Genomic DNA, 112,591 nt, shown 5'->3' with positions numbered 1-112,591 from the left:
GCGACACCGCGAACAGCACGCCCGCGATCGGCTGGGCGGCGAAGTTGTCGATCGTGATCTGGGCCGCCTGCATCCGCCCGTTCGCGCGGTCCAGCTGCCTGCGCGTCACCAGCCCCGGGATGGCCGCGTTCGTGGCGTTGTCGAAGAGCGTCTCGCCGAGGCCGAAGACGAGTGTGCCGGCCAGCAGCGCCCACAGCTCGAGGGCGCCCGTCACGGTGAGCACGGCGAGCACGACCGCGACGCCGCCGCGGATGGTGTTGGCAAGAGCCATCACTCTGCGCCGGTCGAACCGGTCCACGATCATGCCCGCCGGCAGTCCGAACACGAGCCACGGCACGAACGCGAGGGCGGCGATCAGCGAGATCGCGAGCGGATCTCGCGTGAGGGTCGTCGCGATCAGCGGCACCGCCGTGCGGCCGAGCCCGTCGGCGAGGTTGCTGAACGCGGCGGCGGTCCACAGTCGGCCGAAATCGCGACCGAGCGGGGCACGGACCGGGGCCGTCCCGGTGCCTGCCCCGTCGATCGTGTCGGTCGTGTCTGTCATCGCGGCAGGAGCCCGGCCGCGCCGCGGGCCTGGGCGGCACGGCGCGCGTCGGCGTAGCGCTCCTGCGATGCGGCGGCTGCGCGCGATGCGACCTGTGCACGTTTCTCGAGCCGCGCGGCGACGAACGCGTCGAGCCCGGCGGCCGCGGTGAGCAGCAGGCGCTCGAAGCGGGTGACCCGCACGCGGGAGGCGGGCGGGAAAGCGGTGATGGTGCTCATGACGTCTCTCCCAGTTCTGGCAGGGGGAACAGGTCCGCCCGGATGGTGACCGGGCGCACATCGTCGCCGGTCTGATTGCGGTGCAGCTCCACGGTCTCGTCGATCAAGGCCATGATCTTCGCGGAGAGCTCGGTGCTCTGCTGCGGAGTGAGGCGTGCGGTGGCGGTCGAGATGAGGCTCGCCTCCTGCCACGCGTCCTCTTCGGACGCGACGCCGCGATCGATGAAGTCCATCAGCTGCTGCTGCCGCAGGCGGAAGAACTCCCCCATCACGATCTGCGTCGCCGCGCGGCCGGCGGGCGTCTTCACGGCGTCGGCGTTGGCGAACGACACGCCCCCGACGGGACGCTCCCACCACCGCTCGCGCGCGTTGCCGCGCCCCTCGACCTCGCGGATGAGGTCGTGCTTGGCGAGCGCGCGCAGGTGGTAGCTCGTCGACCCGCTCGACTCCCCCAGTCGTTCGGCGAGCGAACTGGCCGTCTGCGCGCCGTACTGGCTCAGGATGTCGTAGATCTTGACGCGCAGCGGATGCGCGAGCGCGCGCAGCGCGCCGCCGTCGAGCACGCGGTCGCCGCGATGCTTCTCGATCGCGCGGGCTGCGGCATCCGTCAGCTCACTGTTCTCGTCCACGGGACCGACGGTAGCAATGCCAACAACTCTTTGCAAGCATTTCTTTGCAATTGATTCTTTGCAAAGGAGTATCGGCGGTTCGCCCCCGCTCACTAGGCTGTCGGCATGGCGAACGAGAACCCGCTTCTGTCCCCGAGCCCCCTCCCCTACGGACTGCCCGACTATCCGTCGATCCGCCCCGAGCACTACCTCCCCGCCTTCGAAGAGGCCTTCGCCCGGCAGCGGGCCGAGATCCAGGCGATCACGACGGATGCCGCAGACCCGACGTTCGACAACACGCTGGTGGCCCTCGAGACCAGCGGCAGGCTGCTCGGCGATGTCGCCCGCGCCTTCTATACGGTCTCGTCGGCGGACGCCACCGACGAGATCCAGCAGATCGACGAGACGCTCGCGCCGCTGATGTCGGCGCACAACGACGCGATCCAGCTCGACAGCGCCCTGTTCGCCCGCGTGAAGAGCCTGCACGACCGCATCGACGAGCTCGGACTCGACGACGAGCAGCGCTACCTCGTGCAGCGGCACTTCACCGAGATGTCGCACGCGGGCGCCGGGCTCGACGACGCCGCGAAGGAGCGCCTCACCGAGCTGAACCAGCGCCTGTCGACGCTGACGACCCAGTTCGAGAAGAACCTCCTCGCCGACACGAACGACCTCGCCGTCGTGTTCGACGACGCCTCCGAGCTCGACGGGCTCACCGCCGGTGAGATCTCGGCCGCATCGCAGGCCGCCGTCGACCGCGGGCTCGAGGGCAAGCTCGTGGTGACCTTGACGCTGTTCACGGGGCATCCGTATCTGGCCACCCTCACCAACCGCGACAGCCGAAAGCGGATCCTCGATGCCTCGCGCGCCCGCGGGTCGCGGGGCAACGAGCACGACAACCGTTCCGTGCTGGTCGAGATCGTGCGGTTGCGCGCCGAGCGTGCCGAGCTGCTCGGCTACCCCAGCCACGCCGCGTACATCACCTCGGACGAGACGGCCGGGTCGCCCGAGGCTGTGCGCGACCTGCTGCGGCGGCTCGCGGCGCCCGCGGCGCGCAACGCCCGGCGCGAGCAGGCCGCACTGCAGGCGATCGTCGACGCCGAAGCCGAGCCCTTCCCGCTCGAGGCGCACGACTGGGCGTTCTACACCGAGAAGGTGCGCGCCGCCGAGTACGATCTCGACCGGTCGGCGCTGCGCCCCTGGTTCGCGGCCGAGCGGGTGCTGCAGGACGGCGTGTTCCGCGCCGCGACCGAGCTGTACGGGATCACCTTCGCCGAGCGCCCCGACCTTCCCTCGTACCACCCCGACGCGCGCGTGTTCGAGGTGGCCGGCGCCGACGGCTCGGCGCTCGGGCTGTTCGTGCTCGATCTGTACACGCGCGACACCAAGCGCGGCGGCGCCTGGATGAACTCGATCGTCTCGCAGTCCGCCCTGCGCGGGACAAAGCCGGTCGTCGTCAACAACCTCAACGTGCCCAAGCCCGCACCGGGCACGCCGACGCTGCTGACCCTCGACGAGGTGACCACGCTCTTCCACGAGTTCGGCCACGCCCTGCACGGGCTGTTCGCGACTGTCACCTACCCGCATTTCGCGGGCACGAACGTGTTCCGCGACTTCGTCGAGTTCCCCAGCCAGGTCAACGAGATGTGGATCTACTGGCCCGAGATCCTCGACTCCTACGCGCGGCACGTCGAGACCGGTCAGAAGCTCCCCGCCGAGGTCGTCGAGAAGCTGCACGCCTCCGAGGCCTTCAACCAGGGCTTCGCGACCAGCGAGTACCTGGCCGCCGCGTGGCTCGACCAGGCGTGGCACTCGCTCACGCGGGACGCGGCCGAAGGCGGCATCGACGTCGCCGCTTTCGAGAAGTACGCCCTCGCCGACATCGGCCTCGACAACCCGGTCGTCCCGACCCGCTACTCGTCGACGTACTTCGCGCACGTGTTCTCAGGCGGCTACAGCGCCGGCTACTACTCGTACATCTGGAGCGAGGTGCTCGACGCCGACACCGTCGAGTGGTTCCGCGAGAACGGGGGGCTGCGCCGCGAGAACGGCGAGAGGTTCCGCGAGCGGCTGCTCGGCGTCGGCGGCTCGAAAGACCCGCTGGCCGCCTACCGCGACTTCCGCGGGCGGGATGCCGAGATCCGGCCGCTCCTGGAGCGCCGGGGTCTCGTCGCCTGACGTTCGGGTCCTGCCGGTCTCGGCGGCGGTTGCGCCGGGCCGGCCGGGCCCGCCTCAGGCGCTCTTGCGCTTCTGACGCAGAACGATCGTGGGGCTCGCGCCCTGCTCGACGGCGCCGCGCGTGATGACGACCTTGTCGACATCATCGGTGGAGGGGATCTCGAACATGATCGGCCCGAGCACGTCTTCGAGGATCGCGCGGAGCCCGCGGGCGCCGGTCTTGCGCTCGACGGCCAGCTCGGCGATCGCCTCGAGGGCCTCGGTCTCGAACTCGAGCGACACGCCGTCGAGCTCGAACATGCGCTGATACTGCTTGACGAGCGCGTTCTTCGGCTCGGTCAGGATCTCCATCAGCGCCTCGCGGTCGAGCGGTGAGACGGATGCCACGACCGGAAGACGCCCGATGAACTCGGGGATCAGGCCGAACTTGTGCAGGTCTTCGGGCTGCACCTCGCTGAACAGGTTGAGATCGTCGCCCTTGTTGTGAAGAGCCGCGCCGAAGCCGATGCCGTGCTTGCCGACACGCGACGAGATGATGTCTTCGAGGCCGGCGAAGGCGCCCGCCACGATGAACAGCACGTTCGTCGTGTCGATCTGGATGAACTCCTGGTGGGGATGCTTGCGTCCGCCCTGCGGCGGAACCGAGGCGACGGTGCCCTCGAGGATCTTCAGGAGCGCCTGCTGCACGCCCTCACCCGAGACGTCCCGCGTGATCGACGGATTCTCGGCCTTGCGCGCGATCTTGTCGACCTCGTCGATGTAGATGATCCCGGTCTCGGCGCGCTTGGTGTCGAAGTCGGCAGCCTGGATGAGCTTCAGGAGGATGTTCTCGACGTCTTCGCCGACGTAGCCGGCCTCGGTGAGGGCGGTCGCATCGGCGACCGCGAAGGGAACATTGAGACGCTTCGCGAGGGTCTGGGCCAGGTAGGTCTTGCCGCACCCGGTCGGGCCGATGAGCAGGATGTTGCTCTTGGCGATCTCGACCTCGTCGGCCCGCTGCTCTGCGGGCTGCAGGGTGCCGTGCGCGCGGATGCGCTTGTAGTGGTTGTAGACGGCGACGGCAAGGGCGCGCTTCGCGTCATCTTGCCCGACGACGTACTCCTCGAGGAAGGCGAAGATCTCGCGCGGCTTGGGCAGGTCGAAGTCGGCGACCGCGCCCTGATTGGACTCGGCCATGCGCTCGTCGATGATCTCGTTGCACAACTCGACGCATTCGTCGCAGATGTACACGCCGGGGCCGGCGATGAGCTGCTGCACCTGCTTCTGGCTCTTGCCACAGAAGGAGCACTTGAACAGGTCTGCGCTCTCTCCGATGCGTGCCATCATGATCCTCTTCGTCGCCAGGGCGGTCCCCCCGGATCTGACAACGAGCCTAATGGGTGACGGCGACATGCGGACGGATTGCGGCGCGGAATGTGGATGGCTGCCGTGCCGGCATGCGGGCTGCGCCGAATCGCCCCGCCCGAAGAGAACCGCGACGCCGTGTTCGCGCACGGCGGCGGCCACTCGCACCCGGCCCGCACCGGACGTGCGACGGCCCCGCCGCGGTGAGCGACGGGGCCGTTCGGATGCCACGTGTCGTGGCGGCATCCGTCAGATCACGCGGTGAGCGCCGGCTGCTGACCGCGCTTGCGCGAGGTGAGCACCTGGTCGACGAGGCCGTACACGACGGCCTCGTCGGCACTGAGGATCTTGTCGCGGTCGATGTCCTTGTTGACCTCTTCCTGCGTGCGATTGGAGTGCTTCGCGAGCGTCTCTTCAAGCCACGTGCGCATGCGCATGATCTCTTGCGCCTGGATCTCGATGTCGGACGCCTGGCCGTGGCCGGCCTCTCCCATCGCAGGCTGGTGGATCAGGATGCGCGAGTTCGGCAGCGCCAGGCGCTTTCCGGGCGCGCCGGCCGCCAGCAGCACCGCGGCCGCCGACGCGGCCTGGCCGAGCACCACCGTCTGGATCTGCGGCGCGATGTACTGCATCGTGTCGTAGATCGCCGTCATCGCGGTGAACGAGCCGCCCGGCGAGTTGATGTACATGATGATGTCGCGGTCGGGGTCCTGCGACTCGAGCACGAGCAGCTGCGCCATCACGTCGTCGGCCGACGCGTCGTCGACCTGCACGCCGAGGAAGATCACGCGGTCCTCGAACAGCTTGTTGTACGGGTCCTGGCGCTTGTAGCCGTAGGCCGTGCGCTCCTCGAACTGCGGGAGGATGTAGCGGCTGCTCGGAACCTGGAGGCCCTGAGGGACGCTCGGGATGCCGAAGGTCGGGGTGTTCATTCGGGTTCTCTCTCTTTCGCCTTCGGACGTCAGCTCGCGGTTCCGCCGCCGCCGATGACATCGGCAGCCGATTCGCGGATGTGGTCGACGAAGCCGTACTCGAGCGCCTCCTGCGCGCTGAACCAGCGGTCGCGGTCTCCGTCGGCGTTGATCTGCTCGACCGACTTGCCGGTCTGGGCGGCGGTGATCTCGGCGAGACGCTTCTTCATGTCGAGGATGAGCTGCGCCTGCGTCTGGATGTCGCTCGCCGTGCCGCCGAAGCCGCCGTGCGGCTGGTGCAGCAGCACGCGGGCGTTCGGCGTGATGTAGCGCTTGCCCTTCGTGCCCGCGGTGAGCAGCAGCTGACCCATCGAGGCGGCCATGCCGATGCCGACCGTCACGATGTCGTTCGGCACGAACTGCATCGTGTCGTAGATCGCCATGCCCGCGGTGATCGAGCCACCGGGCGAGTTGACGTAGAGGTAGATGTCCTTCTCGGAGTCTTCCGCGGCGAGCAGCAGGATCTTCGCGCAGATCTCGTTCGCGTTGTCATCGCGCACCTCCGATCCGAGCCAGATGATGCGGTCCTTCAGCAGCCTGTCGAAGACGCTCGTCGCGACAAGGGGTTCGGCCATGAGTTCTCCCGGTTTCCGTTCGTGTGAACGAATCTACCGGCGCGCCGCGGGCGACCCGCCCGTGTTCGCCGTGGGCAGAGCGTCAGCCGCGCGCGGCGCACAGCAGAGGGGACGGATGCCGCAGCATCCGTCCCCTCGTACACTCGATCGATCACGCCTCGTCGGCGGCCGCCTTCTTCTTGGCGGGCGCGCGCTTCTTGGCGGGCTTGCTCTCTTCGACGGGAGCCGCCTCGGCCTCCTCGGCCTCGATGATGGCGTCGGCGTCGGCGGCGGCATCCGCGATCTCCTGCGCCTCTTCCACGACCTCGTCCTCGTCGGCGATGAAGCCGGTCAGGTCGACGGGCTTGCCGTTGGTGTCGACGACGTTGACCTTGCCGAGCGCGACCGCGAGGGCCTTGTTGCGCGCGACCTCGCCGATGATGGCGGGGAGCTGATTGTTCTGCTGCAGGGCGTTCACGAAGTCCTGCGGGGCCATGCCGTACTGGGCGGACGACTGGATGAGGTACTGGGTGAGCTCGTCCTGCGAGACCTGCACGTCGACCTTCTCGGCGATCGCGTCGAGCAGCATCTGCGTCTTGAACTGCTTCTGGCTGGCCTCGGCGACCTCGGCGCGGTGCGCGTCGTCTTCGAGACGGCCCTCGGACTCGAGGTGGTTGTGCACCTCGTCTTCGATGAGCTGCGCGGGGACCGGGATCTCGACCTCGGCGAGCAGCTGCTCGATGAGCTTGTCGCGCGCGGCGGAGCCCTGCGTGAACGCCGACTGCTGGCCGACACGCTCAGCGAGGCTCTCGCGCAGCTCGGCGATGGTGTCGAACTCGCTGGCCATCTGGGCGAAGTCGTCGTCGGCGTCGGGGAGCTCGCGCTCCTTGACGGCCTTGACCGTGACCGAGACCTCGGCCTCTTCGCCGGCGTGGTCGCCGCCGATGAGCTTCGAACGGAACGTGGTGGACTCGTCCGCCGTGAGCGAGTCGATCGCCTCGTCGATGCCCTCGAGCAGCTCACCCGAGCCGACCTCGTACGACACGCCCTCGGCGCGGTCGATCTCGGCGCCGTCGATCGTGGCGACCAGATCGAGCTCGACGAAGTCGCCCTTCGCGGCGGGACGGTCGACCGTGACGAGCGTGCCGAAGCGCGAGCGCAGGCGGTCGAGCTCCTCGTCGATCGCGGCCTCGTCGACCTCGGCCGCCTCGACCTCGACGGTCGTGCCCTCGAAGGCGGGCAGCTCGAACTCGGGACGGACGTCGACTTCGACTTCGACCTTCAGGTCGCCCGAGAAGTCCTTCTCGTTCGGCCACTCGACGACGTCGGCGGACGGGCGCCCCAGCACGCGCACGTTCTGCTCGGCGACGGCGTCGCGGTAGAACGTGTCGAGGCCTTCGCTGACCGCGTGCTCGAGCACGGCGGTGCGGCCGATGCGCTGGTCGATGATCGGCGCGGGCACCTTGCCCTTGCGGAAGCCGGGGATCTGCACGTCCTGAGCGATGTGCTCGTACGCGTGGGCGATGCTCGGCTTGAGCTCTTCCGGGGTGACCGTGATGTGGAGCTTCACCCGGGTCGGGGTGAGCTTCTCGACGGTGGTCGTGACCATGCCTGTTCGTTCTCCTCGTGTGGTCCGCGCACGCGCGCGGCTGCTGAAGGTTGGGGTCTTTGGGGGCCGTGACGTCGGGCGGCAGGCAGGGACCTGCGGCCTCCTGGAGCCTTCGGGCCGAGCGCGACTCGCCTCGGCCTTCCCGGCTCGTCGCGATCTCCTCGACGTCAGCAGGCAGATCGGCGGACGGCCGCCTGCCAGTCTATCGGATCGTCATCGCGGAATCCTGACCGCGGCGATGCGGCACCGTACGCCCGCTCGTGCGCCCCGCGATGCGCGCTGCGCTCAGGCCACCCGCAGCTCTCGCTTCAGCACCTTGCCGAGCGTGTTGCGCGGAACCGCCTCGATGAACTCGACGTGCTTGGGTCGCTTGTACCCGGCGAGTTGTTCGCGGCACAGCGCGACGAGTTCGTCAGCGGAGACGTCCGCGCCCGGCTTGAGCACGACGAACGCGGCGGGAACCTCGCCCCAGGTGTCATCGGGCCGGCCGACCACTGCGACGTCGGCGACGGCGGGATGCGTGGCGAGGACGGCTTCCACCTCGGCCGGGTAGATGTTCTCTCCGCCGCTGATGATGACGTCCTTCACCCGGTCGATCAGGTGCACATAGCCGTTCTCGTCGAGATAGCCGACATCGCCCGAGCGATACCAGCCGTCCTCGGTGATCGCGGCACCGGTGGCATCCGGCTTGCCCCAGTAGCCCGCGAAGCGCTGCGGTCCGCGCACGAGCACTTCGCCGGCCTCGCCCACGCCGAGACGCTCGCCGCTCTCGAGGGAGGCGACGGCGAGTTCGGCGTGGAACACAGCCTTGCCCTGCGAGGAGGGCCGGCCGGGGCCCATCGAGGGGGCCTGGAACGTGACGCCGCCGGTGAATTCGGTGATGCCGTACACGACCTGGACCGGCACCCCGAACATGCCCGTGAACGCCTCCACGAGCGAAGCCGGAACCATCGCGCCGCCGCAGGTCACACTGAAGAGGCTCGAAGGATCGACCTGTGCCTGGGATGCCGCGTGCATGAGCGCCTTCAGCATGAGCGGGACGGTCATCATGGTGGTGATGCGCTCATCGGCGATCGTGCGCCACACCGCGGCGGGGTCGAAGTCGCGCAGGAACACCGTCGCGGTGCCCTTCAGCACGTTCGCCATCAGCGGCGCGAGCCCGCCGATGTGGAACATCGGGGCGACCAGCAGGAAGCGATGCGCCTGCTCCCAGACGAGGGTGGTCACCATGCCCTGCGCCGACCAGAACAGGTTCGCGCCGGTGAGGACCGCTCCCTTCGGGCGGCCGGTCGTGCCGGACGTGTACATGATCACGGCCGGGTCCGCCGCGGTGCCCACGGGAGCGTGCAGCGGCTCGACTCCAGTGGTCACGATGGGCAGGTACTCCTCGGGATCGCTGCCCACGACGGCACTGAACGACGACGGATCCCCGACCAGCGCCGCGGCCGTCTCGGCGAACTCCTCGTCGTACAGCAGCGCGGTGGCGCCGCTGTCGGCGACGACGTACGCGAGTTCGGGCAGCGGAAGCCGCCAGTTCGCCACGACCGCAATCGCGCCGATCCACGACGCCGCGAACAGCGACGTCGCAAGGAAGTCGCCGTTCTTCGCGAGGACCACGACGCGGTCGCCGCGCGCGACGCCGTTCGCCGCGAGGTGACCCGCGAGCGCTCCGGCCTCGCGCGCGGCCTGCGCGAAGGTGAGGCGGCGACCGCCCGAGACGTAGGCCTCGGCGTCAGGGGTGAGGTATGCGCGATTGCGCAGAAGTTGGGCGGGGGTCGGCTCCATCGTCGGTTCCCTTCGGGTGGGTGTGTGGTTGGGGGGGTTGAGGTCAGATCGCGATCGCGAAACGGTCGATGACGGCGTCCAGGTCGACGCCGGGCCCGAGCGTGCCGTATACGGCTCCGCGCTCGCCGGCGAGCCGGGAGGCGACGAAGGCGTCGGCGACCGGAGCGGGGGCGTGGCGCAGCAGGAGGGACGCCTGCAGCGCCACGGCGAGCTCGCCCACGACGCTGCGGGCGCGGTACTCGAGCGATTCCGGGTCGGCGAAGTGGCGCACGAGCCGGGCCGTGAACTCGTCGTAGCGGCGGTCCGCACCAGCCGATTCGCCGAGGAAGTCACGCAGCACGGCGAGCGTGTCGGGCTGCTTCGCTATCGCGCGCAGCGTGTCGAGGGCGGCAACGTTGCCGCTGCCCTCCCACACCGAGTTCAGGGGCATCTCGCGATAGATCCGCGGCATCCGCGACTCTTCGACGTAGCCGTTCCCACCCAGGCACTCCAACGCCTCGGCGGCATGCTCCGGACCGCGCTTGCACACGTAGTACTTCGAGATCGCCAGGCCGATGCGCCGCAGGAGCGGCGCCCGCCCGTCGCCGGCGAGGCCGTCGTCGATCAGCGACGCCAGCCACAGCGCCACCGTGGTGGACCCCTCGGCTTCGAGCGCGAGGTCGGCCAGGACGTTGCGCATGAGCGGCTGGTCGACGAGGGTGCGTCCGAAGGCGGCGCGGTGCCGCGCGTGATGGATCGCCTGGTGCACGCCGTTTCGCATCATCGTCGCCGTGCCGAGCGTGCAGTCGAGCCGGGTGCCGTTGACCATCTCGATGATGGCCGGCACCCCGCGTCCCTCTTCTCCCAGCCGCCAGCCCAACGCGTTCTCGTACTCGAGCTCGCTGCTCGCGTTCGAACGATTGCCGAGCTTGTCCTTGAGCCGCTGCAGGCGGATGGGGTTGCGCGTCCCGTCCGGGAGGACGCGGGGCAGCACGAAGCACGTGAGGCCGCCCGGCGCCTGCGCGAGCGTGAGGAGGATGTCGGACATCGGAGCGGAGGTGAACCACTTGTGCCCGACGATGCGATACGAGCCGTCCGCGAGCGGCTCGGCCGTCGTCGTGTTGGCGCGGACGTCGGAGCCGCCCTGCTTCTCGGTCATCGACATGCCCGCGGTCAGGCCGCGCTTGCCGGTGGGCTCGCGCAGCCCGAAGTCGTAGTCTCGCGACGTCAGCAGCGGCTCGTAGACGGCCGCGAGCTCGGGGGTCGCGCGCAGCGCGGGCACCGCGGCGTACGACATCGTGACGGGGCATCCGTGCCCGGCGTCGACGCCCTGCCACACGCTGTACTTCGCGGCGCGCACCAGGTGCGCATGGCGGGTGTCGTCCGCCCAGGCGGCGGCGTGGATCCCGAAGCCGAAGGCCGTGCGCATGAGTTCGTGGTACGACGGGTCGTACTCGACCTCATCGATCCGGTGCCCGTAGCGGTCGTGCGTGCGCAGCACGGGCTCGTTCCGCTCGGCGAGGTCGCCGAGCGTGAGGGCGTGCGCGCTCCCTGCGGCTCGCCCGACGTCATCGAGCCCGCTGAGCGCATCCGCCGCCCCGGCACGCTCGAGCGCCTCGCGGATCGACGGCACCTCGGCGGCGTTGTAGTCGACCAGAGGCGGCACCTGGTTGAGCACCTCGTGCGTGATCATGACTGCTCCTTCGATGTGTGGTGAAGAGTGGGCGTGGCGTCGCTCACCGAAAGCGCGGTCAGCTCGCCGCGGAAGTCCTCGTACGCCTGGTGCAGTTCGTCGGCGGGCCAGTGCTCGGGGGCCAACTCTTCGGGCAGCACCGGATCGTCGCGCAGCAGCCGCACAGCGGCGGCGGCGGCGGTCAGACGCACGACCGGCGCGGCAGCCCCTTCTCGCAATGCGCCGAGGAGCAGCCGCGCCTCGCCCGCCCAGTCGGCCAGGTTCCACAGCTCGCGACTGAGCGCGCGGTCGTCGTCGGGCAGGCTCGAGAACACGCGCAATGCGGTGTCGGTCGCCGGTCCGGGTTCGTCGAGATTGTCGGGTCGGAGCCAGACGCCCTCGCGAAGTTCGGCGAAGCGGAATCGCGCCATGGTGGAGCGCAGTGCCTGGCGCTCCTCGGCCGGCCGACCCGCCGCGACGACGACGACCGTGCGCCACATGCCGGTATACGGCCGCCTCCGTGGATGCACGAGTTCCTCGGTCACGGACTGACGCACCGCGTGCCGGTCGCCGAGCGAATACACCGCGTCACTGACGACGACGTCCCCGGCGGCGGTCATGCGCGACAGCGCGACGCGCATCGTCGCGGGGGCGATGTCGAAGTGCGCTCCCAGCCGGACCAGATCGGATGCCGCCATCTGCGGCGGACGCGAACCCAGGAGCAGGCTCAACGCCACCGAGCGCGCGCTCAGAGGCGGCATCAGGTCGTCGAGCGTTCGCATCGTCGCGGCATCCCATCATCGGTATTACAGTTCCCACACGATTGATGCTTGACTGTAACACGACACGCCGGGTGTGTTCGCCACCGCGAGACCGCGTCTGCGCGCGCGAGGGCGCCCCACTTCACCGCGTCGGTGATCACCCGGCAGACCGCGCGTCTGCGCGCACGAGGTCACCACGGCTGGGGAAGCCCTCGACGATCGGAAGTCGCGACCTCACCTGCGCACGAGTGCGAGTCGTGTCGAGGATGCGACGTTGTCGGGGCGACAGGATTTGAACCTGCGGCCTCCCGCTCCCAAAGCGGGCGCTCTACCAAGCTGAGCTACGCCCCGGGCGGGTGCGCACGCGAGTGCGCCGTATTCGGCCCCGGCAAGTCTAGCCGACTCGGTAGAGCGAGAATGCCGGATGCCCCGCTCAGCCCATCCGCTCCACCCACTGCGCGCGCCATTCGGCGGGCGGGAAGGGCTTGGTCCAGTACGCCGTCTCTTTCGCGATGAGCCCGTCGCGCAGTTCGAAGATGAACACGGTCTGGAACGGATCCCCGTCGCCGTAGTCGAGGTCGGCCTCGGCGACCCACAGGTCTCCGTCGCCGGTCAGCCGCCGCGGCGTGATCTTCGGCAACTGAGGGAAAGCGCCGTACACCGCGCGGCGATTGTCGCCGCCGACGATCCGCTCCCCCGACTGCGGCCACTCCATGACCGCGTCCTCGTGGAACACGTCGTCCATTCCCGCGACGTTGCCCGCATTCAGCGTCGCGATCAGCGCCTCGACCGTGGACCTGCCGTCGTTCGACATCACTGTCTCCTCCCGTGGAACCGCGCGGAGGCTGGCGTGTGGAAAAGTGCTGGCCGCATCGTGTACTACGATTGGTCGGTGCCCGTCAGCGGGCGCACGGGGATGTAGCTCAATGGTAGAGCCTCAGTCTTCCAAACTGATTACGCGGGTTCGATTCCCGTCATCCCCTCCACCACCGTCCGGTCAGTCCTGCGCCGCTTGGGCCTGCTCGTGCGTCGCAGAGTGCCCGCGGTAGCCCACCGCGTTGCGCACGAGCCCCTCCTTCTCCTCCTCGGTCAGTTCGCGCCGCACCTTCGCGGGGACGCCGGCCACGAGGGATCCAGGAGGCACCTCGGTGCCTTCGAGCACGAGGGCCCCGCCGGCGACGAGGCTTCCCGCGCCGATGCGCGCGCGGTTCAGCACGACCGCGCCCATGCCGATGAGGGATCCGTCCTCGATGGTGCAGCCGTGGACGACCGCGTTGTGGCCGACCGAGACGTTCTCGCCGATGACGACGGGAGCGCCCCGGTCGACGTGCACCGACACGTTGTCCTGCAGGTTGCTGCCCGCACCGACCGTGATCGTGTCGCCGTCGGCGCGCAGCACCGCGTTGTACCAGACGCTCGCGCCCTCGCCGAGGGTGACGGCGCCGATCACGCGGGCGCCGGCTGCCACGAACGAGGTCTCGTGCAGAGCGGGCACGGCACCGGGAAGGGACAGGATCGAGGCATCTTCGGCGATGGTCATGGAGTCAGCCTAAAGGCGGGCGCGCCGCGCGAGAGGACGGGGGATCTCGATACGCCCGCTGAGCGGGCTACTCGATCGGCGGGGTCGAGCGACCGGCCAGCGCCGCCTCGATCGCCTCGGTGTACCAGGGTCGCAGGGTGTCGACGAACGTCACGGTCAGGTGGTCCTGGTCCCGGTAGAGGTTCGCGCCGCCCACCACGGGGTAGCACGTCGAGTCGTCGCAGAACACGTCAGTGAAGTCGAGCAGTGTGACGCGGTCGAGGCCGGCTGAGGCATCCCTCAACGGATCGTTCTCGACCAGCAGGTCCGATCGCGCACCGCTGCACTCGTCCTGCGCACGCGTGCGCAGGCACTTGTTCGGGTCGGTCTCCCACACGGGGTTGTCCACGACGGTGATGACGGGCACACCGCGGTCGAGCATCTCGCCCCACGCCTCGCGGTAGCCGGCGACGGCGGCGTCGTGCGACGAGTCGAAGCCGGCTGCCGAGTAGGGCGTGGTGGCGATCGCCGCGGTGAACACGGCGTCGACGTCGAGGTCGGCCAACTGCGCGGTCACGGCGTTGCGCCAGTCGGTGCAGGCGACGCCGAAGGCTCCCGCCGTCGACAGGGGCGTGGTGTTCCACGGGCAGGCGCCTTTGAAGAAGGTCACGAGGCGCCACCCGTTGTCGTGCGAGATCAGCTCGAACGTCGACAGCAGCTGGAAGGCGTGGCTGTCTCCGATGAGCACGACAGTCGGGGCATCCGGGTCATCCGAGCCGAACTCGCACGAGACCGCACGCGCGTCGTTCAGCTGCACGAAGCACTGCTCGTCGGCCGGCCGGTCCACGCCCGCGAAGCCAGGGGCCGGCAGGATCGTGTCGCCGAAGTCGGTCCCCTCGCACGTGGGATCGAGGACCGATGCCGCGCCGAAGCACTCCGGCGGGTTCGCGCGCAGCTGCTCCAGCGCCTGTACGCCCTCGCGGTAGGCCGGCGCGTTCACGGCCCACGCCGTGCCGGCGACCCCCGCCACAAGCGCCATCGCCGCGAGCGAGGACCACAGCGTGACGCGCGCGCGCCGCCCGGTGAGCACCTTCCAGCTGCGCGCGGGGTCCTCCACGAAGCGCTTGGTGAGCCATGCGAGCACGAAGCACAGAGCCAGCAGCGCCACGCGGTGGTAGATCGTCAGGCCCCAGAACGGCACCGACGGCGCGATGATGATGAGCGGCCAGTGCCACAGGTACAGCGAGTAAGAGATGTCGCCGACGAACTGCGCCGGACGGATCGCCAGCACCCGCGTGGGATACCACCAGCGGTCGGCATTCGACGCAGCGATGATCGCCGCCGCACCGAGGGTCGGCAGCGCCGCCGCGTAGCCCGGGAACACCGTCTGCCCGTCGAACGTGAAGACCGCCACGAGCACCGCGGCGACGCCCGCCCAGCCCAGCACAAAGCTGCCGACCGCGTTGCGGACGCTGAGCATCGGAACGAGGGCGACCATCGCGCCGATGCCGAACTGCCACATGCGGCCGAAGGTCACGAAGTAGGCGGGCGCCGGGTTGGTGAGGGTGAAGATCACGCAGAACACGAAGGATGCCACGGTCACCACGCCGAGCGCGCCGATCACCGCGCGCCGCCGGGCGCCGCGCAGCCACTTCACGCCGATCCACGCCGCCAACAGCATGATGAGCGGCCACATCACGTAGAACTGCTCCTCGAGCGAGAGCGACCAGTAGTGCTGCACGGTCGTCGGGTCGCCCGAGTGGTTCAGGTAGTCGGCCGCGTTGAGCGCGAGATACCAGTTCTCGACGTAGAAGGTGGACGCGATGATCTCGCGCACCTCGTTGGGCAGCGCCGAGGTCGGCATGAGGTACGCCGAGCCTGCCACGATCGCGCAGAACAGCAGCACGAGAAGGGATGCCGGCAGCAGGCGCCGTGCGCGCCGCGCCCAGAACTGCGACAGACGCACCGCCCCGGTCGCGGTGAGCTCGCGCATCAGGTGCGACGTGATCAGGAAGCCCGAGATCACGAAGAAGATGTCGACGCCGACATACCCGCCCGACACCCGGGCCGGCCAGAAGTGGTAGAGCACGACGCTGAGCACCGCGACCGCGCGCAGGCCCTGCACGTGCGGAATGAACCGCGACGACACGGCGTGCTCGGACGATCCCCCGAGCACGCCCGACGGGGGCGCGGCGAGGTCGGTCGGGGCGAGGCGGTCGTCAGCGGATGGCACCCCTCGACGTTAGCCGGTAACGCGCCATGGCCATCTTCGATCCCGGTAAGACGAGCCTTCACTTGCTTGCGGAATGCGAGAGGCCGAGTAGCGTTTCAACCACCGAGGGCCGATACGGTCCTCCGAAACAATCGGAGGCGAGCTATGACCAAGACTCACACGACCCCCGCGACCGCCGCAGACCCCACGGTTGCCGCAGCGGCGGCGCAGTTCCTCAGCCCCGTCGTCATCGGGCTCCAGGCGCTCGCTGTCAACGGCAAGCAGGCGCACTGGAACGTCCGCGGCGCCAACTTCATCGCGATCCACGAACTGCTCGACTCGGTCGTCGACCACGCCCAGGATGGCGCGGATGCGGCTGCCGAGCGCATCGTCGCCCTGGGCCTGCCGGTCGACGCGCGCGTCGCCACGGTGGCCAGCAAGACCACCACGGCCGTCGGCGGCGGCTTCACGCAGTGGGAGGACATGATCCGCGCTGTGATCGCCGACATGGACCCGGTGATCGCCGACGTGCAGGCCGCGATCGACGGTCTCGACGAGATCGATCTGGCCAGCCAGGACATCGCGCTCGCGATCAAGGAGTCGCTCGAGAAGGACCGCTGGTTCCTGTTCGCGCACCTCGCGGAATAGACGCGCGGCGGGTCGATGCTGCGCAGCAGCGCTGAGGCGTCGCGGGTCCAGATCGAGTGCCGCCGAAGGCGGTGCGTCGAGATCTCTCCCCCAGCGCCCTGAACCCGACGCCGCGAAGCCCCCGGTTCACGCCGGGGGCTTCGTCGCGTCGGGCACGAAGCGGCACCCACGGCGATGTGCCGACGCGACGACGCAGCGCCGCCGGGCGCCGACGTCGCCGGGCTCAGGCGACGTGGGTCAGCCGGCCCTCGATCATCGTGGCGAACACGCGCTGCGCGCGCAGCCGCGCCTCGTCGGCCGTGAGCGGATTGTGCTCGACGAGGGCGAGATCGGCGACGGCACCGGGCTCGATCGTCGCGGCGCCCTCGCCCGAGCCGCCGTGGGTCGACGCGGCCAGCGCGGTCGCGGCATCCAGTGCCTGCTCCGGACGCCACGCGGGGCGCCCGTCGCGCGTGCGGAACACCGCCGCCGCGATGGCCGCCCAGGGGTCGAGCGGTGAGACCGGGGCGTCCGATCCGAAGCGCAGCACCGCGCCCGACTCGGCGAGCGCGCGCAGCGGGTAGGCGATCGCGGTCTGCCCTGCCCAGATGGTGTCGGTGAGGTCGCGGTCGTCGATCGCGTGCTCGGGCTGCACGCTCGCGGCCACGCCCAGGCGAGCCAAGCGCGGGATATCGACCGCCGACACGAGCTGCGCGTGCTCGATCGTGCCCACGGCGCCGCTCGCGGCGAACGCGTCCAGCGCGTGCGAGTTCGCGACGTCTCCGATCGCGTGGATCGCGCACGCGAGCCCCGCGCCGGTGGCCCGGGTCATCAGCTCGACGAGGTCGGCCGGGTCTACGGTCAGCACCCCGTGGTTGCGCGGGTCACCCGGATACGCGTGCGAGCACGCCGCGGTGCGGGTGCCGAGCGAGCCGTCGGTGATCACCTTGAGCGGACCGACGCGAACGAGATCGGAGACCGCCCCCCGCACCCGATCGCCGGTGCGCAGCCCCTCGGCGATCGCCCGGTCCAGCAGGTCGGGGTAGATCCCGAATTCCACACGCAGCACGTCGAAGCCCGCGTCCAGGCGCCTCGCCCACGCGGGCTCGTTCCACGCCATGTCGAGGTCGACGAGACCGACGACACCGCGGGAGGCGGCATCGGTCGCCATCTGCGTCACCAGCGCCTCGCCGATCGCCGGATCGACCTCGTTGAGACGGCGCGAGATCTCGAACGCGGGCACCTCGCGCAGCAGACCGGTGCCGTCGGACTCGAACCCCTCGCGCCGCAGCGCCGCGGAGTTCAGCCAGACGCTGTGCACGTCGGCGTTGATGAGGTAGGTCGGCACGTCGCCGGTCGCCGCGTCGAGCAGGGCGAGCGAGGGCGCGTCCGCCCACAGCGCGTCGCGGAACCCGGTGCCGACGCGGCGGCCGTCTGCGAGCACGGGCGCGGCCGACATGATGCGGGCGGCTTCGGCAGCGGATGCCGCCTGCCCGAGGTGCTCGCGCTGCGCGACGAGCGCCCACTGCACGGTGTGCACGTGGTGATCCCACAGGCCCGGGATGAGCCACATCCCGCTCGCGTCGAGCACGGTGCCGTGTCGGGACAGTGCTCCGGCCGCAGCGATGTCGGCGATGACGCCGCCTGTGAGGTGGATGTCGACGGGCTCGTCGCCGAACGGATCGAGGCGGTCGGGAACGGCCAATCGCGCGTTCGCGATCACCGCGACGCGCTCGCCGCGTGCGAGGGTCACCGCGGCGCGCTTTCGGCGGCCGCCCGCGCGGCGGCGATCGCGTCGTGCGCGCGGCGCATCTCGGCGGCCAGCTGTGGGTCGGCGTACGGCCCGTCGCCCGAGAGCTCGGCGATGATCGTCTCGACCACCTCGGGGGTCTTGTTCTGGCTGAGCTTGCGCTTGGCCACCACCCGGGTCGGTGTCAGCCGGAACCCCACGGTGCCCCTCTCGAGCTTCTGCACGAACGACGGGTCGTTCGGCGGCTGCCACAGGTGCCGCGGCTTCGACAGGCGGCTCTCGAACCGCGCGACGAGCTTCTCGAGCACCCGCAGGTTCTCTTCGGGCGAGAGCAGCTCGGGAATGCCCGTCAGGTGCGCCGAGACGAAGTTCCACGTCGGCACCGACTGCACGTCGCCGTACCAGCCGGGCGAGATGTAGCCGTGCGGCCCCTGCACCACGACGAGCAGCTCGCGTTCGCCCAGTCCCAGCACGACCTCGTCGGGGCGCCCCACGTGCCCCACGATCGTGAGGTCGTCGCGCTCGTCGTCCAGGAGCACCGCGTAGTGCGAGGCGACGAGCCCGTCGTCGTTACGACTCACGAGAGTGACCCACGGATTGCCGTCGACGAGCCGCCGCAGCTCGCCGACGTCGGTCATCGCGAAGGAGGGGTTCTGGCGCACCTGTACAGCCTACTTAGCGCGGGGTTTCGGCTCGGCCGCTCCGCAGAGCCCGCTCAACCTCGACTCGTCACGCCTGGCAGCGCGGGCACCAGTAGAGCTTGCGGCCCGCCGCCTCTTCGACGACGATCGCCGTGCCGCACACCCGGCACGGCAGCCCCGCACGGTGGTACACCCAGTGCCGGTCGTCGCGGCTGGCCATCGCGGCGCGGTACGCCTCGGGGTCGAGGTCGTCCATGGTCATCATCTGCCCGGTCTCGACGCCGATCGACAGCAGCCGCACCCAGTCGCGCCAGATGCCTCGCACGACCTCCTCTCCCACCTCTCGGCCGGGCGTGTGCGGGTTCTGCCGCGCGCGGAACAGCAGCTCTGCGCGATACACGTTGCCGATGCCGCTGACCACCGCCTGGTCCATGAGCAGCAGCCCGATCGCCGTCGGCTTGCGCCGCACGACCGAGGTGAAGCGCTCCTGGCCCTCTGCGACGTCGTCGACGAGCGGGTCGGGACCGAGCTTGGAGATCGTCGCGGCGACCTCGTCGGGAGTCCGCAGCTCGCACGCGGTGGGTCCGCGCAGGTCGGCGCAGGCCACGTCGGTGAGCAGGCGCAGCCGCACCTGACCGACCACGGGCGGCGGCCACTGGTCGCCCTCGTCTGCAAGACCGGTGGTCTGCTCCGACATGCGCACGTGCACGCGCGTGCGGCGCGGCGCGCCGATCGAGGTCAGCGAGTTCTCGCCCGCGCCGTCGAACACCGGGTCGCCGTCGAGCACCGTCCCGCGCTGATTCGTCTGCCCCATGCGCCCGTTGGCGGAGGCGATGGTGGGATCGACGAGGATCTCGCCGGCGAAGTCCCACGCGCCGTACATGCCCAGGTGCACGCGCAGCCACAGGTCGTCATCGAACTCGAGGAACATCTGCTTGCCGACGGCGCGCACGCCCGTCGCGGTTCGGCCCGAGAGGACGGCTGCGCCCTCGGCGAACCTGCCCTGCGGGCTCGAGGCCGACACTGGGCTCCCGACGAAGTTGCGGTCGAACTGGCGGGCGATGCGATGGACGGAGTGCCCCTCCGGCATCAGCCGGCTTCGGGGTCGAACGAACTGTCGGTCGCAGCGAGCACGTCGGGCCCGCCCGCCGTCGCGCGGGGGTCGGGCTCGAGGGTGCCGTCGTTCTCGAACGCCGCGATCTGCGCGATGCGCCGCACGTGGCGCTCCTCGTTCGAGAAGGGCGTGGCCACGAAGCGATCGATGAACTCGGCCACCTGGTCGAACGTGTGCTGGCGCGCGCCGATCGCGATCACGTTCGCGTCATTGTGCTCGCGCGCGAGCTCGGCGGTCGCGATGCTCCACACCAGGGCGGCGCGGATGCCGGGAACCTTGTTCGCCGCGATCTGCTCACCGTTGCCCGAACCGCCGAACACGACGCCGAGGGCTTCGACGCCGGCCTCCTGGTCGCGCACGACCGCCTGGGCGGCACGGATGCAGAACGCCGGGTAGTCGTCGACCGGGTCGTACTCGATCGGACCGTGGTCGATCACGAAGTGGCCCTGCTCGGCGAGGTGGTGCTGGAGCTGGGTGGAGAACTCCAGGCCCGCGTGGTCGGTCGCGATGTGGATGCGCATGTACTCAATCCTAGGGACGCACGCACGCCCCCGGACGCCTGGCGGGGCCTTCCGCCGCGGTCAGGGGGCGATGCCCGCCGCCGCCGGCTTGAAGCCCGCGCGCACGTTCTCGCAGCATGCCGGACGGCACACGTCGAACCAGGGACCGAACCGCGTGACGTGGGGGCGCTCGGCGGCGGGAGTGCCGTTGAGGCGCTCCTCGACGAGGTCGACGAGCCCCGACACGAACGCCGGGTCGACGCCGGGGGTCTGGGTGCGGACGACGGCCAGGCCCGCCTGGGCCGCGGCATCCATCGCCTCGGTGTCGAGGTCCCACAGGACCTCCATGTGGTCGCTCACGAAGCCGAGCGGCACGATCGCGACGGCCTTCACGCCCTCGCCGGGCAGGCCCGCGATGACGTCGTTGACGTCGGGCTCGAGCCACGGCTGGCTCGCCGGGCCGGAGCGCGACTGGTAGACGAGCTTCCATCCGATTCCGGCGGCGCCGGGAACGGATGCCGCAACCTCTGCCATCACGTACGCCGCCACGGCCTCGTGCTGGGCCGCGTACGCGCCGCCCTCGCCCCACTCGCGGTGCAGGTCGTCGCCCTCGCGCGGACCCGAGCGCTGGGCGTCGGCGGTGGGCACGCTGTGCGTCGAGAACAGCACGCGGATCTCGCTGGGCGACAGCCCCTCGGCGACGAAGCCGGCGACCGCGTCCCGCACGCCGTCGACGAACGGCTGCACGAAGCCGGGGTGGTCGAAGAACTGGCGCACCTTGTCGATCGTCACGGCTCCCGCGAGTCCGGTGTCGTCGAGCACGCGGGCGAAGTCCTCGCGGTACTGGCGGCAGCTCGAGAACGAGCTGTACGCGCTGGTCGCGATCGCGATCAGGTTCGTGTAACCGCAGGCCGCGGCATCCGTCACCGCCTCATCGAGGTACGGGGCCCAGTTGCGGTTGCCCCAGTAGACGGGCAGGTCGAGCCCGCGTCGGGCCAGTTCGCCCTCGATCGCGGCTTTGAGCTGCCTGTTCTGCGCGTTGATCGGGCTCACTCCGCCGAAGGCGCGGTAGTGGTGCGCGACCTCTTCGAGCCGTTCGTCGGGGATGCCGCGCCCCCGCGTGACATTGCGCAGGAACGGGATCACGTCGTCCTGCCCCTCGGGCCCGCCGAAGCTCGCGAGCAGGATCGCGTCGTACGCGACGGGCCGCTCGACGTGCGCCGCACCCGAGGCGGCGGCGGGGGAAGCGAAGGGGACGATGCCGGCCTCCGCCGGCGAGGACTGCGGGGCTGCGGGCGCGCTCATCCTTCTATCCTGACACTCCCGTCTGGATGGCGCGCCCGGCGGCCGTCCGCCGGTGACTCCTGGCGATATGATGACTTCATCATGCCAATCACTCAGCAGCAGCGCCCGCTGTACGAGGTCAAGGCCGGACTGTTCAAAGGCCTCTCGCACCCGTTCCGCATCCGCATCCTCGAACTGCTCTCGGCAGCGCCCGAGCTCAGCGTCGCCGCCCTCCAGGAGGAGACCGGGCTCGAGGCGTCCCACCTCTCGCAGCACCTCGCCGTGCTCCGCCGCCACCGGCTCGTCGCCTCCGAGCGCCGTGCGAGCCACGTGTTCTACCGGCTCGCCGATGCTCGGGTCGCCGACCTGCTCGCCGTCGCACGCGCGCTGCTGCTGGACATCCTCCGCACCGACGGCGCGCGCCTTGCGGACGCCGAAGATCTGCCGGCGCTGGCCCCGATGCCGCGATGACCGGGACCGTGACCTCCGACGCCGCCCAGCCCTCGCGCGCACGCCGCGCGGCCTCCGCCGCGCTCGCGCTGCTGCCCGCGCCCGCCGACTACCGGCCCGCGCGCCGCACGTGGCGCTCCGACCTCGTGGCCGGGGTGACCGTGGGCATCGTCGCGCTGCCCCTCGCGCTCGGCTTCGGGGTGAGCTCCGGCCTCACCGCCGAGCAGGGGCTGGTCACGGCGATCGTCGCCGGCGTCATCGCCGCCGTGTTCGGCGGGTCGAACGTGCAGGTGTCGGGACCCACCGGCGCGATGGTCGTCGTACTGCTGCCCATCGTGGCCACGCACGGCGCCGGCGCGGTCGCCGCCGTCAGCGTGCTCGCAGGCATCGTGGTGCTCGTGGCGGGCGCGCTGAGGCTCGGGCGCGCCGTGTCGTTCATCCCGTGGCCGGTGATCGAGGGCTTCACGCTCGGCATCGCGGTCATCATCTTCCTTCAGCAGGTTCCACTCGTCGTGTCGCCGACGACGCCGCACGCGGGCGAGCACAGCTCGAACGCCGTCGTTGCCGCCGTGCAGTCGATCGCGGGCGCGGACTGGGCGTACGTCCCGTGGGCGCTCGGCGCGGTCGCGATCGTCGCGGCGTGCATGCTGTTCGCGCCCAGGATCCACCGTTCGCTGCCCGGCTCGCTCATCGGCATCGTGATCGTCGCGGTGCTCGCCGCAGTGCTGCCGACGCCTCTCGCGGTGATCGGCGCCCTCCCGTCGTCGCTGCCCGCACCCGCACTGCCCATGCTCGACCTCGGCGCGCTGGTGGGGCTTGCCCCGGCGGCGCTCACGGTCGCCGCGCTGGCGGCCATCGAGTCGCTGCTGTCGGCGCGGGTGGCGGCATCCCTCGCCGACACCGGCCCATACGACCCCGACCGCGAACTGGTCGGTCAGGGTCTCGCGTCGATCGGCTCGGGCATGTTCGGAGGGATGCCTGCAACGGGCGCGATCGCACGCACCGCAGTCAACGTGCGTTCGGGCGGACGCACGCGCATCGCGTCGATCACACACGCGGTCGTGCTGCTGCTCATCGTGCTGGTCGCCTCAGGACCGGTGGGGGCGATCCCGCTCGCCGCCCTCGCGGGGGTGCTCATGATCACTGCGACGCGCATGGTGCACGCCGCGACCGTGCGCTCGATCCTGCACTCCACGCGCGCCGATGCCCTCGCATTCGTGATCACGGCGGTGATCACGGTCTCGTTCGACCTCATCATCGCGGTCGCGATCGGGATGCTGTGCGCCGGGGTGTTCGCGATCCGCAATCTTTCACGGGCGACGGGCGTGCGACGCGAGCCGATTCCCGGCGCGCCCGAGCCGGGAGACGAGCGCATCGCGATCATCCGGTTCGACGGGCCGCTCTTCTTCGCCGCGGCCGACCGCGTGTTCGAGACTGTGACACACACCAAGGGCGTGTCGGTCGTGATCCTGCGCATGTCGCAGCTCGAACTCGTGGACGCGACCGGCGCCCGCGTGCTCACCGAGATCGTCCAGTCCCTCGAGCGGCGCGGCGTGACGGTGCTGATAAAGGGTGTCCAGCCCGGCCACGAGGAGCTGTTCCGCACGGTCGGCGTGCTCGGTTCGCTGCGGCACCACAACCACCTGTTCGCCGACCTCGCCGCCGCCGTCGAGCACGCGCGCAGCCACGTCGAACGCGAGCGTCGCGCCGCCTGAGGCCCGGGCCGGCCGGGCGGGATGCCGCGCCCTGGCGTAGGCTGTCAGGGTTGCCGTGCAGCCGCATCCCGCGACCGTTCGGATCGAGCAGCGGCGCCGCCGCGCACCGCTGCTCGCCCCACCCCTCACCCCTGGGAGCCACGCAGTGCCTGGAGAGAACCTCACCCGCGTCGAGGCGCAGGAGCGCCGCGCGATCGTCGACACGCAGTCGTACGACGTCTCGCTCGACCTCACCCGCGGAGCCGAGGTCTTCGGCTCGCGCACCGTCGTGCGCTTCACCGCGACCGAGGGCGCGTCGACGTTCATCGACCTCATCGCGCGCGAGGTGCGCGAGATCACGCTCAACGGCCGGTCGATCGACCCTCAGGCAGCGTTCGCCGACTCGCGCATCGCGCTGGGCCCCCTCGCGGCCGACAACGAGCTCGTCGTCGACGCGGACTGCCTGTACACCAACACCGGCGAGGGCCTGCACCGCTTCGTCGACCCGGTCGACGGCGAGGTGTACCTGTACTCGCAGTTCGAGGTGCCCGACTCGCGCCGCGTGTACGCGGTGTTCGAGCAGCCCGACCTCAAGGCGACGTTCCAGTTCACCGTCACGGCTCCCGAGCCGTGGAAGGTCGTCTCCAACTCCCCCACGCCCGAGCCGAAGAAGCACGGCGACGGCACCGCGACGTGGCGCTTCGAGCCCACCCCGCGCATCTCGTCGTACATCACGGCGCTCATCGCGGGCCCCTACGAGTCGACGTTCTCCGAGCTCACGAGCGCGTCGGGCCGCGTCATCCCGCTCGGCGTGTACGGGCGCAAGAGCTTGTGGCAGCACCTCGACGCGGACTACATCTTCGACAAGACCCGCGAGGGCTTCGCGTACTACGAGGCGAAGTTCGACTACCCCTACCCGTTCGCCAAGTACGACCAGCTCTTCGTGCCCGAGTTCAACGCGGGCGCGATGGAGAACGCCGGCGCGGTGACCTTCACCGAGACCTACGTCTTCCGCTCGAAGGTGACCGATGCCGTCAAGGAGCGCCGCGTCGTCACGATCCTGCACGAGCTCGCCCACATGTGGTTCGGCGACCTCGTCACCATGAAGTGGTGGAACGACCTGTGGCTCAACGAGTCGTTCGCCGAGTGGGCCTCGACGATCGCGACCGCCGAGGCGACCGAGTGGACCGAGGCGTGGACCACCTTCAACGCCATGGAGAAGTCCTGGGCGTACCGCCAGGACCAGCTTCCCTCGACCCACCCGGTCGTCGCGCAGATCAACGACCTCGACGACGTGCAGGTCAACTTCGACGGCATCACGTACGCCAAGGGCGGGTCGGTGCTCAAGCAGCTGGCCGCATGGGTGGGCATCGAGCAGTTCTTCGCCGGTGTCGCCGCCTACTTCAAGAAGCACGAGTGGTCGAACACCGAGCTGTCCGACCTGCTCTCGGAACTCGAGCGCACAAGCGGCCGCGAGCTGTCGAGCTGGTCGAAGAAGTGGCTCGAGACCGCCGGGGTCAACACCCTCTCGCCTGAGATCGTCACCGACGAGCACGGGGTGATCACGCGCTTCGCGATCGTGCAGACCGCGCCCGCCGACTACCCGACGATTCGCCCGCACCGCCTCGGCGTCGGGTTCTACGACGTGCAGGGCGACGCCCTCGTGCGCACGCACCACGTCGAGCTCGACGTCGACGGCGACCTCACCGAGGTCGCCCAGCTCAAGGGCCGTCACCGCCCGGCGCTCGTGCTGCTCAACGACGAAGACCTCGCCTACGCGAAGATCCGTCTCGACGCCGAGTCGCTGCGCACCGCGATCTCCTCCCTCGCGAAGATCAGCGACCCGCTCGCCCGGTCGCTCGTGTGGGGGGCGGCGTGGGATCAGACACGCGATGCGGAAGGCTCCGCGTCGGACTACATCGACCTCGTGCTCGGCAACATCGGCTCCGAGACCGAGTCCACGACCGTGCGCACGACGCTGGGCCAGCTGCAGCTCGCCGCCAACGCCTACGTGTCGCCCGAGAAGCGCACCGCGACCCGCGAGAAGGTCGCCGACGGGCTGTGGCAGCTCGCGCAGGGCGCCCAGGCTGGCAGCGACAGCCAGCTGCAGTTCGTCACCGCCTTCGCGAGCGCCGCGTCGACCGCCGACCAGTGGGAGCGCGTGCGCGAGGTGCGCGACGGCGTGATCGCCTTCGACGGACTCGCGATCGACACCGACCTGTCGTGGCAGCTGCTCGTGTCGCTCGCCGCCGGGGGCCTGGTCACCGACGCCGACATCGACGCCGCGCTGGCCGCAGACAACACCGCCAAGGGCGGCGAGTTCGCCGCGCAGGCGAAGGCGGCCCTCCCCGGCGCCGAGGCAAAGCGCGCCGCGTGGGCGAAACTGGTCGACAACCACGACCTGCCGAACACCATCGTGCGCTCGGCGGCCCTCGGCTTCACGCACCCCGCGACGGTCGCCGACCTCGACGCGTTCGTGGCGCCCTACTTCGAGATGATCGTGCCGATCTGGAACTCGCGCTCGTACAAGATCGCCGAGTACCTCATCTCGGGCCTGTACCCGTCGCCGCTCGCGAACACCGCGCTGCGCGACGCGACGCGCGCGTGGCTCGAGGCCAACGGCGAGGTCGCTCCGGCGCTGCGACGGCTCGTTCTCGAGGGACTCGCGGGCGTCGAGCGCGCGATCGCCGTGCAGGCGCGCGACGCGCAGTAGACCCGAGGGGCGGATGCCTCGTACACCTCGCCCGGCACGGTCACGGCGGCGGAATCGGGCTTCTGGACGCTCCCGTTCGGGATCGCCGGCGGGATCTTCGCCCTGGCCGGCGTCCTCACGCTGTGGTTCGGCCGCCGTCTGTCGATCTTCCGCGAGCGGAACGGTTGCGTGCGGGAGGAGGATCAGGTCCCGGGCGACCCCACGAGCGGCTTCGACGAGCTCAGAATCGGCAGAGGCTCCGAACACTAACCAAGCTGTGCAATGGCCAGCCCGCGCGGCTGTTGGAGGCGCGGCCTACGTCGTGGCCACCCGCGAGCTCACATCGAGGCCGGCGATGGTGGTGTCGACTACGAAACGGTAGTAGTCCCAGCGCATCCTCGCGGCGGTCTCGCCGCCCTCCGCGAATGGCTGGATGAAGTCCTGACCCATCGCGCGGACCTCGGCGGATGCAGCGGGCATCTGGCGGAACTCGGCCATCATCGTGGCGTGGTCCCGAGGGCCGTCTCCCTCGTGCTGAAGCCGGTCGTCGCCCATCGAGACCGTCAGCATGGCGTTGTTGAGCAGCACCGCATAGGCGACGTCCGCGCGGCCTGCAAAGCCGCCGCGGTGCAGGACGCTCATGCCAGCCTCGAGGACGGGCAGCACCGCGGGAATCGTCGGGCCGTGCATGAGCATCCACTTCGCCGACCCCGGATACGCCGCCGCGCGAGGGCCCGCCGAGTACAGCAGCGCGCGGAACCACTCCTGCCATGGCAGTTCCGCGTCGGGCGGCTCGATCTGCAGGAGCATCCGCTCCACGACCCGGCGGCACAGCAAGTCCTTCCCGCCGACGTGGTGGTAGATCACCGAGGCGGCCACGCCGAGCCGCCCGGCGAGGTCGCGGAGCGACCAGCTCATCAGGTGCGACTCCCGGGTCAGCTCAACCGCGGCGTCGATGACGCGTTCGGGCGTCAGACCGACGTGGAACGGTGCCGGTTCTGTCGCGGTCACTGTGGCTCCTAGGGCTGGCTCGGGCGAGTGCATCCCGCGCGAACCCATTGAAGTAAGGCTTGCCTTACTTGTAGGCTCGCGGTCGAGATTAGAACACTGTTCATTGTACCGTTTGATAATCGTTCTCAATAACGTGAGGGAGAAGTGCGATGAGCGTGGAGCGAAGCGCGACACCAGGGGCGGAGGGATCGTTCTTCGCGCCGGTGCAGGGCCGCCTGGCGGGGATCATCGCCCTGGCTGCCCTTGGCGCCGTCAGTAGCGTGATCCCGTTCATCGCGATCGTGGAACTCGCGCGCACTCTGTTGCCGTCGATCGATGGTGCCGCCATCGACGTCAGGCATGTATGGGCGATCGTGATCGTCGCCGTCGTCGCACTGGTGGTCAGCTTCGGCGCGGCCTTCCTGTCCGGCCTCGTCGGCCACTTCGCGGATGCCGAACTCCAGCACTCCCTGCGGCGCAGGATCATCCGCCACCTACAACGCCTCCCGCTGGGGTGGTTCGACCAGCACAGCTCGGGGTCGGTGCGCAAGCTCATCGAGAACGATGTGGTCGCGCTGCACCAGCTCGTCGCACACTCCATACAGGACATCCTCACCGCGATCACGGTGCCCGTCATCAGCCTGGTCTACCTGTTCGTCGTGGAGTGGCGGATGGCGCTTGCGGCGCTCGTGCCACTCGTCCTCATCATGCTCGTCTACCCGCTGATGATGCGGGGCGCCGGCGAGAAGTACGTGCAGTACGACCAGGCGACCCAGACACTGTCGGGTGCGACCGTCGAGTTCGTGCAGGGAATCGCCGTCGTCAAGCGGTTCGGGCAGTTAGGACGCAGCCACCGCCGCTACCGAGACGCCACCGCGGAATACTCGAGGCTCGTCGGCGAGTGGACCCGTGAGACGGCCGTGGCGTTCACGATCGTCGAACTGCTGGCTTCGCCGATCGTCGTCCTCGCCTGGCTGCTGGCCGCCGCCGTCTGGCTCGTCGCGAACGGCGGCGCGTCTCCGGTCGACGTGCTCCCAGGACTGCTCCTCGGGCTCGGGCTGACCGCGCCGCTGATGAAGCTCGGGGCGTCAGGCCAGTTCCTGCGCAACGCGGGCAAGGCCCAGCAGTCGCTCGCCGCGTTCTTCGCGCTCCCCCCGGTTACCCAGCCGAACGCTCCGCAGACGCCGGTGGGCGGCTCGGTCGGATTCGAGGACGTGGCGTTCAGCTACGACGGCGAGCGCCGCGTGCTCCACAAGATCGCGGCATCCTGCGCCCCCGGCACCTTGACCGCCCTCGTCGGCGCCTCAGGGTCGGGGAAGTCGACGCTCGCGAAGCTCGTCCCCCGGTTCTACGACGTCGACGCGGGTGCCGTCGACATCGGCGGAGCGGACGTGCGCCAGGTCGCCTCCGGCGAACTGTACCGTCAGGTCGGCTTCGTGTTCCAGGACGCGCAGCTGCTGCGCGCGAGCCTGCGCGACAACATCCGCCTCACCCGGCCCGACGCGACCGACGCCGAGGTCGAGGCCGCTGCCCGCTCCGCGCAGATCCACGATCGCATCATGCGGTTCGAACGCGGATACGACGCCGTGGTCGGCGAGGACGCGAACCTCTCCGGCGGTGAGGCCCAGCGGCTCACGATCGCCCGCGCACTCCTCGCCGACGCGCCGATCCTCGTGCTCGACGAGGCGACCGCGTTCGCCGACCCGGACTCGGAAGCGGCGATCCAGCGCGCGCTGAACACCCTCGCGGCTGACCGCACCGTGCTCGTGATCGCCCACCGCCTGCACACCATCACTGGCGCCGATCAGATCCTCGTGCTCGACGGAGGCCGCATCGTCGAGCGCGGCACCCACGCCGAGCTCGTCGCGGTCGGCGGGCAGTTCGCGAAGATGTGGGCTGTCTACCAGGCCAACCATGCCCGCGCTCTCCCGGAAGGAGCAGGCGCATGATCCGCCGGCTGCTGCACTACTGCTCGCCCCGCGCCCGGCGCCTGGTGACCGCGGAGCTGAGCTTCGTCGTGGTCGCCGCGGTGCTGCAGGGCATCGCGTTCCTCCTGCTCGTCCCGTTGCTGCGATCCCTGTTCGTCGGCGACCTCGACGCCTCCTGGGGATGGCTGATCGCGGTCGTCGCAGCCGCAGTCGGTTACGTCGCCGCGTCGTGGTTCGCTAGCCAGGTCGGGATGGAGGCGTCGATCGCGGTACTCGATTCGCTTCTCGAACGCCTCGGCGACAGCGTCGTCTCGCTGCCGGTCTCCTGGTATTCGACCGACCGCACCGGCCTCGTCACCGGCCTCGCTACGCAGGGCGCGATGTTCGTCTCAACGATGCCCTACGCGATCCTGCGGCAGATCCTCGCTGGCTTCGTCGCTCCCGGCACTGTCCTGGTCGGCATGTACTTCTTCGACTGGCGGCTGGCACTCGCGATGACGGTCATGGTCCCGATCATCGCGATCGGCTACCGCTGGCTCAGCAGCGGCATCGGACGCGGTGACCAGGGCCACTCGCTTTCCGTCGCCGAAGCCTCCAACCGGGTCGTCGAGTTCGCCCGCGCCCAGCCCGCCCTCCGTACCGCAGGTGAGGGCTCCATCGCCGCCCGTCTCGTCGACCAGGCGCTCGAAGACCAGCACCGGGAGTACCGAGGCCTGCTCATCACCGGGGGGTCGGCCATCGCGCTCTTCGCCGGCCTCGTGCAGCTCTCGGTCACGGTGCTGCTGGTCACGGGCGCGTTCCTCGCCGTCGGCGGGGCCGTCGACATCGCAACCCTGATCGCGTTGCTCGTGCTCGGCGTGCGGTTCAACGAGCCGATCGTCGTCGCGGGCGACCTCGGCGGCGGCGTCGCCGTGGCGAAGTCCACCATCGACCGGCTCGACGAACTAGCCGCCGTCCCCAGACTGCCCGAGCCCGAGCATCCGGCGACGCCTGCCGACTACAGCATCGAGTTTCAGGATGTCACCTTCGGCTACGGCGGCGACCCGGTGCTCCAGGAGTTGTCGTTCACCGCACCAGCCGGCGGGATGACCGCGATCGTCGGCCCCTCCGGCTCGGGCAAGACCACGAGCACCAAGCTGATCGCCCGGTTCTACGACCCCGAAGCCGGCACGGTGTCGATCGGTGGCGTGCCGCTGCCCCAACTCGGCACCTCCGTGGTCGAGGCGGCGGTCGCCCCGGTGTTCCAGGACGTCTACCTGTTCGACGACACGATCCTGAACAACGTGTGGATCGGCAACCCCGATCTGCCCCGCGAGGAGGTCATCGCCGCCGCCACGCGCGCCAGGGTGGACGAGATCGCCGGTCGCCTCCCCGGCGGGTGGGACGCCCGTGTCGGCGAGGGCGGCTCGAGCCTCTCCGGGGGTGAGCGTCAGCGCGTCTCCATCGCCCGCGCACTGCTGAAGGATGCGCCGATCGTGCTGCTGGACGAGGCGACTGCGGCGTTGGACATCGGCAACGAGATCGCGATCGGCGAGGCCGTCGACGCGATTCGCGGGGGCCGGACGCTGATCGTCGTCGCACACCGACTGCAGACCATCATGACCGCCGACCTGATCATCATGCTCGACGGCGAAGGTGGCATCCGTGAGTCCGGCACCCACGCCGAGCTGCTCGCCCACGGCGGCGCCTACGCCCGCTATTGGAACGAGCGCGTCGCGGCCGACGGCTGGCAGCTCGCTCCCCACGAATGACCCCGCCCCTGAAAGGACTCCCCATGACCGATGAGACCCTACCCGCCCCCGCTGCGGCCGCTGTTGCAGAGCGTCCGCGCTTCTCGATCGAGTTCAGCGCCCGTGATCTGCTGAACGTCGCGATCTTCGCCGTCATCTTCATCGTCGTCACCTACGCGATCGGGATGCTCGGCATCATCTCCCCGCTGACCTGGCTGCTCGCGGTGCCCGTCTCGATCATCGTCAACGGCATCCCGTTCATGCTGTTCCTGACCCGCGTCAAGCACGCCGGAATGGTGACCCTGTTCGCCGCGATCGTCGGCCTGTTCTACCTGCTGAGCGGCAACACGCTCGTCAGCACGATTGCGATCGTGCTGCTCGGCATCCTCGCCGAGCTCGTCCTACTGGCCGGACGCTACCGCTCGAGGTGGGCGGCGATCGGCGCCTACACCGTGTTCAGCCTGGGCTTCTTCTCGCCGTTCCTGCCGCTGCTGTACGACCGTCAGGGCTACTTCGGCTCGGCCACGTGGACCCAGATGGGCGAGGACTACATCCGCGCATCCGACGAGCTGTTCTCGCTGCCTGTGCTCGGCCTGCTCGCCCTCGCGATCCTCATCGCCGGCTTCCTGGGTGGTCTGCTGGGTTCGGCAGTCCTGCGCAAGCACTTTGTCCGCGCCGGCCTCGCTTGACACGGACGCCCCGGCCGTCGTCGCGTCCGCGAACCGGCTGGGGCTCGACCCGCGCAGCAAGATCATCCTCGTCATCCTCGTCAGCGCGGTCGTGATGAGCCCCGGCGGGCTGCGCTTCGTACCCGCCGCGCTCGCCCTCGCGGTCGCACTGGCCGCCTGGGAGGGCGCGTGGCGGCGCGCCGTCGCCCTCCCCGTCGTTGCCGGTGCGATGTGGGTGCTCGGGTGGCTGCTGCCGCTGTGGTGGCCGAACGCCTTCACCGCGATCGTGTCGATCGCGTGCGTCTACCTGATCCGCTTCGTCGTCGCGATCGGCGTCGGCATGCACCTGATCGCGACGACCTCTCCCACGCAGCTGTCCGCCGCGTTCCGTTCCTGGCGCATCCCGCGCGCGATCTCAGTGACCCTCGCGGTCATGCTGCGCTTCTTCCCCGTCGTGGCCTACGAGGCGGACGCCGTGCTGGACGCGATGCGGCTGCGCGGGCTGACCGGCCCGACCGGGTTCCTGTGCCATCCGATCCTGAGCCTGGAACGCTTCGCCGTGCCGATGATTGCCGCGAGCCTGCGCGCCAGCGAGGACCTGTCGGCCTCCGCGATCCTGCGCGGCCTAGGCTCCCGCCGAACCCCGACGTCGATGAACCCGCCCCGATTCGCCGCGCCCGACCTGATCCTGCTCCTGGCCCTCCTGGCGCTCGCCGCCTGGGCGCTGCTCGCACCCCCGCTGCTGTCATGATCCGACTCGACAACACCACCTGGACCTACCCGCACGCAGCCAGCCCGAGCCTGCGCGTCGCCGACCTGCACATCACGCCGGGCGAGTTCGTCATCCTGTGCGGAGCGTCCGGGTCGGGGAAGTCCACCGCGCTACGGCTGATGAACGGACTCATCCCGCACTTCCACGACGAAGGCGTCCTGACTGGCACCGTCACCGTGAACGGGACCGTCACGGCGACCGCGGAACTGGACGAGCTCGGACTGGTCACCGGAACGGTGCTCCAGCATCCGCGCCGCCAGTTCTTCACCGACAGCGCCGCCGAGGAACTCGCATTCGCGATGGAGAACTTCGGCGTCGACCGCGACCGGATGCGCGCGCGCGTGAGCGACGAGTTGTCCGCGCTTGCAGTAGGCGTGCCGGTCGAGCAGCGCCTCTCCGAGCTGTCCGGTGGTCAGCAGCAGCAGGTCGCCATCGCCGCCGCCACCGCGCACGGCCCTGGCGTGCTGCTGCTGGACGAGCCGAGCTCGAACCTGTCCGCCGGTGCCGTCGACCGCCTCGTGCGCACCCTCGCCGGCCTAAAGGCGCGCGGCGTCACGATCGTCGTCGCCGAGCATCGACTCCGCTACTTGCAGGAGCTCGTCGACCGGGTGATCGTCATGCGCGCCGGGACCGTCGACCTCGAATGGGACGCCGTGGCATTCCGGGCGGTCTCCGACGATGACCTTGCCCGCGAGGGGCTGCGCGGCCGAATCCGCAGCGCCGAGGTGCCGGCCCTGCCAGCCACGGGCCGCAGCATCCTCGGCCCCCTCCCGGTCGGCGAGGTGCCACCGGGCGCGTTGGATCTGTCCGCCATCTGCTGCCGGCTCGGCGGGCGCACCGTCCTCGAGGTGGAACGCGCCGTGTTCGCCGCCGGCGAGGTCACCGCGATCCGTGGCGTCAACGGCGCCGGCAAGTCCACCCTCGCCCGCGTCGTCACCGGCCTGCAACGCAGCGCCGGCACCGTTCGGCTTGACGGTCGCGCAATGAGCCGGAAGGCACGGCAACGAGCCAGCGCGATCGTCATGCAGGACGTCCAACGCCAACTGTTCACCGATAGCGTGGAGGCCGAGATCGAGCTGGCCGCTGATGACGGCGCTGATGCGCCTGACACACGCTCGGTGCTCGACGTGCTCGACCTCGCCAGCCTTGCCGAACGGCACCCGCTGTCGCTGTCCGGCGGTCAGCAGCAGCGCCTCGTCGTCGCGGCCGTCCGCGTCGCCGGACGCCGCATCGTGATCTTCGACGAGCCCAGCTCGGGCGTGGACCGTCGCCACCTCCAATCGATCTGCGATCAGATTCGTCAGGTCGCCGCCGCGGGCGCGGTCGTGCTGCTCATCAGCCACGACGACGACCTGCTCGCCCTCGCCGCCGACCGGCAACTTACCCTGACCCCGCCCGCCGCGCAGCGGCAGATCGCGCCCGTCCATGGGGGCGGGAACGAATGAAGGAGGCACCATGACCTCGCCCACCCCGACCACGGCGCCCGAGACGGTCGCTCCTCGCCCGCAGATCCCGCTACTGCTCGCGGCGGTGCTGCTGATCTACCTCGCGCAGATGACCCTCAATCCGATCATCGCGCCGCTGTCGCGCGAGGTCGGGCTCGCCGAGTGGCAGATCGGGGTGACGATCAGCACGGCAGCGGTCATGGTCGTGCTCACCAGCCAGTTCTGGGGGCGCCGCTCCCAATCCCTGGGCCGCAAGCCCGTGCTCGTGGCGGCGTTCGTCCTCGCGACGGTCGCGATGATCCTGTTCGCGCTGCTGGCCTGGCTCGGCATGAGCGGCGCGATCACCGGCGTGACGCTGTTCCTGCTGTTCGTCGCTCTGCGCGGCATCGGCTTCGGCACCGCGATCGCCGCCGTGCCGCCCACCGCGCAGGCCCACATCGCCGACGTGACCCCAGACGGGAAGACTCGGGTGAAGGGGATGGCCGGCGTCGGCGCGGTGCAGGGCATCGCCATGATCGGCGGATCCGTCATCGGCGGGGCGCTCTCGGCCTTGGGCCTCATCGCTCCGCTGATCGCGGTGCCGGTGCTGCTGCTGGCCGGCCTCGCCCTGATCGTCTTCCGGCTGCGCCGCGAGCCCCGTCACGAGCTCATCGAAACCCCGACCAGGGTCAGCCCGTTTGACTCGCGCGTGTGGCCGTTCCTGCTCGCCGGGTTCGGGATGTTCACCGCACTCGGGTTCATCCAGGTCATCACCGGCTTCATCATCGCCGGCACGGCGATCACGGCCGTCGTGGCGGCCTTCGTCCTCGTCCACCCGCGTTTCCGTCGTGCAACTGCGGGCGCGCCGGGCGTCGACGTCGAGCCCTGACCTCCGGCGTCACGTCGCCGCGCAGTCGGAGCAACGGCCGAATGCCTCGAGCAGGTGGCGCGTGATCGTGTAGCCGTTGCGTTGCGCCGCCGTGAGGAGCCAGTCCTCGCTGGGCGGGTCGATCTCAACCGCCTTGCCGCAGTCCTCGCAGACCAGGTGGTGGTGGCCGCCAGGGCGGCAGGCGCGGAACAGCTGCCCGCCGGGCACGGGAATGGTGTCAGCCCCGCCCGCCTCCACCAGAGCGTTCAGCCGTCGGTAGACGGTGGCAAGGCCCACCGGGTTCCCTTCGTCATTGAGGCGCTGGTGGAGGTCTTGGGCGGAGACGAATCCGGGCGACTGCGCGAGGGCCGCGGTGATGGCCTCCTTCTGAACCGTGCTGCGCGGGTCACCGGCTCTGGCTCGGGGCATGATCCAGTCTCCCTTCGATCGCGCTGCGCAAGAACGCCTCTCAATGAGTATATTCATATTGCAATCTGTTTATGCGTGTGATCGGATGGTGCCGTGCATAAGGAGCCCGGTCTGGCGGATGCGGCGCAGTTGTTCAAGGTGCTCGGCAATGAGTCGAGGCTCTGGCTGCTGCGACTCATCGGCGATGAGCCGAGGACCGTGGGGGCGCTGGCGGAGGCGACGGGAATGTCGCAGCCGCTGGTGTCCCAGCACCTCCGCTCGCTGCGTCAGTCGGGCCTGGTGTCCTCCACGCGCAGCGGCAAGGAGGTCACGTATGAGCTGGCCGACGTGCATGTGTCGCACGTCATCGCCGACGCGCTCGCGCACGTCCTCGAGCCCGCCGCGGCCTACGTTGCTGCGGATTCATCACGGAAGGAACAGACACCATGACCATCACCGACCCCCATGCCGAGCACAGCCTGGCGGAGCACGCACACGGTGCCGGCTGCGGCCACGAGGCCGTTGAGCACGGCGATCACATCGACTACCTGCTCGGCACGCACCGGCATGCCGAGCACGGCGACCACTACGACGAGCACTGACCGCCGCTCGCCCGCGCAAGGGGACGTCCCGCGTCGACGGCACGTCCCCTTCGTCATGCTGGCTCAGTCGGCCCGGTCGGTGGCGGTCTGCCAGATCGGGAAGGGGTCGGCGAACCCGGCCCAGGCCATCGGGCCCGCCGCCAGCTCAGCATCGGTCAAGGCTGCGTTGTCCATCGCGGCAGCGAGCCGGTCGCATTCGAGGCGGAGACCGATGAACGCGAGATCCTGGCCGACGGCGAGCAGCTCCTCGTCATCTGCCAGTCGGCTGTCGTCGCTGAGCGGGTTCAGGGAGAACATCTGGCCGGCGTGCTCCCACTGTGCGACGACGCGCGGGCGGGTCGCGAGCCGGCAGAATCCGGCCGAGCGCACGAGGACGCCGAACTCTCCGTCCTCGATCCGGTCGAGCAGCGTCATGAGCCGCCTCGGATGCAGCGGGCGGACCTGCTCATAGCGGAACGCGCTGACGCGAGCGTCGGTCATGTGCGGGGCGAAGTCCCCGTTGAGCAGACTCACCCAGCCAGGGCGAGACTGCCCCGGAACGTAGGGACCGGTCGCGCCGACGTGCTCGATCGTGCGCCGGTGCAGCCGCAGCCGGGCGAACGGGCTCAGGTGGCTGACCAGCGCCATGATCGTCGCGAGCTCGAACGGCGGCAGCGCCTCCCAGCCCACGAAGACGATCGTGGAGGCGTACTCGATCTGCATGACGGTCAGCAGAGCCCGTGCGGTCATCGGCGCCGCGATCCCGCTGTCCGCGTCACGCAGCGGCAGGTAGTCGTCGCGGTGCAGGTCGTCGAGCAGATGCGCGGCGTCGACGACGCAGATCAGGCCGATGAGCCGGGCGCGCTCCTCCTGGTCGGCGAACGTCCCGATCAGCTCAGTCGCCACCACCGCATCGGGCACCTCCACTACCGCTCCCGCAGCCGGATCGGTCCACGAGGCGAGCACGGTGGCCTCTTGCGCCGCATCAGGTGAGCCGGCCAGGCGGGACGCGGGGAAGAACGCCCGGTTCGTCAGCTGCGCCAGCCGCTTCGCATAGCGCAGCCGCTCCGGCCCGCACGCTCCGACGACCGCGATCACGCCTACTGCATCCACCGTTGTTTCCCCGCTCTCGCCGAAGGTATAGTCCCTAATGATAATCATTCTCACTAAGGAGTTGCCGTGAAAGTTCGCGCCTCGCTCAAGTCGTTGAAGAACCAGCCCGGTGCGCAGGTCGTGCGCCGTCGGGGCAAGGTCTACGTCATCAACAAGCTCAACCCGCGGTACAAGGGCCGCCAGGGCTGAGCCACCCCCGACGCGCCGAGCCGAGCCGAGCCGAGGAGACACCGATGCCCGATACCGCGCGGCGCAAACCCGAGCCCGCCGACGTCGTGGTCGGACTGGCAACCGTCGCCCGACTGCTCGCCCTTGAACTCGCGCAGCGACCAGGACGACCGAGACCGCCGTGCTGAACCGCCTCGCGGCCCGGGTCGAACGGATGCAATACGGCGGCTGACGGCTCAGGCTCGCGTCACAGGTGCAGTCGACGGCGGCGCTCGAACTCGCGCTCACGCGCCTCACGCTGCCGTTCCTCCTGGTAGTTCCGCCGCAGCGTCTCCCGATCGATCGCGAGCCGGTCCGCCGACCCCCGCCCATCGGCGACGCTCGTCACGTCCGCGGTGTCGGCCGGGCGCGCTCGACGCGGCAGACGGAGACCGGCAAGTCGTCGGCCAGGCGTTACGGCATCGCTGACCATCGGGCTCCTTTCGTCGCCTGGCTGCCCGGCGCGTCCGGGGCAAGCTGTGCCCTACCGTAGTCTATTGAGAATCATTCTCACCTGATCCGGTGCGACGCACCTAGAAGGCATAGCGATATGGCTCCCCCCCAGAAGACCCTTGACGCGCTCGTCGTCGGCGCCGGCCCCGCCGGGATCGGCACGGCCCTGGCCCTGTCGGCGGTCGATGACCTCGTGCTCGGCGTTGTCGACCGCGGACAGATCGGGCAGACCTTCCTCGACTGGCCCGAGGCACAGACGTTCCTTACGCCGTCGTTCACCGGCAACGGATTCGGGGCGACGGACCTGAACGCGGTGCACCCCCGCACCTCGCCGGCGTTCAGCCTTGGGGCGGACTACCTGACGGGGCCGCAGTACGCGAAGTACCTGCGGAGCGTCGTGAAGCATTTCCGGGTGCCGGTGCTGTCCGACACCGACGTCACCGTGGTCGAGCCCGCCGACGGCGGCTTCGAGGTGGAGACCTCGCGCGGGCCGGTGCGCGCGCGAGCCGTGGTGTGGGCCGGCGGCGAGTTCGCCGACCGCCCCGACGCGCGCCTGTCCGGTGTCAGCCTCGCCGACCACTCCGCGACCCTGGAGGCGTGGGAGCAGAGGGATGGTCGGGTGATCGTGATCGGCGGCTACGAGTCCGGCATCGACATCGCCTGCCACCACGTCGAGCACGGTGCGACCGTCACCACCGTTGACGGCGAGAGCCCGTGGGACGCCGACTCCGGCTCAGACCCCTCGTTTCGGCTCGCGCCCCGCTCTCGGATGCGGCTCAACGCCGCGACGGCGACCGGCCGGCTGACCCTGACCGGTGCGCACGCTGGCAGCATCAAGCGCGACGGCGCCGAATGGATCGTAAGCCTGGACAACGGCACGAGGATCCGCGCCGACTCCCGCCCGATCGCCGCCACCGGGTTCGGACCAGGCCTCGGCCCCGTCGCCGATCTGTTCGCGCGCCGGCCGGACGGGTGGCCCGAGCTCGACGAGGACGACCAGTCCACGATCACGCCGGGCCTGTTCCTGTCCGGGCCTGCGATCCGGCACGGCGGGCTGAAGTTCTGCTTCGTCTATAAGTTCCGGCAGCGCTTCGCGCACATCGCCCGAGTCATCGGCGAATCGCAGGGCAAGGACTGCGGCGCCCTCGAGGAATGGCGAAGCGCCGGGATGCTCACCGACGACCTGTCCTGCTGCGGGGTCGAGTGCGCATGCTGACCGCGGCGCCCCGACCCTGGGCGATCACGGGGCTGTTCGTCGCCGCGATCCTCGCGGGAAGCCTGGCCGGCGCGCTCGCCCCCGCCGCCGGTGACGCCCTCAGGCCGGTGGTGGACCCGGCGATCCTGCTGCTGGTCGGGCTGCTCGTGTTCACGCTCCGGCTGGACTCCCTGGCCTCCCTGAGACGGGCGCCGCGGACGGCGATGCTCGCGCTCACGCTGAACTTCGCCCTGGTGCCGGCGATCGCGTTCGCGCTGACCTCGCTGCTGCTTCCCGAGGACGCGCTGCGGCTGGGGGCGCTGATCTACTGCCTGTTCCCCTGCACGGATTGGTTCCTCGGCTTCACCCGCATGGCTGGCGGCGACACGACCACCGGAGCCGCGCTCATCCCGATCCAGATGCCCCTCCAACTGTTGCTCTACCCGGTCTGGCTCGCCCTGCTCGCCCGCCAGCAGGTCGCGCCCGCGCTCGACGCGATCGTGCCGACGCTGGCGACGTGGTTCGCGCTGCCGGCCGGGATCGCGCTCGCGCTGCGGTTGGTGCTGCGCCTTGCCCTCTCGCTCGCGCTGCGCGAGCGGATCATGCAGCTCGCCGACCGGGCGGTGCCGCTGGTGATCGCCGCCGTGATCCTCGGCCTGTTCGCCGGGAGTGTCGGCATGATCCTCGCCGACCCCGCCGCGTTCGGATGGGTGCTGCTGGTCGTCTTCCTGTTCTTCGGCATCGTCTATGCGATCGGCGAGGGTGTCGCACGCCTGTTCCGGCTCCACCATTCCGCGCACGCGCTGCTGACGATGACGACCTCGGCGCGAAATGCCCCGCTCATGCTCGCCGTCACCACCGTCGCCCTGCCCGGCCAGCCGGTCGTCTACGCGGCGATCATCCTCGGCATGCTCATCGAGTTCCCGCACCTGACCGTGCTGACCCACCTGCTGCGCCGCAGAACGTCGGAGCCGGACGACAGGGCTCGTCTTGCTGTTTCGGCAGAGGAATTCTCACCCTCTCCCACGCGCCGCGTGCCGTCGACCTGTCCTACTGAGAACGGTCATCCCAAGCGTGTGAGGGAGGTCGGATGCCGGTGCTCGTTGCGCCGTCGCGTCCCGCGCTCACCGCCGCCCCGCCCGACCTGACCGCCGTCGTCGCCGAGGTCGAGGCCCTGCCCGCGAGAGAGTCTGAACTCCTGCCCAGCCGCCCTCGTTAGGATCGACACGATGGATCTCCTGCCCTTCGACACCGCCCCGCCGGCCCAATGGACGTGGGAGTGGTGGCTGCTGATCACGACGGCCACCGGCGGAAAGCTGCTCGGGATCGCCGCGGTGGTCCTCGGGGCCGTCCTGCTGTCGTGGCTGCTGAAGTTCGTGATCCGCCGCGTCGTCAACCGCATCGTGTCGGGCGCGAAGAACAAGGCGAACGTCGATGACACGCGTGCGCTGGACCGCTCCCCGCTCGCCGCGGTGCGGCTCGTCCAACGCACGCGCACGCTCGGCTCGATCCTCGGCAACATCGTCAACGTCGCGATCGTGATCGTCGCGCTCCTGATGATCATCAACATCATCGATGCGAGCGTGCTGGGCTCGTTCGCGCTGCTGTCGGCGGCGATCGGCGCGGGCCTCGGTTTCGGCGCCCAGAACATCGTCAAGGACGTGCTCAACGGCATCTTCATCGTCGCCGAGGATCAGGTGGGCATCGGCGACGTCGTCGACCTCGGTCTCGCGACGGGCATCGTGGAGTATGTGAGCGTCCGCGTGACGCATGTGCGCGACGTCAACGGCACGCTCTGGTACGTCCGCAACGGCGAGATCACGCGCATCGGCAACATGTCGCAGGGCTGGTCGCGCGTGATCATCGACCTCGCGGTCCCCGTCGACGCCGACATCGTCGAGGTCGAAGACAGGATGCTCGCCGCGGCGAAGAGCCTCGTCGCCGACCCGAAGTGGCGCACGCGCGTGCTCGAGCAGCCCGAGATGTGGGGGCTGGAGTCCGTCTCGGGCGATGCGCTGGTCATCCGCCTCGTGCAGAAGACACGCGCCAACGCGAAGGACGACGTCGCACGCGAACTGCGGATGCGGCTCAAGAAGGCCATCGACGAGATGGGCCTCACCCTTCCCCAGCTCAACTCGATCACCCTGATGGGGCTCGACAGCGCGCAGCGCGTCCGCGGCGCGAACGCCCCCAAGACGAAGCCGAACCCCGTCGCGACGCCGCCCGAGCGGCCCACGTGGAAGCCGAAGCGCCCCGGCAAGGGCGCCGACGCGGCACCGGAGAAGACCTCATGACCGACGCATCCGACACCGCCCAGCCCCTGAGCTTCTACGACGAGGTCGGCGGCCATGACACCTTCGTGCGCCTGGTCGACGCGTTCTACCGCGGGGTCGCCGCCGACGAGGTGCTGCGGTCGATGTATCCCGAGGCGGATCTCGGCCCCGCGCGCGAGCGCCTGACCCTGTTCCTCGAGCAGTACTGGGGCGGGCCGACGACCTACAGCGAGCGCCGCGGACACCCGCGCCTGCGCATGCGGCACGCGCCGTTCCACGTCAACCCCGACGCGCGCGACCGGTGGCTGCACCACATGCGCGCAGCCGTCGACGAGCTCTCGCTGGCGCCGCTTCACGAGACCACGCTGTGGGACTACCTGCAGCGCGCCGCGTTCGCGATGGTAAACACGTTCGAGCCGACCGGCATCGGTCCGCAAGCCGCGGGTCGCTCGCGCGGCGCACTGCCTGTCACCGCGGTTCCGCGCGTGCCCGCGCACGACGACGGCGACGCCTGACGGCGGCCGGCCCCGCGATCCGAACCCCCGGACAACCCCCCTGACAAAGGAGTCGCCATGCCCGCCACCTCGACCCACTCCACCGATCTGCTCGTGATCGGGTGGGGCCTTGCCGGTCTCGTCGCCGCGTCGGAGGCGGCCGCCGCGGGCAAGCGGGTCGTCATCGTCGACCAGGAGCCGCGCACGAACCTGGGCGGACAGGCGTGGTGGTCATTCGGCGGGCTCTTCTTCATCGACTCGCCCGAGCAGCGCCGCTTCGGCATCAAGGACTCCCTCGAACTGGCACGCCAGGACTGGTTCGGCAACGCCGGCTTCGATCGCGAAGAGGATGCCTGGCCGAAGCGCTGGGCCGAGGCGTACCTGCAGTTCGCGCACGGCGAGAAGCGCGCGTGGCTGCGCGAGAAGGGCGTGGGCTTCTTCCCCGTCGTGGGCTGGGCGGAGCGCGGCGGCTACACCGCCACCGGGCCGGGCAACTCGGTGCCGCGCTTCCACATCACGTGGGGCACCGGCCCAGGCCTCGTGGCGCCGTTCCAGGCGGCTGTGGAGGCCGCCGAGGCATCCGGGCGCCTCACGATCCTCCCCCGCCACCGCGTGACGGGCCTGACGCTCACCAGCGGCGCTGTGACCGGCGCGTCAGGCGACATCCTCGCGCCGTCCGGCACGGCGCGCGGTGTCGCATCTTCGCGCGAGGTCGTGGGCGCGTTCGAGATCGCCGCGGGCGCGACGATCGTGTCGTCGGGCGGCATCGGCGGCAATCACGACCTCGTCCGGCAGTGGTGGCCCGAGCGCCTCGGCACCGCGCCGGCGACGATGGTCACCGGCGTCCCCGCGTACGTCGACGGCTCGATGCAGCTCGTCTCAGGCGCCGCCGGTGCGCGCCTGATCAACCGGGACCGCATGTGGCACTACGTCGAGGGCATCCAGAACTGGGATCCGATCTGGCCCGATCACGGCATCCGGATCCTGCCCGGGCCCTCTTCGGTGTGGCTCGACGCGACCGGCCACCGTCTTCCCGTGCCGCTGTTCCCCGGCTTCGACACCCTCGGCACCCTCGCCCACCTGCGTCAGACGGGCCACGACCACTCGTGGTTCGTGCTCTCGCAGAAGATCATCGAGAAGGAGTTCACCCTCTCAGGAAGCGAGCAGAACCCCGACTTGACGGGCAAGGACCTGCAGCTGCTGGTGAAGTCGCGCCTCGGCAAGGGCGCGCCGGGACCGGTGCAGGCGTTCATGGACAAGGGCGCCGATTTCGTCGTGCGCGACAACCTCGCCGACCTCATCGACGGCATGAAGGCCCTCCCCGGCGGAGATGCGCTCGACGCCGACCGCGTGCGCTTCGAGGTGGAGGCGCGCGATCGCGAGATCGACAACGACTTCACCAAGGACGCACAGATCGCGATGCTGCGCTCGGCACGGTCCTACCGCGGCGACAAGCTCATCCGCACCGCGCCGCCGCACCGCATCCTCGACCCCGCGTCCGGACCCCTCATCGCGGTGAAACTGCACGTGCTCACCCGCAAGTCCCTCGGCGGCATCGAGACCGACCTGCAGGGCCGCGCGCTGGCGGCGGGCGGTCAGCCGGTGCCCGGCCTGTACGCGGCGGGCGAGGCATCCGGTTTCGGAGGCGGCGGCGTGCACGGCTATCGTGCGCTCGAAGGCACGTTCGTCGGCGGATGCCTCTTCTCGGGCCGCATCGCCGGTCGCGCCGCAGCGGCCGCCGTCTGACGCTACGCCGACGAGCCGGTCCGGCGCACGTCGGTGAGTCCGACGCGCGCCGGACCCCGCACGATCACATGCCCCCGCGCGAGGGTGAGCCGCGTCCACGGACCGGACGTGCGCACCGCCACCTCCTCCTCGCCGACGATGAACCCGAGGGCGAACGCCGCGAAGGCCGCGCCCAGCGGGAGCCCCGCGAGCTCGTCGTCGGCGCCGCCCCACACCGACGCGCGCACGGCGCGCACGGCATCCTCTCCCGCCTCTCGCGGCACCGCGTCGGCGACCGCTGCGATCCCCCATTGCGCGCGGGCGGCAAGAACGGATGCCGCCACCGAACCGGTGACCACCCACCCCGCCCGCGGTGGCGCGATGCCCACCCACGCGGGCGAGACGGCGGTGTCGGGCAGCACGACGGCGCGGGAATCGTCGGCGTCGGCGTGCAGCGCCGTCGCGTCGACCACGAGGTCGCACTCGAGTTCGAGATCGGCCGGGAGCGTGCGCATGCCCAGCACGGTGGGCGTCGCGTCGAACAGTCCGCGCGGGGCCAGCGGCGCCGAGGTCATCGCCAGGACGCCGCTCTTCGCGGCCAGTCGCACCGCGCCGTCGCCCAGTCGTGCCGTCCGCCCGGCGAAGGTCAGCGCATCCTGTGCGGCGTGCGGATCGGCGAACAGAACGCGTGCGGGCATCCGCCTAAACTACCAAGCGACGGTGCGAGTCCCGCCGTCCAGACGGAGGACCCGTGACCGACGCGAACCAGCCCGCTCCACCGGACCTGGTGCCCGATGCCGATCCCGTCGCCAGCATGCTCGAGATCCTCGCGCTGTTCGAGACGGGGGCACGCACCACCGAGGACATCTTCACGGGGGTGTCGCAGAAGATGCCGCTCGGCCGTGTCTACGGCGGCCAGGTGCTCGCGCAGTCGATCGTCGCCGCGACCCGAACGGTGGACGAAGACCGTTCCGTGCACTCGATGCACGGCTACTTCCTGCGCCCCGGGGACTCGAACCAGGGCATCACGTTCTCGGTGGACCGCATCCACGACGGTCGGTCGTTCTCGACGCGGCGCACGCAGGCGTTTCAGGGCGGGGTGCCGATCTTCTCGATGATCGCCTCGTTCGAGACCGAGTCGAGCGGGCTCGACCACGCCGCCCCGATGCCGACGGACGTGCCGCAGCCCGAAGACCTGCCCGACATCGAGGATCACCTCACCGGGCTCCACCCGGTGTCCAAGCGCCTCTTCACCGACCGGCCAGCCGACCTCCGGCACATCCCGTCGCCGATCTATCTCGAGGCGGGCGCCGAGCGCATGCCCAGTCAGGCGGTGTGGATGCGCGTGCGCCGACCGATTCCCGACGACCCGACCATCCAGCGCGCGGCCCTCGCCTACCTCAGCGACCTCACGATCCAGGAGTCGATCCTGCGCGCCCACGGCATCGCGTGGGCGACGCCCGGTCTCAAGGTCGCCAGCCTCGACCACGGGATGTGGTGGCATCGCGACGGTCGGGTGGATGACTGGATGCTCTACGTGCAGGAGTCGCCGAGCGCCCGCGCCGGTCGCGGGCTCGCGACCGGACGCATCTACGCCCGCGACGGACGGCTGATGGCGAGCGTCGCGCAGGAGGTCATGGTGCGCGTTCCAGAGCACCGCGACCGGTGACCGGCCTGCCCTGCCACGCCGAGGCGCCTCAGCGGCGGTAGCGGATCGGCTCTGAGACGTACGGCTCCCAGGCGCTGCGTTCGCGGCCGGTCAGACGGATGGGGCGCCCGGTGGCGGTGTCGACCAGCACGACCACCGCCGACGAGCGGGCGTACAGCACCTGCGGCTCGTCTCCGATGGGGCTGAACACCTCGTAACAGACCTCGATGCTCGATCCGCCGATGCGGCCGATCCACAGTTGCACATCCAGTGGTCGCTGACCGTACGGTACGGGCCGGAGGTACTCGATCTCCTGGCGCGCGATGAGGGTCGCACGGCTGCCGCCGCCCTCGAGCACCGACATGTCGAAGACCGCGGTGGGCGCGGCATCCGCCCCGTCCTCCGGCTGCCAGAACGCCCGCAGGCGTGCCTCTTCGAGCAGCTTCAGCATCGACGTGTTGTTGACGTGCCCCAAGGCGTCGAGGTCGCCCCACCTCAGGTGGATGGGGATCCTCACGCGACGGGCCGGGAGGCCCGCGTCGGCCTCCTGCGACACGTCAGTCACGGGTGAGCTTGCGATACGTGGAGCGGTGGGGCTTGGCGGCGTCGGCACCCAGGCGCGCGATCTTGTTCTCTTCGTAGGCCTCGAAGTTGCCCTCGAACCAGTACCACTGGTCGGGGTTCTCATCGGTGCCCTCGTATGCCAGGATGTGGGTCGCGATGCGGTCGAGGAACCAGCGGTCGTGGGTGATGACCACGGCGCAGCCGGGGAACTCGAGCAGCGCGTTCTCGAGCGACTGGAGGGTCTCGACGTCGAGGTCGTTGGTCGGCTCGTCGAGGAGGAGCAGGTTCCCGCCCTCTTTCAGCGTGAGCGCGAGATTCAGGCGGTTGCGCTCGCCCCCCGACAGCACGCCGGCCTTCTTCTGCTGGTCAGGTCCCTTGAAGCCGAACTTCGAGACGTATGCGCGCGACGGGATCTCGATCTTTCCGACGGTGATGATGTCGAGGCCGTCCGAGACGACCTCCCACAGTGTCTTGTCGGGGTCGATGTTGGAGCGGCTCTGGTCGACGTAGCTGATCTTGACCGTCTCGCCGATCTTCAGTTCGCCCCCGTCGAGCGGCTCGAGGCCGACGATCGTCTTGAACAGCGTGGTCTTTCCGACGCCGTTGGGGCCGATCACCCCGACGATGCCGTTCGGCGGCAGGCTGAAGCTCAGCCCGTCGATCAGAGAGCGGCCGTCGAAGCCCTTCTCGAGCTTCTTCGCCTCGATGACGACGCTGCCCAGGCGCGGCCCCGGCGGGATGGTGATCTCTTCGAAGTCGAGCTTGCGGGTGCGCTCGGCTTCGGACGCCATCTCTTCGTAGCGCGCCAGGCGCGCCTTCGACTTCGCCTGGCGGCCCTTCTGGTTCGAGCGGACCCAGTCGAGCTCCTCTGCCAGGCGCTTGGCGAGCTTGGCGTCTTTCTTGCCCTGGATCGCGAGGCGCTCTGCCTTCTTCTCGAGATAGGTCGAGTAGTTGCCCTCGTAGCCGATGAGCCGGCCGCGGTCGACCTCGGCGATCCACTCCGCGACGTTGTCGAGGAAGTACCGGTCGTGGGTGATCGCGATCACCGCGCCGGGGTACTTCTGCAGGTGCTGCTCGAGCCACAGCACGCTCTCGGCGTCGAGGTGGTTCGTCGGCTCGTCGAGCAGCAGCAGGTCGGGCTTCTGCAGCAGGAGCTTCGTGAGCGCCACGCGGCGCTTCTCGCCGCCCGAGAGGTTGGCCACGGATGCATCGCCCGGCGGCGTGCGCAGCGCGTCCATCGCCTGCTCGAGCTGAGAGTCGAGATCCCACGCGTCGGCCGCGTCGATCTCTTCCTGAAGCACGCCCATCTCGGCAAGGAGCGCGTCGAAGTCGGCGTCGGGGTCGGCCATCAGGCCCGAGATCTCGTTGAAGCGGTCGACCTTCGCCTTGATGGCGATTCCGTCCTGGATGTTCTCCAGAACGGTCTTGGCCTCGTCGAGCTCGGGCTCCTGCATGAGGATGCCGACCGTGAAGCCGGGAGACAGCTTCGCCTCGCCGTTCGACGGGTGGTCAAGACCCGCCATGATCTTCAGGATCGTCGACTTGCCCGCGCCGTTGGGGCCGACCATGCCGATCTTCGCGCCGGGAAGGAACGCCATGGTCACGTCGTCGAGGATCAGCTTGTCGCCGACCGCCTTGCGAGCGCGAACCATCTGGTAGATGTACTCAGCCACGTTTCTCCCACACTTCTGCCGATTCGAGTCCAGCGCCCCAGCCTACCGGCAGCCCCGAGGTCACCAGTCGATCGCGCGGGTGGTGCCGATGAGGCATCCGCCCTCTGCCAGCGCCGGCAGGACCACCGCGACCGGTTCGCCCGTCGCGGGCCCGACCTGGCCGACGAGGCACTCCTGGCCCCATTGGACCGAGAACAGGATGCTCTCGGCGGCGTTGCCCACCGTGGAGTCGTCCTGGGTGACCTGCATGGCGGACTTGTCGAATCCGGCGGCGACGAGCGCGTCGATATAGGCACGGCCCGAGACCTGGTCGGGCGTTGCCCACACCGACTGGACGACCTGCGTGAAGAAGGGCAGGTTGTCGGACGCGGTGCCGTCGGGAACGAGCGCCGGAGCCTCCGTCGCGGGAGCGGTCGTCGGCGAAGCCGAGGGCGACGCCGACGCCGACGCCGAACGAGTCGGAGCCGGGGCAGGCGCCGCGCAGGCGGACAGCACCGCCGTCGACGCGATCAGCAGCGCCGCGGCGAGGGCGGCTGAGCGCGTTCGTACGGCGCCTCGGGGACGGGAGCGGGCGACGAGGCGGGTCACGCGACAAGTCTAGGACCCGATTCTTCATCGCCCGCTGTGAGCGTGCCTCAGAACGGGGTGGGCTCACCCGCGAAGACGAGCGCGCGAGTCTCGTCGTCCTCGGTCGGCTCGCCGGGAACCGCCCACGTCTCGCCTTCGGGTGCGCCCGCCGGGTTCGACGCGGCCGCCTCCGACCGATCGACCGGTTCCGCGGCCTCTTGTGCGCGCCACTCGTCGACCGCCTGTGCCGGCCGCCCGTCGCCCGAAGAGACGTCGCGCGTGAAGCGCGACACGCCGAATCGCAGATCGTGTCCGATCGCGTCGGCCTCGATGTCGATCGAGGTGCCGCGCTTGACGCCGTTGTCCCAGTCGCGCACGCGAACGCGCCCGCTGAGGATCACGCGGTCCCCCTTGCGCAGCGAGTCGATGGCGTGCTCGGCGAGGGAGCGGAAGGTGGAGACGTTGTACCAGTTCGTGCCGTTGTCGACCCAGGAGTCGGTCGCCCGGTCGTAGCGGCGCTGCCCGCTCGCGACGCGGAAGCTCGTGATGGCGACGCCCGCGTTCGTGCGCTTGAGTTCGGGGGGCGTCGCGACGTTCCCGGTGATGGTGATGGTGTCGGTCATGGCATTCCTTTCTGCAGGGATGCACCGGAGCCAGCGCCCGGTGGGCGCCGATGCCCGGCGTGCCCTCCGAGCACCGGCGCCGCGTCCAGCCTGTGCGAGCGGATGCCCCGCGCTTCACCGGCGGCCGCATTCTGTGGGCAGTCGAGGACTCCGGGCCGCTGGGGAGGAGAGATCGCGCATGGTCGGGACGGAGGAATGTCGGAGGTCGTACATATCTTCGATAGTGAAAGGAGGCGACATGTCCATCGCACTCGACTCCCCCACCGTCCCGCCCACGCCTCGTGCGCTCGCCCGGGGCATCCGCCTCACCGCGGTGCGCACGGGGCTGTGGCGCGTCCACGATCCCTCCGGCCGGATGATCGGCCACCTCGAGAGCGTCAGCGCACCCGAAGGGGTCCGCTGGCGCGCACGGCGGTTCACCCGATCCACCGGCTCATTGCGCGAGCTCGGCGACTTCTGGTCCGCCGACGACGCCGTCGACTGCCTCCGTCTCAGCCGATGACCGCCGGCGGGTCAGACCACTGCGTCGAACTGCTCCGCGTAGGCGATCGGTGCGCCGCCGCGAACGCGGCGCCATCCCTCGGCGAGCGCGCCGACCGCTCGCGAGAGCTCGTCGGGAGGGCCCGTGAACGGAATGCGCAGATGCCGGTCGTGGCCGCCGTCGACCGAGAACCGCGGCCCGGCCGAGAGCAGCACGCCCCGCGCGCGGACGTCCATCACCAGCGCCGAGCTCAGGGGCTCGCCCAGGCCCACCCACAGCGAGACGCCCCCCTCCGCGATCGGCACGTGCCACTCCGGCAGCTCGCGCGACAGGCTCGCCACCGCGGCGTCGCGTCCTTCGCGCAGCACGACCGCGCGCTGCGCGATGATCTCGGGGTAACGCTCCAGCAGTCGCGTCGCGACGGCCTGCTCGAACTCCGGCGTGCCGAGGTCGTGCGCCGACCGCGCTGCGACGAGCCTTCGGGCCAGGTCGGCGTCGGCGCGGATCCATCCCACGCGAAGCCCGCCCCATACGGTCTTGCCGAGCGAGCCGATGCGCACGACCGATGCCTCGCCGCCGAAGCCGTCGCCGTCGGCCACACCGAGCGATGCCGTGTCGCGGTCGATGTCGAGGTCCGCGGTCGTCTCGTCGAGGATCAGCACGCTGCCCGCACTCTCGGCCGCTCTCGCCATGCGCTCTCGGTCGGCGCCGGTCATCGACCGGCCCGTCGGGTTCTGGAAGTCGGGCATGAGGTAGGCCGCGATCGGAAGCGTGCGCGCGAACGCCTGCTCCGCGCGATCCAGGTCCCAGCCGTCGCCCGTCGTGACCGGAACGCCGACGAGACGGGCGCCCGCGCGTCGGAACGCCTCCGCCGCGTGCGGGTAGGTCGGCGTCTCGATCACCACGCGATCGCCCCGCGCGACCAGCACGCTCGACACCAGGTGGATCGCGTTCTGCGCCCCGGTCGTCACGACGATCTGCTGCGCCGTCGTGGGCACCCCGCGCCGCGTGTAACGGTCGGCGATCGCCTCGCGCAGTTCGTGCCGCCCGAAGACGTCGTAGCCCACCCGAGAAACGAGCGAGGCCGGCGAGGCCGCGGCATCCGCGATCACCCCGGCCAACCCCGGCCACGCCTTCGGGCTGGCCTGCTGCAGGTCGATCATGCCGTCGGATGCCTCGGCGCGGCCGGGGTCGTGGCGGTGCAGCGGCAGGGTCACGCTTCCCGAGCCCCGAACGCTCGCGATGTGCCCGGTCTCGCGAAGGCTGCGGTACGCGGCCGCGACCGTGCTGCGGCTGACGCCCAAGGCGCTCGACAGCGCACGCTCGGCGGGCAGGGTCGTGCGCGGGGCGACGCGGTTGTCGAGACACAGCAGACGGATGCCGTCGGCCAGCGCCTCGTACGCGGGCTCGCGGGTTCGCCATCCGCCGAGGGCGGCTGTCAGGGCTCGGGCAGAGATACGCGAATCCATAGAGCCACCATACGCATATTGGCCTGGTGCCAACAGTCCAGTCTTGCGATTGGATGGGCACATGACTCGCCGCGTGGTGCAACTGCTGATCGGTCTGGCCCTCTACGGCGCGGGGTGCGCGCTGACGATCCGCGCCGGGCTGGGCGTGGACCCGTGGACGGTCTTCGCGCAGGGCGTCTCGCTGCGCACCGGCATCGGCGTCGGCTGGGTCACCAACATCCTCGGGCTGCTTGTGCTGCTGGGATGGATCCCGCTCCGCCAGAAGCCGGGCGTCGGAACGATCGCGAACATCCTGCTGGTCGGGACGAGCATGCAGGCGACGCTCGCGGTCATCCCGCCGGTTGCGGGCTTGTGGGCCGGGCTCGCAGTGCTCCTCGCAGGCATCGTGGCCGTGGCCGTCGCGTCGGGGCTCTACATCGGCGCCGGCTTCGGGCCCGGGCCCCGCGACGGGCTGATGACGGGCCTGCACACCCGGCTGGGCTGGCCGATCTGGGCCTGCCGTGCGATCGTCGAACTCAGCGTGCTCACAGCCGGCTGGCTGCTCGGCGGGACGGTCGGCATCGGCACGGTCCTGTTCGCCACGCTGATCGGCCCCCTCGTGCATGTCGCGCTGCCGCTGCTCGATGCCCGCCCCGTCGCGAAGCGGCCGGAGCCAGAGCGCGAGGTGGGGGCATCGGTCCCTCGCGTCAGCGAAAGGTGACTACCGGTCAGTGCGTGACTGCCGGTCAGTGCTCCCGGAACTGCGGCCACGAACTCCCGGGCGTCATCCGGGCGTGCAGAGCATTCTTCGCGACCTCCATCGACGGGTACGTCCCGGCGACCGCGTCTGCTCCCGCCATCGTGACGGTGTAACCGCTCTCGTCGCGCTTGATGCTTCCGACGACCCCGGACTCGCCGTACGCGACCCACAGGGCGTGAGGTGCTTCGGGTGTGCTCATGTGGCGAACTCCTTCCGATCCTTCGACGCTACGCCCGCCGGGTTGCGTCCGGAAGTGCCTCGCCGCCGTTTCGGCCTTCGCGCAATCGGCCAGGTAGCCTTGAGACAACCCCCTGTAGCTCAGTGGATAGAGCAGCGGCCTTCTAATCCGCCGGTCGAGCGTTCGAATCGCTCCGGGGGGACGCTCAGGGGCTGCGTCCGCTCCCCTCATTAGGATGGGGGGCATGGTGGGGGCTTCCGACAACGATCGTCTGGTGTGGATCGACTGCGAGATGACCGGTCTCGATCTGGCGATCGATGAGCTGGTCGAGATCGCGATCGTGGTGACGGACTTCGAGTTGCGCGAACTCGACCCGGGCTTCCAGATCGTGATCAGGCCCGACGAGCCGGCGCTGGCCAACATGAACGAGTTCGTCACGCAGATGCACACGTCCTCGGGACTCATGGAAGAGATCCCGAACGGCGTGAGCCTCGCCGAGGCGGAGTTCGAGGCGCTCGAATACATCCAGCGGTTCGTCCCGCAGCAGGGCAAGGCGCCCCTCGCGGGCAACACGATCGGCACTGACCGCATGTTCCTGGCGAAGTACATGCCGCGCGTGGACCGCTGGCTGCATTACCGCAGCGTCGACGTCTCAAGCGTCAAGGAGCTCTCTCGCCGCTGGTATCCGCGCGCCTATATGCACGCGCCGGCCAAGGACGGCGGGCATCGCGCGCTCGCCGACATCCGCGAGTCGATCCGCGAGCTGGCGTACTACCGTCAGGCCGTCTTCGTACCCGAACCGGGGCCGACCAGCGACGCGGCGCGCACCGCCGCCGCCTCCGTGGTGTCATCGTTCCCCTCCGGGATATGAGAGAATATTCTGGTTGCCCGCGCGAGCGGGAGACATGGTGGGTATAGCTCAGTTGGTAGAGCACCTGGTTGTGGTCCAGGGGGTCGCGGGTTCAAGTCCCGTTACTCACCCCATGTGTGCGGCGGCGTCGTGATCGAGATGGATGCCGCGGCTTTCGAACGTCTCGTCGTCGACGAGCTCGACCTGTTGCCCGACGACATGATCGAGGGTCTGGACAACGTCGTGTTCGTCGTCGAGGACCGCCCCGAGGACGGCAGCCTCGACCTCTTCGGCCTCTACGACGGTTTCGCCCTCACCGAACGCGAACGCTACGGACTCGGCGAGCTGCCCGACCGCATCATCGTGTACCGCGAGCCGCACCTCGCCGCCTGCGACGGCGAGCAAGAGCTGCGCGACGAGGTGCACACCACGCTCGTCCACGAGATCGCGCACTTCTACGGCATCGACGACGAGCGCCTGCACGAGCTCGGGTGGGCGTGATGGCGACCGCGATCCTGGCACTGCCGGACACCGGCACGGACGTCGACCTCGACGAGTCCACCGCGTCCGAGAGACCCTGGCAGACCCTCGTGTGGAACGATCCGGTGAACCTCATGAGCTACGTGGTGCACGTCTTCCGCACCTACTTCGGCTTTCCCCGGCAGACCGCCGAGCTCCTCATGCTCGCCGTACACCACGACGGTCACGCCGTGGTCGCCGAAGGCGCCCGCGAGCAGATGGAGCTGCACGCGCAGGCGATGCACGACTACGGGCTGTGGGCGACGATCAGAAAGGCTCCGCTGTGACCCGCGATCGCACGATCCTCATCGGGCTCTCCCGCCTCGAGGCGCTGCATCTCGCCGGGCTGACCACGCAATTCATGGATCTGCTCGACGCCACCGAACTGGCCTCCGACGATCCAGCGGTGGCGCGGCTCGTGCCCGACGCGTACGTCGACGACGCCGAGGCATCCCGTGAGTTCCGCGAGGTGACCGAGGCCGATCTGCTCACCCGCCGGCGAGAGGATGCCGCGGCCGTGCTGACGACGCTGCATCCGCTCCTCGAGGCGGCGGACGACCACCGGGAGGCTCCGGAGGACGAGGGTGACGACGACCCCGACGACGACCCCGCCGACCTCGACCCGGCTCTGCTGGAGTCGGTGCCCGTGACCATCGGCGCCGACGACGTCCAGTCCTGGCTTCGCACACTCGCGGCCATCCGGCTGGTGCTCGCCTCGCGCCTGGGCATCGAGGCCGAAGACGACCACGACGACCGCGACCCGCGTTTCGGCGTGTACGACTGGATCGGGTACCGCCTGGACGGCCTGGTCCGCGCGATCTCGGAAGACTGATCACAACCGCCGATGCCCACATCATCGCGATCCCGTGATCGCGTTGCGAGCACGCCGCGGTCAGGGGATCGCGAACACGTGGGTGGCCAGCGTGGCCGGCTGATCGCGCGTGAGATGCACATCCTCCTGCGCAGCCCAACGGTTCCAATGGGGCCGATACGTGTCGCCGTCGCGCGCGAGCGCGCGTCGTTCGCGCGACTGCCGCGGCGACTCCAGCCACACGCGCACGTCGCCGAGCCGCGCGGTCTCGGAGGTCAGCAGGCCCGAGCCTTCCACGATCACGGGAAGAGAAGGGACGACGGCGTGCGCCTCAGCGAAGGCCGCGGCATCCCAATCCCATCTCTGCCACACACCGATCGTGTCGCGCGCGTGCGGCATGAGCACCAGATCCGTCGCGAAGCGCACCCCTGAGTCCAGTCCGTCCCAGCCGGGGTAGATCGAGTCGAGCGCGACGAGCTGAACGCGGCCGCTCAGGGGCCACTGGGCGACGATCGCCCGCGCGAGGCTGGTCTTGCCTGCACCGCTGCGCCCGTCGATGAGCACCACCGGGTTGGACGCCGACACCGCGACGACCGCCTCGCAGACCGCGGTCGCGGCCGCCTCGAGGGCGGAGGCGACCGGGTCGGGCCTATTTCTTGAGTGCTCGGATGACACGGGTGAGAACACGACCGGCGACCAGCACGAAGGGGACGGCGACCGCGATGAGGGAGACGAGGTTCGGCTCGAACCGCAGGTCGTCGCCGCGCCTCACGTACGCCCCGAGCGGGATCGCGACACCGCCGCCACCGCCCCCGCTGTCTCCGGCCGCGTCTTCGCCGCCGCCGTAACCATGCCACGTGAGCGCGACGGGGATGATCCGGACACCGTCGACGTCCTGCTGCTCGCCGTAGGCGGCGCTGACGCCGAGCGACGCGGACTGCTTGCCGAGTTCGATTGCGAGGTTGGGCATGCCTCAACGCTACCGGTGAGCGGTTGCGGTGACGAGGGGCTTGACCCGAGGCCGAGTCAGGGTTCGCCGAGTGCGCCCGGCCTCGGATGCGACGGCAGCCCCGCGCCGCCCCGCGCTCGCCCGAGGAGCGTCGCGCGGGTGATCACGCCGCGGCCGAAACGCTCGGAGGCGTCGTCGACCGCGCCCTCGATGCGCCGCCACCCGCCGTCTTGGTCCCACAGGGCGGGCGCGCTCGCGCCCGCCGGCCGCAGCCTCTCGGCGCGCACGCCGATCAGCCGCACCGCCATCGGCCGCTCGACGGCCTCGAACAGGCCGTGCGCGGCGTCGCCGATGCGCTGCCCGACCGCGGTCGGCTCGGCGAGAGTCGTCGACCGCGAGATGGTGGTGAAGTCGGCCAAGCGCACCTTGATCGCGATGGTCGTCGCCTCCCACCCGTTGTCGCGCAGCCGCGCGCCGACCCGATCGGCGAGTCGGCGCAGCTCTGCGCGCAGCACCGCGTCGTCGTCGATGTCGGCGTGGAAGGTCTCTTCGTGGCCGATGCTCTTCTCGACGCGCTGCGTGTCGACCTCGCGCGCGTCCAGGCCCCGCGCGAGGTGCCAGATCCGCTCGCCCATGGCGGCGCCGAGGGCGCGGTCCAGCACACCGCGGGGCGCGTCCAGCACGTCGGCGATGGTGTGGATGCCGCGTGCCGCGAGCGCTTCGGCGGCTTTGGGACCGACGCCCCACAGCGCGCGCACGGGCTGCGGCGCGAGGAAGGCGGCGGTGTCGTCGGCCGTGACGATCAGCAGTCCGTCAGGCTTGCTGATGGTCGAGGCCATCTTGGCCACGTGCTTGGTCGCGGCCACCCCCACGCTGCAGGTCAGGCCCGTCTCTTCGAGCACCCGGCGCCGCAGCATCCCCGCGATCCGGCCGGGACTCCCCCACAGCCGCCGCGCCCCGCGCACGTCGAGGAAGGCCTCGTCGATCGAGAGCGGCTCGACCAGCGGCGTGAAGTCGCCGAAGATGCTCATCACCTGCTCGGACAGGGCGAGATAGCGATCGAAGTGCGGATCGACCGTGATCGCCGTCGGGCACAGCCGCAGCGCCTGCGACACCGGCATCGCCGACCGCACGCCGTAGCGCCGCGCCTCGTAGGTCGCGCTCGAGACGACACTGCGCCCTTCGGGTGAGCCGACGATGACCGGCTTGCCTCTCAGCGACGGGTCGTCGAGAACCTCGACCGACGCGTAGAACGCATCCATGTCGACATGGAGGATGCCGGTGCCGGAGTCGTCCGCCCCCTCGGGCGATACCATCCGGCCCGTGCCGTCGCCGCGTCCCATGGTTCCATTCTCGCCGCGACCGCCGACACCGGCGCCACGGTGAGCTCCACCGTGACCTCGTCGCCCGCGGGCTACTGCGAAGCGCGCTCCAGGACGAGCTCGCGCACGCGCGCGGCATCCGCTTGGCCCTTCATCGCCTTCATGACTGCGCCGATCACCGCGCCGGCGGCCTGCACTTTGCCGTCGCGGATCTTCTCGAGCACGTCGGGCTGCGACGCGAGGGCCTCATCGATCGCCGCGAGCAGCGCCGTGTCGTCAGAGACCACCGCAAGACCGCGCGCGTCGACGACCTGCTGCGGCGTGCCTTCGCCGGCGACGACGCCCTCGAGCACCTGGCGTGCGAGCTTGTCGGTGAGGGTGCCTGCGTCGACGAGCCCCTGCAGCGCCGCCACGTCGGCGGGCGTCGCAAGCTCCGCCGGCTCCTTGCCCTCGGCGTTCGCGATGCGGGTGAGCTCGCCGGTCCACCACTTGCGGGCAGAGGCGGGCGAGGATCCCGCCGCGATGGTCGCCTCGACCTCGGCGAGCAGGCCCCCGTTGACGACGTCCTGGAACTCCAGGTCGGTGAAGCCCCACTCGGCCTTCAGCCGTCGACGGTGTGCGGCGGGCGGCTCGGGCAGCGCCGCCCGGAGCTGTTCGATCAGCTCGGCGGTCGGCTCCACGGGCAGGAGGTCCGGCTCGGGGAAGTACCGGTAGTCGTCGGCGTCCGACTTGGGGCGACCGGGCGAGGTCGTCCCCGTGTCCTCGTGCCAGTGACGGGTCTCCTGCGTGATCGTGCCCCCCGCGGCGAGGATCGCCGCCTGGCGCTGGATCTCGTAGCGCACGGCCCGCTCGACCGAGCGCATGGAGTTGACGTTCTTCGTCTCGGTGCGGGTGCCGAGCTTCTGCTGGCCGCGGGGGCGCAGCGACACGTTCGCGTCGCACCGCAGGTTGCCGCGCTCGAGGCGGGCGTCCGAGATGCCGAGCCCGATCACGATGTCGCGGATCGTCTGCACATACGCCTTGGCGATCTCGGGCGCGCGATGCTCGGCGCCGAAGATCGGCTTGGTCACGATCTCGACCAGCGGCACGCCCGCACGGTTGTAGTCCACCAGCGAGTACTCCGCGCCCTGGATGCGACCGGTCGCGCCGCCGACGTGCGTCAGCTTGCCGGCATCTTCCTCCATGTGCGCGCGCTCGATGGGCACCGTGACGATCGTGCGGTCGGCCAGCTCGACGTCGACCTGTCCTTCGAAGGCGATCGGCTCGTCGTACTGCGAGATCTGGTAGTTCTTGCCGAGGTCGGGGTAGAAGTAGTTCTTGCGCGCGAAGCGGCTCGACGGCGCGATCGAGCAGCCGAGGGCGAGGCCGAGGCTGATCGAGTACCGCACGGCGGTCTCGTTGACGACCGGCAACGACCCGGGAAGGCCCATGTCGACGGGGGCGACGAGCGTGTTCGGCGCAGCGCCGTGGTTGGCCGAGTTGGCGGGGTTCGCGGCGGCCGAGAACATCTTCGTCGCGGTGTTCAGCTCGACGTGCACCTCGAAGCCGAGCACGGGCTCGTAGAGCTCGAGCGCCTTGTCGAAGTCCATCAGCGTGTCTTTGGCCATCAGCGGGCCCCTCCTCGGTTCGACGAGCTCGCGAGCGCCGGCGCGCGGTCCAGCAGCGGTGCGCCCCATGAGTCCACGAGCACGGCTTCAAGGGCGGCGCCGACGCGGTACAGGCGCGCGTCCTGGCGCGCGGGGGCGAGGAACTGGATGCCCACGGGCAGGCCGTCCTCGGCCGCGAGGCCCGACGGGATCGAGATGCCGGGCACCCCGGCGAGGTTCGCGGGGATCGTCGTGACGTCGTTGAGGTACATCTGCAGCGGGTCGTCGATCTTCTCGCCGAGCTTGAACGCGGTCGTCGGCGCCGAGGGCGTCGCGATGACGTCGACCTGCGCGAACGCCTCGTCGAAGTCGCGCTGGATGAGCGTGCGCACCTTCTGCGCCGAGCCGTAGTAGGCGTCGTAGTAGCCCGCCGACAGCGCGTACGTGCCGAGGATGATGCGGCGCTTGACCTCTTCGCCGAAGCCCGCGTCGCGCGTGGCGGCCATGACGTCCTCGACCGTGCCGCCGGGCACGTCCACGCGCAGGCCGAAGCGCACCGAGTCGAACTTGGCCAGATTGCTGGATGCCTCAGCCGGCAGGATCAGGTAGTACGCGGCGACGCCGTACTCGAAGTGCGGCGCGCTGATCTCGACGATCTCGGCGCCCTGGGCCTGCATCGCCGCAAGGGCGGCGCGGAACGACTCGGACACCCCTGCCTGGAAGCCGCTGTCGGGAAGTTCCTTGATCACTCCGACCTTGAGCCCCTTGAGCACCGCTCCCGAGGCGCCCTCGCGGGCCGCGGCGGCGAACGACGGCCAGGCCTCGGCCAGCGACGTGGAGTCGTGCGGGTCGTGCCCCCCGATCACGTCGTGCAGCAGGCCCGCGTCGAGCACCGTGCGCGTGACGGGGCCGACCTGGTCGAGCGACGAGGCCAGCGCGATCGCCCCGTAGCGGCTGACGCCGCCGTAGGTCGGCTTGATGCCGACGGTGCCCGTGACGTGCGCGGGCTGGCGGATCGATCCTCCGGTGTCGGAGCCGAGGGCGAGCGGCGCCTCGAACGCCGCGACGGCCGCGGCCGAACCGCCGCCGGAGCCGCCCGGGATGCGCTCGAGGTCCCACGGGTTGCGCGTCGGGCCGTACGCCGAGTGCTCCGTGGACGAGCCCATCGCGAACTCGTCCATGTTGGTCTTGCCGAGCGGCACGAGCCCCGCCGCGCGCGAGCGGGCGACCACCGTGGCGTCGTAGGGCGACATGAAGCCCTCGAGGATCTTGGAGCCGCTCGTAGAGGGCATGTCGGTCGTCACCAGGACGTCCTTGATGGCAAGGGGAACGCCCGCGACCGGGCCGAGCGCTTCCCCGGCGGCGCGGCGCCGGTCGATGTCGGCGGCCACCTCGAGCGCGTGGTCCGACACGTGCAGGAACGCGTGCACGTCGCCGTCGACGGCGGCGATGCGGTCGAGGTGCGCCTTCGTCGCCTCGACGCTGGACACCTCGCGCGCGGCGAGCTTGTCGGCGAGCGCGGCGGCGCTGAGCTTCGTCAGATCGGTCATGTCAGCCCTTACTGCTCGTCACCGAGGATCGCCGTCACCCGGAAGCGGCCGTCGGCGGCATCCGGAGCGTTCTGGAGCACCTCGGCCGTCGTGAGCATGTCGCCCACGGTGTCGGCGCGGAACACATTCGTGAGCGCGATCGGGTGGCTGGTGGCGGCCACGTCGGGCGTGGCCACCTCGGAGACCTTGGCGATGTTGTCGACGATGACGTCGAGCTGACCGGTCAGGCGCTCCACCTCGTCGCCTGACAGCTGGATCCGGGCGAGCACGCCGAGATGGCGCACGAGATCGGGGGTGATTTCAGACACCCCCCCATTCTAGGTCGGCGTCCGCGAGCGCCCGGCGCCCTACGGGCCCCCGACGCCCCGGCGTAGTGTGGAGCCGTGACGACGTACGACCCACCCCGCCCTTGGACCGCCAGCTACGCCGAGGGGGTGCCCGCCGACCTCGCACCCGTCTCGGGCTCGCTCGTCGACCTCGTCGAGGCGTCCGCGAGGGACTATCCGGATGCCCCGGCCCTGCAGTTCTTCGGGCGCACGACGTCGTATCGGCAGCTGCAGAGCGAGATCGAGCGCGCCGCGGCGGCTCTGCGCGACCGCGGAGTCGGGCCTGGAGACCCGGTGGCGATCGTGCTGCCGAACTGCCCGCAGCACATCGTCGCGTTCTACGCGGTGCTGCGCGTCGGCGGCGTGGTCGTCGAGCACAACCCGCTCTACACGCCCCGCGAGCTGCGCAAGCAGTTCGAGGACCACGGCGCCAAGCACGCGATCGTGTGGAGCAAGGTGGTGGCGACGATCCAGGGCTTCCCCGCCGACCTGCGGGTGCCCGACCTCATCTCTGTCGACGTCACGCGGGCGATGCCCTTCGCCACGCGCGCGGCGCTGCGCCTGCCGATCGCGAAGGCGCGCGCGTCGCGCCAGGCGCTGACCACCGCGGTGCACGGCACCACTCCGTGGGAGGACCTGCTGAAGTCGTCCCCGATCCCGCCGACGGCGCGCAAGCCCGAGACCGACGATCTGGCGATCATCCAGTACACCAGCGGAACCACCGGCACGCCCAAGGGCGCCGCGCTCACGCACCGCAATCTGCTCTCGAACGCGGCGCAGGCGCGCGCGTGGGTGCCCTCGATCGTGCGCGGCAACGGATGCGTCGTCTACGCGGTGCTGCCGATGTTCCACGCCTACGGGCTCACGCTGTGCCTGACGTTCGCGATGTCGATGGGCGCGCGCCTCGTGCTGTTCCCGCGGTTCGACCCCGACCTCGTGCTGCCGGTCATGAAGAAGCATCCGGCGACGTTCCTGCCCCTGGTCCCGCCGATCGCGGCGCGCCTGCTGAAGGCCGCGAACGAGAGGGGCGTGTCGCTCGCGGGCACCGAGATCGCGATCTCGGGCGCGATGGCGCTCCCGCACGAGCTCGTGGTGCCGTTCGAGGCGGCCTCGGGCGGCTACCTCGTCGAGGGATACGGCCTGTCTGAGTGCTCGCCCGTGCTCATGGCGAACCCCGTCGCCGACAATCGCGTGCCCGGCACGGTCGGCCTTCCGCTCCCGGGCACCGAGTGCCGCGTGGTCGATCCCGACGAGCCGACGCGGGATGTCGGGCCCGGAGAGCGCGGCGAGCTCGTCGTGCGCGGACCCCAGGTGTTCCAGGGCTACTACGGCAAGCCCGAAGAGACCGAGCGGGTGTTCGTCGACGGCTGGTTCCGCACCGGCGACATCGTCACGATCGACGAGGGCGGCTTCGTGCGCATCGTCGACCGCATCAAAGAGCTCATCATCACCGGCGGCTTCAACGTCGCCCCGACCGAGGTCGAGAGCGTGCTGCGCCAGCACCCCGACATCGAGGACGCCGCAGTCGTCGGGCTTCCCAGCGACAAGTCCGGCGAAGAGGTCGTCGCCGCGATCGTCTGCGCGCACGGCGCGAGCGACATCGACGTCGAGGCGGTCCGCGCGTTCGCGCGCACGATCCTCACCCCGTACAAGGTGCCGCGGCGCATCTTCGTGGTCGATGAGCTGCCGAAGTCGCTCATCGGCAAGGTGCTGCGCCGTCAGGTGCGCGACTCGCTCCTGCAGCTGACTCAGCCGGATCCGGCAGCCTGAGACTCAGCCGCCCAGGCCGTCGCGGGAGACCGCGACGGCGTAGGGGTGCAGCGTCATTGCGAACACGCCGGCGGCGACCGCGGGGTCTGCTTCGGCGATCGAGCGGGCGGATGCCTCGTCCTCGGCCTCGAAGATCGTGATGCCGAAGGAGGTGAAGTCTTCCTGCGTGCGTCCGGCAAGGATGAGCACACCCGCGTCGCGCAGCCCGACGAGGTAGGCGAAGTGCTCGCCGACGATGCGCTGCTCGTCTTCGGTGGGCTCGGCCACCATCGCCGGACGGGTCGGTTCGATGCGATACAGCCACTGCCTCATGCTGCTCACCCCGCGTCCGGGTCGAGCGCGTCCAGCGCCGACGGCCCCTGTTCGACGAGGATCTTGAACTGCGCGGCGTCGATGATCCGCACGCCGAGCTCTTCGGCCTTCGCCAGTTTCGACCCCGCGCCCGGCCCCGCGGCGACGAAGTCCGTCTTCTTCGACACGCTCGAGGCGGCCTTGCCGCCTGCCGCGAGAATCGCCTCCTGGGCGCCTTCGCGCGTGTAGCCCTCGAGGGCGCCGGTGGCGACCACGGTGAGACCCGCGAGCACGCCTCCGGCTGCGACCGAGGCACCGGGCCCCGGATGCCCCGGCGTCGCGAACCGCGCGCCCGCGGCGGCCCACCGCTCGACGATCTCGCGGTGCCAGTCGACCTCGAACCAGTCGATGAGGGAGTCGGCGATGATGCCCCCGACGCCTTCGACCGCGGCGAGCTCGTCGCGCGTCGCGGCGCGGATCGCGTCGACCGACCCGAACCACTGCGCGAGCGCACGCGCCGCGACGGGGCCGACGTGGCGGATGTTGAGGGCCACGAGGAACCGCCACAGATCCTTCGTCTTCGCCTTCTCGAGTTCGTCGAGCAGTGTGATCGCCTGCGCCGACGGCTGCGGGGCGTTCAGCCCCGCCTTCTTCTCGGCCGGGCTCGGGTTGCGCCGGAACGGCGCGCGACGCACGAGCGCCCCGGTCTTCTCGTCGATCTTCGGCTCGCCGGTCTCGGCGTCGCGCACGACGACCTCGATGGGCACGAGCTCGTCTAGGGTCAGCTCGAACAGGCCCGCCTCGGTGACCAGCGGCGGGGTCTCGGGCGCCGACGGCTGCGTGAGCGCCGCCGCGGTCACCTCGCCGAGCGCCTCGATGTCGAGCGCGCCGCGGGAGCCGATGTGCTCGACCCGCCCGCGCACCTGTGCCGGGCACGAGCGGGTGTTCGGGCAGCGCAGGTCGATGTCGCCTTCTTTCGCAGGCGCGAGCGGGTATCCGCACTCGGGGCAGTTCGAAGGCATCACGAACTCGCGCTCGGTGCCGTCGCGCAGCTCGACCACCGGCCCGAGGATCTCGGGGATCACGTCGCCCGCCTTGCGCAGCACGACCATGTCGCCGATCAGCACGCCCTTGACCCGCACGACATCCTGGTTGTGGAGGGTCGCCTGGCGCACCACCGATCCTGCGACACGGGCGGGCTCCATCACTGCGAACGGCGTGGCCCGCCCGGTGCGGCCGACCGACACGACGATGTCGAGCAGCCGCGTGTTCACCTGCTCCGGCGGGTACTTGTACGCGATCGCCCATCGCGGTGCGCGGCTGGTCGCGCCCAGCTCGTCGTGGAGCGCCAGCTCGTCGACCTTCACGACGATGCCGTCGAGCTCGTGCTCGATGTCGTGCCGGTGCTGGCCGTAGTACGACACGAAGTCGATCACGCCGTCGATCGAGTCCGTGGTGCGCAGGTACGGGCTGGTGGGCAGGCCCCACTCGGCCAGCAGCCCGTAGATCTCGCTCTGCGACGCGACAGGCGGGTCCGGCCACGCGCCGATGCCGTGCACGAACAGGCGCAGCGACGCGAGCCGCGCCTGGCCCGCCTCGAGCTCGAGTCCGTCCTTCTTGTCGAGCTGCTGCCGCAGGCCGCCGCTCGCGGCATTGCGCGGGTTGGCGAACGACGGGAACCGCCGCTCGGCCGACCGGAGCGCGCGCTCCTCGTCGGTGCCGCGGGCGCGGGCGTCGTCGAACACGCGCTCGCGCAGCCGCGCCTGCAGGGCGTTGAGCTCTTCGAAGGCCGCGACCGGGATGAACACCTCGCCGCGCACCTCGACCAGCGGCGGATGCCCCGACCCCGCGAGGCGCTCGGGGATCCCCGCCACGCGCACCGCGTTCACCGTGACGTCCTCCCCCACGCGCCCGTCGCCGCGCGTCGCGGCCGAGGTGAGCACGCCGTGCTCGTAGCGCAGGCTGATGGCCAGGCCGTCGATCTTGAGCTCGGTGAGCCAGCGGACCGGGCGGCCTGCGGCATCTTGAGCCTTCCGGCACCATTCGCGCAGCTCGTCTTCGCTGAAGACGTTGTCCAGGCTCAGCATGCGCTCTGCGTGCGGCACGGGCGCGAACATCGAACTCTCTGCGGCGCCGACGGTCTGGGTCGGGGAGTCCTGGCCCTGCAGTTCGGGGTACAGCCGCTCGAGCGCTTCGAGCCGATGCATCCACCCGTCGTATTCGGCGTCGTCGACGATCAGCGTGTCGCGCCCGTAGTATGCGTCGCGGGCTTCGACGATGCGGTCGGTGAGCGCCGCGGCCTCGGCACGCGCGTCGTCGAGGGTCAGCTCCGGCAGGGCGGGGGCTTCGGCCCTCGTATCGAGTGGCTGCGCAGCGGCTGTATCGAGATGATCCGTCACCCCGTCAGTCTAGGAAGGACGGCCGACGTTCACCGGCCTGCCGGCACCGCCGACACCGTGCGGTCGATCGTGAACTGCCCGATGACGCGCGTGCCGTCGTAGAGCACCGCGGTCTGGCCCGGGGCGACGCCCTCGAACGGGGTTTCGGGACGCACGGTCAGCTCGCCGCCCGACAGCTGCGCCCGCGCGGGCACCGGGTCGGCGTGGGCGCGGATCTGCACGTCGCACGCGAACTCGTCATGAGCGGGCGGGCGCCCGGCCCACGTGAAGCGCTCCCCCGCGATCTCGCCGATGGCGAGCGCCTCTCTGGGCCCGACGACGACGGTGTTCGACACCGGCCGCACCTCGAGCACGAACCGCGGCTTGCCATCGGGCGCGGGGATGCCCAGCGAGAGCCCGCGCCGCTGGCCCACCGTGAACGCGTGCGCGCCCTCGTGAGAGCCGACGATCGCGCCCGACCGGTCCACGATGTCACCGGTCGCGGCGCCCACCTTCTCGGCGAGCCAGCCGCGCGTGTCGCCGTCGGGGATGAAGCAGATGTCGTGGCTGTCGGGCTTGTGCGCGACGGTGAGGCCGCGCGCCTCGGCTTCGGCGCGCACGAGAGCCTTGGACGGCGTCGACCCGAGCGGGAAATACGTGTGCGCGAGCTGCTCGCCGGTGAGCACGCCCAGCACGTAGGACTGGTCTTTTGCGGCATCCGATGCCCGGTGCAGCTCGAGCCCTTCGCCACCGTCCACGAGCGAGGCGTAGTGGCCGGTGCAGACGGCGTCGAAGCCGAGCTCCAGAGCCCGCTCGAGCAGGGCTGCGAACTTGATCCTCTCGTTGCAGCGCATGCACGGGTTCGGTGTGCGGCCTGCCTGATACTCCGAGATGAAGTCCTCGATGACGTCGTCGCGGAAGCGCTCCGAGAAGTCCCACACATAGAACGGGATGCCGAGCCGGTCGGCCGCGCGCCGCGCGTCCATCGCGTCCTCGATCGTGCAGCAGCCGCGGCTGCCGGTGCGGAGGGTCCCACCGGCCCGTGAGAGCGCCAGATGCACCCCGACGACGTCGTGCCCCGCCTCCACGGCCCGCGCCGCCGCGACGGCGGAGTCCACTCCACCGCTCATCGCCGCCAGGATCCGCATGCCTCCAGTCTACGAGCGGGTTGCTGGCAGCGGCCCGGACGGCCGGTGCCCGCAGCTCGTCAGCGGCCTGATCTCGATACACCCGCTCCGCGGGCACTCGATGCGACGGCCGCGGCTCGCGCGCGCTCCACGGCAGCCGGGAGCTCCCGCAGCACCGCATCGACGTCGGCGTCGGTCGACGTGCGCCCCAGGGTGAGCCGCAGCACCTGGCGGGCCTCGGCGTCTGTCCGCCCGAGCGCGAGCACGACGTGCGACGGCTCGGTCACGCCCGCCTGGCAGGCGGACCCGGTCGACACCGAGACTCCGGCCTGGTCGAGCAGGAACAGCAGCGTCTCGCCCTGCGCACCCGGGAACAGCAGGTGCGCGTTGCCCGGCACGCGCCAGGCCGGGTCGCCGAGCAGCTCCGCGCGCGGCACGCACGACAGGATGCCGGCCACCAGCCGCTCGCGCAGCGCCGCGAGCCGGGCCGCCTCGGCCTGCTGCTCGCCGGCGGCCAGCTCGGCCGCCACCGCGAAGGCCACCGCGCCGGGCACGTCCTGCGTCCCCGCGCGGAGTCCGCGCTGCTGCCCGCCGCCGTGCTGCAGCGGGGCGAGGTCGGCGTGCCGTGACACCACGAGCGCACCCACCCCGACCGGCCCGCCGATCTTGTGGGCCGATACGCTCATCGCCACGAGGCCCGCCGCGCGCGCGGCATCCGTTCCCCGCCAGCGCGCGAAGTGCACCGGCAGGTGCCCGAACGCGGCCACCGCGTCGAGGTGCAGCGGCACGCCCGCGCGCGCCGCAGCCCGCGCGAGCGCCTCGGCGTCGTTCACGGTGCCGACCTCGTTGTTCGCCACGAGCGCCGTTGCAAGCGCGGCGCCGGGAAGCGCCTCGGCGAAGGCCGCCTCGGGAATGCGCCCCACCGCATCGAGCGACACCGCACGCAGCGCCGCACCCTCATGGCGGACGAGCCATTCGACCGCATCGAGCGTCGCGTGATGCTCGCCGCCGGGGAGCACGACCGCGTCGCGGTGGGGGTTCCGCGCCCACCACAGCCCCTTGACCGCGAGGTTCACCGCCTCGGTGCCGCCGGAGGTGAGCACGACCTCGATCGGGTCGCACCCGAGGACTGCGGCCAGTCGCTCGCGCGCCTCTTCGAGCGACCGGCGCGCGCGCTGCCCGTCGGCGTGGATCGATGAGGCGTTGCCCGGCTCGGACGCCGCCCGCACCCATGCGTCGCGCGCCTCGGGACGCATCGGAGTGGTCGCGGCATGATCCAGATACACCATGCTGTCCGCCCCTCGTCGGCGATCTGCCCGGCCGGCCGCCGCCCTTACTACTGTAGGACGCATGACGTCACCCCAGCCCGACAGCGAGGCGACCGCCGCACGAACGACCGGGATGATGAGCCCCGACCTGGACGCGCTCGGCGTCACGCTCCACGACGGCGAGGGGACGCTGCGGGTCTGGTCGGGTGCCGCCGACGAGATGGACCTCGTCGTCTTCGACAGCACCGACCTCGACTGGGCCACCGAAACCCTCCCCCTCGTTCCGGTCGGCGGCGGCGTGTGGAGCGTCACCACGGAGCTGCTGCAGCCCGGGGTGCGCTACGCGGTGCGTGCCGGCGGCCCCCACGGCGCGGGCAGCATGTTCAACCGCGGGAGGCTCCTCGTCGAGCCCTACTCGCGCGGGCTCGTCAGCGGCGGCATCGGCGACTGGCGCTCGGTCGTCGTCGAGGGCGCGTTCGACTGGGGCGGGGTGGCCAAGCCCGCCGTTGCCATGGATCGCACCGTGATCTACGAGGCGCATCTGAAGGGCGCCACGAAGCGCCATCCAGACATCCCGCCCGCCCTGCACGGCACGTACGCGGGGCTCGCGCACCCGGCGATGATCGCGTATCTGCACTCGCTCGGGATCACCAGTGTCGAACTGCTGCCGGTGCACGCCTTCGTCACCGAGCGGCGCCTGCTCCAGCTCGGCCTCACGAACTACTGGGGCTACAACACGCTGAACTTCTTCACCCCGCACGGGCCGTATGCGACCGAGGCGAGCCGCCGCGAGGGCGCCGAGGGGGTGCTCCGCGAGTTCAAGGCGATGGTGAAGAGCCTTCACGAGGCGGGTCTCGAGGTGATCCTCGATGTCGTGTACAACCACACCTCCGAAGAGACGCCGAGCGGCCCGCCCTCGAGCCTGCGCGGCCTCGACAACCGCGCCTACTACCGTCAGCACGACGACGGCGCGTACATCGACGTGACCGGCTGCGGCAATGCGGTCGACACGTCGACGGATGCCGCGTCCCGCCTCGTCCTGGACTCGCTGCGCTACTGGGCGACCGACCTGCAGGTCGACGGGTTCCGCTTCGACCTGGCGCCGACCCTCGGCCGCGACGCGAATCACGAGTTCGACCCGGATCATCCGCTGCTGCGCGCCATCGTCGACGATCCGGCGCTGGAGGGCGTCAAGCTCATCGCCGAGCCGTGGGACATCGGCATCGGTGGCTGGCAGACCGGCAGCTTCCGGCCGGGCTGGCACGAGTGGAACGACGGCTACCGTGACGGGGTCCGCAACTTCTGGCTGAGCGACATCGACTACATCACCCGCGCCGGCACCGCACCGGTCGGAGTCAGCCGGTTCGCCACCCGCCTGGCGGGCTCGTCGAACGTCTTCAGCGACGAGCGCGGCCCGCTCGCGGGCGTCAACTTCATCACCGCGCACGACGGCTTCACGCTGCACGACCTCGTCTCGTACGACGTGAAGCACAACGTGGCCAACGGCGAGCACAACCGCGACGGCGCCGACACCAACCGCTCCTTCAACCACGGCGCCGAAGGTCGCACCGACGACCAGCGCATCCTCGCGCGGCGCCGCAAGGCCATGCGCAACCTCCTGGGCACGCTGCTGCTGTCGGCGGGCGTGCCCATGATCACGGCGGGCGACGAGTTCGGGCGCACACAGCGCGGCAACAACAACGCGTACTGCCACGACTCGACGCTCACGTGGCTGGACTGGGACCACGAGCCGTGGCAGCAGGACCTCACCGCGCACGTGCGGCACCTGATCGCTCTGCGCCACGCGAACCCGGCGCTGCGCCCGAGCCGGTTCGCGCGCCTGGGCGAGCACACGCCGAACGCCTCGGAGATGGAGTGGTACGACGAGCGGGGCTGGACGATCTCGATCGCGCAGTGGCGCGACCCCAGTCACCGCACGCTGCAGTACGCGGCGACGGCGTCCGCGGCCCCGGGCGAGGTCGTCAATCGCGTGCTGCTGGTCGTGCACGGCCAGGAGAGCCCGATCGAGGTGACCCTCCCCGAGATCGACGGCGTGCGCGCCTTCGTGAGCCTGTGGTCCAGCGCCGACGAGCGCCCCGCCGAGAGCGCCGAGAGGTTCGCGCCGGGCGATGTCATCGGCATGCCCGGTGCGAGCATGCGGCTCTTCCACGCGGAATGAACGCGGGGCCTCGGCGGGGGCGATAGGTTCGACACGTGGCCACGAGCAACCGAAACGCGACCTCGCGTCCCTGGCGGAGCGCAACCTCCATCCCGGTGCGGTCGGCCGTCGAGGCAGCCGCCCTCGCGCCCCAGGCCGACACGGTGACCGGCCGCATTCCCACGCACGCTCCGTCGCCGTCGGTGCCCGGGGGGCTGTTCCGGCCGAAGGCGTTCAGCGGCGAGGTCGTGCCCTTCCGGGTGACAGCGTTCCGCGAAGGACACGACCTCATCGGTGTGCACGTGCGGCTCTTCTCGCCCTCGGGCGACGAGTCCCTGCATCGCCTGCAACCCCTCGGCGACGGCTTCGACCACTGGCAGACGCTGGTCGCTGCTCGCGAGGAGGGCGTGTGGCGGTTCCGCTTCGAGGCGTTCGCCGACGACGTCGCGACGTGGCTCCACGACGCCGAGATCAAGATCGCCGCCGGCGTCGACCCGGCCCTCATGCGCGAGATCGGCGCCCTCCTGCTCGAGAGGGCCGTCGCCGAGCGCTCGCGCCCGATCGCCGAGCGGCGAGTGCTCGAGGCCGCCGCGGCAGAACTGCGCGATCCGGATGCCCCGGACCAGCGCGCCCTCGAGATCATCCGCGACCAGCGGCTCCGGGCGTACTTCGCCGCTCGCCCCCTCATGTCGCTGCTGTCGCCCGGGCCGATGCTGGAGCTTCTCGTGCAGCGGGAGCGGGCGGGGGTGGGCGCGTGGTACGAGTTCTTCCCGCGCTCGGAGGGCGCCCGCCGCCGCAGGGACGGCACGATCCAGCCGGGCACCTTCCGCAGCGCCGCCAGGAGGCTTCCCGCGGTCGCCGAGATGGGCTTCGACGTGCTCTACCTCCCCCCGATTCACCCGATCGGCGTGACGAACCGCAAGGGGCCGAACAACACGCTCGATGCGGGGCCCGCCGACCCCGGCTCCCCGTGGGCGATCGGCTCCGCCGACGGCGGGCACGACACGGTGCATCCCGAGCTCGGCACGCTCGCAGACTTCCGCGCGTTCGTTCGCGCCGCCCGCGCGCGCGGGATCGAAGTGGCGATCGACCTGGCGCTGCAGGCATCCCCCGACCACCCGTGGGTCACCGAGCACCCCGAATGGTTCACGACGCTCCCCGACGGCACGATCGCCTTCGCCGAGAACCCGCCGAAGAAGTACCAGGACATCTATCCGATCAACTTCGACAACGACCCGGAGGGGATCCGCGCCGAGGTGCTGCGCATCGTTCGGCACTGGATCTCACAGGGCGTGCGGATCTTCCGCGTGGACAACCCGCACACCAAGCCCCTGCAGTTCTGGGAGTGGCTGATCGGCGAGGTCCACGTGCACGACCCCGACGTGGTGTTCCTCGCCGAGGCCTTCACGCGACCGGCCCCGCTGCAGGGCTTGGCCGCGGCCGGCTTCGAGCAGAGCTACACCTACTTCACGTGGCGCAACACGAAGGAGGAACTCGAGCAGTTCCTCTCCGGGCTCGCGCACGACAGCGCTGACTTCCTGCGCCCCAACCTCTTCGTCAACACCCCCGACATCCTCACCGAGTACCTGCAGTTCGGCGGCCGCCCCGCGTACCGGATCCGCGCGGCCATCGCGGCGACGGGTGCTCCGACCTACGGCGTCTACGCCGGCTTCGAGCTGTTCGAGAACGTGGCGCGCCCCGGATCCGAAGAGAACATCGACAACGAGAAATACGAGTACAAGGTCCGCGACTGGAGCGGCGCGGTCGCCCGCGGGGCATCCCTCGCGCCCTACCTCACGCGCCTCAACGAGATCCGCGCCGCGCACCCGGCGCTGCGGCAGCTGCGCAACCTCGACCTGCACTGGAGCGACGACGACGCGATTCTCGTGTTCTCGAAGCACCTCGACGCGGCGCTGTCAGAGACCGGTCGCCCCGACACGATCATCGTCGTGGCCAACGTCGACCCGCACTCGGTGCGCGAGACCATGGTGCACCTCGACACCCGCGTATGGGGTGTGCGGCCGGGCGACGCCTTCGAGGTCGAAGAGCTGATCACCGGCGCGAACTGGACCTGGTCCGACCACAACTATGTCCGGCTCGACGCGTTCGACGAGCCGGTGCACATCCTGCACGTGAAGGAGTCCCGATGAGCCGCCCCGACGACAGTGTCCTAGACGCCGTGGCATCCGGCAGCCACTATCAGCCGCATGCCGTCCTGGGCCTGCACCAGGGAACGGATGCCGCGGGCTCCGTCGAGTGGACGGTCAGGGCCCGCCGGCCGCTCGCCCACAGCGTGACCGCGGTCTTCGCCGACGGCACGCGCGTGCCCCTCGAGCACGTGCGCAGCGGGATCTGGGAGGGAACGCGCAGCGGCGACCCCGGCCGCTACGAGCTCGTGACGACCTACGCCGACGGTCCGGACTACGTGACCGACGACCCGTACCGGCACCTTCCCACCCTCGGCGAGCTCGACCTGCATCTGATCCGCGAGGGCCGCCACGAGCAGCTGTGGCGCGTGCTCGGGGCGCACGTGCGCGAGGACGACGGCGTGCAGGGAACAGCGTTCTCGGTGTGGGCGCCCAACGCGCGCGCGGTGCGCGTCGTGGGCGACTTCAACGGGTGGGACGGCCAGGGCCATGCGATGCGGTCGCTGGGCGCGAGCGGTGTGTGGGAGCTGTTCGTCCCCGGCGTCGGGGCGGGCGAGAAGTACAAGTTCGAGCTGCTCACGCGCAGCGGAGGCTGGGTGCTGAAGGCCGACCCGATGGCGCGCTACGCCGAGGTTCCGTCGGGCACGGCATCCATCGTCGTCTCGACGTCATACGTGTGGAACGACGGCGACTGGCTCGCTCACCGCGCGAACACCGCGCCCATCTCGCAGCCCATGTCGGTGTACGAGGTGCACTTCGGCTCGTGGCGGCAGGGCTTGTCGTATCGCGAGGCCGCCGACCAGCTCATCGACTACGTGCTCGCCCACGGATTCACCCACATCGAGTTCCTGCCGCTGGCGGAGCATCCCTTCGGCGGATCCTGGGGCTACCAGGTGACCGGCTACTACGCGCCCACAAGCCGCTTCGGGCACCCCGACGACCTGCGCTACCTCATCGACCGGATCCACCAGGCCGGCCTCGGCGTGATCATGGACTGGGTTCCGGGGCACTTCCCCAAGGACGCCTTCGCGCTGGCCCGCTTCGACGGCGAACCCCTGTACGAGCATCCCGACCCGCGCCGCGGCGAGCACCGCGAATGGGGCACCCTGGTGTTCGACTACGGCCGGCCCGAAGTGCGCAACTTCCTCGTGGCCAACGCGCTCTACTGGTTCGAGGAGTTCCACGTCGACGGGCTCCGGGTCGACGCGGTCGCCTCGATGCTGTACCTCGACTACTCCCGTGAGGCCGGCGAATGGGCGCCGAACATCTACGGCGGTCGCGAGCACCTCGAGGCGATCTCGTTCCTGCAGGAGGTCAACGCGACCGCCTATAAGCGCTACCCGGGAATCGCGATGATCGCCGAGGAGTCGACGAGCTTCCCCGGCGTCACCGCCCCCACCAACCGCGCCGGCCTCGGCTTCGGCTTCAAATGGAACATGGGGTGGATGAACGACTCGCTCCAGTACATGAAGCGCGACCCGCTGTACCGTCACCACCACGAGGGCGAGCTCTCGTTCTCGTTCGTCTACGCCTTCAGCGAGAACTACGTGCTCCCGGTCAGCCACGACGAGGTCGTGCACGGCAAGGGGAGCCTGTTCGGCCGAATGCCCGGCGACCACTGGCAGAAGCTCGCGAACATCCGTGCCTTCCTGGCGTACATGTGGGGACACCCCGGCAAGCAGCTACTGTTCATGGGGCAGGAGTTCGGCCAGATGTCGGAGTGGTCCGAGGGCCGTTCGCTCGACTGGTGGCTCATGGACCAGCCGACGCACGCGCAGCTGGCCGGCTACGTGGGTGCGCTCAACCGCGTGTACCGCGACCATTCCGCGCTGTGGGCGCGCGACTCCGACGGCGCAGCCTTCACGCGCCTGGGCGCTCCGTCGTGGAACCCCAATGTCATCGCGTTCGCCCGGCGCGACTGGCACGGCAACACGGTGGTGGTGATCTGCAACTTCTCGGGCACTCCCGTGAACGACTACACGCTGGAGCTGCCCGAGCCGGGCGTGTGGCACGAGATCCTCAACTCGGATGCCCCGGACTACGGCGGATCCGGCGTGGGCAACCTCGGGGTCGTCCACGCCGACGAGAACCGGCTTGCAACCATGGTCGTGCCGCCGCTCGGCGCGCTGTGGCTGCGTCACGACGCGCAGGCGCACATCCCCTCGCCCGCCCACGGCTGAGTCCTCCGGCCGCCGGGAGGCGACGGCTGAGTCAGAACAGCAGCGAAGAGAGCCGTCCCCGCGCGCGCACGACGCGCGGATCGGTGTCGCCGACCAGCCCGAACAGTTCGAGCAGCCGCTCGCGCACCGGCGCGCGCCGCTCGGCGGGAAGCACCGCGAACAGGTCGAGCAGGCGCGCGAAGGCATCGTCGACGTGCCCCCCGGCCAGATCGAGGTCGGCGACGGTGAACTGCGCGTCGACGTCGGCCGGATCGGCGGCCGCGGCCGCGCGCGCGGCCTGCAGGTCGGCGCCCTGGACGCGGTCGAGCAGCCGCACCTGCGCCAAGCCCGCCCGCGCGTCGGTGTCGCGCGGGTTCTCGACGAGTGCCTTCTCGTACGCCGCGATCGCCCGCGGGTAGTCCCCCGCCTCGATCGCGTCGAACGCCTCGGCGTGCAGCGGCGGCAGCGCCGGCTCGACGGGCTCTGCCGCGTCGTCGGAACCGGATGCCACGTCCACGCTGCCTGTCACTCCGTTCTGAGCGGCGACTTCGAGCAGCTGGGCGAACACCTCGCGAACCTGCTGCTCGGGAACGGCCCCTGTGAACAGCGGCACGGGCTGGCCGCCGACGAGGGCGACCACCATCGGGATCGACTGCGCGCGGAAGGCCTGCGCCAGCTGCGGATTGGCGTCGACGTCGACCTTGGCCAGCACGAGTCGGCCGCCCAGCTCGAGGACGACCTTCTCGAGCACGGGGCTGAGCTGCTTGCACGGCCCGCACCACTCCGCCCACAGGTCGACGACGACCGGGACGGTGCGGGAGAGTTCCAGGGCGGCGCCGAACGTGTCATCTGTCACGTCCATCACGAGGGAGGGCACCGCGCCGGCCGGCGCAGCCTGCGCGGTGGCGCCCGGCGCCGCCGAAGCGGGGCGGTTGCGCAGAGCGGACAGGTCCACGGCGCCGCGCAGCGCGGCGCCCGGGAGGGCATTGCTCAAGAGATCACCTTCGCGTCGAGGATGTTCGAAGAATACCCGAGGAGTCGGATCTTCTCGTCCGACCCCGGACCGGGCACATAGAAGAACAACTGGTCGCTGAACGTCGTGATCACGCCGGTCTGCGACTGGTCGACGCCGGTCAGCGTCTTGACCTGGGCATTCTCGCCGAGCTTGATGACGGCGTCCGCGTTCGTGGGTTTGACCTCGTCGGTCTCGCTGACGCTCACAGCGACGATCGCCCCGCTGTCGAGCGTGGCCAGCGCCAACGGCGCGAACGCACCGGCAGCCGACCCGAACGTCAGGCTTCCGGTGTTGGTCGCGGTCGTGTTGAACGCGTCGAGGCGAGCCTGCCGGTTGCCGCTGACCGCTTCGCGGAAGTGGTCGGACTCGGTGTCGAAGAGATCGAAGTACTCGCTGTCTCCGCCCCTGTTGATGACGTCGGCATAGGCGCCCGCGAGGTCCTCCGGCGCCACGACGAGGAACTCCGAGTCCGGCGGGACCTGCGCCGCACCGAGATAGTCGGGGGCCAGGCCGGGCATGACCGTCGAGGCCTCGAGGTTGCCGATGTAGTTCAGCTTGTACGCCGACCACTGGTCCTGCTGCGTGAACAGCATGATGTTCGCGCTCTTGTCGTCATCGTCGTTGATCACGGCCATGAACGTGCGCGGCCAGCCGTCGAACGCCTGCGGGAGCACGATCTCGACGTCATCGGTCGGGATCGGCGCAGGCGGCGTCCGGTCGGTGATGGCCGCACGGAGCCGGTAGTCGGTCTGGCGCTCGGCGAGGACCGCACCGTCGAGACGGGTCGCCGCCAGCGCCGGGTCGAGCGTCTCGTCCGCCGAGGCAACCGTCGACGCGACGCGCGAGATGATCCGCTCGGCCTGCGCCTTGGTCACGGCCGGCGACTGCTGGCCCTCGGGCACGAGCACCGTCTGTGTCGGGCTCGGCGTGGGCGAGGGGCCGAACTGCGGCCACGCATCGGCGGAGCATCCGGAGAACAGCAGCGCCGAGACGGCCACCACCGGCAGCACGGCGAACGCGCGGCGACCCGACACGGCCCGGCGGGTCGGAGCGCCGGCCGAGATCACGCCCTTGTCCTCGGCCTCGATCGCCAGATCGATCGGCTCGGTGACCGGGACCGGCAGGCCCTTGCGGCGCGGTCCGCGTGAGCGACGGACGTGACGGATGCCGAGGATGTACAGCAGCACGCCCACGGCGAGGATCACGCCGCCGCCGACGATGAGCGGTCCCGCCCAGGGCGTCGTGCTCTGGATCGGCCACGACACGCTCACAGCGCTCGGCGCCGGAAGCGTGCCGTCGGTCGCGACGAGCACGCTCATCTCATCGGGCAGACGCAGCGGAGCGATCAGCAGGTCCTCCTGCTGGAACTCGTCGAGCCAGAGGTCGGAGCCGAGCGGGCTGCGCCCGGCCGGAGCCGTCGCATCGGCGGGAGCGGTCGCATCGGGAGGGGCGACGTCCGCCTCGGCGGCGGCATCCGTCGGCTCATCGCCCGCGGCCTCGGGCTCGGGCTCGGGCTCGGGCTCGGGCTCGACGAGCGTCGTGACCGCCTCGTCGTCCTCGAGCGTCACGCTCGCGTACGAGGCATCCGACAGCCACGCCTTCAGGTCGGCCGTGCGGCCGTACGCGGCGAAGATCTCGCCGTCGGCCTGCGCCCGCAGCGTCTGGGTGCCGGGCTGACTGTTCAGCACCGCGCCGTCGATGAGGAGATATGGGACCTCTTCGTCGACCGAGAACGACACCGTCTCGGTCGACGGCCCTTGGAAGACGGTTCGCTGGGCGATGCCCGCACCGATCATCAGCGCGGCGACGAAGAACGCTGCGACAGCCCACACGAAACGCACGAAACAGAACCCCTTACAGGCCCGGAATCGCACGGCGGGCCTTCGACTCGACAACTCAGAGTAGCGAAAACGACCTGAAAGGTCCCAGAGAGGGGGCAATGCGCAGCCCCGGGGCACCGTGTGCGTATTCTGGCGGGAGCCCCCGCGCCACCGTCGCCGAGCCCCCGGAGATCCTCGTGAAGCTGCATCACCCGTTCCGCACCGCCTTCGTGGCGACGCTCGGCGTCGGGCTCGGCCTGCTGCTCATCGGCAGCGTCCAGACGCTGTCGACGATCCTGCTCTACGTGGGAACGGCGCTCTTTCTCTCGCTGGGCCTTGACCCGCTCGTGGCCTGGCTCGAACGCCGCAAGCTGCCCCGCTGGGCGGCCGTCCTGATCACGATCCTCGCGGTGCTCGCGGTGTTCGCCGGAATCATCCTGATGGTGGTGCCGATCATCGTCAGTCAGATCGCGCAGCTGGTCGGGCTGATCCAGGAGTTCCTGAGCAGCCGCACGCTCGACCAGTTCCTCGGCGAGGTGAACGACTGGCTCGCCCAGCGCTTCCCCGGTCTGCCGGACGGCTTCCTCGACGACGCGATCAAGAACGCACAGGACTGGCTCGTCGACAACTGGAGCCAGATCACCGGCGGGGTGATCAACGTCGGGTTCGCCGTGGTGTCCGGTCTCACCGGCGCTTTCATCGTGCTCATCCTGACGATCTACTTCACCGCCTCGACGCCTTCACTCAAGCGCTCGGTGTACCAGCTCGTGCCGGCCTCCAAGCGCGCGCGGTTCGTCGACCTCGCCGAGCAGATCACCGACTCGGTCGGCTACTACGTCATCGGCCAGGTCACGATGGGTGTGATCAACGGTGCGCTCAGCGCGATCTTCCTCACGATCATCGGCGCGCCCTTCCCGGCGGTCCTCGCCGTGATCGCCTTCTTCTTCTCGCTGATCCCCCTCGTCGGAACGCTCACCGGCTCGGTGATCATCGTGCTCACCTGCCTCATCCCCGGGCTGGGCTCGCCCACGACCGCGCTCATCGCCGCGATCTACTACCTCGTCTACATGCAGATCGAGGCCTACGTCATCTCGCCGCGCGTGATGAACCGCGCCGTATCGGTCCCGGGCGCCGTCGTGGTGATCGCGGCCCTCGCGGGCGGGTCGCTGCTGGGCCTGCTCGGCGCCCTCATCGCGATCCCGGTGGCCGCGAGCATCCTGATCATCTACCGGCAGGTCGTGATCCCCCGGCAGAACGAACTCTGAGAGCGGATGCCGCGTCCGCGGTCACTCCGCGGCGGCCTCGCCGGGCCACTCGGTCGGCAGCGGCAGCGCGTCGGGGTTCACCGCCGCCACGATCTCGGTGAGCACCCGTCGGGTCTGCGTCTCGCCGACCCACAGGTGCTTTCCGCCTTCGACGGGGACCAGCACCGCGTGCGGGATGGCGGAGAACCGCTCCGCCGCCTCGGCGGGACGCAGGTAGTCGTCGAACTCGGGAACCACCACCACGAGCGGGCGCGGATCGCCCGCCCACGCGGCCAGTTCGTCGTCGGTGGTGCGGTGCAGCGGCGGCGAGAGCAGGATGACGCCCTCCACCTCGTGGTCGCGTGCGTACTTGAGGCCGAGCTCCGTCCCGAACGACCAGCCGACGATCCACGGGCGGGGCAGCCCCCGCTCGCGCACGAAATCCATCGCCGCCGCGACGTCGAAGGCCTCGCTCTGGCCCCCATCGAACGCTCCCTCGCTGGTGCCGCGCGGCGAGGTCGTGCCGCGGGTGTTGAACCGCAGCACCGCGAGGTCGGCCAGTGCCGGCAGCCGCGCGGCGGCCTTGCGCAGGATATGCGAATCCATGAACCCGCCCGCGGTGGGAAGCGGGTGCAAGGTCACGAGCGTCGCGACCGGGGCGCGCTCGAGCGGCGTGGCGAGCTCACCGACGAGCGTCAGGCCGTCGAGCGTGTGCAGTTCGATGTCTTCACGGACGGCGGGCAGGGCGAGGGGGCCACGGATCTCCACAGTCATCGATTCTCTCAGCTTGAGCGACCGCGACCGGCCGCTCGCGTCACGAGATCGCCCAGCACCGCTCGTGCCAGTGGCGCCGGGCTGCGAGATCCGCCTGGTCGCCGAGCACGCCGTCGGCTCGCCACGCGACCAGGTGCGCGACCCCGGCCCCGATCGTGCGACCGCAGCCCGGGCACGTGTAGGCCTTCTGCGCCTGGACGGCCGACACGGGCTGAACCGTCCAGTCGATGCCGCGCCGGGTCTCGGTGCGCTTCCAGCCCGCGATCAGCCGTGAGAGCGCATCGTCACCGGGCGGATCCGGCCGACGACGCTTCGAGCGCGCCATGGCTCAATACCACCCCGTGCTCTGCGAGTGATCCCACGCTCCGCACGGCGTCCCGTAGCGACCGCCCACATAGCCCAGTCCCCAGGCGATCTGGGTGGCGGGGTTGGTCTCCCAGTCCGCGCCGGCCGAGGCCATCTTGCTGCCGGGGAGGGCCTGGGGGATGCCGTACGCCCCGCTTCCCGCGTTGTAGGCGCTCACACGCCAGCCGGATTCCTTGTTCCACAGCGCCACGAGGCACGCGAACTGGTCATCGCCCCACCCGCGGGCAAGCAGCATGTCGTACGCGATCGCCTGAGCGGTACCCGGATCGGGCGAGACGAACGGCGGACGCCAGCCGGAGCCCGACGAGGACTCCGCCGCCGGCGCGACCGGCGCGGGCTTCGGGGCGACGTACACCTCGTATGACGGGCGCTCCAAGGTCACGGCGGCTGCGTCCGCGTCGGCGGATGCCTCGCCCGTGAGGGACTGCACGTCGCCCAGTGAGCTCGCGTACAGCGAGATCGGCGGCGATTCGACAGCGCTCGCCTGCGTGAGCGCCACGCCCGCGGGACCGAGCCAGGCGGCGACGAAGGCCACGGCGGCCGCAGCGGAGAACACGCCCATCACCCCGCGGCGCCGAGACCAGCGCTGCTCGACTGGGGGCGTGACGCGACGGGCCCGCGCAGCGACCGCTGATCTCGACTGGGCCAGGGAACGACGCGTTGCGTGCGCTGGGATCATGTCGTTGCCGGAACTCACAGTGCGCACGAGTCTAGCGTCCAATTCCGGCGCATGCCGACGATGCCTCACGCGCCGTCACGCGACGGCGAGCATCACTTCGATGACCGCATCCAGCACGGCATCCACCTGCGCCTCGCGGTACCCCCGCCGCTGCATCCGAAACGCCACCGATCGCACCTGCTCGGGCGTGAGCGACTCGCCCGTCTCGAGGTAGCGGGAGATGCGGTCGGCCACGATGTCGACCTCGTCGACGCGGTACCCGAATCGCAGCGCGCTCACACGGTCGAAGCGACGCCTGCGGCCACGCGCGAGCCGATCGAGGATCGCCTGAGCCGTCTCGCGCGCCTGACCGACCCACGGCCCCGCGCCCGCGGTGGTGATGGCGTCGTGGCGCTCCCTGGCGGCGAACGCGTCTTCGATGCGCCCCAGTGCGGCGTCGACCGCCTCGATCGAATAGCCGCGGCGTGTGAGCGGGAAGGCGGCCTTGCGCACGTCGGCGGCCGTGATCGGGTCGTCAGACGACGCCTCGAACGCCGAGCGCGCCCTCAGGAGGAACTCGTCGACGGCGGCGCGTTCGTAGCCTTTGCGTCCGCGAGGGGCGTCGGGAAATGCGGCCGAGGATTCGGTGGGTGCAGTGGTCATGATCCTGCCAGTGGAATGAACAGATAGGCCAGACCGAGCGCGACCGGGGCGCTCGGAAGAATGGAGTCCAGGCGATCGAGCACACCGCCGTGGCCGGGCAGCCACGAGCTCATGTCCTTGATGCCGAGGTCGCGTTTGATCATCGACTCGCCGAGGTCGCCGGCGGTGGCCGAGAGCAGGAGGACGGGTCCGATGACCAGACCGGTCCACCACGGAAGGCCGAGCATGAACAGTGCCAGCAGGATCGCCGCGATGATCGACGCGGCGGCCGCGCCGGCGAAGCCCTCCCACGTCTTCTTCGGGCTGATCCGCGGAGCCATGGGATGCTTGCCCAACGACAGGCCGATCGCATACGCGCCCGTGTCGGCCGAGACGGCGACGATGATGAACGCCAGCACCCACCACTCGCCGCGCGGAAGCGTCAGCAGCACCACGCACAGGCTCGTGAGGAACGGCACGTAGAGCTGCATGAACGCGGCCACCAGCACGTCGGTGAGAACCGCACCGTAGGACCGCCCGTCACGGCGTGCCATCTGCGCGATCAGACGCCACACCACGACGAAGGTGACCGCGACGAAGGCGACGACCCACAGCATCCACGGGTCGAGGAAATACCCCGACACCACCAGCACCGTGCCGCTGATCAGCTGCGGCACCAGGTCGACGCGGTGCCCCGCCGCCGAGAGCGCGCGACCGAACTCGAAGATCCCCAGCAGGGCCGCGGCGAGGGCGAAGACCACGAACGGCCAGCTGAGGAAGATGAGCGAGAGGACCAGGATCGCCCCGATCCCGACGCCGATCAGGATCGCGAGGATCAGGTCCCTGCCCGTGCGCTCCTTGATGCGCTCGTTTGCCTGCTCGAACTCGGCCATGGCGTGCTGGACCTGGTTCTCGATGTCGCTGCGCGCCGCGCGGACCTGCGCGTGGAAGTCGGTGACGGGCTCGGACTGCTCGGCGCGCCCGGGCGCGGTCTCGCGCCGGGGGTTCGGCTTGTCGGCAGCCGAAGCCGAGGCATCCGCCCCCGCGCCTTCAGCGGAGGCGGGATCGGGAACCGGGCCGGTTGCGTCGGTCACAGGCGTCCTAGACCTCGAGGAGTTCGGCTTCTTTGCGCTTGAGCGCCTCGTCGATCGCGTCGACGTAGGTGCGGGTGAGCGTGTCGAGCTCCTTCTCGGCCCGGTTCAGCTCGTCTTCGCCGACCTCGCTCTTGAGCGCGTCGAGCTCGTCCTTGGACTTGCGACGGATGCCTCGCACGTGCACCTTCGCGTCCTCGCCCTTGGAGCGCACGAGCTTGACGAACTCCTTGCGGCGCTCCTCGGTGAGCTCGGGCAGCGTCACGCGGATGAGGTTGCCGTCGTTCGAGGGGTTCGCACCGAGGTTCGGCATGTCGCGCACGGCCTGCTCGATCGCCTTCAGCGCCGACTTGTCGTACGGCGAGATGACCAGGGTGCGCGCCTCGGGGTTGTTCAGCGAAGCGAGCTGCGCGAGCGGTGTCGGCGTGCCGTAGTAGTCGACCAGGACCTTCTGGAAGAGCTGCGGATTGGCGCGGCCGGTGCGCACCGTCGCGAAGTCCTCCTTCGCGCCCTCGACGGCGCGATCCATGCGGACTTCGGCATCTGCCAGGACGTCGGCGATCACAGTGGCTCCCATCGTTGCTGCGGAACTCTCAGTCTATCGGCGCACCCCCGCAGGAACGGGCGCGAACCGCTCGGGTCAGGTGGTGACGAGCGTCCCGATCGGGTCGCCCAGGAGCGCCCGAGTGACGCTGCCGGCGGGCTCCATGCCGAACACGCGCATGTCCATCCGGTTGTCCATGCACAGGCTGAAGGCCGTCGAGTCGACCACCTTGAGCCCGCGCTGAAGCGCATCGATGTAGGTGATGCGGTCGATGAGGGTGGCCGTCGCGTCGTGTCGCGGATCGGCGGTGTAGACCCCGTCGACCCCGTTCTTCGCGACCAGCACCTCGTCGGCCCCGATCTCGAGCGCGCGCTGCGCGGCGACGGTGTCTGTCGAGAAGTAGGGCAGGCCGGCGCCGGCTCCGAAGATGACGACGCGGCCCTTCTCCATGTGCCGCTCGGCACGACGGGGGATGTAGGACTCGGCGACCTGCGTCATCGAGATCGCGGACTGCACGCGGGTGGCGGCGCCGGCCTGCTCGAGGAAGTCCTGCAGGGCGAGCGCGTTCATGACGGTGCCGAGCATGCCCATGTAGTCCGCGCGGCCGCGGTCCATGCCGCGCTGGCTGAGCTCTGCGCCGCGGAAGAAGTTGCCTCCTCCGACGACGATCGAGATCTCGACCCGGTCCACGGCCGCGGCGATCTCGTGGGCGATCTGGCTGACGACATCGGGGTTCACCCCCAGCTGCCCGCCTCCGAAAGCCTCTCCGGACAGCTTCAGCAGGACGCGGCGGCGTCCGGTGGCCTCATTGATCACGTGTCATCCTCTCGTCGTGATGTCAACCTAGGGGGTGCCGGCATGCATGGGAAAGGCCCGCATCGACGGGCGATGCGGGCCTTGTCCGAAATGTCAGGCGCCGACCTTGAAGCGGGCGAACCCGGTCAGGGTGAGACCGGCGTCCTTGGCGACCTGGGCGACGGACAGCTTGTTGTCCTTCGCGTAGTCCTGGTCGAGCAGGGCGACCTGCTTGAAGAACGCGCCCACGCGGCCCTCGACGATCTTGGGCAGGGCAGCCTCGGGCTTGCCCTCGTTGCGCGAGATCTCGGTGACGATCTCGCGCTCCTTCTCGACCTCGGCGGTCGGGACCTCGTCGCGGCTCAGGTACGAGGGGTTGGCGAACGAGATGTGCTGCGCGAGGCTGCGCGCCGTCTCGGCGTCGTCGCCGGCGTAGGCCAGGACCACGCCGACCTGCGGCGGCAGGTCCTTGTTGGTCTTGTGCAGGTAGATCTCGAACTTGTCGCCGGCGAGCGTGCGCACGCGACGCAGTTCGACCTTCTCGCCGATGATCGCCGCTTCGTCCGAGATGAGCTGCTCGACGGTCTGGTCGCCGGCGGGGGCGGCCAGGGCCGCCTCGGCCGAGTCGGCCCCGGCGGCGGCTGCGGCGGCGAGCACCTTGTCGGCGAGCGCGACGAAGCGCTCGTTCTTGGCGACGAAGTCGGTCTCGCAGGCGAGCTCGATGATGGTGACCTTGCCGTCCAGCTCGGTCGCGGCCACGAGGCCCTCGCTCGTCGAGCGGTCGGCGCGCTTGGCGTTGCCCTTCGCGCCCTTCAGGCGCAGGATCTCGACGGCCTTCTCGACGTCGCCGTCGGCCTCTTCGAGCGCCTTCTTGGTGTCGACCATGCCGGTGCCGAGCTGCTCGCGCAGCGCCTTGATGTCGGCGATCGTGAAGTTTGCCATGAGTGGCGGCTCCCTCTTCAGTGGGTTGTTGACGTTTTGGGGATGCCGCGGCGGGACCGCAGCTGCGATCCCGCCGCGACGGAGTCCTACAGGATCAGGCGCTTACTCGGCGGCCGGAGCCTCGTCGGCGGCGGGCGCCTCGGCGGCCTCGGCGGCTGCCTCGTCGGCGGCCGACTCGGTCGCGACGGTCTCGACCTCGGCGACGTCGGTCACGACCGGCGCACCCTGCTCGAGCAGCTCGCGCTCCCACTCGGCCAGCGGCTCAGCGGCCTCGTCGGCGTCGGCCGCGGGCTGGTGGCGCTGGATGAGGCCCTCGGCGGCGGCGTCGGCGATGATGCGGGTGAGCAGGCTCACCGAGCGGATCGCGTCGTCGTTGCCGGGGATCGGGTACTGGAACTCGTCGGGGTCGGCGTTCGTGTCGAGGATGCCGATCACGGGGATGCCGAGCTTCTTGGCCTCGTCGATGGCGAGGTGCTCGCGCTTGGCGTCGACGACCCACAGCGCCGACGGCGTCTTCTGCAGGTTGCGGATGCCGCCGAGCGACTTGTGCAGCTTGTCGAGCTCGCGCTTCTTGAGCAGGAGCTCCTTCTTGGTGAAGCCGGTCGCCGCGGGGTTCTCGAAGTCGAGCTCCTCGAGCTCCTTCATGCGGGCGAGGCGCTTGGACACCGTCGAGAAGTTGGTGAGAAGACCGCCGAGCCAGCGCTGGTTGACGTAGGGCTGGCCGACGCGGGTCGCCTGCTCGGCGAGCACCTCCTGCGCCTGCTTCTTGGTGCCCACGAAGAGGATGGTGCCGCCGTGGGCGACGGTCTCTTTGACGAACTCGTACGCCTTGTCGATGTAGGCAAGCGACTGCTGAAGGTCGATGATGTGGATGCCCGAGCGCTCGGTGAGGATGAAGCGCTTGACCTTCGGGTTCCAACGGCGGGTCTGGTGTCCGAAGTGGACACCGCTGTCGAGCAGCTGGCGGATCGTGACGACGGCCATGGCCGGTCTCCTTCTCTGGCGCGGACGCGCCTCTTGCGGTTGATTCGTGCCGGATTGTCCGGCGAGCCTGGTGCCCGGCACACGCCCGCCCGTCGATTTCTCGAGGGGACCGTTGGGAGTGGATGCCGCGCCAGCGGATTCAGGATCCGTGCGGCGCTCTGGGCACGCGGAGTCATCCCGACACGCGGGATGCGGTCTCCAGTGTATCAGCCGCAGCCCGGCGCCACCGGCGGACGCCCCGCCCGCCGGTGGCGCGTCCTGTCCTCCCCAACCGGCCACGCCCCCGCGAGTCTCCCCAGGTCGGCCGTCCGGCACGCGAACGGATGCCCCGACCCTCGATCCTGGATCGCATGCGCTCCCCGCATCGCCGCCTCGCCCTGTCCGTCGTCTTCGCACTCGCGACGCTTGCGACGCTCTCGCCATCGACCCCGCCCACCGCGGCGGCGGACGAGCCCGTCCCGCCGCCGGCCGCACCCCGGATCGAGACCTCGCAGGCGTGGCTGTGGCCACTGGGTCGATTCCGCCTCGTGGAGCCGTACGTCGCACCCGCGCATCGATATGGTCCGGGCCATCGGGGAATCGACCTCGAACCGGTCGATTCGACGGTGGTGCGCGCGCCGGCGTCAGGCGTCGTCGCGTTCTCGGGAATGGTCGCGGGCCGGGGCGTCCTGACCATCGATCACGGCGACGGTCTCGTCACGACGCTCGAGCCGGTCGACTCGACTCTCCCGATCGCAACCCTCGTCGCACGCGGCGACGAGGTGGCCACGGTCGCGATCGGAGGCCACACTCGCCCGGGGGCGCTGCACTTCGGCGTGCGGCTTGACGGCGAATACATCAACCCGATGCTGCTTCTGGGCGGAGTGCCGAGGGCGGTGCTGCTCCCCTGCTGCTGACCGGCTGCGCGCTCACCGCGACCGGACCAGGTCGACACCGGGCCTGTGCCGGTGACGCAGACCTTCGCGCGCACGCCGACGAGGGCGCTGTCAGGCACGGGGGTGCGCGAGGCGATAGGTCGCGGCGAGGCGCTCGCTCGAGACGTGCGTGTAGATCTGGGTCGTGCCGAGACTCGCGTGCCCGAGGAGCTCCTGCACGGCCCTCAGGTCGGCGCCGCCGTCGAGCAGGTGCGTCGCCGCGGAGTGGCGCAGGGCATGAGGCCCGACCGCCGCGCCCACCACGGGGCCGAGCGTGCGCGCGACGAGGTCGTACACCGCTCGCGGGCCCATCCGTCCGCCCCGCACGCCGAGGAAGACCGCGTCGCCAGCCGTCGCCTCGCGGGCCGGCGCCGCGCGGTCGCGGGATGCCGCGGCGACAGAGGCGTCGACGCGGCGGTCGACGAGCACCGGCCTTGCGCGCACGAGATACGCGTCGAGCGCGCGTGCGGCGGCGCCGCCGAACGGCACGACGCGGTCCTTCGACCCCTTGCCCGTCACGCGGATCGTGCGGCGCAGGGCGTCGATGTCGCCGGTGTCGAGCCCGCACAGCTCCGATACGCGCACACCCGACCCGTACAGCAGCTCGAGCACGGCGTGATCGCGCAGCGCGACGGGATCGCCTTCGGCGGCCGCGGTCGCGAGCGCGTCGAACACCGCCGCTAGTGCGGGCGCGGTCGCCACCTTCGGCAGGGTCTTGGCGCGTTTGGGGGCGACCAGCCGCAGGCTCGGATCGATCTCGACCAGCCCGGAGTCGAGCGCCCACGCGAAGAAGCCGCGCACCGCCGCGGCCCGGCGCGCGAGCGTCGCCCGCGCGTCGCCTCGCTTCGTGGCCGCCCACAGCCACTCGCGCAGGTGCTCGAGCGTGACCTCGCCGAGGTCGAGATCACCGATCACCGACGCCAGGTCGGCCAGATCCGAGCGGTAGGCGCGCACCGTCGCCGCCGACAGTCTTCGCACATCGCGCAGCTGGGTCAGGTACGAATCCGCAGCGGTGAGCAGGAGCATGACACCAGGATGCCCCTACCCTGCTGATCGCCGAAGGCGACGCACCGCAGGCGATGCACCGGTCGCCACGCACGGGCGCCGGATGCGCTCGGTCGCCCGCCCCGCGACGCACCGGATGCGGCGCGTCCCGCGCCCGCGTCCCGCGCCCGCGGCGACGTCACTCGACACGCCGCGACACGCTTCGGCACGCCTGTCGCGTGGGCCCGGTCTGTTCCGGTCACACCGCGGCCGATGCCCTGGCGCGACGCCACAGCCCCCCGCTGTGCTCCGCCGCCCCCTCGAGCCGCAGAAGCCCGAGCACGGCCTCGACCTCACGCGGAGCCATGCCGCTGCGCCTGGCCACGTCGTCGACCTCGCGCCACACGCGTGGGCTCAGCGCGTCGATGACCCTCGTGCGGTCGTCGGTGGCCGGTCGCGGCGTCGCGCGGGTCGAGGCATCCGGATCCGATACCCGCGGCCGCATGCCGATGAGCTCGCGCACGTCGTCAGAGGAGGTGATGCACACCGCGCCCAGTTCGCGCAGCATGCGGTGGCAGCCGGCCGAGGTGGCGCTCGTGACCGGTCCGGGCACCGCGCCGATCGGACGCCCGAGGGCGGCGGCATGGCCCGCGGTGTTCAGCGAGCCGCTGCGCCAACCCGCCTCGACGACGACCGTGGCGTCCGACAGCGCCGAGATCAACCTGTTCCGCTGCAAGAACCTCCATTTCGTCGGCGATCCCCCGCACGGCACCTCGCTCACGACCGCGCCGCGCTCGGCGATCCGGTCGATCAGGCCGCTGTTGCCGGCGGGGTAGGAGCGCTCCACACCGCCGGCCATCAGCGCCACGGTGCGTCCGCCTACGGCAAGGGCCGCGCGGTGCGCGGCCGCGTCGATCCCGTACGCCGCCCCCGAGACCACCGGGACCCCGTCTCCCGCGATCGCCGCCGCGAGGTCGGCCGCCACGTGCTCGCCGTACGAGGACGCCGCTCTGGCCCCGACGAACGCGACCGAGGGGGTCAGGCCCTCGAGCTCCCGGGCCTGGCCGCGCACCCACAGTGCGAGCGGCGCGTGCGGACCGAGGTCGTCGAGCTGCACCGGCCACTGCGCATCGCCGGGGAGGATCGCGCGGATTCCGTTCCTGCGTGCGATCGCGAGGCTGTCGGTCAGTGCGCCAGGCCGCAGCCGCGGCGTCCATCTCTGCCACCCTTCGGCCAGTTCGCGCGCCGTGACCCCCGGCGGCGGTGCGACGGTCGATCGGCCCCGCAGCGCGCGGAGCGCGTCGAGTGCGCCGTACACGGCGATCAGCTGCGTCGCGACCCGGTCGCCGGGCTCGGTCAGCGTATTCCAGACGAGGCGGGCGTGACGCTCCACGACCTCTTCGTCAGGGCTGTCGGTCGCCGCGACACCGGTCAGGGCGGCGCGGGCCGACGCGGGGTCGAGATCGCGGTCGGTCATGCGGTGAGTCCTTTCTTGAGGTACAGCGCGCGGCCCACATGCTCGAGAGCCAGGCGCGAGGCCCCTTCGAGGTCGGCGATGGAATGCGCGACGCGCAGCACGCGGTCGAACCCCCGCAGCGTGAGAGTGCCGCGGTGCAGCGCCTCGTCCAGTGGCCTGCGGGTCGCGGGGTCGGGCGCGTGCGGCCCCCGGCGCAGCCACTCCCCCGGAACGTGCGCGTTCACTCGCCACGGGGTGTCCCGCAGCCGATACGCCGCCCGCTCACGGGCCGAGGCGACACGCTCGCGGGCCTGGGCGGTCGAGACGGCGCGGGTCGGGGTGTCGACGTGCGCCACCGTCACCCGGGTCATCGCCAGCTCGATGTCGATGCGGTCCAGCAGCGGCCCGGACACACGCCCGAGGTATCGCCGGATCGCCATCGGCGGGCAGCTGCACACCGCTCCGCGCACGCCGTAGTTGCCGCACGGGCAGGGGTTGGTGGCCAGCACGAGCTGGAACCGCGCCGGAAAGGTCGTGCGATGCCCGACCCGGTGGATCTCGATCGATCCCGACTCGAGCGGCTGGCGCAGCGCGTCGAGCACCGCGCCGGGGAATTCGCCGGCTTCGTCCAGGAAGAGCACGCCCTCGCTCGCGCGGGCGATCGCGCCCGGCCGGACGCCCCGTGAGCCGCCGCCGACCAGCGCGGCCACGCTCGCACCGTGATGCGGCGCCTCGAACGGCGGCGTGCGCGACAGCACCTCGACGGGCTCGCCTCCGAGCGACCGGATCGATGCGGCGGTGAGTGCCGCCCGATCGTCCAGCGGCGGGAGGATTCCCGGAAGCCTCCGCGCGAGCATCGTCTTGCCCGCTCCCGGCGGTCCGCTCATCATCAGGTGATGCCCGCCCGAGGCCGCCACGATGAGCGCCTCGACCGCCTCGCGCTGGCCGACGATGTCGGAGAGGTCGACGGGATCGTCGTCGCGTCTGTCGGCGCCGCGGCCCGGCACGGGCGCCAGGTCGGGCACCTCGACATCGGCCCCATGCCACCGGGCCACCTCGGCGAGGCACACCGCGCCGAGCACCTCGATCCCCTCGACGAGCGCAGCCTCCGCCGCGTTGGCGTGAGGAACGACGACCCGCTGGATGCCCTCGCGCGCGGCCGCCAGCACCGCCGGGAGCACGCCGGGCACCGGGCGCAGCCGGCCGTCGAGCCCGAGCTCGCCGATGTGGGCGGTGGCGGCGACGGATGCGGCATCCATCGACGTCTCCGTCGCCAGCGCCGCGATCGCGATCGCGACGTCGAAGCTCGAGCCCTGCTTCGGCAGGCTCGCGGGCGAGAGGTTCACCGTGAGCCGACGCCTCGGAAGCGGAAGGAGCGAGTTCTCGCACGCGTTGTGGACGCGCTGGACCGCCTCTGCCAGCGCCCTGTCCGCCAGCCCGATGATGCGGAACTCCGGCGTCTGCTTCGACAGATCGGCCTCGACCTCGACGACCGCGCCGTCGACGCCCACGAGAGCGACCGCCCACGTGCGCGCGACGGTCACCAGAGGTCCTCGAGGTGCTCGAGACGGGCGGTGGCCGGATCCGGCCCGGTCAGCCCGATCGCGTCCAGCCGCAGCCGGCGGCCTTGTGCGAGGTCGGGATGCGCGGCGATCCACGCCATCGCAAGCCGCCAGAGCCGTCGCCGCTTGCGCTCATCGACGGCCTCGAGCGGGTCGCCGAACCCGTCGGATCGCCGCGTCTTGACCTCGACGACCACGAGCGCGCGATCATCGAGCGCAACCAGATCGATCTCGCCCTCGCGCGTGCGCCAGTTGCGTTCCAGCACGGTGTAGCCGCGCGATTCAAGGTGGCGCGCGGCGCGGTCCTCTCCCGCGCGCCCGAGGATGTCCTTGTCTGCCATAGAGCCCATCGTCGGCGCCGGGGCGAACCGGTCATGACCACCGGGTGCGATCTGTGCACGGCCGCCGCCGGAGCGGCCCTGGGGAGGAGAGAGCACCGTCGATCGCGGCGACTAGGATGGGATCACCATGGATGACGAAGTCTTCGAGGACTACGACCGCGAGCTCGAGCTGGCCCTCTACAAGGAGTACCGTGACGTCGTCTCGCAGTTCCAGTACGTGATCGAGACCGAGCGCCGGTTCTACCTGGCCAACGACGTGAACGTGGTCCGTCGCGACACCGAGCACGACTTCTACTTCGAGATCTCGATGACCGACGTGTGGGTGTGGGACATCTATCGCGCCGACCGCTTCGTGAAGTCGGTCCGCGTCCTGACGTTCAAGGACGTCAACGTCGAAGAGCTCTCGCGTCGCGACTTCCACCTGCCCGAAGAGCTGTCGCTCGACTCCTGAGCGCCGGGCCGCCGCGCCTGAGCGCCCCGGCTCAGAACAGCGTCGGCGCGTCCGCGATCGCCCACGACGACCGGTGGTGCCGACTCAGCCCGTGCTCGCGGATCGCCTCGCGGTGGTCCCGGCTCGCATAGCCCTTGTTGCGTGCCCAGTTGTACGCCGGAAGGTCGTCGTGCAGCTCCGTCATGACCGCGTCGCGCGCGACCTTGGCGATGACCGATGCCGCGGCCGCGCTGGCGCAGTCCCGGTCGGCCTTGATCACCGGGCGCACCGTCAGTGCGTCCTCCCCCGCCGGGGTGATGTAGTCGTGGTTGCCGTCGAGGATCACGATGGCCTCCTCGGGGACCACGCCGTGCGCCCGCAGGTCGGCGATCGCGCGTGCCGCGGCAAGCCCGAGAGCCCGGATGATCCCGATCTGGTCGATCTCGACCGAACTGGCCCACCCGACCGCGGTCGTGCCCGCCCACGCGGCCGCGCGGGCGGCGACCTCGGCGCGGCGCGGCTCGGGGACGAGCTTGGAGTCGCGCAGCCCGGTCGGCACGCCCTTGCGCGCACGACGGGCGTCGATGACGGCGGCGCCGACGGCCACGGGACCTGCCAGCGCGCCGCGGCCGACCTCGTCGCACGCGATCACGAACGGATACTCCCGCAGGAGCCGTCTTTCGAGGGTGAGCCGAGGCTCGACCACGGTCATGGCGCGCCGTCGTCCTCGCTCGTGCCCGTGCCCTCGGGCACCCCGGTGAACACCTCGTGGTGGGGGTCGAGCATGCCGAACCGGTTGAACGGCCAGGTGATGAGAAAGGCGCGACCGACCACGTTCTCGAGCGGGACGAACCCCTTGCCGGGCTGGTCGGTGTTGTAGCGCGAGTCCTTGGAGTGGTAGCGGTTGTCGCCGAGCACCCACAGGCTGTCGGGGGGCACGACGACGTCGAACGGGTCGGCGGATGCCGGCGCCCCCACACTCGGGATCTTGAGGTACGACGTCTCGTCGATCGGGACGTCGTTGACCGTGATCTGACCGATCGCGTTGCAGCAGACCAGGTGGTCGCCGGGGAGCCCGATCAGACGCTTGACGAGGTGGTCGTCGCTGTCGGGCGCGGACAGCCCCACCAGCGACAGCAGCCAGTCGATGCCTTCGACGATCGGCGCGCGCGGCGGCGAGTTGTCGGGGGGAAGCCAGCCGCCGGGATCGCGGAACACGACGATGTCGCCGCGCTGGTAAGAGCCGAATCGAGGGGTGATCTCGTCGACGAGGATGCGGTCGTTGACCAGCAGGGTGTCTTCCATCGACCCCGAGGGAATGTAGAAGGAGCGCACCAGGAACGTCTTGACGAGGAATGACACGAGAACGGCGATGAGCACGATGATGAGCACGTCTCGCAGGAACACGAGCCACCCGCGACGGGCCGAGCGTGGGGCGACGCCATCGGCACGAGGTGCGCTGCTCTCGTCGGCAGTCGCCGCCTGTTCTGTAGTCATGGTTCCCTCGCTCGATTCGTCATGCTCCGGAGAACCGCAAGATCAAGACTCGCATACTCCCGCCGTCGCGGATGTCATCCTCGACACATACGACGGATCAAGAAGGCCCCGGATTCCTGCGAATCCGGGGCCTTCGGGAAGAGTCGACTCAGCGGTCGCGCTTCTCCTTGATCTTGGCCTTCTTGCCGCGGAGGTTGCGCAGGTAGTACAGCTTCGCCCGGCGGACGTCACCGCGGGTGACGACCTCGATGTGGTCGATCACCGGCGAGTGGACCGGGAAGGTGCGCTCGACGCCGACCTGGAAGCTGATCTTGCGGACGGTGAAGGTCTCGCGCACACCGTCGCCGGAGCGGCCGATGACGACGCCCTGGAAGACCTGGATGCGCGAGCGGTTGCCTTCGGTGATGTTGACGTGCACCTTGACGGTGTCACCGGGGGCGAACTCGGGGATGTCCGAGCGGAGCGAAGCCGCATCGACGGCGTCGAGGATCTGCATGATCGTATCTCTCTGCGGCCGCCACCAGGTCGACCGCGGGATTGATGGGAAAGAATCGTTCGTGCCCGTGGTCGCCGGCTCTCAGCCAGACGACGGACTCCCCTGAGGCAGAGCCTGGTCGGGGCACAAACAACTATTCTGCCATGGATGCCGCACCCGGCCAAAACACGGGGTGGCGCCGCGTCACGCCCCGGGCGGCTTCTCGCGCACGACGATGACCTCGTGCGCGGCGGCAGCGCGGTCCGCTCCGGGGCCCGACGCGGACGGCGGCGGGATGTAGCCGACTCCCTCGAACGTGCGCATCACGAGCCCCGACGGCCGCGCCTCGCTCCACAGCTGCCACAGTTCCATCCAGAACATCGCGATCGCCACGACGACAGCCCCCACGAAGGCGGCCGTCCACCACGCGGGGTTGTAGAAGCCCAGCGAGATCGTGAGCAGGTGCCACACCGAAAACCCCGCGACATCCCACCACGACACGGCGCGCTGGGCCCGGACGGTGCCGCGAGCGCGCACCAGCAGCGTGAGCACGAGCTGCCCGACCAACACCGACGGAACCGCGATCAGCAGCCACAGGAACGCCCACCCGCTCGCGTTGAAGATGAAGATCCCGACGAAGAGCCACAGCGGCAGGATGAAGGCAGACGGGATCAGCCACCCGAAGAACGCGCGCCGTAGCAACATGCCACGATGCTACGCCCGATGCCCCGCGGCGGGCACCGCGTGCGGCATCCTCCCAGCCGTCTCGGGGTCGCCCCCTGCCCGCACCGCGGCACCCGCCTGCCGCGCCCGGAGCGGCGCTGAGCCGACACGGAGGTTCCTTCCGCGAGAATGGATCCATCGACGAGAGGATCCCGATGATCGAGTTGCGCACGCCTGCCGAGATCGACGCCATGCGACCGGCCGGACGCTTCGTGGCCGAGACGCTCGCGACGCTCCGCGACGAGACCAGGGTCGGCACGAACCTCCTCGCGATCGATCGTCGCGCGCATGAGCTGATCCGCCGGGCCGGTGCGCAGTCCTGCTACATCGACTACCACCCTTCGTTCGGGGCGAGCCCCTTCGGCAAGGTGATCTGCACGTCGGTCAACGACGCGGTGCTGCATGGGCTCCCCCACGACTACGCGCTGCGCGACGGCGACCTCGTCTCGCTCGACCTGGCGGTCTCGATCGACGGGTGGGTCGCCGATTCGGCCGTGTCGTTCGTCGTCGGCACCGCCCGCGACGAAGACCTCGCGCTGATAGACACGACCGAGCGCGCGCTGGATGCCGCGATCGCGGCTGCGACCGTCGATCACCGCATCGGCGACATCTCGCACGCGATCGCCGGGATCGCACACGCGGAAGGGTACTCGATCAACACCGACTTCGGCGGACACGGCGTGGGCCGCATCATGCACGGCGACCCGCATGTGCCCAACGACGGCAAGCCGGGTCGCGGGTTCCCGCTGCGGCCGGGGCTCGTGATCGCGATCGAGCCGTGGTTCCTCGCGACCACCGACAAGCTCGTCACCGACCCCGACGGCTGGACGCTGCGCAGCACTGACGGATCCCGCGGCGCGCACTCGGAGCACACCATCGCGATCACAGCGGACGGGCCGATCGTGCTCACCGACCGCTCGTTCCTCGGCGTGCGCTGACCGGGTTCACCCGCGCTCTGCGAGCAGTCGTCTCACGAAGGGATGCCGCGAGGCTCATCGCGGCTTGCACCGGGACCGGGCGCGGCGATGACCGCGCTGTCGGGCGGCACCACGATCACCCCCGCCGAGACCGCGAGGGCGTCGTCCGACGTCGAGAGGATCACTTCGCTGGCGGGATCGACCGCGAACGGCCGAGCGGCGGCGGTGAGGTTGACGAGGACTTCGAGCGGGCCGCGTCGCAGCCGGAACGCGCGGTGCGCGGCATCGGTCTCATGAGGTGTCTCGACGCGCGCATCGAGCGAGCCGAACGACGAGTCGGCGAGCTCGGGGCGTTCGCGGCGCAGCCGCGCGAGCGTCCGGTACAGGCCGAGCAGGCGCGCGTGCTCGCCTGTGCTGGCCTCGGACCAGTCGAGCTTCGAACGGTAGAACGTCGCGGGGTCCTGCGGGTCGGGCACGACCGAATCGCCCCAGCCCATGCGCGCGAACTCCGCGATGCGTCCCTTCGCCGTCGCCTCCCCGAGATCGGGTTCGGGATGCGAGGTGAAGAACTGCCACGGCGTCGAGGCGCCCCACTCCTCGCCGTGGAAGATCATCGGCGTGCCCGCAGCGGTCAGGGTCAGCACCGCGGCCACCGCGAGCCGATCCCACGACAGTGTCTGCGACAGGCGGTCCCCGGTGGCGCGGTTGCCGATCTGGTCGTGGTCCTGCGCGAAGGTGACCAGGCGCCACGTCGGCACATCCGCGGGGATCGGCGCACCGTGCCGGCTGCCGCGGAAAGACGACCAGGTGCCGTCGTGGAAGAACCCCTCGGTCCAGACCTTCGCAAGCGCGTTCGGGGCGGCGAAGTCGGTGTAGTACCCGGAGGTCTCGCCGGTGAGGGCCACGTGCACGGCGTGGTGCCAGTCGTCGTTCCACTGCGCCGTGACGCCGTAGCCGCCGTCCTCGCGGCGGACGAACAGGGTCGGGTCGTTGAGGTCGGACTCGGCGATGAGGGTGAGCGGCCGACCGAGTTCGGCCGACAGCAGATCGGCGCGCTGGGCGAGCTCTTCGAGGATGTGCACAGCGGAGTGATCCTTCAGCGCATGCACGGCGTCCAGGCGGAGCGCGTCGACATGGTAGTCCGCGAACCACATCGTGACGTTGTCGAGGAGGGTGTCGCGCACGTTGCGCTCTTCGAGCTGAACAGACGCGCCCCACGTCGTGCGCTCGGCATCGCGCAGGTACGGGCCGAACGCGGGAAGATGGTTGCCGCTCGGACCGAGGTGGTTGTAGACGACGTCCTGCACGACGGCGAGACCGGCCGCGTGCGCCGCGTCGACGAACCGCTGATACGCCCCGGGACCGCCGTAGGCGTGGTGGACGGCGAACCACAGCACGCCGTCGTAGCCCCAGTTCCACACGCCGTTGAAGGCGTTCACCGGCAGCAGCTCGACGTGAGTGACCCCCAACTCGACGAGATGTTCCAAGCGGCCGATCGCCGCGTCGAGGGTTCCCTCCGGCGTGAACGTGCCCACGTGCAGCTCGTACACCAGACCGCCCTCGAGGCCACGACCCGCCCAGCCCCGGTCGCTCCAGGCGAAGCGGGACAGGTCGAAGAAGGCCGATGCCTCGTGCACGCCCCGTGGCTGCCAGCGCGACCGTGGGTCGGGCCGCAGGGTGTCGTCCTCGCCCAGCACGAACCCGTACTCGTCGCCGTGGTCGAGGGCGACGTCGGCGACCCACCAGCCGGCGCGGTGCGCGTCCCGCGCGAGGTCGACGTCGGGCAGCCCGGGCCGGCGCAGCCGAACGCGCCCGGCGCGGGGAGCCCACACGTCGATCACGGACCCTCCTCCGGCACGAGGAGGGCGACCGGATACGTCGAGAGCACCTCGCCCAGCGGGATCTGCCCGCCCCGCAGCCGACGCCCGGTGAACGCGTCGACCGTCGGCCCGCTGTGCCGCAGCAGCACGGTGTCGCGCCACCCCCCGCCCGACGCCAGTCCCACCGGAAGGCGCGTCGCGACCGCGAGCGCCCCGCCGCGGTCGAAGGCGATCGCGTGGGCTGCGGCATCCCCGACCACCGTCATCGGTGTGAAGCGCGTGAACAGACCGGGGTGATCACGGCGCAGGCGCAGCGCGCGCGAGGTGACGAGCAGCTTCGCGGCGCCGGACTCGTCGATCGGCGGCGTCCACCCGTCATCCAGATGCGCCAGCAGCGTCCGCCGCGCTTCGAAGTCGACCAGTCGCCGATTGTCGGGGTCGACGAGGCTCGTCTGCCACAGCTCCGAGCCCTGGTAGACGTCGGGCACCCCCGGCCCCGCCAGGTGCAGAACGGCCGCCGCCAGCGCGTTGGACCACCCGAACGGTGCGATCTCGGCGACGAACCCGTCCACGACTGCGCGTGCGGGGCCGAAGGCCGCATCGACGAGGGCGTGCGCGCGCGCCTCGAACGCGGCATCCGGATCGAGCCAGCTGCTGCGCTCGCCCGCCTCGCGCGAGGCCTTCTCGGCATATTCGTGCAGACGCTCGGCGGTCGCCGGCCACGACCCCACGATCGCCTGCCACAGCAGCGCGTCGAACGGCCCGTGCCCGGTGGTCGAGATCGCGCGCAGCCGCGCGAGCACCGCGGACCAGCGCTCGGGAATCTCGGCGAGAACCGACAGTCGCGCCCGCACGTCGGCCCCTCGCTTGGTGTCATGCGTGGTGAGAGCCGTCAGCGCGGTCGGCCACGACGCCTGACGCCGCGCGAACGCGCGATGCAGCCCGTCGACCGACAGCGCGAACACGCTCGGGTCGCCGCCGACCTCTGTCAGCGTGCCCAGTCGCGTCGCGCGGTAGAACGCGGTGTCTTCCACGCCCTTGGCCATCACCGGGCCGGTCGTCTGCTCGAACCGGCGCGCGACCTCGAGGGCCGGGTCTTCGAGCAGCGGCAGCAGCAGGGTGATCGTCGCCGCCAGATCGGGCCGTCGAGCGGATGCCTCGGCCCCTGCCTCAGCGAGCAGCTCGCGCCCGGCCGGCAGGTACGTGCGATAGACGCAGAAGCACGCGAGCAGTTCGGCCAGCGCATCCTCGGCGTCGGGGGCGGCCTCCCGGATCGGCAGCGGCAGGCACCGCACCAGCCGGCGCAACTCGGACCCGTACAGGGTGTCGGCGACCAGACGCTTGCTGTCGTGCGCGAGGTCGGCCCACGAGGGCGCCGGGGGCAGCCCCGTGTCGGAGCGCAGCCGCGCGTCGAGCGCGTCCAGCCCCGCCTCGCCCGCGGGGTCGACGAGCACGCGATCGATCTCGGCCAGGGCGTCGTAGCCGGTCGTGCCCTCGCTCTCCCACCACCCCGGCAGCGCCTCGGCCCCGTCGGTCGCGCTGCGCTCGAGGATCTTCTCGACCACCGTGTACGCGTCGCCCGTCGCCTCGGCGAGCCGAGCGAGGTACGCGCCGGGATCGCGCAGGCCGTCGGGGTGATCGATGCGCAGCCCGTCGACCAGGCCCTCCCGGATCCACCGGGCGACCTCGCTGTGCGCGGCGTCGAACACCCACGGCACCTCGACGCGCAGCCCCGCCAGCGTCGACACGGTGAAGAACCGCCGGTAGTTCAGGTCGACCGTCTGGCGGCGCCAGAAGATCGGCTCCCAGTGCTGGCGGCCGAGGATCGTGGCGACGTCGGCGCGGTCGTCGGCCGTGCCCGGGGCGAGCGGCAGCACGTGATCGAAGTAGCGCGCGGTGCCGGCATCCGTGTCGATCGAGAAGTCGCCCAGCGCACGATCGGGCTCGTCGCCGAGGATCGGCAGACGCACGCGGCCCGAGCCGGCGTCCCAGTCGATGTCGAATGCCTCTGCCCAGCGCGAAGCACGGCCGTGGGTCAGCACGTCCCACCACCACGGGTTCTGCTCGGGCCGGGCAACGCCCACATGGTTGGGCACGATGTCGACGAGGATGCCGAGCCCGGCCGCCCGCGCTGCCGCCGCCAACCGCGCCAGGCCCGGCTCCCCGCCGCGCGCCGCGTCCACGCGCGTCGGGTCGACGACGTCGTACCCGTGGTCCGAGCCGTCGGCGGCCTGCAGGATCGGCGAGAGGTACGCCCAGTCGGCTCCGAGATCGTGCAGGTATCCGGCGACGGCGGCGGCGGCATCCAGATCGAAGGAGGATCGGATCTGAAGCCGGTAGGTCGATGCCGGGGTGCGCATCTCGATCAGATGGCTCCGGGCCGTGCGTCCGGTCGGGGCGCCGGGGACCGCGGGTCGCCCGTGCGGGACTCGGCGAGCGCGGCGAGCGAGGCGGCGACCGAGTGGTCGGGGTCGTTCTCCTTCTCGCGGTGCTCGCGCATGACGACCATCGATCGCGCCTCGACGGTCACGACCCCGCCGGGATCGATCACGTGCGAGTCCGCCAGTCGCCCTGCCGTGTCGACCACCACGTCCCACTGCGGGCTGAACTTCACCGGTGGGATCGTGAAGTCCAGCGGCGCGTCGTCGGCGTTGAACAGCACCACGAAGTGCTGGTCCTTGATCGGCTCGCCGCGGCGATCGCGCTCACGGATGCCGTTGCCGTTGAGCATCACGCTGATCGCCTTGCCGAAGCCGGACTCCCAGTCCTCGGGCTGCATCCGCGTGCCGTCCGGGCGGCCCCACACGATGTCGGGCACCCCGACCTCGGCGCGCACGGGACGACCGTCGAAGAATCGCTGGCGGCGGAACGTCGGATGCTCCTTGCGCAGCTTCGCGAGGGCGGCGGTGAACTCGATGAGCGGCTGGTCGGCCGAGTCCCAGTCGACCCACGTGATCTCGTTGTCCTGCGCGTAGCCGTTGTTGTTGCCCTGCTGCGAGCGGCCGAGCTCGTCTCCGTGCAGCAGCATCGGCACGCCCTGCGACAGCAGCAGGGTCGCGAGGAAGTTGCGCTGCTGTCGCGCGCGGAGCGTGAGCACCGCGGGGTCGTCGCTGGGGCCCTCGACCCCGCAGTTCCACGACCGGTTGTCGTCGGCCCCGTCCTTGCCGTTCTCGCCGTTCGCGGCATTGTGCTTGTCGTTGTACGAGACCAGATCGCGCAGGGTGAACCCGTCGTGCGCGGTGACGAAGTTGACCGATGCCACGGGTCGGCGCCCCGAGTGCTCGTAGAGGTCCGCCGACCCGGTCAGGCGCGAGGCGAACTCGCCGAGGGTCGCCGACTCGCCGCGCCAGAAGTCGCGCACGGTGTCGCGGTACTTGCCGTTCCACTCCGTCCACTGCGGCGGGAAGTTGCCGACCTGGTAGCCGCCGGGGCCGACATCCCACGGCTCGGCGATGAGCTTCACCTGCGACACCACCGGGTCCTGCTGAACGAGCTCGAAGAACGCGGCCAGGCGATCCACGTCGTAGAACTCGCGAGCGAGCGCTGCCGCGAGGTCGAACCGAAACCCGTCGACGTGCATCTCGAGCACCCAGTAGCGCAGCGAGTCCATGATCAGCTGCAGGGCGTGCGGGCTGCCGACGTTGAGGCTGTTGCCCGTGCCCGTGTAGTCGGTGTAGTACTGCTTGTCCTTCGGCTCCAGCCGGTAGTAGGCGGCGTTGTCGATGCCGCGCATGCTGAGCGTGGGACCGAGGTGGCTGCCCTCTGCCGTGTGGTTGTAGACGACGTCGAGGATCACCTCGATGCCCGCGGCGTGGAACGAGCGGACCATCGCCTTGAACTCCTGCACCTGCTGCCCGAGCTGACCGGACGACGAGTACGAGTTGTGGGGCGCGAAGAACGAGATGGTGTTGTAGCCCCAGTAGTTCGACAAGCCCTTCTTCTGCAGGGTGTCGTCGTTGACGAACTGGTGCACGGGCATCAACTCGATCGCCGTCACGCCGATCCGGCGTAGGTGGTCGATCACGGCGGGGTGCGCGAGGCCGTTGTACGACCCGCGGATCTCGGGCGGCACGAGCGGGTTCAGCTGCGTGAGGCCCTTCACGTGGGCCTCGTAGATGAGGCTCTCGGAGTACGGCGTGCGAAGCGGGCGGTCACCGGCCCAGTCGAAGAACGGGTTGATGACGACGCCCTTCATCATGCTGGCGGCCGAGTCGTCGTCGTTGCGTTTCGCGGGGTTGTCGAAGTCGTACCCGAACACCGACTGATTCCACTGCACCTGGCCGTCCACGGCCTTCGCATACGGGTCGAGGAGCAGCTTGCTGGGGTTGAAGCGCTTGCCCTGCACGGGGTCGTATTCGCCGTGCACGCGATAGCCGTAGCGCTGCCCGGGTCGCACGTTCGGCAGATAGGCGTGCCACACGAACGCGTCGACGTCGATGAGCGCAACGCGCTTCTCCTTGCCGCCGGGCCCGAACAGGCACAGCTCGACCTTCTCGGCTCCTTCGCTGAACAGGGCGAAGTTCGTGCCGCTGCCGTCGAATGTCGCTCCGAGCGGGTAGGCGGATCCGGGCCAGGTCTGCAAGCGGTGCTCCTCCGTCGGGGCTCCCACACTAGTGGAGCGGCGGTCGCCCCAGCAGGGGCAGCGCCCGCCGCCGCACGTGGCGTCGGCGAGGTCAGTCGAAGATCTCGCGGCCGCCGGCGCCGACGACGTGCACGCGGACGTTGTTGGTCGATCCCGGAATCCCAGGAGGGGCGCCCGCTGTCACCACGACGCGGTCGGCCTTCTGTGCGAGCCCGGTCGCAAGCAGCACCTCGTCGAGGATCGTCATGAGCTCGTCGGTCGTCGCGCCACGCCTGACGAGGAACGTCTCGACGCCCCACAGCACTGCATTGCGGGAGCGGGTGGCGGGAAGGTCGGTGAACGACAGGATGGGCACGCGGTCGCGCAGGCGCGACATGCGCCGCGCCGAGTCGCCGGACTGGCTGAAGACGCACACGTACTTCGCGTCGACGAAGTCGGCGATGCTCCGGGCGGCGAGGGTGAGCGCGCCGCCCTGCGTGTGCGGTTTCGTGCCAAGCGGCGGGATGCGCTCGAGACCGTGCTCCTCGGTCGTGTGCACGATGCGCGCCATCGTCTCGACGACCGCCACCGGGTGGGCGCCGACGGCCGTCTCGCCCGAGAGCATCACGGCGTCCGCGCCGTCGAGGACGGCATTTGCCACGTCGGATGCCTCGGCCCGCGTGGGCACGGGCGACTCGATCATCGACTCGAGCATCTGCGTCGCGACGATCACCGGCTTCGCCCAGCGCCGCGCGAGCTCGATCGCGTGCTTCTGCACGATCGGCACCGCCTCGATCGGCAGCTCGACGCCGAGGTCGCCGCGGGCGACCATGACGCCGTCGAACGCGTCGATGATCTCCTGCAGCTGGTCGATCGCCTCGGGCTTCTCGAGCTTGGCGAAGATCGGGACGACTCGCCCCTCCTCTGCCATGATCACCTGTGCGCGCAGCGCGTCCTTCGGACTGCGCACGAAAGACATCGCGATCAGGTCGGCGCCCAGCCGCAGCGCCCATCGCAGGTCGGCTTCGTCCTTCTCGCTCAGCGCGGGCGCGCTCACCGCGACGCCCGGCAGGTTGATGCCCTTGTTGTCGGAGACCTCGCCGCCCACGACGACCTCCGTGCGCACCCGCACGCCGTCGGTGTCGAGCACCTTGAGGCGCACCTTCCCGTCGTTGACGAGGATCGGGTCGCCGACCGCGACGTCCTGAGCGAGCTGCGGGAAGGTCGTTCCCACGAGGTCCTTCGTGCCCGGGACATCCTCTGTCGTGATCGTGAAGATGTCGCCCGGCGCGAGGGTGTGCGGTCCGTCCGCGAAGCGCGCGAGACGGATCTTCGGTCCCTGCAGATCGACGAGCACGCCGACGGCGCGGCCGGTCGCATCACTCGCCTTGCGCACGTGGGCGTACGCCCGCTCGTGCGTGTCGTAGTCTCCGTGACTGCGGTTGATGCGGGCCACGTCCAGTCCCGCTCGCACCAGCGCCTCGATGGTCTCGTAGCTCGATGTCGCGGGCCCCAGCGTGGCAACGATCTTCGCACGGCGCACAGGCGTGCTCCTTCCACTCGATGTGGTCAGTCTCGCGCATCCGGGAGCAGATCGGGACGCCGCATCCGTGTGCGCTCCACCTGCTGGTCGTGCCGCCACGCGGCGATGGCGCCGTGGTTGCCGCTCAGCAGGATCGGCGGCACGTCCTGACCGCGCCACGAGGCCGGCTTGGTGTACGACGGGTACTCCAGGAGCCCCTCCTCGTGCGACTCCTCGACGAGGCTCTCGGGGTTGCCGACGACGCCGGGGATGAGGCGTCCGATCGCTTCGATCATCGCCATGGACGCGACCTCGCCGCCGTTGAGCACATAGTCGCCGAGGCTCATGAGCCGCACGCGTCCGAGCGTCGCGGCGTAGGCGAACACGCGCTCGTCGATGCCCTCGTAGCGCCCGCACCCGAACACGAGGTGCGATTCGCCCGCGAGCTCGCGCGCCGTGGCCTGCGTGAAGACCTCGCCCGCGGGCGACGGGAAGACCAGCACCGGCCCGGGGCCTGCCTCAGACGCGCCCGCCGACGCGGCGATCGCGTCCAGCGCCTCGCCCCACGGCTCGGGCTTCATGACCATGCCCGCGCCGCCCCCGTACGGGGTGTCGTCGACCGTGCGGTGCCGGTCGTGCGTCCACTCGCGCAGGTCGTGCACGCGGATGTCGAGCAGCCCCTTGCCCTGCGCCTTGCCCAGCAGAGACACCCCGAGCACGTCGAAGAACGACGGGAAGATCGTGACGACGTCGATACGCACGGTCAGAGCCTACCCAGCGACCCGGACGCTGCCCGCACAGGCTCAGTCCTCGTCGGACTCTTCGGCGGCGGCATCGTCGACGCCGCCCACCAGGGGCGCGTCGGACGGGTCCGCGGGCAGCTCCTCGAACAACCCTGCCGGAGGCGTGACCACGACCCGGCCGGCCGCGATGTCGACCTCGGGCACGATGGCCTTGACGAACGGCACCAGGATCTCGTCGGCGCCGGCCAGGGGCTTCACGATCAGCAGATCCTGTGCGGGCAGATGATCGACGCGGATGACGCGACCCACGCTCACGCCGTCACGGACGACGTCGAGGCCCACGAGCTGGTGGTCGTACCACGCGTCGTCTTCGGCCGGGGCATCCGTGTCGTCCTGATCGATCCAGAGGATCGCGCGCACGACGCCCTCGGCGGCGGTGCGATCCTCGATGTCTTCGAAGAAGGCGACGGGGTGGCTGTTCATCCAGCGGAACTCCCGCACGGTCAGCGACTTGCCGTGCCAGGGAGAGGACTCCGGTACCTGCAGGGTGAACGTCGCCCCGGGGGTGAAGCGCCCCTCGGGGTCGTCGGTGTAGAGCTCGAGCTTGAGCGCGCCCTTGAGTCCGTGCGCCTTCACGAGGCGGCCGACCCGCAGCTGCGTCTTGCCCGCTGAGCTCTTCGCGGCTCGCGGCGGGCGCGCGCCCGCCCCGCCGTCCTGCTCTGCCCCGGTCACGTCAGTCGTCCGCGACGTCGACGCGCACACGGCGGCCGTCGGCGAGGGCGGAGATGAGCGTGCGGAGCGCTTTGGCCGTGCGGCCGCCGCGCCCGATCACGCGACCACGGTCGTCGGGGTGCACGTGCACCTCGAGAACGTCGCCTCGCGGCGACGTCGACGACTGGATGCGGACGTCGTCGGGGTGATCGACGATCCCCTTGACGACGTGTTCGAGCGCGGCGGCGAGCAACGGATTACTCGGCGTCTGTCGCGTCGGCGGCGGGCGCCTCGGCGTCGGCGGCCGCAGCGGGCTCCTCGGCCTTCTTGTCGGCCTTGGGCTTGATGACCGACTTCTTCGCGGCGTCGATCGAGAACTCGGCCTTCGCCTCGGCGGTCTTCAGCGTCGAGGTGGCGTTCTTGTCACCCTTGAAGGTGCCCCAGTCGCCGGTGATCTTGAGGATGGCCAGAACCTGCTCGGTCGGCTGCGCGCCGACGCCGAGCCAGTACTGGGCACGCTCGGAGTCGACCTCGATGAACGAGGGCTCCTCAGTGGGGTGGTACTTGCCGATCTCTTCGATCACGCGACCGTCGCGCTTGGTGCGCGAGTCGGCCACGACGATGCGGTAGTAAGGCGCGCGGATCTTGCCCAGGCGCTTGAGACGAATCTTGACAGCCACGATTCTCCTGAATGTGTGGAAACGAAGCGAACCGATCGCCTGGAGCGTGGGGTGCACACCCGGCGGAAGCTCAGAGGGAGGACGAGACACCGGATAGAGGGTCGAGCATCAGGTCCAGCCCTCTATTCTGCCAGATGACGCGTGCGCCCGCGAACCGAGACGAACAGGGTTGGGCCATGCCAGACTGTGCGAATGACGGTGCCGTTCGCGACATCCTCCCGATCGACGGTCGGACTCGAGTGGGAACTCATGCTCGCCGACGGAACCACCGGCGACCTCGTGCCGCGCGCCCCCGACGTCATCGCGGCGCTCGCCGAGTCCACCGGACCGGAGCGCTACACCGTCACCGGTGAGCTCCTCACGAACACCGTCGAAGTCACCAGCGGCATCGGCGACACCGTCGCGGCGGCCGTCGACGACATCGCCGACGCGATCGCGGCCGTGCGCACCGTGACGAATCCGCTCGAGGTCGAGCTGCTCTGCGCCGGCAGCCACCCGTTCGCGCAGTGGTACGGGCAGCAGGTCACCGACAACACGCGCTACCACAAGCTCATCGAGCGCACCCAGTGGTGGGGGCGCAACATGATGATCTGGGGCATCCACGTGCACGTCGGCGTAGACGACGTCAGCAAGGTGTTTCCGATCATCAACGCGCTCGCGGTCTACCTGCCGCATCTGCAGGCGCTGTCGGCGTCTTCGCCGTTCTGGGCCGGCGAGCGCACGGGGTATGCGTCCAATCGCGCACTGGTGTTCCAGCAGCTCCCGACGGCCGGGCTTCCGTGGCCGCTCGATGACTGGGCGCAGTTCGAGAGCTACCTCGATGACATGGTCGCCACGGGCGTCATCGCCGACGCGACCGAGGTGCGGTGGGACATCCGCCCCGCCCCCCGCTGGGGCACGATCGAGGTGCGCGCCTGCGACGGCATGTCGACCCTGCCCGAACTGGCCGCGGTCGCCTCCCTGGTGCAGGTGCTCGTCGAGCACTTCTCGCGCGAGCTCGACGAGGGCCGCACGCTCCCGCGCCTGCAGCCGTGGTTCGTCCGGGAGAACAAGTGGCGCGCGGCCCGTTACGGGCTGGACGCGCGCGTCATCGTCGACAGCGACGGCACCGAGATGCCGGTGCGCGAGCACGCGCGCGAGACGATGCAGAGACTCGCCGGCATCTCGGTCGAGCTCCAGTGCGCCCGCGAGTTCGCCGGAATCGAGGCGATCCTCGCGCAGGGCGCGAGCTACGCCCGTCAGGTGGCCGTCGCCGCCGCGACCAACGGCGACCTGCGCGAGGTCGTGATGCACCTGATCCGCGAGTTCCGCGCCGGGCCGACGCTGCGCGAGCACCTCGCGACGTTCGGCCAGTGAACGTCGGCGGGCGCGCCGACGCGCGTGCACGAGACGAGGCAATCGCGCGAAACGAGGACGACGTCGCGGCATCCGTCCTCGTTCGGAGGCATCCCCTCGTCTCAGGGGTCACCGGTGCAGGTCCTGCGCAACAGACATCAGGATGCTGCGCTCCACCTCGTCCCAGCCGAACATGATCTGCGCATAGTCGAACCGCAGCACCGTGTAGCCCAGAAGTCGAAGCCTGACGTCGTGCGCGATGTCGCGGCGCCGGTCCTTCGCCTCCCGGTGGTGCTCGAACCCGTCGAGCTGGACCACGAGCCGGTCCCCGAGGAGCAGATCGACAGGATGCCCCTCGAGCCGGACCTGCTGACGCAGGGGCACACCGAAAGGGCGGAGCCGATCCGCGACGATCGTCTCGAGGCCGGAGTCCGACAGTTCACCGGCCGCCTCGGCGAGGCTGCGTGCGCGCGGGCCGGCCCAGGCGACTCTGACCAGCTGCGCGGCGCTCGCATGGCCCTTTCGGATCGCGGACTCCCACACGGCCAGAGCGTCTTCACGGGGCACGCATTCCGCGACACGTGCGAGGGAGTTGACGACGGGATCACGCCACGCGTGCCGGGCGACAGGCATCGGCGCTCGTGCGCGATGGAAGCGCACACCGGCCCGCACAGGCTCCGACGAGGTGCCGGCGACCGCGACATGCAGCTCTTCGTGCGCGGGTACCCACAGCCCTCGCAGCCGCGCGTCCGACAGACACGTCAGCCTGCCGCCGGCATTGACGGCCCCGATCGCCTCGTCCGGTGCAGCTCGCGTGTGCAGCCACGATCTGCGGATGCGGCGCACCGCGCGGCTCTCCACCGCCGCGCGCATGTCGTGGGCCGTGAAGCCCGCGGCGCGGGCGTCGGCGCTGTGGGCGATTCCGCCCTGACGGTCCAGCCACGCGAGAAGGTCGGTGAGTCGAGCCATTCGTCGATGCTGCGGCCGCGGCATCCGACCGCGTGACCGGCCGCGGAAGACTGTGGACGCTCGCCGTCAGCACACCGGTTGGGGAGGAGAGTCGCGTCCGCACCGGCGCACCCGCACGAAACGAGGGGATGTCGCCAGACGAGGCTCTCGTGACGGCGATCACCCTCGTTTCGGAAGAAGCCCTCGTCTCAGGTCAGCCCCGCTGCGCGGTGACGGATGCTGCCGCTCAGCCGCGCCCGAGCAGTCGCTGCAGCTCGGCGAGGTCTTCGGCGCTGGGCGCGCCCTTCGCGCCCGAGCCGCCGAGGCCGAAACCCGACCCCGTGGGCTCGGCCTGCGCCTGCGCGGCGATGCCGGAGTTCTCGGCGGCGCGCTTGGCAGGGTTGCCCGACCGGGAGCCCGCGCGCGACTTCTGCTGCTTGCCGCCGCGCTTGGCCGACGCGCCAGGGCGCCCCGCGCCCGGGATCGGACCCATACCGGGGATGTTCGGCACTCCCCCGCGCGCGACGGTCTTCATCATCTTCGCGGCCTGCTCGAAACGGTTCACGAGCGCGTTGACGTCGGTGACGGTCATGCCCGAGCCGCGCGCGATGCGCAGGCGCCGCGAGCCGTTGAGCAGCTTCGTGTTGCGGCGCTCTGCGGGTGTCATCGAGCGGATGATCGCCTCGGTGCGGTCGATCTCGCGCTCGTCGAAGTCGTCGAGCTGCTGCTTCATCGAGCCCATGCCCGGGAGCATCCCGAGCATCTTCTTCATCGAGCCCATCTTGCGCATCTGCTGCATCTGCTCGAGGAAGTCCTCGAGCGTGAACTGCTCGGTCGCGAGCTTCTCGGCGACCTTGAGCGCCTCGGCCTCGTCGAACGCCTGCTGCGCCTGCTCGATGAGGGTGAGGATGTCACCCAGGTCGAGGATGCGCGAGGCCATGCGGTCGGGGTGGAATGCCTCGAGGTCGTCGAGTCCCTCACCGGTCGACGCGTAGATGATGGGGCGCCCGGTGACGGATGCCACGCTCAGCGCCGCGCCGCCGCGCGAGTCGCCGTCGAGCTTCGAGAGCACCACGCCGGTGAAGTCGACGCCGTCCTGGAAGGCCTTGGCCGTGTTGACGGCATCCTGACCGGTCAGCGAGTCGATGACGAACAGAACCTCGTCGGGGTCGGTGGCCTTGCGGATGTCGGCGGCCTGCTTCATCATTTCGGCATCGACGCCCAGGCGGCCGGCGGTGTCGATGATGACGATGTCGTGCTGCTGGCGACGCGCGACCTCGACACCGTCTCGGGCCACGCGCACCGGGTCGCCGACGCCGTTTCCGGGCTCGGGCGCATAGATCGCGGCGCCGGCGCGCTCGGCGACGACCTGCAACTGGTTGACGGCGTTCGGGCGCTGCAGGTCGCACGCGACGAGAAGGGGCGTGTGCCCGTCCTTCTCGAGCTGCTTGGCGAGCTTGCCGGCGAAGGTCGTCTTGCCGGAGCCCTGGAGGCCGGCGAGCATGATCACGGTCGGCGGGTTCTTCGCGAACTGCAGACGGCGCTGCTCGCCGCCGAGGATCGCGATGAGCTCCTCGTTGACGATCTGCACGACCTGCTGTGCGGGGTTGAGAGCCCGGTTCACCTCGTCGCCGAGCGCGCGCTCGCGCACCTTGGCGGTGAAGTCCTTGACGACCGACAGCGCCACGTCGGCGTCGAGCAGTGCGCGCCGGATCTCGCGGACCGTGCCGTCGACGTCCGCGGGCGTGAGCTGCCCCTTCTTGCGGAGGTTGCGGAAAGTCTCGGTGAGCCGGTCGGAGAGGGTGCCGAAAGTCGCCATGATCCCCCGATTCTACGCGAGCGGATGCCGCGCCCCGCCGTTGTCGCCGCGCCCCGCGGCCACTCGTCTGCAGGATTCAGTCCAGATGCGGCGCAGGCGTGGCGCGCTCCGCGGGATTCCGGGGTGCCATCCGTCCGGCATCCCGATTCAGGCTGAATCCTGCAGGTCCACTGCTCAGCGCACCGCCGCGCCGAGCGCCACGCGCAACTCCTCCTTCGCCTTCGCGTAGCGTCCGCGGGCGGTGGAGGGGTTCAGGCCGAGCACCTCAGCCGCCTCTACGATGGTGAACCGCTCCCAATGCACGAGTCGAACGAGCTCGGCGAGGTCGGGATCGAGGCGTGAGATGGCGTCGCGAACCTCGGATCCCTCGTCGGCGGGCGGGGACGCGGCATCCGTCGTCACGTACCCGCGAATGCGGTCGGCGAGAGCCCACCGCCTCCGCTCGCCCCGCGCGTGGTTGAGGAGCGTCCCGCGTGCGATGCCGAACAGCCACATGCGCGCCCGCTCAGGGTCGGCCGGCAGGTCGGCGATGCGCCGCCACGCGACGATCATCGTCTCGCCGAGCAGGTCGGGGGCGTCGTCGACGCCAACGCGGCGCTGCAGATAGGCCAGGAGGGACGGGGATGCCTCGGTGAGCGCCCTGGTCAGTCGCGCGTCGTCGCGGCTCACTCGCTCGCTCCCGGCACGTAGGGCTTGCCGGATTCGTCGAAGCACTGGATCTGGCTGCTGCGTTCGGCCCCCGCGAAACGTCCGCCCCCCTGCGAGATCCCGGCGTCTCGGAGTGCACGATCTTCGAGCTCCGCCACCACGAGATCCCAGGCGAACCATTCAACGGACCACGCTCGGTGGGCGACCTCTTCGGCGCGCTCCTGCGGAGACAGCGACGACATGTCGGCTCCTGGGTCGCCGTCCATCGCGGCAGCCAGGCTCTGCGTGGCCTTGTCGCGCTGCTCCGGAAGGAGCTTCTGCGCCTCGGCGGCGACGTCCGTCGACCGGTACCAGTCCTCCAGCACGCGATTCGTCTCGGCGAGCAGGCCGGGGTCGCCAGCGAAGTCGGCTCCCGCGCGGAATCCCGAGTATCGCAGCTCGCAGTCGAATCCGTTCGCCATCGTGAACGGGACCGCGCCGACCGGGTCCTGGATGCCCCAGGCGCCGAATCCGTCGGTCGCGGTCGCGACGCCGGCACCGCCCGCGAGCACGAGCGCGAGAGCCCCCGACATCACGGCGATGCGGCGGCGGCGCGGCATCCGACCCTCCCGTCGCGCAGCGCGCATCATCGCGCGCAGGTCGTCGTCGCGCACCGCGCTGGTCGTGGGCGCCGACCGGTCGAGCAGGTCGTCGAGCAGGTCCGGGGTCATCGTGCCTCCATCATCGGGGTGCCGTCACTTCGTACGTGTCCGGCATCCGGTGATTCGTCCGGCCGCTGCGCCCCCGAACTCCCGACTGCGGCTGAAAGGTGCGCCTGCGGCGAACACAAGCGCAGCACCTGCACCCTTCTGCCGCACTTGCCAAGGCGAGGGCGCGGCTACGGCGCAGGCAGAGTCGGGGATGCCGCAGCCAGCCCCTCGGCCAAGACGCGAGCGAGCGGCGCACGGCCCGCGCCCTCGTGCGCCCACGCCTCGATCGCGGCGAGCACCGCACCCGCGAAGGCTGCTCCGGCGACGCGCGAGGGGATGACGTCGATGCCGCTGCGATGCAGTCGCGCCGCCACGACGGCCCCGATCCGCGTCCGGCGCACGCCCGCCTCGCGCTCGAGCTCGGTCTCGAGGCCCATCGCGTCGGCATTGACGATCGCGAGCGCGAGGCTGTCGGGGGCGAACCCGTCGCCGAGGACCGTCAGACCTGCGAGCACGGCGGTCGCAGCATCCGTCGTCTGATCGTCGGCGAGGCGCGCGTCGAGCGCGGCGATGCGCTCATCGAGCCCCGCCCACAGGATGTCGGCCTTCGACTCGAAGTAGTTGAAGAAGCTCGACCGGCTCACGCCTGCGCGATTCGCGATGTCGGCGATCGAGGTTCCGTCGTATCCCTGCTCGAGGAACAGCTCGCATGCCGCCTCGGCGAGCGTCTCTCGCGACGAGGCCCGGGGTCTGCCGCTGCGCTGCTCGGTCACGGCGCCCAGCGTACTTCGCACCACCGCGACTGCGCCGGTTCGGTGCATCCGCGCCACATCCATGCGCAGCGGATGCACCGAACAGCCGCACTCGCAAGATCTGCGCCGCCGGACGGGATCGCGCGTATTGTTGGACGCGATCCAACAACTCGCCACAAGCGAAGGAGCACGATGCTCGACATCCTCACCGCCGGTCTCGCACCGGCCTTCGTGCCGTATCACGAAGGCTGGGCGCTGCAGCGGAGCATCCACGCCGACGTGGTCGCCGGCAGCCGCCCCGACACGCTGATCCTGCTCGAGCACGAGACGGTCTACACCGCCGGCAAGCGCACCGAGCCGCACGAGCGCCCGACCGACGGCACCCCCGTGATCGACGTCGATCGCGGCGGCAAGATCACGTGGCACGGTCCCGGGCAACTCGTCGGCTACCCGATCGTGCGCCTGCACGAGCCGGTCGACGTCGTCGCGCACGTCCGGCGCATCGAGCGCCTGCTGATCGAGACCCTGCGCGCGCACGGCGTCGACGGGTACCAGGTCGAGGGTCGCAGCGGCGTGTGGGTGCGCCGGCCGCTCTCCGAAGACAAGGTGGCCGCGATCGGCGTGCGCGTCGAGAAAGGCGTCACGATGCACGGCTTCGCGATCAACTGCGACAACACGCTCGCGGGCTTCCGCGGGATCATCCCGTGCGGGATCACGGATGCCGGGGTCACGACGGTCTCCGAGGTCGTGGGCGCCGACATCCGTCCCGCCGACATCGTCGACACGGTCATCGCCGCGTTCGAGGCCGAGTACGCGGGGGTGACCGCGTGAGCGCGTCGGCCCCCGAGGGCCGCAAGCTGCTGCGTCTCGAAGTGCGCAACGCGCAGACGCCGATCGAGCGCAAGCCCGAGTGGATCAAGACCAAGGCGAAGCTCGGACCCGAATACCAGGCGCTGCACTCGCTCGTGAAGACCGAGGAGCTGCACACGGTCTGCCAGGAGGCCGGCTGCCCCAACATCTACGAGTGCTGGGAGGACCGCGAGGCGACGTTCCTCATCGGCGGCTCGCAGTGCACGAGGCGCTGCGACTTCTGCCAGATCGACACCGGCAAGCCCGCCGACTACGACACCGACGAGCCGCGACGCGTGGCCGAGAGCGTGCAGCGCATGAACTTGCGCTACTCGACCGTGACGTGCGTCGCCCGCGACGACCTGCCCGACGGCGGCGCGTGGCTCAACGCCGAGACCGTGCGGCAGATCCACGCGATGAACCCCGCAACCGGCGTCGAACTGCTCGCGACCGACTTCAACGGCGACCCCGACCTGCTGAAGGTCGTCTTCGACGCACGCCCCGAGGTGTTCGCGCACAATGTCGAGACGGTCCCGCGCATCTTCAAGCGCATCCGACCGGCGTTCCGCTACGAGCGCTCCCTCGATGTGCTCACGCAGGCGCGTGCGGCCGGCCTCATCACCAAGTCGAATCTGATCCTCGGCATGGGCGAGGAGCCCGAAGAGGTCGTCCAGGCCCTGCACGACCTGCACGACGCGGGCACCGACATCATCACGATCACCCAGTACCTGCGCCCCTCTCCCCGGCACCTGCCGGTGGCCCGGTGGGTCAAGCCGCAGGAGTTCGTCGAGTTCAAGGAACAGGCCGAGCGCATCGGGTTCCTCGGTGTGCTCGCAGGACCGCTCGTGCGCTCGTCGTACCGCGCCGGGCGACTGTGGGCGCGGTCGATGACGGCGAAGGGCCGCGACATCCCGCCGCATCTCGCCCACCTCGCAGAGGCGATCGCGCACGAGGCGACGCCGTTCGCCCAGGCCGTGTAGCCGCCTGGGCGAACGGCCCGGTAGTCGAGTGCCGCCGGAGGCGGTGCATCCAGACACGCCCAGGCGGTCTGGCGTCGTCCGTCCTCAGTCGGCGCTCGTCACCGACAGCACGTCGCCGCCGGAGTCGAGGTTCACCAGAATGACGTCGTCGGTCGAATCAGGATCCAGCGCGTACTCCAGGACGGCGAACGGCTCGGTTCCACCGTGCTCGTCGGCGAGGATCGTCATGCTCATCAGCTGCAGCGACCGGATGATGTCGATGTGGGTGTCGCCCGAGATGTCGACCAGCAGCCCCTCCAGGTCGTCCCCCAGCGTCTGCTGCTGCTGCAGGAGATACTCGGTCACTTCGCTGGTGCGGTCGTCGAGCTCGTTCACCATGGCGTTGCGGGCGCTGCGGTCGATCGCCTCCAGCGACGAGATCAGCGCGGCCGCGACGTCGAGGGCGGCCTCCGAGACGTCGTCCTGGTCGGGCGCGGTCAGGTCGACGGTGACCGACTGGTCGGCGAGCTCGACGTTCTCGGACCAGAAGATCGAACCGTCCGGACCGGACTCGAGAAGCCCGAAGAAGTCGTGTTCGATGGCCATGTGTTTATGAAACCAGCCTGACGCGTGTGGGGGAAGAGCCGCGTCCGCGCGCCGGCGCGACGCGGCCGGAGCAACCACGTCGCTCAGTCGACAAGTGACGCCGCGAACACGTGAGGTGTGAATCCGGTGAGGTCGCCGATGCCCTCGCCCTGGCCGAGCAGCTTCACCGGGATTCCGGTGCGCTCCTGCACGGCGAGCACGAACCCGCCTTTCGCCGATCCGTCCAGCTTCGTGATCACCAGCCCCGTGACTCCGGCGTGCTCGAGGAACGCCTGCGCCTGCATGACGCCGTTCTGGCCGGTCGTGGCATCCAGCACCAGCAGCACCTCGCTGATCGGCGCCTGCTTCTCGATCACACGGCGGATCTTCGTCAGCTCATCCATGAGCCCGCCTTTGGTGTGCAGACGCCCCGCGGTGTCGACGAGCACGATCTCGGTGCCGGTCTGTTTGGCGTAGTCGATGGTCTGGAAGGCGACGGATGCCGGGTCCTGACCTTCCTGCTGGGGCCGCACGATCGTCGCGCCGCCGCGCTCGGCCCACGTCGCGAGTTGGTCGACGGCGGCCGCGCGGAACGTGTCCGCCGCCCCGACGACGACCGACCGCCCGTAGCGCTGCAAGAACTTCGCGAACTTGCCGATCGTCGTGGTCTTGCCGACGCCGTTCACGCCGACGACGAGCACGACGGCGGGCCGCTCGGTGAGCTTGAGCGTGGTGTCGAACTTCGCGAAGTGCTCCTCGAGGGTCTCGATGAGCATGCGTTTGAGGTCGCGTGGGTCGGTCGTGCGGAACCGCTCCACCTTCTCGCGGAGTTCCTCGATGATGCGCTCGCTGATGTCGGGGCCGAAGTCCGCGGTGATGAGCGCCGTCTCGAGGTCGTCCCACGTGGTCTCGTCGATCGCGGGCTTGACAAACATGCCGCGCAGCGCGCGCCCCAACGACCACGGGTTCTCTGCCATGCCTCAAGCCTAGATGAGTGAGTCCGATCGTCTTCAGTGGTCGTAGGCGATGAGGGAGCGTTTGGCGGGGGCGCCGGTGACCCAGTTGTGCCAGATGCCGGCGGCGAGGGCGAGGAGTCTGGCGGCGACGC

The 112,591-nt window shown here is 70.4% G+C and carries 110 protein-coding genes, 4 tRNA genes and 1 pseudogene (1 of these 115 cut by a window edge); 40 read left to right on the top strand and 75 right to left on the bottom strand.

Features of this window, described 5'->3' with window-relative positions; all coding sequences use genetic code 11:
* The 3 genes in view from AB1K54_RS12600 to AB1K54_RS12590 are tightly spaced (each overlapping or abutting the next) and all read right to left on the bottom strand, a layout consistent with a single transcriptional unit that may run on beyond the window.
* Positions 1-544, bottom strand: partial view of an MFS transporter gene (locus tag AB1K54_RS12600; protein WP_371203100.1) — the start only. Its footprint begins 803 nt before the window's first position; only the first 544 of its 1,347 coding nucleotides appear in the window; its start codon is at positions 542-544; the stop codon falls past the left edge of the window.
* The gene (locus tag AB1K54_RS12595; RefSeq protein WP_371203099.1) at positions 541-762 is read right to left on the bottom strand and encodes a hypothetical protein; all 222 of its coding nucleotides are present in this window, start codon (positions 760-762) and stop codon (positions 541-543) included. The genes AB1K54_RS12600 and AB1K54_RS12595 overlap by 4 nt, the downstream gene beginning before the upstream one ends.
* Positions 759-1,391 carry an ArsR/SmtB family transcription factor gene (locus AB1K54_RS12590; RefSeq protein ID WP_371203098.1) on the bottom strand — a complete coding sequence of 211 codons (633 nt, stop codon included), beginning with the start codon at positions 1,389-1,391 and terminating at the stop codon, positions 759-761. Before AB1K54_RS12590 ends, AB1K54_RS12595 begins: the two co-directional genes overlap by 4 nt.
* Before the next feature lie 105 nt (positions 1,392-1,496).
* Between AB1K54_RS12590 and AB1K54_RS12585 the strand changes: the two genes are divergently transcribed.
* On the top strand, positions 1,497-3,548 hold the full coding sequence (locus tag AB1K54_RS12585) for a M3 family metallopeptidase (RefSeq protein WP_371203097.1): 2,052 nt from the start codon (positions 1,497-1,499) through the stop codon (positions 3,546-3,548).
* Positions 3,549-3,602: 54 nt separating this feature from the next.
* On the opposite strand, the gene clpX is transcribed toward AB1K54_RS12585, so the two are convergent.
* From clpX to AB1K54_RS12540, 9 genes are all read right to left on the bottom strand, one after another.
* Positions 3,603-4,871: an ATP-dependent Clp protease ATP-binding subunit ClpX gene (gene clpX / locus AB1K54_RS12580; protein WP_371203096.1), complete on the bottom strand. Its 1,269-nt coding sequence runs from the start codon at positions 4,869-4,871 to the stop codon at positions 3,603-3,605.
* A gap of 275 nt (positions 4,872-5,146) precedes the next feature.
* The gene (locus tag AB1K54_RS12575; protein WP_371203095.1) at positions 5,147-5,824 is read right to left on the bottom strand and encodes an ATP-dependent Clp protease proteolytic subunit; all 678 of its coding nucleotides are present in this window, start codon (positions 5,822-5,824) and stop codon (positions 5,147-5,149) included.
* Positions 5,825-5,853: 29 nt separating this feature from the next.
* Positions 5,854-6,438, bottom strand: coding sequence for an ATP-dependent Clp protease proteolytic subunit (locus AB1K54_RS12570; RefSeq protein ID WP_371203094.1), 585 nt, complete (start codon positions 6,436-6,438; stop codon positions 5,854-5,856).
* Between the two features lie 151 nt (positions 6,439-6,589).
* Complete coding sequence (gene tig / locus AB1K54_RS12565; RefSeq protein WP_371203093.1) at positions 6,590-8,026, bottom strand: trigger factor; 1,437 nt, start codon at positions 8,024-8,026, stop codon at positions 6,590-6,592.
* A gap of 285 nt (positions 8,027-8,311) precedes the next feature.
* The gene (locus AB1K54_RS12560) at positions 8,312-9,811 is read right to left on the bottom strand and encodes a class I adenylate-forming enzyme family protein (RefSeq protein WP_371203092.1); all 1,500 of its coding nucleotides are present in this window, start codon (positions 9,809-9,811) and stop codon (positions 8,312-8,314) included.
* Between the two features lie 43 nt (positions 9,812-9,854).
* On the bottom strand, positions 9,855-11,483 hold the full coding sequence (locus AB1K54_RS12555; RefSeq protein ID WP_371203091.1) for an acyl-CoA dehydrogenase family protein: 1,629 nt from the start codon (positions 11,481-11,483) through the stop codon (positions 9,855-9,857).
* Positions 11,480-12,244, bottom strand: coding sequence for a PaaX family transcriptional regulator C-terminal domain-containing protein (locus AB1K54_RS12550; protein ID WP_371203090.1), 765 nt, complete (start codon positions 12,242-12,244; stop codon positions 11,480-11,482). The genes AB1K54_RS12555 and AB1K54_RS12550 overlap by 4 nt, the downstream gene beginning before the upstream one ends.
* Positions 12,245-12,500: 256 nt before the next feature.
* Positions 12,501-12,574, bottom strand: a tRNA-Pro gene (locus tag AB1K54_RS12545).
* A gap of 82 nt (positions 12,575-12,656) precedes the next feature.
* Positions 12,657-13,037 (bottom strand): nuclear transport factor 2 family protein, encoded by a 381-nt coding sequence (locus tag AB1K54_RS12540; protein WP_371203089.1) that lies wholly within the window; start codon positions 13,035-13,037, stop codon positions 12,657-12,659.
* Positions 13,038-13,135: 98 nt separating this feature from the next.
* On the opposite strand from AB1K54_RS12540, the gene AB1K54_RS12535 reads away from it, so the two are divergent.
* Positions 13,136-13,209 (top strand) — tRNA-Gly (locus AB1K54_RS12535).
* Positions 13,210-13,220: 11 nt separating this feature from the next.
* Here AB1K54_RS12535 and AB1K54_RS12530 read toward each other — a convergent pair.
* Positions 13,221-13,763 (bottom strand): gamma carbonic anhydrase family protein, encoded by a 543-nt coding sequence (locus AB1K54_RS12530; RefSeq protein WP_371203088.1) that lies wholly within the window; start codon positions 13,761-13,763, stop codon positions 13,221-13,223.
* A 67-nt stretch (positions 13,764-13,830) separates the two neighbouring features.
* Positions 13,831-15,975: an acyltransferase family protein gene (locus tag AB1K54_RS12525; RefSeq protein WP_371203087.1), complete on the bottom strand. Its 2,145-nt coding sequence runs from the start codon at positions 15,973-15,975 to the stop codon at positions 13,831-13,833.
* 144 nt (positions 15,976-16,119) lie between these two features.
* On the opposite strand from AB1K54_RS12525, the gene AB1K54_RS12520 reads away from it, so the two are divergent.
* Entirely contained in the window at positions 16,120-16,602 is a 483-nt protein-coding gene (locus AB1K54_RS12520; protein ID WP_371203086.1) for a Dps family protein, read from the top strand.
* A gap of 223 nt (positions 16,603-16,825) precedes the next feature.
* Here the strand turns inward: AB1K54_RS12520 and AB1K54_RS12515 are convergent, their stop codons facing one another.
* The 5 genes from AB1K54_RS12515 to AB1K54_RS12495 all read right to left on the bottom strand — a co-directional run bounded on the left by AB1K54_RS12515 (position 16,826) and on the right by AB1K54_RS12495 (position 21,891).
* Positions 16,826-18,334, bottom strand: a complete 1,509-nt coding sequence (locus AB1K54_RS12515) for an amidohydrolase (RefSeq protein WP_371203085.1) — start codon at positions 18,332-18,334, stop codon at positions 16,826-16,828.
* The gene (locus AB1K54_RS12510; protein WP_371203084.1) at positions 18,331-18,993 is read right to left on the bottom strand and encodes an FMN-binding negative transcriptional regulator; all 663 of its coding nucleotides are present in this window, start codon (positions 18,991-18,993) and stop codon (positions 18,331-18,333) included. Before AB1K54_RS12510 ends, AB1K54_RS12515 begins: the two co-directional genes overlap by 4 nt.
* Positions 18,994-19,060: 67 nt before the next feature.
* The gene (locus tag AB1K54_RS12505; RefSeq protein ID WP_371203083.1) at positions 19,061-20,062 is read right to left on the bottom strand and encodes an Fpg/Nei family DNA glycosylase; all 1,002 of its coding nucleotides are present in this window, start codon (positions 20,060-20,062) and stop codon (positions 19,061-19,063) included.
* The gene (locus AB1K54_RS12500) at positions 20,062-20,607 is read right to left on the bottom strand and encodes a ribose-5-phosphate isomerase (RefSeq protein ID WP_371203082.1); all 546 of its coding nucleotides are present in this window, start codon (positions 20,605-20,607) and stop codon (positions 20,062-20,064) included. The genes AB1K54_RS12505 and AB1K54_RS12500 overlap by 1 nt, the downstream gene beginning before the upstream one ends.
* Before the next feature lie 60 nt (positions 20,608-20,667).
* Positions 20,668-21,891, bottom strand: a complete 1,224-nt coding sequence (locus AB1K54_RS12495) for a ferrochelatase (RefSeq protein WP_371203081.1) — start codon at positions 21,889-21,891, stop codon at positions 20,668-20,670.
* A gap of 81 nt (positions 21,892-21,972) precedes the next feature.
* Between AB1K54_RS12495 and AB1K54_RS12490 the strand changes: the two genes are divergently transcribed.
* The 3 genes from AB1K54_RS12490 to pepN all read left to right on the top strand — a co-directional run bounded on the left by AB1K54_RS12490 (position 21,973) and on the right by pepN (position 26,727).
* A complete protein-coding gene (locus tag AB1K54_RS12490; protein ID WP_371203080.1) occupies positions 21,973-22,341 on the top strand; it encodes an ArsR/SmtB family transcription factor in 369 nt (122 codons plus the stop codon).
* The gene (locus AB1K54_RS12485) at positions 22,338-24,035 is read left to right on the top strand and encodes a SulP family inorganic anion transporter (protein WP_371203079.1); all 1,698 of its coding nucleotides are present in this window, start codon (positions 22,338-22,340) and stop codon (positions 24,033-24,035) included. The genes AB1K54_RS12490 and AB1K54_RS12485 overlap by 4 nt, the downstream gene beginning before the upstream one ends.
* A 145-nt stretch (positions 24,036-24,180) precedes the next feature.
* The gene (gene pepN / locus AB1K54_RS12480) at positions 24,181-26,727 is read left to right on the top strand and encodes an aminopeptidase N (protein ID WP_371203078.1); all 2,547 of its coding nucleotides are present in this window, start codon (positions 24,181-24,183) and stop codon (positions 26,725-26,727) included.
* A gap of 294 nt (positions 26,728-27,021) precedes the next feature.
* Here the strand turns inward: pepN and AB1K54_RS12475 are convergent, their stop codons facing one another.
* Positions 27,022-27,717 (bottom strand): TetR/AcrR family transcriptional regulator, encoded by a 696-nt coding sequence (locus AB1K54_RS12475; RefSeq protein ID WP_371203077.1) that lies wholly within the window; start codon positions 27,715-27,717, stop codon positions 27,022-27,024.
* Between the two features lie 149 nt (positions 27,718-27,866).
* On the opposite strand from AB1K54_RS12475, the gene AB1K54_RS12470 reads away from it, so the two are divergent.
* Genes AB1K54_RS12470 through AB1K54_RS12445 form a run of 6 tightly spaced genes read left to right on the top strand, consistent with a single transcriptional unit; the run spans position 27,867 to position 35,107 of the window.
* Entirely contained in the window at positions 27,867-29,645 is a 1,779-nt protein-coding gene (locus tag AB1K54_RS12470) for an ABC transporter ATP-binding protein (protein WP_371203076.1), read from the top strand.
* Positions 29,642-31,375, top strand: coding sequence for an ABC transporter ATP-binding protein (locus tag AB1K54_RS12465; protein WP_371203075.1), 1,734 nt, complete (start codon positions 29,642-29,644; stop codon positions 31,373-31,375). The genes AB1K54_RS12470 and AB1K54_RS12465 overlap by 4 nt, the downstream gene beginning before the upstream one ends.
* Positions 31,376-31,398: 23 nt before the next feature.
* Positions 31,399-32,043: an MptD family putative ECF transporter S component gene (locus AB1K54_RS12460; RefSeq protein ID WP_371203074.1), complete on the top strand. Its 645-nt coding sequence runs from the start codon at positions 31,399-31,401 to the stop codon at positions 32,041-32,043.
* Complete coding sequence (locus AB1K54_RS12455) at positions 32,021-32,773, top strand: energy-coupling factor transporter transmembrane component T (protein ID WP_371203073.1); 753 nt, start codon at positions 32,021-32,023, stop codon at positions 32,771-32,773. Before AB1K54_RS12460 ends, AB1K54_RS12455 begins: the two co-directional genes overlap by 23 nt.
* Positions 32,770-34,239: an ATP-binding cassette domain-containing protein gene (locus AB1K54_RS12450; RefSeq protein ID WP_371203072.1), complete on the top strand. Its 1,470-nt coding sequence runs from the start codon at positions 32,770-32,772 to the stop codon at positions 34,237-34,239. Before AB1K54_RS12455 ends, AB1K54_RS12450 begins: the two co-directional genes overlap by 4 nt.
* 10 nt (positions 34,240-34,249) lie before the next feature.
* Positions 34,250-35,107 (top strand): MFS transporter, encoded by an 858-nt coding sequence (locus tag AB1K54_RS12445; protein ID WP_371203070.1) that lies wholly within the window; start codon positions 34,250-34,252, stop codon positions 35,105-35,107.
* 9 nt (positions 35,108-35,116) lie between these two features.
* Here the strand turns inward: AB1K54_RS12445 and AB1K54_RS12440 are convergent, their stop codons facing one another.
* Positions 35,117-35,515: a Fur family transcriptional regulator gene (locus tag AB1K54_RS12440; RefSeq protein ID WP_371203069.1), complete on the bottom strand. Its 399-nt coding sequence runs from the start codon at positions 35,513-35,515 to the stop codon at positions 35,117-35,119.
* Between the two features lie 93 nt (positions 35,516-35,608).
* Between AB1K54_RS12440 and AB1K54_RS12435 the strand changes: the two genes are divergently transcribed.
* Positions 35,609-35,944 (top strand): ArsR/SmtB family transcription factor, encoded by a 336-nt coding sequence (locus tag AB1K54_RS12435; protein WP_371203068.1) that lies wholly within the window; start codon positions 35,609-35,611, stop codon positions 35,942-35,944.
* Complete coding sequence (locus tag AB1K54_RS12430) at positions 35,941-36,096, top strand: zinc transporter permease (RefSeq protein WP_371203067.1); 156 nt, start codon at positions 35,941-35,943, stop codon at positions 36,094-36,096. The genes AB1K54_RS12435 and AB1K54_RS12430 overlap by 4 nt, the downstream gene beginning before the upstream one ends.
* A gap of 63 nt (positions 36,097-36,159) precedes the next feature.
* Here the strand turns inward: AB1K54_RS12430 and AB1K54_RS12425 are convergent, their stop codons facing one another.
* Positions 36,160-37,188: a GTP-binding protein gene (locus AB1K54_RS12425; protein ID WP_371203066.1), complete on the bottom strand. Its 1,029-nt coding sequence runs from the start codon at positions 37,186-37,188 to the stop codon at positions 36,160-36,162.
* Positions 37,189-37,254: 66 nt separating this feature from the next.
* On the opposite strand from AB1K54_RS12425, the gene ykgO reads away from it, so the two are divergent.
* Positions 37,255-37,377, top strand: coding sequence for a type B 50S ribosomal protein L36 (ykgO, locus tag AB1K54_RS12420; RefSeq protein ID WP_371203065.1), 123 nt, complete (start codon positions 37,255-37,257; stop codon positions 37,375-37,377).
* A gap of 226 nt (positions 37,378-37,603) precedes the next feature.
* On the opposite strand, the gene AB1K54_RS12415 is transcribed toward ykgO, so the two are convergent.
* A complete protein-coding gene (locus AB1K54_RS12415) occupies positions 37,604-37,828 on the bottom strand; it encodes a hypothetical protein (protein WP_371203064.1) in 225 nt (74 codons plus the stop codon).
* 117 nt (positions 37,829-37,945) lie between these two features.
* On the opposite strand from AB1K54_RS12415, the gene AB1K54_RS12410 reads away from it, so the two are divergent.
* From AB1K54_RS12410 to AB1K54_RS12390, 5 genes are all read left to right on the top strand, one after another.
* Entirely contained in the window at positions 37,946-39,064 is a 1,119-nt protein-coding gene (locus AB1K54_RS12410; protein WP_371203063.1) for an NAD(P)/FAD-dependent oxidoreductase, read from the top strand.
* Positions 39,058-40,191 (top strand): arsenic resistance protein, encoded by a 1,134-nt coding sequence (locus AB1K54_RS12405; RefSeq protein WP_371203062.1) that lies wholly within the window; start codon positions 39,058-39,060, stop codon positions 40,189-40,191. Before AB1K54_RS12410 ends, AB1K54_RS12405 begins: the two co-directional genes overlap by 7 nt.
* An 81-nt stretch (positions 40,192-40,272) precedes the next feature.
* Positions 40,273-41,337: a mechanosensitive ion channel family protein gene (locus AB1K54_RS12400; protein WP_371203061.1), complete on the top strand. Its 1,065-nt coding sequence runs from the start codon at positions 40,273-40,275 to the stop codon at positions 41,335-41,337.
* Positions 41,334-41,831 carry a globin gene (locus AB1K54_RS12395; protein WP_371203060.1) on the top strand — a complete coding sequence of 166 codons (498 nt, stop codon included), beginning with the start codon at positions 41,334-41,336 and terminating at the stop codon, positions 41,829-41,831. Before AB1K54_RS12400 ends, AB1K54_RS12395 begins: the two co-directional genes overlap by 4 nt.
* Positions 41,832-41,888: 57 nt before the next feature.
* On the top strand, positions 41,889-43,556 hold the full coding sequence (locus AB1K54_RS12390) for an FAD-binding dehydrogenase (protein ID WP_371203059.1): 1,668 nt from the start codon (positions 41,889-41,891) through the stop codon (positions 43,554-43,556).
* Positions 43,557-43,558: 2 nt separating this feature from the next.
* Here the strand turns inward: AB1K54_RS12390 and AB1K54_RS12385 are convergent, their stop codons facing one another.
* Entirely contained in the window at positions 43,559-44,233 is a 675-nt protein-coding gene (locus tag AB1K54_RS12385; RefSeq protein WP_371203058.1) for a hypothetical protein, read from the bottom strand.
* Between the two features lie 116 nt (positions 44,234-44,349).
* Here AB1K54_RS12385 and AB1K54_RS12380 point away from each other — a divergent pair, with 116 nt between their 5' ends.
* A complete protein-coding gene (locus tag AB1K54_RS12380; protein ID WP_371203116.1) occupies positions 44,350-45,204 on the top strand; it encodes an acyl-CoA thioesterase in 855 nt (284 codons plus the stop codon).
* Positions 45,205-45,232: 28 nt separating this feature from the next.
* Here the strand turns inward: AB1K54_RS12380 and AB1K54_RS12375 are convergent, their stop codons facing one another.
* From AB1K54_RS12375 to ssb, 4 genes are read right to left on the bottom strand one after another with little or no spacing between them, the layout of a single operon-like run.
* Positions 45,233-45,748, bottom strand: coding sequence for an acyl-CoA thioesterase (locus tag AB1K54_RS12375; RefSeq protein WP_371203057.1), 516 nt, complete (start codon positions 45,746-45,748; stop codon positions 45,233-45,235).
* On the bottom strand, positions 45,741-47,420 hold the full coding sequence (gene ettA, locus AB1K54_RS12370) for an energy-dependent translational throttle protein EttA (RefSeq protein WP_371203056.1): 1,680 nt from the start codon (positions 47,418-47,420) through the stop codon (positions 45,741-45,743). Before ettA ends, AB1K54_RS12375 begins: the two co-directional genes overlap by 8 nt.
* Positions 47,421-47,480: 60 nt before the next feature.
* A complete protein-coding gene (locus tag AB1K54_RS12365) occupies positions 47,481-48,008 on the bottom strand; it encodes a hypothetical protein (protein WP_371203055.1) in 528 nt (175 codons plus the stop codon).
* Between the two features lie 47 nt (positions 48,009-48,055).
* Positions 48,056-48,610, bottom strand: coding sequence for a single-stranded DNA-binding protein (ssb, locus tag AB1K54_RS12360; protein ID WP_371203054.1), 555 nt, complete (start codon positions 48,608-48,610; stop codon positions 48,056-48,058).
* A 238-nt stretch (positions 48,611-48,848) separates the two neighbouring features.
* Between ssb and AB1K54_RS12355 the strand changes: the two genes are divergently transcribed.
* The gene (locus AB1K54_RS12355; RefSeq protein WP_371203053.1) at positions 48,849-49,112 is read left to right on the top strand and encodes a hypothetical protein; all 264 of its coding nucleotides are present in this window, start codon (positions 48,849-48,851) and stop codon (positions 49,110-49,112) included.
* 11 nt (positions 49,113-49,123) lie between these two features.
* Here the strand turns inward: AB1K54_RS12355 and AB1K54_RS12350 are convergent, their stop codons facing one another.
* Complete coding sequence (locus AB1K54_RS12350; protein WP_371203052.1) at positions 49,124-50,560, bottom strand: PLP-dependent aminotransferase family protein; 1,437 nt, start codon at positions 50,558-50,560, stop codon at positions 49,124-49,126.
* 61 nt (positions 50,561-50,621) lie between these two features.
* Here AB1K54_RS12350 and AB1K54_RS12345 point away from each other — a divergent pair, with 61 nt between their 5' ends.
* On the top strand, positions 50,622-51,260 hold the full coding sequence (locus tag AB1K54_RS12345; protein ID WP_371203051.1) for a YitT family protein: 639 nt from the start codon (positions 50,622-50,624) through the stop codon (positions 51,258-51,260).
* Between the two features lie 25 nt (positions 51,261-51,285).
* Here the strand turns inward: AB1K54_RS12345 and AB1K54_RS12340 are convergent, their stop codons facing one another.
* Positions 51,286-51,498, bottom strand: coding sequence for a methyltransferase (locus AB1K54_RS12340; RefSeq protein WP_371203050.1), 213 nt, complete (start codon positions 51,496-51,498; stop codon positions 51,286-51,288).
* A gap of 108 nt (positions 51,499-51,606) precedes the next feature.
* Here AB1K54_RS12340 and AB1K54_RS12335 point away from each other — a divergent pair.
* The 6 genes from AB1K54_RS12335 to AB1K54_RS12310 all read left to right on the top strand — a co-directional run bounded on the left by AB1K54_RS12335 (position 51,607) and on the right by AB1K54_RS12310 (position 53,678).
* Positions 51,607-51,679 (top strand) — tRNA-Arg (locus AB1K54_RS12335).
* 42 nt (positions 51,680-51,721) lie between these two features.
* The gene (gene orn / locus AB1K54_RS12330; protein WP_371203049.1) at positions 51,722-52,348 is read left to right on the top strand and encodes an oligoribonuclease; all 627 of its coding nucleotides are present in this window, start codon (positions 51,722-51,724) and stop codon (positions 52,346-52,348) included.
* Positions 52,349-52,385: 37 nt separating this feature from the next.
* Positions 52,386-52,461 (top strand) — tRNA-His (locus AB1K54_RS12325).
* Between the two features lies 1 nt (position 52,462).
* Positions 52,463-52,828, top strand: a complete 366-nt coding sequence (locus tag AB1K54_RS12320; protein WP_371203048.1) for a metallopeptidase family protein — start codon at positions 52,463-52,465, stop codon at positions 52,826-52,828.
* Positions 52,828-53,133, top strand: a complete 306-nt coding sequence (gene clpS, locus AB1K54_RS12315; RefSeq protein ID WP_371203047.1) for an ATP-dependent Clp protease adapter ClpS — start codon at positions 52,828-52,830, stop codon at positions 53,131-53,133. The genes AB1K54_RS12320 and clpS overlap by 1 nt, the downstream gene beginning before the upstream one ends.
* On the top strand, positions 53,130-53,678 hold the full coding sequence (locus AB1K54_RS12310) for a DUF2017 family protein (RefSeq protein ID WP_371203046.1): 549 nt from the start codon (positions 53,130-53,132) through the stop codon (positions 53,676-53,678). The genes clpS and AB1K54_RS12310 overlap by 4 nt, the downstream gene beginning before the upstream one ends.
* A gap of 60 nt (positions 53,679-53,738) precedes the next feature.
* On the opposite strand, the gene AB1K54_RS12305 is transcribed toward AB1K54_RS12310, so the two are convergent.
* From AB1K54_RS12305 to gatC, 6 genes are all read right to left on the bottom strand, one after another.
* Positions 53,739-54,332, bottom strand: coding sequence for a hypothetical protein (locus tag AB1K54_RS12305; RefSeq protein WP_371203045.1), 594 nt, complete (start codon positions 54,330-54,332; stop codon positions 53,739-53,741).
* Positions 54,307-54,627, bottom strand: coding sequence for a hypothetical protein (locus AB1K54_RS12300; RefSeq protein ID WP_371203044.1), 321 nt, complete (start codon positions 54,625-54,627; stop codon positions 54,307-54,309). Before AB1K54_RS12300 ends, AB1K54_RS12305 begins: the two co-directional genes overlap by 26 nt.
* A 56-nt stretch (positions 54,628-54,683) precedes the next feature.
* Positions 54,684-55,949 carry a DNA polymerase IV gene (gene dinB, locus AB1K54_RS12295; protein WP_371203043.1) on the bottom strand — a complete coding sequence of 422 codons (1,266 nt, stop codon included), beginning with the start codon at positions 55,947-55,949 and terminating at the stop codon, positions 54,684-54,686.
* Positions 55,950-56,020: 71 nt separating this feature from the next.
* The gene (gene gatB / locus AB1K54_RS12290) at positions 56,021-57,535 is read right to left on the bottom strand and encodes an Asp-tRNA(Asn)/Glu-tRNA(Gln) amidotransferase subunit GatB (RefSeq protein WP_371203042.1); all 1,515 of its coding nucleotides are present in this window, start codon (positions 57,533-57,535) and stop codon (positions 56,021-56,023) included.
* On the bottom strand, positions 57,535-59,064 hold the full coding sequence (gene gatA / locus AB1K54_RS12285) for an Asp-tRNA(Asn)/Glu-tRNA(Gln) amidotransferase subunit GatA (protein ID WP_371203041.1): 1,530 nt from the start codon (positions 59,062-59,064) through the stop codon (positions 57,535-57,537). The genes gatB and gatA overlap by 1 nt, the downstream gene beginning before the upstream one ends.
* Positions 59,065-59,072: 8 nt before the next feature.
* Positions 59,073-59,372, bottom strand: coding sequence for an Asp-tRNA(Asn)/Glu-tRNA(Gln) amidotransferase subunit GatC (gene gatC, locus AB1K54_RS12280; RefSeq protein WP_371203040.1), 300 nt, complete (start codon positions 59,370-59,372; stop codon positions 59,073-59,075).
* Between the two features lie 75 nt (positions 59,373-59,447).
* Between gatC and AB1K54_RS12275 the strand changes: the two genes are divergently transcribed.
* Positions 59,448-61,160: a long-chain-fatty-acid--CoA ligase gene (locus AB1K54_RS12275; RefSeq protein WP_371203039.1), complete on the top strand. Its 1,713-nt coding sequence runs from the start codon at positions 59,448-59,450 to the stop codon at positions 61,158-61,160.
* A 3-nt stretch (positions 61,161-61,163) separates the two neighbouring features.
* Here AB1K54_RS12275 and AB1K54_RS12270 read toward each other — a convergent pair whose 3' ends face one another.
* The 4 genes from AB1K54_RS12270 to AB1K54_RS12255 all read right to left on the bottom strand — a co-directional run bounded on the left by AB1K54_RS12270 (position 61,164) and on the right by AB1K54_RS12255 (position 66,245).
* Positions 61,164-61,472, bottom strand: coding sequence for a YciI family protein (locus AB1K54_RS12270; RefSeq protein WP_371203038.1), 309 nt, complete (start codon positions 61,470-61,472; stop codon positions 61,164-61,166).
* Between the two features lie 5 nt (positions 61,473-61,477).
* Entirely contained in the window at positions 61,478-63,787 is a 2,310-nt protein-coding gene (ligA, locus tag AB1K54_RS12265) for an NAD-dependent DNA ligase LigA (RefSeq protein WP_371203115.1), read from the bottom strand.
* 92 nt (positions 63,788-63,879) lie between these two features.
* Positions 63,880-64,977 (bottom strand): tRNA 2-thiouridine(34) synthase MnmA, encoded by a 1,098-nt coding sequence (gene mnmA, locus AB1K54_RS12260; protein WP_371203037.1) that lies wholly within the window; start codon positions 64,975-64,977, stop codon positions 63,880-63,882.
* Positions 64,978-65,036: 59 nt separating this feature from the next.
* On the bottom strand, positions 65,037-66,245 hold the full coding sequence (locus AB1K54_RS12255; RefSeq protein WP_371203036.1) for a cysteine desulfurase family protein: 1,209 nt from the start codon (positions 66,243-66,245) through the stop codon (positions 65,037-65,039).
* A 61-nt stretch (positions 66,246-66,306) separates the two neighbouring features.
* Between AB1K54_RS12255 and glgX (AB1K54_RS12250) the strand changes: the two genes are divergently transcribed.
* From glgX (AB1K54_RS12250) to glgB, 3 genes are read left to right on the top strand one after another with little or no spacing between them, the layout of a single operon-like run.
* On the top strand, positions 66,307-68,403 hold the full coding sequence (gene glgX / locus AB1K54_RS12250; RefSeq protein WP_371203035.1) for a glycogen debranching protein GlgX: 2,097 nt from the start codon (positions 66,307-66,309) through the stop codon (positions 68,401-68,403).
* Between the two features lie 35 nt (positions 68,404-68,438).
* Positions 68,439-70,532 (top strand): maltotransferase domain-containing protein, encoded by a 2,094-nt coding sequence (locus tag AB1K54_RS12245; protein ID WP_371203034.1) that lies wholly within the window; start codon positions 68,439-68,441, stop codon positions 70,530-70,532.
* Positions 70,529-72,709: a 1,4-alpha-glucan branching protein GlgB gene (gene glgB / locus AB1K54_RS12240; RefSeq protein WP_371203033.1), complete on the top strand. Its 2,181-nt coding sequence runs from the start codon at positions 70,529-70,531 to the stop codon at positions 72,707-72,709. Before AB1K54_RS12245 ends, glgB begins: the two co-directional genes overlap by 4 nt.
* 31 nt (positions 72,710-72,740) lie before the next feature.
* Here glgB and AB1K54_RS12235 read toward each other — a convergent pair whose 3' ends face one another.
* Both AB1K54_RS12235 and AB1K54_RS12230 read right to left on the bottom strand, forming a co-directional pair.
* Complete coding sequence (locus AB1K54_RS12235) at positions 72,741-73,682, bottom strand: tetratricopeptide repeat protein (RefSeq protein ID WP_371203032.1); 942 nt, start codon at positions 73,680-73,682, stop codon at positions 72,741-72,743.
* Complete coding sequence (locus AB1K54_RS12230) at positions 73,679-75,544, bottom strand: glycosyl transferase (protein WP_371203031.1); 1,866 nt, start codon at positions 75,542-75,544, stop codon at positions 73,679-73,681. The genes AB1K54_RS12235 and AB1K54_RS12230 overlap by 4 nt, the downstream gene beginning before the upstream one ends.
* Positions 75,545-75,720: 176 nt before the next feature.
* Between AB1K54_RS12230 and AB1K54_RS12225 the strand changes: the two genes are divergently transcribed.
* Positions 75,721-76,788 carry an AI-2E family transporter gene (locus tag AB1K54_RS12225; RefSeq protein WP_371203030.1) on the top strand — a complete coding sequence of 356 codons (1,068 nt, stop codon included), beginning with the start codon at positions 75,721-75,723 and terminating at the stop codon, positions 76,786-76,788.
* Between the two features lie 21 nt (positions 76,789-76,809).
* On the opposite strand, the gene AB1K54_RS12220 is transcribed toward AB1K54_RS12225, so the two are convergent.
* The 9 genes from AB1K54_RS12220 to rpsB form a co-directional block, all read right to left on the bottom strand.
* Complete coding sequence (locus AB1K54_RS12220) at positions 76,810-77,541, bottom strand: alpha/beta hydrolase (RefSeq protein WP_371203029.1); 732 nt, start codon at positions 77,539-77,541, stop codon at positions 76,810-76,812.
* Between the two features lie 40 nt (positions 77,542-77,581).
* The gene (locus tag AB1K54_RS12215; protein ID WP_371203028.1) at positions 77,582-77,866 is read right to left on the bottom strand and encodes a hypothetical protein; all 285 of its coding nucleotides are present in this window, start codon (positions 77,864-77,866) and stop codon (positions 77,582-77,584) included.
* Between the two features lie 3 nt (positions 77,867-77,869).
* Positions 77,870-78,469: a lytic transglycosylase domain-containing protein gene (locus AB1K54_RS12210; RefSeq protein ID WP_371203027.1), complete on the bottom strand. Its 600-nt coding sequence runs from the start codon at positions 78,467-78,469 to the stop codon at positions 77,870-77,872.
* A gap of 192 nt (positions 78,470-78,661) precedes the next feature.
* Entirely contained in the window at positions 78,662-79,228 is a 567-nt protein-coding gene (locus tag AB1K54_RS12205; RefSeq protein WP_371203026.1) for a DivIVA domain-containing protein, read from the bottom strand.
* Positions 79,225-80,301: a phosphatidate cytidylyltransferase gene (locus AB1K54_RS12200; protein WP_371203025.1), complete on the bottom strand. Its 1,077-nt coding sequence runs from the start codon at positions 80,299-80,301 to the stop codon at positions 79,225-79,227. Before AB1K54_RS12200 ends, AB1K54_RS12205 begins: the two co-directional genes overlap by 4 nt.
* Positions 80,302-80,308: 7 nt before the next feature.
* Complete coding sequence (gene frr, locus AB1K54_RS12195; RefSeq protein ID WP_371203024.1) at positions 80,309-80,863, bottom strand: ribosome recycling factor; 555 nt, start codon at positions 80,861-80,863, stop codon at positions 80,309-80,311.
* A 75-nt stretch (positions 80,864-80,938) separates the two neighbouring features.
* Positions 80,939-81,658, bottom strand: a complete 720-nt coding sequence (gene pyrH, locus AB1K54_RS12190; protein ID WP_371203023.1) for a UMP kinase — start codon at positions 81,656-81,658, stop codon at positions 80,939-80,941.
* A gap of 93 nt (positions 81,659-81,751) precedes the next feature.
* Positions 81,752-82,579 (bottom strand): translation elongation factor Ts, encoded by an 828-nt coding sequence (gene tsf, locus AB1K54_RS12185; protein WP_371203022.1) that lies wholly within the window; start codon positions 82,577-82,579, stop codon positions 81,752-81,754.
* A 102-nt stretch (positions 82,580-82,681) separates the two neighbouring features.
* On the bottom strand, positions 82,682-83,563 hold the full coding sequence (rpsB, locus tag AB1K54_RS12180; RefSeq protein WP_371203021.1) for a 30S ribosomal protein S2: 882 nt from the start codon (positions 83,561-83,563) through the stop codon (positions 82,682-82,684).
* A gap of 350 nt (positions 83,564-83,913) precedes the next feature.
* Here rpsB and AB1K54_RS12175 point away from each other — a divergent pair, with 350 nt between their 5' ends.
* Positions 83,914-84,459, top strand: a complete 546-nt coding sequence (locus AB1K54_RS12175) for a murein hydrolase activator EnvC (RefSeq protein WP_371203020.1) — start codon at positions 83,914-83,916, stop codon at positions 84,457-84,459.
* A 90-nt stretch (positions 84,460-84,549) separates the two neighbouring features.
* On the opposite strand, the gene AB1K54_RS12170 is transcribed toward AB1K54_RS12175, so the two are convergent.
* The 4 genes from AB1K54_RS12170 to AB1K54_RS12155 form a co-directional block, all read right to left on the bottom strand.
* Positions 84,550-85,503, bottom strand: coding sequence for a tyrosine-type recombinase/integrase (locus AB1K54_RS12170; RefSeq protein WP_371203019.1), 954 nt, complete (start codon positions 85,501-85,503; stop codon positions 84,550-84,552).
* Between the two features lie 217 nt (positions 85,504-85,720).
* Positions 85,721-86,938 (bottom strand): DNA-processing protein DprA, encoded by a 1,218-nt coding sequence (gene dprA, locus AB1K54_RS12165; RefSeq protein ID WP_371203018.1) that lies wholly within the window; start codon positions 86,936-86,938, stop codon positions 85,721-85,723.
* Positions 86,935-88,461 (bottom strand): YifB family Mg chelatase-like AAA ATPase, encoded by a 1,527-nt coding sequence (locus AB1K54_RS12160; RefSeq protein ID WP_371203017.1) that lies wholly within the window; start codon positions 88,459-88,461, stop codon positions 86,935-86,937. The genes dprA and AB1K54_RS12160 overlap by 4 nt, the downstream gene beginning before the upstream one ends.
* Positions 88,458-88,820, bottom strand: a complete 363-nt coding sequence (locus tag AB1K54_RS12155; protein ID WP_371203016.1) for a YraN family protein — start codon at positions 88,818-88,820, stop codon at positions 88,458-88,460. The genes AB1K54_RS12160 and AB1K54_RS12155 overlap by 4 nt, the downstream gene beginning before the upstream one ends.
* 127 nt (positions 88,821-88,947) lie before the next feature.
* Between AB1K54_RS12155 and AB1K54_RS12150 the strand changes: the two genes are divergently transcribed.
* Positions 88,948-89,271, top strand: coding sequence for a DUF2469 family protein (locus AB1K54_RS12150; protein WP_371203015.1), 324 nt, complete (start codon positions 88,948-88,950; stop codon positions 89,269-89,271).
* Positions 89,272-89,302: 31 nt separating this feature from the next.
* Here AB1K54_RS12150 and AB1K54_RS12145 read toward each other — a convergent pair whose 3' ends face one another.
* From AB1K54_RS12145 to AB1K54_RS12130, 4 genes are all read right to left on the bottom strand, one after another.
* A complete protein-coding gene (locus AB1K54_RS12145) occupies positions 89,303-89,962 on the bottom strand; it encodes a ribonuclease HII (protein ID WP_371203014.1) in 660 nt (219 codons plus the stop codon).
* Complete coding sequence (gene lepB / locus AB1K54_RS12140) at positions 89,959-90,747, bottom strand: signal peptidase I (RefSeq protein ID WP_371203013.1); 789 nt, start codon at positions 90,745-90,747, stop codon at positions 89,959-89,961. Before lepB ends, AB1K54_RS12145 begins: the two co-directional genes overlap by 4 nt.
* Before the next feature lie 148 nt (positions 90,748-90,895).
* Positions 90,896-91,243, bottom strand: coding sequence for a 50S ribosomal protein L19 (rplS, locus tag AB1K54_RS12135; protein WP_371203012.1), 348 nt, complete (start codon positions 91,241-91,243; stop codon positions 90,896-90,898).
* Positions 91,244-91,426: 183 nt separating this feature from the next.
* The gene (locus tag AB1K54_RS12130) at positions 91,427-91,927 is read right to left on the bottom strand and encodes an MFS transporter permease (protein WP_371203011.1); all 501 of its coding nucleotides are present in this window, start codon (positions 91,925-91,927) and stop codon (positions 91,427-91,429) included.
* Between the two features lie 173 nt (positions 91,928-92,100).
* Between AB1K54_RS12130 and map the strand changes: the two genes are divergently transcribed.
* The gene (map, locus tag AB1K54_RS12125; RefSeq protein WP_371203010.1) at positions 92,101-92,883 is read left to right on the top strand and encodes a type I methionyl aminopeptidase; all 783 of its coding nucleotides are present in this window, start codon (positions 92,101-92,103) and stop codon (positions 92,881-92,883) included.
* 32 nt (positions 92,884-92,915) lie between these two features.
* On the opposite strand, the gene treZ is transcribed toward map, so the two are convergent.
* The 8 genes from treZ to rpsP form a co-directional block, all read right to left on the bottom strand.
* Positions 92,916-94,703, bottom strand: coding sequence for a malto-oligosyltrehalose trehalohydrolase (treZ, locus tag AB1K54_RS12120; RefSeq protein WP_371203009.1), 1,788 nt, complete (start codon positions 94,701-94,703; stop codon positions 92,916-92,918).
* Positions 94,700-97,042 carry a malto-oligosyltrehalose synthase gene (treY, locus tag AB1K54_RS12115; RefSeq protein WP_371203008.1) on the bottom strand — a complete coding sequence of 781 codons (2,343 nt, stop codon included), beginning with the start codon at positions 97,040-97,042 and terminating at the stop codon, positions 94,700-94,702. The genes treZ and treY overlap by 4 nt, the downstream gene beginning before the upstream one ends.
* A 5-nt stretch (positions 97,043-97,047) precedes the next feature.
* Entirely contained in the window at positions 97,048-99,264 is a 2,217-nt protein-coding gene (glgX, locus tag AB1K54_RS12110; protein WP_371203007.1) for a glycogen debranching protein GlgX, read from the bottom strand.
* Between the two features lie 91 nt (positions 99,265-99,355).
* Positions 99,356-100,786: a pyruvate kinase gene (pyk, locus tag AB1K54_RS12105; RefSeq protein WP_371203006.1), complete on the bottom strand. Its 1,431-nt coding sequence runs from the start codon at positions 100,784-100,786 to the stop codon at positions 99,356-99,358.
* Between the two features lie 26 nt (positions 100,787-100,812).
* Positions 100,813-101,526 carry a tRNA (guanosine(37)-N1)-methyltransferase TrmD gene (gene trmD / locus AB1K54_RS12100; RefSeq protein WP_371203005.1) on the bottom strand — a complete coding sequence of 238 codons (714 nt, stop codon included), beginning with the start codon at positions 101,524-101,526 and terminating at the stop codon, positions 100,813-100,815.
* Positions 101,527-101,568: 42 nt separating this feature from the next.
* Positions 101,569-102,240 (bottom strand): ribosome maturation factor RimM, encoded by a 672-nt coding sequence (gene rimM, locus AB1K54_RS12095; RefSeq protein ID WP_371203004.1) that lies wholly within the window; start codon positions 102,238-102,240, stop codon positions 101,569-101,571.
* Position 102,241: 1 nt separating this feature from the next.
* A complete protein-coding gene (locus tag AB1K54_RS12090; RefSeq protein WP_371203003.1) occupies positions 102,242-102,472 on the bottom strand; it encodes an RNA-binding protein in 231 nt (76 codons plus the stop codon).
* A gap of 4 nt (positions 102,473-102,476) precedes the next feature.
* On the bottom strand, positions 102,477-102,899 hold the full coding sequence (gene rpsP, locus AB1K54_RS12085; protein ID WP_371203002.1) for a 30S ribosomal protein S16: 423 nt from the start codon (positions 102,897-102,899) through the stop codon (positions 102,477-102,479).
* A 192-nt stretch (positions 102,900-103,091) separates the two neighbouring features.
* On the opposite strand from rpsP, the gene AB1K54_RS12080 reads away from it, so the two are divergent.
* Complete coding sequence (locus tag AB1K54_RS12080) at positions 103,092-104,255, top strand: glutamate--cysteine ligase (RefSeq protein WP_371203001.1); 1,164 nt, start codon at positions 103,092-103,094, stop codon at positions 104,253-104,255.
* A 108-nt stretch (positions 104,256-104,363) separates the two neighbouring features.
* Here the strand turns inward: AB1K54_RS12080 and AB1K54_RS12075 are convergent, their stop codons facing one another.
* From AB1K54_RS12075 to AB1K54_RS12055, 5 genes are all read right to left on the bottom strand, one after another.
* Entirely contained in the window at positions 104,364-105,203 is an 840-nt protein-coding gene (locus AB1K54_RS12075) for an endonuclease domain-containing protein (protein ID WP_371203000.1), read from the bottom strand.
* A gap of 226 nt (positions 105,204-105,429) precedes the next feature.
* A complete protein-coding gene (gene ffh, locus AB1K54_RS12070; protein ID WP_371202999.1) occupies positions 105,430-107,001 on the bottom strand; it encodes a signal recognition particle protein in 1,572 nt (523 codons plus the stop codon).
* 174 nt (positions 107,002-107,175) lie between these two features.
* On the bottom strand, positions 107,176-107,670 hold the full coding sequence (locus AB1K54_RS12065; protein WP_371202998.1) for an RNA polymerase sigma factor: 495 nt from the start codon (positions 107,668-107,670) through the stop codon (positions 107,176-107,178).
* Positions 107,667-108,359, bottom strand: a complete 693-nt coding sequence (locus AB1K54_RS12060) for a hypothetical protein (RefSeq protein ID WP_371202997.1) — start codon at positions 108,357-108,359, stop codon at positions 107,667-107,669. The genes AB1K54_RS12065 and AB1K54_RS12060 overlap by 4 nt, the downstream gene beginning before the upstream one ends.
* 167 nt (positions 108,360-108,526) lie before the next feature.
* On the bottom strand, positions 108,527-109,111 hold the full coding sequence (locus tag AB1K54_RS12055) for a TetR/AcrR family transcriptional regulator (RefSeq protein ID WP_371202996.1): 585 nt from the start codon (positions 109,109-109,111) through the stop codon (positions 108,527-108,529).
* 171 nt (positions 109,112-109,282) lie between these two features.
* On the opposite strand from AB1K54_RS12055, the gene lipB reads away from it, so the two are divergent.
* Both lipB and lipA read left to right on the top strand, forming a co-directional pair.
* Positions 109,283-109,921: a lipoyl(octanoyl) transferase LipB gene (lipB, locus tag AB1K54_RS12050; protein ID WP_371202995.1), complete on the top strand. Its 639-nt coding sequence runs from the start codon at positions 109,283-109,285 to the stop codon at positions 109,919-109,921.
* Positions 109,918-110,919: a lipoyl synthase gene (gene lipA / locus AB1K54_RS12045; protein ID WP_371202994.1), complete on the top strand. Its 1,002-nt coding sequence runs from the start codon at positions 109,918-109,920 to the stop codon at positions 110,917-110,919. Before lipB ends, lipA begins: the two co-directional genes overlap by 4 nt.
* An 84-nt stretch (positions 110,920-111,003) precedes the next feature.
* On the opposite strand, the gene AB1K54_RS12040 is transcribed toward lipA, so the two are convergent.
* The 3 genes and pseudogenes from AB1K54_RS12040 to AB1K54_RS12030 form a co-directional block, all read right to left on the bottom strand.
* A complete protein-coding gene (locus AB1K54_RS12040) occupies positions 111,004-111,504 on the bottom strand; it encodes a DUF2004 domain-containing protein (protein WP_371202993.1) in 501 nt (166 codons plus the stop codon).
* A gap of 83 nt (positions 111,505-111,587) precedes the next feature.
* Positions 111,588-112,460 (bottom strand): signal recognition particle-docking protein FtsY, encoded by an 873-nt coding sequence (ftsY, locus tag AB1K54_RS12035; protein ID WP_371202992.1) that lies wholly within the window; start codon positions 112,458-112,460, stop codon positions 111,588-111,590.
* A gap of 33 nt (positions 112,461-112,493) precedes the next feature.
* Positions 112,494-112,591: pseudogene (locus AB1K54_RS12030) on the bottom strand (IS982 family transposase); the annotation flags it as partial.

Origin of the sequence: Microbacterium sp. BWT-B31 (genome assembly GCF_041379855.1) — a bacterium.
Lineage (GTDB): Bacteria > Actinomycetota > Actinomycetes > Actinomycetales > Microbacteriaceae > Microbacterium.
This window is presented reverse-complemented; position numbering and strand designations above follow the sequence as displayed.

Coding starts and splice junctions, on each gene's coding strand:
- AB1K54_RS12395 (WP_371203060.1), top strand. CDS start 41,334: ATGACCGACGCATCCGACACCGCCCAGCCCCTGAGCTTCTACGACGAG.
- lepB (WP_371203013.1), bottom strand. CDS start 90,747: ATGACTACAGAACAGGCGGCGACTGCCGACGAGAGCAGCGCACCTCGT.
- clpX (WP_371203096.1), bottom strand. CDS start 4,871: ATGGCACGCATCGGAGAGAGCGCAGACCTGTTCAAGTGCTCCTTCTGT.
- ftsY (WP_371202992.1), bottom strand. CDS start 112,460: ATGGCAGAGAACCCGTGGTCGTTGGGGCGCGCGCTGCGCGGCATGTTT.
- AB1K54_RS12465 (WP_371203075.1), top strand. CDS start 29,642: ATGATCCGCCGGCTGCTGCACTACTGCTCGCCCCGCGCCCGGCGCCTG.
- gatA (WP_371203041.1), bottom strand. CDS start 59,064: ATGACCGATCTGACGAAGCTCAGCGCCGCCGCGCTCGCCGACAAGCTC.
- AB1K54_RS12490 (WP_371203080.1), top strand. CDS start 21,973: ATGCCAATCACTCAGCAGCAGCGCCCGCTGTACGAGGTCAAGGCCGGA.
- clpS (WP_371203047.1), top strand. CDS start 52,828: ATGGCGACCGCGATCCTGGCACTGCCGGACACCGGCACGGACGTCGAC.
- AB1K54_RS12255 (WP_371203036.1), bottom strand. CDS start 66,245: ATGGTGTATCTGGATCATGCCGCGACCACTCCGATGCGTCCCGAGGCG.
- dinB (WP_371203043.1), bottom strand. CDS start 55,949: ATGGGACGCGGCGACGGCACGGGCCGGATGGTATCGCCCGAGGGGGCG.
- AB1K54_RS12505 (WP_371203083.1), bottom strand. CDS start 20,062: ATGCCGGAGGGGCACTCCGTCCATCGCATCGCCCGCCAGTTCGACCGC.
- AB1K54_RS12445 (WP_371203070.1), top strand. CDS start 34,250: ATGACCTCGCCCACCCCGACCACGGCGCCCGAGACGGTCGCTCCTCGC.
- AB1K54_RS12075 (WP_371203000.1), bottom strand. CDS start 105,203: ATGGCTCGACTCACCGACCTTCTCGCGTGGCTGGACCGTCAGGGCGGA.
- AB1K54_RS12340 (WP_371203050.1), bottom strand. CDS start 51,498: ATGAGCACACCCGAAGCACCTCACGCCCTGTGGGTCGCGTACGGCGAG.
- AB1K54_RS12400 (WP_371203061.1), top strand. CDS start 40,273: ATGGATCTCCTGCCCTTCGACACCGCCCCGCCGGCCCAATGGACGTGG.
- treY (WP_371203008.1), bottom strand. CDS start 97,042: ATGCGCACCCCGGCATCGACCTACCGGCTTCAGATCCGATCCTCCTTC.
- AB1K54_RS12500 (WP_371203082.1), bottom strand. CDS start 20,607: ATGCGCATCCACATCGCGACCGACCACGCGGGCCTGGAGTTCTCCACC.
- AB1K54_RS12485 (WP_371203079.1), top strand. CDS start 22,338: ATGACCGGGACCGTGACCTCCGACGCCGCCCAGCCCTCGCGCGCACGC.
- dprA (WP_371203018.1), bottom strand. CDS start 86,938: ATGACCGACCGCGATCTCGACCCCGCGTCGGCCCGCGCCGCCCTGACC.
- AB1K54_RS12145 (WP_371203014.1), bottom strand. CDS start 89,962: ATGACCGTGGTCGAGCCTCGGCTCACCCTCGAAAGACGGCTCCTGCGG.
- AB1K54_RS12355 (WP_371203053.1), top strand. CDS start 48,849: ATGTCCATCGCACTCGACTCCCCCACCGTCCCGCCCACGCCTCGTGCG.
- AB1K54_RS12575 (WP_371203095.1), bottom strand. CDS start 5,824: ATGAACACCCCGACCTTCGGCATCCCGAGCGTCCCTCAGGGCCTCCAG.
- glgB (WP_371203033.1), top strand. CDS start 70,529: ATGAGCCGCCCCGACGACAGTGTCCTAGACGCCGTGGCATCCGGCAGC.
- AB1K54_RS12215 (WP_371203028.1), bottom strand. CDS start 77,866: ATGGCGCGCTCGAAGCGTCGTCGGCCGGATCCGCCCGGTGACGATGCG.
- AB1K54_RS12155 (WP_371203016.1), bottom strand. CDS start 88,820: ATGGCAGACAAGGACATCCTCGGGCGCGCGGGAGAGGACCGCGCCGCG.
- gatB (WP_371203042.1), bottom strand. CDS start 57,535: ATGGCCAAAGACACGCTGATGGACTTCGACAAGGCGCTCGAGCTCTAC.
- AB1K54_RS12410 (WP_371203063.1), top strand. CDS start 37,946: ATGGCTCCCCCCCAGAAGACCCTTGACGCGCTCGTCGTCGGCGCCGGC.
- tsf (WP_371203022.1), bottom strand. CDS start 82,579: ATGGCAAACTTCACGATCGCCGACATCAAGGCGCTGCGCGAGCAGCTC.
- AB1K54_RS12495 (WP_371203081.1), bottom strand. CDS start 21,891: ATGAGCGCGCCCGCAGCCCCGCAGTCCTCGCCGGCGGAGGCCGGCATC.
- AB1K54_RS12150 (WP_371203015.1), top strand. CDS start 88,948: ATGGATGACGAAGTCTTCGAGGACTACGACCGCGAGCTCGAGCTGGCC.
- map (WP_371203010.1), top strand. CDS start 92,101: ATGATCGAGTTGCGCACGCCTGCCGAGATCGACGCCATGCGACCGGCC.
- AB1K54_RS12460 (WP_371203074.1), top strand. CDS start 31,399: ATGACCGATGAGACCCTACCCGCCCCCGCTGCGGCCGCTGTTGCAGAG.
- AB1K54_RS12430 (WP_371203067.1), top strand. CDS start 35,941: ATGACCATCACCGACCCCCATGCCGAGCACAGCCTGGCGGAGCACGCA.
- AB1K54_RS12385 (WP_371203058.1), bottom strand. CDS start 44,233: ATGCCCGCACGCGTTCTGTTCGCCGATCCGCACGCCGCACAGGATGCG.
- ffh (WP_371202999.1), bottom strand. CDS start 107,001: ATGGCGACTTTCGGCACCCTCTCCGACCGGCTCACCGAGACTTTCCGC.
- AB1K54_RS12390 (WP_371203059.1), top strand. CDS start 41,889: ATGCCCGCCACCTCGACCCACTCCACCGATCTGCTCGTGATCGGGTGG.
- AB1K54_RS12210 (WP_371203027.1), bottom strand. CDS start 78,469: ATGGGCGTGTTCTCCGCTGCGGCCGCCGTGGCCTTCGTCGCCGCCTGG.
- rpsB (WP_371203021.1), bottom strand. CDS start 83,563: ATGGCCGTCGTCACGATCCGCCAGCTGCTCGACAGCGGTGTCCACTTC.
- AB1K54_RS12205 (WP_371203026.1), bottom strand. CDS start 79,228: ATGACCACTGCACCCACCGAATCCTCGGCCGCATTTCCCGACGCCCCT.
- AB1K54_RS12555 (WP_371203091.1), bottom strand. CDS start 11,483: ATGATCACGCACGAGGTGCTCAACCAGGTGCCGCCTCTGGTCGACTAC.
- AB1K54_RS12080 (WP_371203001.1), top strand. CDS start 103,092: ATGACGGTGCCGTTCGCGACATCCTCCCGATCGACGGTCGGACTCGAG.
- AB1K54_RS12220 (WP_371203029.1), bottom strand. CDS start 77,541: ATGACTGTGGAGATCCGTGGCCCCCTCGCCCTGCCCGCCGTCCGTGAA.
- AB1K54_RS12170 (WP_371203019.1), bottom strand. CDS start 85,503: ATGCTCCTGCTCACCGCTGCGGATTCGTACCTGACCCAGCTGCGCGAT.
- orn (WP_371203049.1), top strand. CDS start 51,722: ATGGTGGGGGCTTCCGACAACGATCGTCTGGTGTGGATCGACTGCGAG.
- glgX (WP_371203035.1), top strand. CDS start 66,307: ATGACGTCACCCCAGCCCGACAGCGAGGCGACCGCCGCACGAACGACC.
- AB1K54_RS12345 (WP_371203051.1), top strand. CDS start 50,622: ATGACTCGCCGCGTGGTGCAACTGCTGATCGGTCTGGCCCTCTACGGC.
- AB1K54_RS12040 (WP_371202993.1), bottom strand. CDS start 111,504: ATGGCCATCGAACACGACTTCTTCGGGCTTCTCGAGTCCGGTCCGGAC.
- AB1K54_RS12270 (WP_371203038.1), bottom strand. CDS start 61,472: ATGAGGCAGTGGCTGTATCGCATCGAACCGACCCGTCCGGCGATGGTG.
- AB1K54_RS12585 (WP_371203097.1), top strand. CDS start 1,497: ATGGCGAACGAGAACCCGCTTCTGTCCCCGAGCCCCCTCCCCTACGGA.
- tig (WP_371203093.1), bottom strand. CDS start 8,026: ATGGTCACGACCACCGTCGAGAAGCTCACCCCGACCCGGGTGAAGCTC.
- AB1K54_RS12470 (WP_371203076.1), top strand. CDS start 27,867: ATGAGCGTGGAGCGAAGCGCGACACCAGGGGCGGAGGGATCGTTCTTC.
- AB1K54_RS12530 (WP_371203088.1), bottom strand. CDS start 13,763: ATGACCATCGCCGAAGATGCCTCGATCCTGTCCCTTCCCGGTGCCGTG.
- mnmA (WP_371203037.1), bottom strand. CDS start 64,977: ATGCGGATCCTGGCGGCGATGAGCGGTGGAGTGGACTCCGCCGTCGCG.
- AB1K54_RS12595 (WP_371203099.1), bottom strand. CDS start 762: ATGAGCACCATCACCGCTTTCCCGCCCGCCTCCCGCGTGCGGGTCACC.
- ssb (WP_371203054.1), bottom strand. CDS start 48,610: ATGACCGACACCATCACCATCACCGGGAACGTCGCGACGCCCCCCGAA.
- rplS (WP_371203012.1), bottom strand. CDS start 91,243: ATGCAGATCCTCGACGCCGTCGATGCGGCTTCGCTCCGCTCGGACATC.
- AB1K54_RS12405 (WP_371203062.1), top strand. CDS start 39,058: ATGCTGACCGCGGCGCCCCGACCCTGGGCGATCACGGGGCTGTTCGTC.
- AB1K54_RS12300 (WP_371203044.1), bottom strand. CDS start 54,627: ATGCCCAACCTCGCAATCGAACTCGGCAAGCAGTCCGCGTCGCTCGGC.
- AB1K54_RS12560 (WP_371203092.1), bottom strand. CDS start 9,811: ATGGAGCCGACCCCCGCCCAACTTCTGCGCAATCGCGCATACCTCACC.
- AB1K54_RS12175 (WP_371203020.1), top strand. CDS start 83,914: ATGCGCTCCCCGCATCGCCGCCTCGCCCTGTCCGTCGTCTTCGCACTC.
- AB1K54_RS12350 (WP_371203052.1), bottom strand. CDS start 50,560: ATGGATTCGCGTATCTCTGCCCGAGCCCTGACAGCCGCCCTCGGCGGA.
- AB1K54_RS12130 (WP_371203011.1), bottom strand. CDS start 91,927: ATGTTGCTACGGCGCGCGTTCTTCGGGTGGCTGATCCCGTCTGCCTTC.
- AB1K54_RS12540 (WP_371203089.1), bottom strand. CDS start 13,037: ATGTCGAACGACGGCAGGTCCACGGTCGAGGCGCTGATCGCGACGCTG.
- lipB (WP_371202995.1), top strand. CDS start 109,283: ATGCTCGACATCCTCACCGCCGGTCTCGCACCGGCCTTCGTGCCGTAT.
- AB1K54_RS12570 (WP_371203094.1), bottom strand. CDS start 6,438: ATGGCCGAACCCCTTGTCGCGACGAGCGTCTTCGACAGGCTGCTGAAG.
- AB1K54_RS12060 (WP_371202997.1), bottom strand. CDS start 108,359: ATGACCCCGGACCTGCTCGACGACCTGCTCGACCGGTCGGCGCCCACG.
- AB1K54_RS12520 (WP_371203086.1), top strand. CDS start 16,120: ATGACCAAGACTCACACGACCCCCGCGACCGCCGCAGACCCCACGGTT.
- AB1K54_RS12415 (WP_371203064.1), bottom strand. CDS start 37,828: ATGGTCAGCGATGCCGTAACGCCTGGCCGACGACTTGCCGGTCTCCGT.
- AB1K54_RS12440 (WP_371203069.1), bottom strand. CDS start 35,515: ATGCCCCGAGCCAGAGCCGGTGACCCGCGCAGCACGGTTCAGAAGGAG.
- AB1K54_RS12450 (WP_371203072.1), top strand. CDS start 32,770: ATGATCCGACTCGACAACACCACCTGGACCTACCCGCACGCAGCCAGC.
- AB1K54_RS12380 (WP_371203116.1), top strand. CDS start 44,350: ATGCTCGAGATCCTCGCGCTGTTCGAGACGGGGGCACGCACCACCGAG.
- AB1K54_RS12550 (WP_371203090.1), bottom strand. CDS start 12,244: ATGCGAACGCTCGACGACCTGATGCCGCCTCTGAGCGCGCGCTCGGTG.